This is a genomic window from Streptomyces sp. NPDC002784 (assembly GCF_053592135.1).
This window is the reverse complement of record NZ_JBSFVD010000007.1, coordinates 132,929-242,681: the sequence shown is the minus strand read 5'-3', so window position 1 is coordinate 242,681 and position 109,753 is coordinate 132,929. Positions and strand designations below refer to the sequence as shown.

Genomic DNA, 109,753 nt, shown 5'->3' with positions numbered 1-109,753 from the left:
ATCGACCCCGAACTGACGGTCGCCGCGCTGGAGCGGATGGCGGGCCGGCTGCGCAAGGCGGCCGACGGCGGCCAGCGGGTGCTGTTCGCCACCGGCCACCCCGGCGGCCTGCTCGACGTGCACCGCGCCACCGCCGCCGCCCTGCGCACGGCCGGCTGCGACATCGTGGTGATCCCCGACGGGCTCCGGACGGACGAGGGGTACGTCATGCAGTTCGCGGACGTGGCGATGCTGGAGCACGGCGCCACGCTGTGGCACACCCACTCCGGGGAGCCGATGAAGGCCATCCTCACGGCCCTGGAGCGGCACGGCAGCCCGCTGCCTGACCTGGTCGTCGCCGACCACGGCTGGGCGGGGTACGCGGGACAGCACGGCGTCGACTCGGTCGGTTACGCCGACTCCAACGACCCGGCCCTCTTCCTCGCCGAGTCGGAGGGCACCGTCCAGGTGACGGTGCCCCTCGACGACCACGTGGTCAGCCCCCGCTACTACGACCCGATGACGGCGTACCTGCTGGCGGAGGCGGGACTGGCGTAGGGCTCGGGTCCGGGAGGGCGGTCAGGTCCGGGGGGCGCGGACCACGCCCTCCTGGATGACCGAGACGGCCAGGCGGCCGTCCTGGGTGTAGATGCGGGCCTGGCCCAGGCCGCGGCCGCCGGAGGCCGACGGGGAGTGCTGGTCGTACAGCAGCCACTCGTCGGCGCGGAACGGCCGGTGGAACCACATCGCGTGGTCCAGCGAGGCGCCGACCACGTCGCCGACGGCCCAGCCGCCCCGGCCGTGCGCGAGCAGGACCGAGTCCAGCAGCGTCATGTCGGAGACGTACGTGGCGAGGACGACGTGCATCAGGGGGTCGTCGACCTCGCTGTCGAGCTTGCCGTTGGTGCGGAACCAGACCTGGGAGTGCGGTTCGCGCGGCTCGCCGAACCGCCCGAAGGGGGGCTCGTCGACGTAGCGCACGTCCACGGCGGCGCGGGCCTCCAGGAACTTCTCCAGGATGCCGCGGTCGAGATGGCCGTACCCCGTCAGCCGCTCCTCGGAGGTGGGGAGCGTGGCGGGGTCGGGGGCGCCGGGCATCGGGGCCTGGTGCTCGAAGCCCTGCTCCGGGCGCTGGAAGGACGCGGACAGGGCGAAGATCGGCTGCCCGTGCTGGACGGCGACCACCCGGCGGGCCGTGAAGGACCGGCCGTCGTTCATGCGGTCGACGGTGTAGACGATGGGCGCGCCGGGGTCGCCGATGCGCAGGAAGTACGCGTGCAGGGAATGGGCGAGCCGGTCCTGGGGGACCGTCCGCCCGGCGGCGACGAGCGCCTGGGCCGCGACCTGCCCGCCGAACACGCGCGGGACGACGGCGGACCGGGACTGGCCGCGGAAGATGTTCTCCTCGATCTGCTCCAGGTCGAGCAGATCGAGGAGATCCTGTAGTGCCTGGCTCATGTGAAGGTTGTACCGGCCGGTAATGTCCGGGACCTTACAGACCCATGTCCTTCGCGATGATCGTCTTCATGATCTCGCTGGTGCCGCCGTAGATCCGGTTGACCCGGTTGTCCGCGTACAGGCGGGCGATCGGGTACTCGTTCATGAAGCCGTAGCCGCCGTGCAGCTGGAGGCAGCGGTCGATGACGCGGTGCGCGACCTCGGTGCAGAACAGCTTGGCGCTGGCGGCCTCGGCCGCGGTCAGCTCACCGGCGTCCAGCGCCTCCAGGGCGCGGTCGGCGACGGCCTCGGCCGCGTCCACCTCGGCCTTGCAGGCGGCCAGCTCGAACTTGGTGTTCTGGAACGCGGCGACCGGCTTGCCGAAGACCGTGCGCTCGGTGACGTACTGCTGGGCGAACCGGACGGCGGCCTTGGCCTGCGCGTAGGCGCCGTAGGCGATGCCCCAGCGCTCGGAGGGGAGGTTGCTGCCGAGGTAGGAGAAGCCCCGGTTCTCCTCGCCCATCAGGTCCTCGGCCGGCACCTTCACGTCGACGAACGCCAGCTCGGCGGTGTCGGAGGTGCGCAGGCCCAGCTTGTCGAGCTTGCGGCCGATGGAGTAGCCCTCGGACTTGGTGTCCACGGCGAACAGGGAGATGCCGTAGCGGCGGTCCTCGGCGGTGGGCGCGGCGGTGCGGGCGCAGACGATCACGCGGTCGGCGTGGACGCCGCCGGTGATGAAGGTCTTGGAGCCGTTGAGGACGTAGTGGGTGCCGTCCTCGGAGAGCTTGGCGGTGGTCTTCATGCCCGCGAGGTCGGAGCCGGTGCCCGGCTCGGTCATCGCCAGCGCCCACATCTCCTCGCCGGAGACGAACTTGGGCAGGTAGCGCTTCTTCTGCTCGTCGGTGGCGAGCGACTTGATGTACGGCAGGGCGAGCAGCACGTGCACCCCGGAGCCGCCGAACTGGACGCCCGCGCGGGCGGTCTCCTCGTAGAGGACGGCCTCGAACTTGTGGGTGTCCAGACCCGCGCCGCCGAACTCCTCGGGCACGTTGATGCCGAAGACGCCCAGCTCGCCGAGCTGGTAGTAGAAGTCGCGGGGCGCCTGGCCCGCCGCGAACCACTCGTCGTACACCGGTACGACCTCGGCCTCGATGAAGGCGCGGATGGTCTCCCGGAACGCCTCGTGATCCTCGTTGAACACCGTACGGCGCACGGCCGCCACCTCCACCTGTGTCTAAGCGCTTGCTCACCTACCGTACCGGCGAGTATGAACACCCGTCCAGAGGAGCGGCCCCGTAACGCTCGTCACGCCTCCCCGCCCGCCGCGCCGAACGCCCCCCGGGCCATCCGGTGCAGCAGCCCGGCCGTCACCCCGCGCCCCGGCAGCGCGCCCGGCCGCCCCAGATGCGGCGTGGAGTTCAGCAGGCCGAAGACCGAGTGGACGGCCGAGCGGGCGGTGGGCTCGGTGAGCGCCGGGTAGACCTTGCGGACCACGTCCACCCACAGCTCGACGTACTGCCGCTGGAGCTGGCGGACCAGCTTGCGGTCGCTGTCGCGCAGGCGGTCCAGCTCGCGGTCGTGCAGGGTGATCAGGGGACGGTCGTCGAGCGCGAAGTCGATGTGGCCCTCGATGAGGGAGTCCAGGATCTCGTCGGGACCCCCGCCGTCGGCCTCCGCCAGGCGCCGCCTGGCCCCGGTCAGCAGCTGACCGCTGATGCCCACCAGCAGCTCCGCGAGCATCGCGTCCTTGCCCGCGAAGTGCCGGTAGAGGCCGGGGCCGCTGATGCCCACGGCGGCGCCTATCTCGTCGACCCCCACGCCGTGGAAGCCGCGTTCGGCGAACAGCCGCGCGGCCTCCTTGAGGATCTGCTCACGACGGGTGGGTGCGTCGGTTCTGGTGGCCATGCGCCAATTCTAGACAGGGAGGTTAGCGGTCGTTAACCTGAAGGAAATGCGTTAACGCTCATTAACAAGGTGAGGGGACCGCAGGATGCATGAGGCACCCGAGCTGACGAGTGCGGCAGATCCCGCGTCGGAGGCCTGGAAGGCCAATGAGGAGGCGCAGCTCGCGCTGGTGGAGGAGCTGCGCGCCAAGCTCGCCGCCGCCCGTGAGGGCGGTGGGGAGAAGGCGCGCGCCCGGCACACCGCGCGCGGCAAGCTGCTGCCCCGGGACCGGGTGGACACCCTGCTCGACCCGGGCTCGCCCTTCCTGGAGCTGGCGCCCCTCGCGGCCGACGGCATGTACGACGGACAGGCCCCGGCGGCGGGGGTGATCGCCGGGATCGGCCGGGTCAGCGGGCGCGAGTGCGTGATCGTCGCCAATGACGCCACCGTCAAGGGCGGCACCTACTACCCGATGACGGTGAAGAAGCATCTGCGGGCGCAGGAGGTGGCCCTGGAGAACCGGCTGCCCTGTCTGTACCTCGTCGACTCCGGCGGCGCCTTCCTGCCCCTGCAGGACGAGGTCTTCCCCGACCGCGACCACTTCGGGCGGATCTTCTACAACCAGGCCCGGATGTCCGGCGCGGGCATCCCGCAGATCGCGGCCGTCCTCGGCTCCTGCACGGCGGGCGGGGCGTACGTCCCCGCGATGAGCGACGAGGCCGTCATCGTCCGCAACCAGGGCACGATCTTCCTCGGCGGCCCCCCGCTGGTGAAGGCCGCCACCGGTGAGGTCGTCACCGCCGAGGAGCTAGGCGGCGGCGAGGTCCACGCGCGGGTGTCGGGCGTGACCGACCATCTCGCGGAGGACGACGCGCACGCCCTGCGGATCGTCCGGAACATCGTCGGCACCCTCCCCGCGCGCGCGGCGCTCCCCTGGCAGGTGCGGCCGGCCGCCGAGCCCAAGGTCGACCCCTACGGCCTGTACGGCGCGGTGCCCGCGGACCCCCGCACGCCCTACGACGTCCGCGAGATCATCGCGCGCGTGGTCGACGGCTCCCGGTTCGCGGAGTTCAAGTCCGAGTTCGGGCAGACCCTGGTCACCGGCTTCGCCCGGATCCACGGCCACCCGGTCGGCATCGTCGCCAACAACGGCATCCTGTTCTCCGAGTCCGCCCAGAAGGGCGCCCACTTCATCGAGCTGTGCGACCAGCGCGGGATCCCGCTGGTGTTCCTGCAGAACATCTCCGGGTTCATGGTCGGCCGGGACTACGAGGCGGGCGGCATCGCCAAGCACGGCGCCAAGATGGTGACGGCGGTGGCGACGACCCGCGTGCCGAAGCTGACGGTCGTGGTGGGCGGTTCCTACGGCGCCGGGAACTACTCCATGTGCGGCCGGGCCTACTCGCCCCGCTTCCTGTGGATGTGGCCGGGCGCCAAGATCTCCGTCATGGGCGGCGAGCAGGCGTCCTCGGTCCTCGCCACCGTCAAGCGCGACCAGCTGGAGGGGCGCGGCGAGCAGTGGCCGGCCGAGGAGGAAGAGGCGTTCAAGGCGCCGATCCGCGCCCAGTACGAGCGTCAGGGCAACGCCTACTACGCCACGGCCCGCCTCTGGGACGACGGAGTGATCGACCCGCTGGAGACCCGGCAGGTGCTGGGCCTGGCACTGACGGCCTGCGCCAACGCGCCCCTGGGTGACCCCCAGTTCGGCGTCTTCCGGATGTGAGGGGCATTTACCGATGACCATGTTCGACACAGTCCTCGTGGCCAACCGGGGCGAGATCGCGGTCCGCGTCATCCGCACCCTGCGCACCCTGGGCGTCCGCTCGGTCGCCGTCTTCTCCGACGCCGACGCCGACGCGCGGCACGTCCGGGAGGCCGACACGGCGGTCCGGATCGGGCCGGCGCCGGCGCCGGCGAGCTATCTGTCCGCGGAGCGCATCCTCGACGCCGCCGCCCGCACCGGCGCCCAGGCCGTCCACCCCGGCTACGGCTTCCTCGCCGAGAACGCCGACTTCGCGCGGGCGTGCGCCGCGGCGGGCCTGGTCTTCATCGGGCCGCCGGCCGAGGCGATCGCCCTGATGGGCGACAAGATCCGCGCCAAGGAGACCGTGCAGGCGGCCGGCGTCCCCGTCGTCCCCGGCGGACGCGACCCCGAACTGGCGCGGGCGGCCCGGGAGCTGGGCGCTCCGGTGCTGCTGAAGCCGAGCGCGGGCGGCGGCGGCAAGGGCATGCGCCTGGTGCGGGACCTCTCCGTGCTGGAGGAGGAGATCGCGGCGGCCCGGCGCGAGGCCGCGGCCTCCTTCGGCGACGACACGCTCCTGGTCGAGCGGTGGATCGACCGGCCCCGGCACATCGAGATCCAGGTGCTGGCGGACGGCCACGGCCAGGTCGTCCACCTCGGCGAGCGCGAGTGCTCCCTCCAGCGGCGCCACCAGAAGATCATCGAGGAGGCGCCGAGCGTCCTGCTGGACGAGGAGACCCGGGCGGCGATGGGCGAGGCGGCCGTGCAGGCGGCCCGCTCCTGCGGCTACCGGGGCGCGGGCACGGTGGAGTTCATCGTCCCCGGCGGCGACCCCTCCGCGTACTGCTTCATGGAGATGAACACCCGCCTCCAGGTGGAGCACCCGGTCACCGAGCTGATCACCGGCATCGACCTGGTGGAGTGGCAGCTGCGGGTCGCGGCCGGGGAGAGGCTCGCCTTCACCCAGGACGACATCACGCTCACCGGGCACGCGGTCGAGGCCCGTCTCTGCGCGGAAGACCCCGCCCGCGGGTTCCTCCCCTCGGGCGGCACCGTGCTGCGCCTGCGCGAGCCGCAGGGCGACGGCGTGCGCACGGACTCCGGGCTCACCGAGGGCACCGAGGTCGGCAGCCTGTACGACCCGATGCTGTCCAAGGTCATCGCCTACGGCCCCGACCGCGCGACCGCGCTGCGCAAGCTCAGGGCGGCCCTCGCGGAGACGGTGACGCTGGGGGTGCAGACCAACGCCGGGTTCCTGCGGCGGCTGCTGGCCCATCCGGCGGTGGTGGCCGGTGAGCTGGACACCGGTCTGGTCGAGCGGGACGCCGACGGGCTGGTCCCGGCCGACGTGCCCGAGGATGTGTACGAGGCGGCGGCCGCCGTACGCCTGGCGGCGCTGCGGCCCGAGGGCGAGGGGTGGACGGACCCCTTCTCGGTGCCGAGCGGCTGGCGCCTCGGCGGTACGCCCAAGCCCCTCGCCTTCCCCCTGCGAGTGGCCGGTGGTGACCCCGTCGAGTACGTCCCGCGAGGCACCCACACCGTCACCGGCGACCGGGTCTCCGTCACCCTCGACGGCGTCCGGCACACCTTCCACCGCGCCGCCGACTGGATCGGCCGGGACGGCGACGCCTGGCACGTGCGCGACCACGACCCGGTCGCCGCGTCCCTGACCCGCGCCGCCCACTCCGGCGCCGACTCGCTCACCGCGCCCATGCCCGGCACGGTGACGGTGGTGAAGGTCGCCGTCGGGGACGAGGTGAGCGCCGGTCAGAGCCTGCTGGTGGTGGAGGCGATGAAGATGGAGCACGTCATCGCCGCCCCGCACGCCGGCACGGTCGCCGAACTGGACGTCTCGCCCGGCACCACGGTCGCCATGGACCAGGTGCTGGCCGTGATCGCACCGCACGAGGAGGCGGCCCGGTGACCCTCCCGATGGCGGTCCCCGAACCCGGTCTGCCCGCCTGTGTCCGCATCCACGAGGTCGGCGCCCGGGACGGACTGCAGAACGAGAAGGCGACCGTTCCCACCGACGCGAAGGCGGAGTTCATCCGGCGTCTCGCCGACGCGGGCCTCACCACCATCGAGGCCACCAGCTTCGTCCACCCCAAGTGGGTGCCCCAACTCTCCGACGCGGAGGACCTGTTCCCCCGGGTGAGCCACCTCCCGGTGGACCTTCCCGTCCTGGTCCCCAACGAGCACGGACTGGACCGCGCCCTGGCCCTCGGAGCCCGGCGCGTCGCCGTCTTCGCCAGCGCCACCGAGTCGTTCGCGAAGGCCAACCTCAACCGCACGGTCGAGCAGGCCCTGGCGATGTTCGAGCCGGTCGTCGCGCGCGCGAAGGCCGAGGGCGTGCACGTGCGCGGCTATCTCTCCATGTGCTTCGGCGACCCGTGGGAGGGCCCGGTCCCCGTCGCGCGGGTCGTCGACGTCTGCCACGCCCTCCTCGGCATGGGCTGCGACGAACTGAGCCTGGGCGACACGATCGGCGTGGCCACACCCGGTCACGTCCGGGCCCTGCTGGCCGAACTGACCGGGCGCGGCACGCCCGTCGACCGGCTCGCCGTCCACTTCCACGACACCTACGGCCAGGCCCTCGCCAACACCTACGCCGCCCTCCAGCACGGCGTCACCACCGTCGACGCCTCCGCCGGCGGCCTCGGCGGCTGCCCCTACGCGAAGTCCGCCACCGGCAACCTCGCCACCGAAGACCTCGTGTGGATGCTGCACGGCCTCGGCATCGACACCGGGGTCGACCTCGGCCGTCTCGCCGCCACAAGCGAGTGGATGGCCGGCCGACTGGGCCGCCCCAGCCCGTCCCGCACCGTACGAGCCCTCTCCCACAAGGAGTGACCCCGATGGACCACAAGCTCTCCCCCGAGCTCGAAGAACTGCGCCGCACGGTCGCGGAGTTCGCGCACGACGTCGTGGCGCCGAAGATCGGCGACCTGTACGAGCGCCATGAGTTCCCGTACGAGATCGTGCGCGAGATGGGCCGCATGGGCCTGTTCGGACTGCCGTTCCCCGAGGAGTACGGCGGCATGGGCGGGGACTACCTCGCGCTGGGCATCGCCCTGGAGGAGCTGGCCCGCGTCGACTCCTCGGTGGCCATCACCCTGGAGGCGGGCGTCTCGCTGGGCGCGATGCCGATCCATCTGTTCGGCACCGAGGAGCAGAAGCGCCAGTGGCTGCCCCGGCTGTGCTCGGGCGAGATCCTCGGCGCCTTCGGGCTGACCGAGCCGGACGGCGGCACCGACGCGGGCGCGACCCGGACCACGGCCCAGCTGGACCCGGAGACCGACGAATGGGTGATCAACGGCACGAAGTGCTTCATCACCAACTCCGGTACGGACATCACCGGTCTGGTCACCGTCACGGCGGTCACCGACCGCGGGCCGGCGGACGGCGCCCCGCTGATCTCGTCGATCATCGTCCCCTCGGGCACCCCGGGCTTCACGGTGGCCCCCGCGTACTCCAAGGTCGGCTGGAACGCCTCCGACACCCGTGAGCTGTCCTTCGCCGACGTCCGCGTCCCGCGGGCCAATCTGCTGGGCACCCAGGGCCGCGGCTACGCCCAGTTCCTGCGCATCCTCGACGAGGGCCGGGTGGCGATCGCGGCGCTGGCGACGGGCCTGGCCCAGGGCTGCGTGGACGAGTCGGTCCGGTACGCCAAGGAGCGGCACGCCTTCGGCCGTCCGATCGGCGCCAACCAGGCCGTCCAGTTCAAGCTCGCGGACATGGAGATGCGGGCGCACACGGCCCGGCTGGCCTGGCGGGACGCGGCGAGCCGGCTGGTGGCGGGCGAGCCGTTCAAGAAGGAGGCGGCGCTGGCCAAGCTCTACTCCTCCACGATCGCGGTGGACAACGCCCGCGACGCCACCCAGATCCACGGCGGTTACGGCTTTATGAACGAGTACCCGGTGGCCCGGATGTGGCGCGACTCCAAGATCCTGGAGATCGGCGAGGGCACGAGCGAGGTCCAGCGGATGCTGATCGCCCGGGAACTGGGGCTGCCGAGCTGACAACGGCCTTCGCCGGCCCCCGAGTTGGACCCCCGAGCAGCTCACGGGCGGGACGCTGCGGGGGCCCACCCCTGGACAATTGATGAGGTTAGGCTAACCTACCTTCGAATTGTCCGGCGAAGATCGCCCCGTTCGAAAGCAGCGTACCCATGTCCCACGCCAGCGCCACCCACCTCACCCGCCGTGGCATCCTCGCCGCGGGCGGCGCCCTCGGCCTCGGTGCCGTGCTCGCGGCCTGCGGCGACGACGACACCAAAAGCGGTGGCTCTGACCAGGAGACGGCCGCCGCGAAGTCCGGCCCGTGGTCCTTCAAGGACGACCGCGGCACGACCGTGAAGCTCGACAAGGCGCCGGCGAACACCGTCGCGTTCACCGGTGTCGCCGCCGCCCTCTTCGACTACGGCATCCAGGTCAAGGGCGTCTTCGGCCCGACCACCACCCCGGACGGCAAGCCCGACGTCCAGGCCGGCGACCTCGACGTCAGCAAGGTCACCGTGCTCGGCAACGAGTGGGGCAAGCTCAACATCGAGAAGTACGCGGCCCTCTCCCCCGACGTCCTCATCACCACGACGTTCGACGACGCCGGCACCCTGTGGTCGGTGCCCGTCGAGTCCGCGGACAAGATCGCCAAGCTCGCCCCGAGCGTCGCGATCTCCGTCTTCGACCGCCAGCTCACCGAGCCGCTGCAGCGCATGTGGGAGCTGGCCGAGTCGCTGGGCGCGGACATGAAGTCCACCGAGATCGCCGAGTCCAAGAAGAAGTTCGAGACCGCCGCGGCCCGGCTGCGCGCCGCCGCCAAGGCCAAGCCCGAGATCAAGGTGATGGCCGGCTCCGCCGCGGAGAGCATCTTCTACGTCTCCGGCACCAACTTCTCCATCGACCTGGAGTACTTCAAGTCCCTCGGCGTGAACTTCGTCGAGCCCTCGGAGAAGGCGAAGGCCGAGAGCGCCGGCTGGTACGAGGCGCTCAGCTGGGAGAACGTCGACAAGTACGACGCCGACATCATCCTGATGGACGACCGCTCCTCCACGATCCAGCCCGCGGACATCACCGAGGCGACCTGGAAGAAGCTGCCCGCCGTCAAGGCCGGCCAGGTCATCCCGCGCTCGCCGGAGCCGATCCTGTCGTACGACAAGTGCACGCCGCTGCTCGACAACCTGGCCGAGGCCATCGAGAACGCGAAGAAGGTCAGCTGACCTCCCGGACGGTCGCCCCCTGACGCTCACCCAGGAGCCTCCATGAGCACGGCCGTAGCCGTCGATTTCCGTTTCTTCTCTCTTCAGGTCGTACGGACTCGGCGGCTCGGTCCGTCTCTGGTCCGGGTGACGTTCGGCGGACCGGAGCTGAGCGACTTCCGCTCCGACGGCCGCGATCAGTCGCTGTCGCTGTTCCTGCCGCACCCGGGGCAGGAAGAGCCCGTCGTCCCCGTCGAACTCGGCGACGGATGGTGGCAGGGCTGGCGCGACCTGCCGGACGACGTACGGGCCGTGATGCGCTCGTACACCCTGCGCGAGCTGCGGCGGGACCCGGACGAGATCGACATCGACTTCGTGCTGCACGAGCCCGCCGGGCCCGCCTCCCGATGGGCCTCGCGGGCCGCCGCCGGGGACCGCGTCCTGCTCATCGGGCCCGCGGTCGCCGACAACCGGGCCATCCGGTTCCGGCCGCCCGCGGACACCGACCTCATGGTGCTGTGGGGTGACGAGACCGCCGTACCGGCCGTCTGCGCCATCGTCGAGTCGCTGCCGGCCGGCACCCGGGCCCGGGTCTGGCTGGAGGTGCGGCACTCCGGGGACATCCAGGAGCCGGCGACCCGGGCGGACGCCGAGATCGTCTGGCTGGTCCGCAGCGACCAGGGCGCCGAGGGCTCCCCCATGGCCCTCGACGCCCTGCGCGGGACCGAACTCCCGGCCGCCGTGCACCCGTACGTCTGGATCGCGGGCGAGTCAGGGTGCGTGAAGGCGCTGCGCCGGCACTTCGTCGGGGAGCGCGGCATCGACCGGCGCCGGGTCACCTTCGTCGGCTACTGGCGGCGCGGTCTGACGGAGGAACAGCTGCGGGAGCTGGGCGAGTGATGCGACGGAAGTGACCACCGTCACGGAAGGGGTTGGGTTCCGGCCGCCTGACGCACGATGAAATTAGGTTAGGCTTACCTAAGTTGATCGACCTTCTCGTCCCCTCCCCACTCCCCTTCGCCTCGTCCCGCACGGACTTCCCCTCGGAGGACCCCCCATGCGCTCGCACCTGCTCAATGACACGACCGCGGAGCAGTACCGCAGCTCCGTGACCGAAGGAATCGAGCGGGTGGCCGCCAAAATCGCCGCCACCGAACGTCCGTTCACCGGCGTCACGGTCGACGCCCTCGCCCCCACCATCGACGCGATCGACCTCGACAAGCCGCTGCTCGACACCGCGGCGGCCCTCGACGAGCTGGAGGACGTCTACCTCCGCGACGCGGTCTACTTCCACCACCCGCGCTATCTCGCCCACCTCAACTGCCCGGTCGTCATCCCGGCGGTGCTCGGCGAGGCGATCCTGTCCGCGGTCAACTCCTCCCTGGACACCTGGGACCAGTCGGCCGGCGGCACCCTGATCGAGCGCAAGCTCATCGACTGGACGACCGCCCGGATCGGCCTCGGCCCGGCCGCCGACGGCGTGTTCACCTCCGGCGGCACCCAGTCCAACCTCCAGGCGCTGCTGCTGGCCCGCGAGGAGGCCAAGGCCGAGTCCCTCGACACCCTGCGCATCTTCGCCTCCGAGGTCAGCCACTTCAGCGTCAAGAAGTCGGCCAAACTCCTCGGCCTGAGCGCGGACTCGGTGGTCTCCGTCCCCGTCGACCACGACAAGCGCATGCAGACCGTCGCCCTCGCCCGGGAGCTGGAGCGCTGCAAGCGGGACGGCCTGGTCCCGATGGCCGTCGTCGCCACCGCCGGCACCACCGACTTCGGCTCCATCGACCCGCTGCCCGAGATCGCCGAGCTGTGCGAGCAGTACGGCACCTGGATGCACGTGGACGCCGCCTACGGCTGCGGACTGCTCGCCTCCGTGAAGTACCGGGACCGGATCGACGGCATCGAGCGCGCCGACTCCGTCACCGTCGACTACCACAAGTCCTTCTTCCAGCCGGTGAGTTCCTCCGCCGTCCTGGTCCGGGACGCGGCCACCCTGCGCCACGCCACCTACCACGCGGAGTACCTCAACCCGCGCCGGATGGTGCAGGAACGTATCCCCAACCAGGTCGACAAGTCCCTCCAGACCACCCGCCGCTTCGACGCGCTGAAGCTGTGGATGACCCTGCGCGTGATGGGCGCCGACGGCATCGGCCAGCTCTTCGACGAGGTCGTCGACCTGACCGCCGAGGGCTGGAAACTGCTGGCCGCCGACCCGCGCTTCGACGTCGTGGTCGAACCCAGCCTGTCCACCCTGGTGTTCCGCTACATCCCGGCCGCGGTGACCGACCCGGCCGAGATCGACCGCGCCAACCTCTACGCCCGCAAGGCCCTGTTCGCCTCCGGTGCCGCCGTCGTCGCGGGCACCAAGGTCGGCGGCCGCCACTACCTGAAGTTCACCCTGCTCAACCCCGAGACCACGACGGATGACATCACCGCCGTCCTCGACCTGATCGCCGGCCACGCCGAGCAGTACCTGGGAGAGTCCCTTGACCGCGCTTCCTGAACCCACGCACACGACCTACGACTTCGTGGGCATCGGGCTCGGCCCCTTCAACCTCGGCCTGGCCTGCCTCACCGAGCCCATCGACGAACTCGACGGTGTCTTCCTGGAGTCCAAGCCCGACTTCGAGTGGCACGCGGGCATGTTCCTGGACGGCGCCCATCTGCAGACCCCGTTCATGTCGGACCTGGTCACCCTCGCCGACCCGACCTCGCCGTACTCCTTCCTCAACTACCTGAAGGAGAAGGGCCGGCTGTACTCGTTCTACATCCGCGAGAACTTCTACCCGCTGCGGGTCGAGTACGACGACTACTGCCGCTGGGCCGCGAACAAGCTGAGCAGCGTCCGCTTCTCCACGACGGTCGCCGAGGTGACGTACGAGGACGAGCTCTACGTCGTGCGGACCACCGCCGGGGACACCTACCGCGCCCGGCACCTCGTCCTGGGCACCGGCACCTCCCCGCACTACCCGGAGGCGGTGCGCGGCCTCGGCGGCGGCTTCTTCCACAACTCCCGCTACGTGCAGAACAAGGCGGAGCTGCAGAAGAAGGAGTCGATCACGATCGTCGGCTCCGGCCAGTCCGCCGCCGAGATCTACTACGACCTCCTCACCGAGATCGACGTGCACGGCTACCGGCTGAACTGGGTGACCCGCTCCCCGCGCTTCTTCCCGCTGGAGTACACCAAGCTCACGCTGGAGATGACCTCGCCGGAGTACATCGACTACTACCGCGCGCTGCCGGAGGCCACCCGCTACCGCCTCACCGCCCAGCAGAAGGGCCTGTTCAAGGGCATCGACGGCGATCTCATCAACGAGATCTTCGATCTGCTGTACCAGAAGAACCTCGGCGGCCCGGTGCCCACCCGGCTGCTCACCAACTCCTCGCTGGAAGCGGCCCGTTACGAGAACGGCACCTACACGCTCTCCTTCCACCAGCAGGAGCAGGAGAAGGACTACGAGCTCCAGACGCAGGGCCTGGTGCTGGCCACCGGCTACGCGTACACCGAGCCGGAGTTCCTGAAGCCGGTGAGCGACCGCCTCGTGCGCGACTCACGGGGCAACTTCGACGTCGCCCGCAACTACGCCATCGATGTGACGGGCCGGGGTGTGTTCCTCCAGAACGCCGGCGTGCACACCCACAGCATCACCAGCCCCGACCTGGGGATGGGCGCCTACCGCAACAGCTTCATCATCAGTGAGCTGCTCGGCAGCGAGTACTACCCGGTCGAGAAGACCATCGCGTTCCAGGAGTTTGCCGTATGACCTTCACCTTCCGCACGCTCGACCCCCTCAAGGACGCCGAGCTGCTGCACCGCTGGGTCACGCACCCCAAGGCCGCCTTCTGGATGATGCAGGACGCGAGACTGGAGGACGTCGAGCGCGCCTACATGGAGATCGCCGCCGACGAGCACCACCACGCCCTGCTGGGCCTGAAGGACGGCGAACCCGCCTTCCTGATGGAGAAGTACGACCCCGCCCACCGCGAACTGGTCGGCCTGTACGAGCCGCGGCCGGGCGACGTCGGCATGCACTTCCTGACGCCCCCCACCGACACCCCCGTGCACGGCTTCACCCGCTCCGTCATCACCGCCGTCATGGCGCACCTCTTCGAGGACCCGGCGGTCCAGCGGGTCGTGGTCGAGCCGGACATCGCCAACAAGGCCGTCCACGCGCTCAACGAGGCCGTCGGGTTCGTGCCCTCCCACGAGATCCAGAAGCCGGAGAAGAAGGCGCTGCTGAGCTTCTGCACCCGGGAGCAGTTCCTGCTCGCCACGGGGGCGACCGCATGACCCTCGCCGACTCCGTGGCCCACCTCTCCCCCGAACGCTGGGAGCGGGCCAACCGCCTCCTCGTCCGCAAGGCGCTCGCCGAGTTCGCCCACGAGCGGCTGATCACGCCCGAGGCCACCGCCGACGGCGGCTTCGAGGTCCGCGGCGACGACGGTCTGACCCGGTACCGGTTCACCGCCGTCCGCCGCGCCCTGGACCACTGGCAGGTCGACGCCGACTCGATCTCCCGGCACCGGGACGGCGCCGAACTGCCGCTGGCCGCACTGGACTTCTTCATCGAGCTGAAGCAGGCGCTCGGCCTGAGCGACGCCATCCTGCCGGTCTACCTGGAGGAGATCTCCTCCACCCTCTCCGGCATCTGCTTCAAGCTCACCAAGCCGCAGGTCCCGGCCGCCGAGCTGGCCCGGAGCGGCTTCCAGGCCATCGAGACCGGGATGACCGAGGGCCACCCCTGCTTCGTCGCCAACAACGGCCGGCTCGGCTTCGGCATCCACGAGTACCTGTCGTACGCCCCCGAGACCGCGAGCCCGATCCGGCTGGTCTGGCTGGCGGCGCACCGGTCGCGGGCCGCGTTCACGGCCGGCGTCGGCCTGGAGTACGAGTCCTTCATCCGGGACGAGCTGGGCGAGGACACCGTCGAGCGGTTCCACGGCATCCTGCGCGAGCAGGACCTGGACCCCGCCGACTACTTCCTCATCCCCGTCCACCCCTGGCAGTGGTGGAACAAGCTGACGGTCACCTTCGCCGCCGAGGTCGCCCGGGGGCACCTGGTGTGCCTGGGCGAGGGCGACGACGAGTACCTGGCCCAGCAGTCCATCCGGACCTTCTTCAACACCTCCAGCCCCGAGAAGCACTACGTGAAGACGGCCCTGTCCGTCATCAACATGGGCTTCATGCGCGGCCTGTCGGCGGCCTACATGGAGGCGACCCCGGCCATCAACGACTGGCTCGCCCAGCTCATCGAGAACGACCCGGTGCTCAAGGAGACGGGCCTGACGATCATCCGCGAGCGCGCGGCGGTCGGCTACCGGCACCTGGAGTACGAGGCGGCGACGGACCGCTACTCGCCGTACCGCAAGATGCTGGCCGCGCTGTGGCGGGAGAGCCCCGTCCCCTCCCTCCGGGACGGCGAGACGCTGGCCACCATGGCCTCCCTCGTCCACGTCGACCACGAGGGCACGTCCTTCGCGACCGCCCTGATCGAGCAGTCGGGGCTGGCGCCGGTGGAGTGGCTGCGCCGCTACCTGACGGCGTACTTCACCCCGCTGCTGCACAGCTTCTACGCCTACGACCTCGTCTTCATGCCGCACGGCGAGAACGTGATCCTGGTGCTGAAGGACGGTGTCGTCCAGCGCGCGATCTACAAGGACATCGCCGAGGAGATCGCGGTCATGGACCCGGACGCGGTGCTGCCGCCGACGGTGGAGCGGCTGCGTGTGGACGTCCCCGAGGACACGAAACTGCTGTCGATCTTCACGGACGTCTTCGACTGCTACTTCCGCTTCCTCGCCGCGAACCTCGCCACCGAGGGCGTCCTCACGGAGGACGACTTCTGGCGCACGGTCGCGGAGGTCACGCGCGCGTACCAGGCGACGGTGCCGGAACTGGCGGACAAGTTCCGCCAGTACGACATGTTCGCCCCCGAGTTCGCCCTCTCCTGCCTCAACCGCCTCCAGCTCCGCAACAACCAGCAGATGGTGGACCTGGCAGACCCAGCAGGCGCCCTGCAACTGATCGGCACGCTACGGAACCCCATAGCAGGGTTCTGACAAGGCCAGACGGGTGCCTCAGGAGCACGGTCCTCCTGAGGCACCCGTCAGCACAAACCCACCCAGGGGCGCGGGGCTGTATCAATTTGCGGCTCCGCCGCGTGGGCGCGATCAACCCCCACCGCCCCGCACCCGACTCACAACCAAGGCACCTGAGGCGACCGGTAATACCCAATACCGAGCGCCTCCCACCGCGGAGCCTGCGCAGCAAGCCGAACCTTGTACGCGTCCCAGTCACGCGCCTCCGCCGGAGACCACCCCAACTCGGCCACCCCGACGACCCGCGGGAACGCCATGTACTCGATGTCCTCGGACGTCCGCAGCGTCTCGCTCCACAACGGCGCCTCGACCCCCCGCACCGCCGACTCGGGCACCCCCGCCAGATAGGTCCCGGGATCCCAGTCGTAGGACCGCCGCACCTCGACGTACCCCGCCCAGGACAGCCCCAGCGGAGTCCTCTCGTCGTACTTCATGTCGAGGTAGATCCGGTCGGCCGGCGAGAGGATCAGCCCCGTCCCGCCCCGCGCCGCCGCGGCGACCTGCTCCTTCTCCTGCGCACTGGTGCCGTCGAGCCCCCAGTACTGAGCGAGCGCCCCCTTCGCGGGCGAGGCCCCGGTCAGCTGGTGCCAGCCGATGACCGTCTTGCCGTACTTGGCGACGACGGGCTGCACCCGGTCCATGAACTTCACGTAGTCGGCGTGCGGCGTGGAGTGCGCCTCGTCCCCGCCGATGTGCAGATAGCGGCCCGGCGTGATCGCGGCGAGCTCCCGGATCACGTCGTCCACGAAGTCGTACGTGAGCTCCTTGCCGACGCACAGCGAGCTGAAGCCGACCTCGATGCCGGTGTAGAGCGGGGGCGCGACCCCGTCGCAGTTCAGCTCGGCGTACGAGGCCAGCGCCGCGTTGGTGTGGCCCGGCATGTCGATCTCGGGGACGACCTCCAGGTGCCGGGAGGCGGCGTAGCGGACGATCTCCTGGTAGTCGTCCTTGGTGTAGTAGCCCCCGGGGCCCCCGCCGACCTGCGTGGAGCCGCCGTACGTCGCGAGCCGCGGCCAGGAGTCGATGGCGATCCGCCAGCCCTGGTCGTCGCTCAGGTGCAGGTGCAGCTTGTTGAACTTGTACAGCGCCAACTGGTCGACGTACCGCTTGACCTGGTCGACGGAGAAGAAGTGCCGGGAGACGTCGAGCATCGCGCCGCGCCAGCCGTAGCGCGGGGTGTCCTTGATCGTGCCGCCCGCGACCAGCCAGGGGCCGGGCTGCGCGGAGTCCTTCTCCACGGCGGCCGGGAGGAGCTGGCGCAGGGTCTGGACGCCGTGGAAGAGCCCGGCGGGCCTGGCGGCCGTGATGACGACACCGCGGCGGTCGCTGTCGAGGCGGTAGCCCTCCGCGCCGAACGACCCCTTGGCGAGCCGCAGTCGGATGCCGCCGCCGTGGGTGGTGACCGGCAGGCGGTAGCCGGTGGAGGGCCGCAGGAGGTCCGCGAGGTACTCCCCGACCCGGCGCACCTCGCGCGAGTCGTCGACCCGGATCCGGGTGCCGTCGGTGATGCGGTACGGGGAACCGCCCGGCGCGACGGAGGCCGGGGCGGGCACGACCCGGTCGAGCGGGATCGCGGTCGGCCCCGGCCCCGGGGGCACCGCGCCGGTGGCGGAGACGCCGGCCGCCGCGACGAGCAGCAGCGAGCCGAGAAGGCGAAGCGTTCTGTGGCGCTGCCTCACAGTCGGTCCCTTCGGTGAGCTCCGATAGGTACAGACCACTCTCTCGCGAGACCGGTGAAACAATCACCCCCATGGCGGAAATCATCCAGAAGGACGGCACCTGGGTCTTCGACGGGGACGCGCTGCGGCTGACGCCCGGCCGGGACAAGAACGTCAGCCTTTTCCGCAAGACCCTCGGTGAACTCGTCGTCCCCCTGGGGGCGTTGGCGGGCATCTCGTTCGAGCAGGGCAAGAAGGCGGGGCGGCTCAGACTGCGGCTGCGCGACGGCGCCGACCCCCTGCTGCACGCCTCGGGCGGCCGGCTCACCGAGCCGCACGACCCCTATCAGCTGATCGTGGAGTCCGACCGCTACGGCGTCGCCGAGTACTTCACGGACGAGGTGCGCAACGCCCTGCTGCTGGACCAGGTTCCGGCCGACCCGGTGGACGCGTACCTGCTGCCGGGCCCGTCGGTGCCGCTCTCCGTCTCCGCCGGCGACGGCACGGCGAGCTTCGACGGCGAGCGGATCCGGCTGGAGTGGAACTGGAAGACGGAGGACGCCAAGGCCGCGGCGGGGGCCCGCGTCCTCAGCCTCACCGACGTCATCGCCGTCGAGTGGCATCCCGCGGTGGGCCTGGAGAACGGCCACCTCCGCTTCACCGTGCGCAACGCCCCGACCAAGGCCCCGCCGAAGTACGACCCGAACGCCGTGGAGCTGTGGGGCTTCAAGAAGGACCCGCTGATGGCCCTGGTCGCCGCGGCCGTCCAGGCCCGGCTCCCGCACCCGGCGGCGGCCGACGTACGGCGGCCGGACCCGGAGGACGCCCGCCCCCCGCTGCCGGCCGCCGCCGAGGACGACCACGACGCGTTGCTGCGACGGCTGCGCGAGCTGGGCGAGCTGCACCGCACGGGCGTCCTGACGGACGAGGAGTTCACCCTGGCGAAACAGGCGATTCTGAAGCGAATGTGACACCTCTCCACAGCCCACTGACATGCTCGTGCCCGAAATCGGGCAGGTTTCTTGCGAAAGAACGGTCGGTACCCCAGGATCTACCGGGTGCACGACGAACTTGTTGATCATCTGACGCGGTCCACGCCCCTCAGCCGGGGCGAGGCGCTGCGTGTGATCCAGGACGTGCTCGCCTACTTCGACGAGACGACCGAGGAGTACGTCCGTCGCCGCCACCGCGAACTCCAGGCCCAGGGCCTGGTGAACGCGACGATCTTCGAACGGATCGAGGCGGACCTGAAATACCGGGCGGTGGCACCGCCGGAGCTCACCCTCCGGCAGCTGCGCCGGATCGTCTACGGCTAGGAATACCCATACATGTGCGGAATCGTCGGTTACATCGGCAAGCGTGACGTGGCCCCGCTACTGCTGGAGGGCCTCCAGCGCCTGGAGTACCGCGGCTACGACTCGGCGGGCATCGCGGTGACCTCGCCCAAGAGCAGCGGCCTGAAGACGGTCAAGGCCAAGGGCCGGGTCCGTGACCTGGAGGCCAAGGTCCCGGCCCGCTTCAAGGGCACCACCGGTATCGCCCACACCCGCTGGGCCACCCACGGCGCCCCCTCCGACGTCAACGCCCACCCGCACCTGGACGCCGAGGGCAAGGTCGCCGTCGTCCACAACGGCATCATCGACAACGCCTCCGACCTGCGCCGCAAGCTGGAGGCGGACGGCGTCGAGTTCCTCTCCGAGACCGACACCGAGGTCCTCGTCCACCTCATCTCCCGCGCGCAGGGCGAGAAGCTGGAGGACAAGGTCCGCGAGACCCTCCGGCTGATCGAGGGCACCTACGGCATCGCCGTCCTGCACGCCGACTTCCCGGACCGCATCGTCGTCGCCCGCAACGGCTCCCCGGTCGTCCTCGGCATCGGCGAGAAGGAGATGTTCGTCGCCTCGGACATCGCCGCGCTGGTCGCCCACACGCGGCAGATAGTGACTCTCGACGACGGCGAGATGGCCACCCTCAAGGCCGACGACTTCCGCACCTACACCACCGAGGGCACGCGCACGACGTCCGAGCCCACCACCGTCGAGTGGGAGGCCGCCTCCTACGACATGGGCGGCCACGACACGTACATGCACAAGGAGATCCACGAGCAGGCCGACGCCGTGGACCGCGTGCTGCGCGGCCGGATCGACGACCGCTTCTCCACCGTGCACCTCGGCGGTCTCAACCTGGACGCCCGCGAGGCCCGCCGGATCCGCCGCGTGAAGATCCTCGGCTGCGGCACCTCGTACCACGCGGGCATGATCGGCGCCCAGATGATCGAGGAGCTGGCCCGGATCCCCGCGGACGCCGAGCCCGCCTCGGAGTTCCGCTACCGCAACGCGGTCGTGGACCCCGACACCCTCTACATCGCGGTCTCCCAGTCCGGTGAGACCTACGACGTCCTCGCGGCCGTCCAGGAGCTCAAGCGCAAGGGCGCCCGGGTCCTCGGCATCGTCAACGTCGTCGGCTCGGCCATCGCCCGTGAGGCGGACGGCGGCATCTACGTGCACGCCGGCCCCGAGGTCTGCGTGGTGTCCACCAAGTGCTTCACCAACACCACGGTCGCCTTCGCCCTGCTCGCCCTGCACCTGGGCCGCACCCGTGACCTCTCGGTCCGCGACGGCAAGCGGATCATCGCGGGCCTGCGCAAGCTCCCCGCCCAGATCGCCGAGATGCTGGAGCAGGAGGACGAGATCAAGAAGCTGGCCGAGGAGTACGCCGAGGCCCGCTCGATGCTCTTCATCGGCCGGGTCCGCGGCTACCCGGTGGCCCGTGAGGCCTCGCTGAAGCTGAAGGAGGTCTCCTACATCCACGCGGAGGCCTACCCCGCCTCCGAGCTCAAGCACGGTCCGCTGGCCCTGATCGAGCCGGCCCTGCCCACGGTGGCGATCGTCCCCGACGACGACCTGCTGGAGAAGAACCGCGCGGCCATGGAGGAGATCAAGGCCCGCAGCGGCAAGATCCTGGCGGTGGCCCACCAGCCCCAGGAGAAGGCCGACCAGACGATCCTGGTCCCGAAGAACGAGGACGAGCTGGACCCGATCCTGATGGGCATCCCGCTCCAACTCCTCGCCTACCACACGGCCCTGGCCCTGGGCCGGGACATCGACAAGCCGCGGAACCTCGCGAAGTCGGTGACGGTCGAGTAGCCGGCACCCCCAGGAACGGCCCCCCGCGTGTTGCCACCCATCACGCGGGGGGCCGTCCCCTTCGCCGGGGAGCCGCCCACCCCCCGGCCTGCGCAGCTGGCCGGTAGCCGTCACAACCCCGGCCGGCGGCACGCGCGTACTGGCCATATGCCCTTCACAAAGGCACAAACACCTTTGTGCGGCAGTGGATTCATGCATCCAGGAGGGGGAGGGGGCGCGCCGAGGACGCATCTCGTCCCGGGCGAACGGGAGTTACGGGATGACGACGACGGGCCGCTGCGCCCGCTTGGCGAGCCGCCCCGCGACGGACCCGAAGATCCGCCCCACGATGCCGTGCGTGGAGCCCACCACGATCGCGTCCGCCTCGTACTCGCGGCCCACCTCTTCGAGTTCGTGGCAGATGTCACCGCCGCGCTCGACGAGGATCCACGGCACCTCGGCCAGATAGTCCGCGCAGGCCAGCTCGAGCCCCAGCACCTCGGTGCGGTGGTCGGGGACGTCCACGAAGACCGGCGGCTCGCAGCCGGCCCACACCGTGGTGGGCAGCCGGTTGGCGACATGCACGATGATCAGGGCCGAGCCGGAGCGATGGGCCATGCCGATGGCGTAGGCGAGGGCGCGCTCACTGGAGGTCGAGCCGTCGAAGCCGACCACGACGCCGTGCTTGAAGGCGGGGTCGCAGGAGTGACGTGGCTCTTCCGCCGCCAGGGGCTCGGCCGCCGTGGGATCGGCGACGGGCCGCTTGCGGTCCGCGGGTTCGAAGAATTCGTGACCGGCCATGGCTGTCTCGGCGTTGTGATCCTTGTGTGGGTGGGATGACAGGGTGCGGCGGAGCTGTGTCCGGGAATCATCTTCCCAACCCCATACCCCCAAGGGTACGGCGGCACGCCTCCTTAGCCCAGATCCCGCGATGTGCTCCGCGGGGGTTCCAGGGAGCATGCACGAGGGTGTGCCCGTAACGCAATGGTTGCTGCGCTGTACAGGCGGTTTGCACAGGATGCCCGCGCGAGGCGGGTGACCCGCCTCCTGGCGGGCCGCACAGTGACCGACCGCCCGACCACGCGTTGATCTCCGTGAGCCACCGACACCGGGAGCACGCCATGGCCGGACAGCAGCACCAGGACAGCACCACCGACGTGGTCCGCTGGGCGGCCTTCTCCTGCGTCCTCGTCCCCGTCGTGCTCCTCTGGTACGGCACCTCCCTGGCCGGCGCCACCGGCACCGCGTTGGGTCTGGCCGCCGTCACCGCGGTCTGCCGGGTCCTGCTGCGCCGGTCCGAGCGGGGCGCGGCCCGCTCGCTCGCCGAGGACCACGACGTCTCGCCCGCCGAGGAACACGCCTCGCTCGCGCTCCGTCGCGGGCGCCACCACCGGAGCGGAACGGGCGCACACCGGGGCGGACGTCACTCCGGGGGAAATACACCGGGCGGTTGACCGGTTTCTATGCCCTCGGGCGCTTCTTTTCAGCCAACTTCCGGCCACCGGGCATCTCTTGCCCGAACCACCCCCCAACCCCCGTTCGACCTGCACGAAAAGGGTGTCGGGGGTGCGGCGCACCCTACGTGGATTGGCCACTGCGACGAGGCGCACTTCCCTGCACGGCCCGCGAGTGCAACGCTTCGTGATCGAATGCTTCACGCCAAGTTGCCAAGTCGACAATGTGCCGAGTGGCGAACCGGCCACTCCGGCGCGAGGCGACACAGTAGATTCGATCTTGACTGTCTACGGCGGGGGACTCGTGCAGGACCGAGGGGAAACGTGCAGGAGCGACACAACCGAGGAGCCGCGACCACCGAGGGGGGCTTAGCAGTATGAGCCACGACTCCACCGCCGCGCCGGAAGCCGCGGCCCGGAAACTCTCCGGGCGACGCCGCAAGGAGATCGTCGCGGTGCTGCTGTTCAGCGGCGGCCCCATCTTCGAGAGTTCCATACCGCTGTCGGTGTTCGGAATCGACCGCCAGGACGCCGGCGTGCCGCGCTACCGTCTGCTGGTCTGTGCCGGCGAAGAGGGTCCGCTGCGGACCACCGGGGGCCTGGAACTCAGCGCACCACATGGCCTGGAGGCGATCTCGCGGGCGGGCACGGTCGTCGTGCCGGCCTGGCGTTCGATCACCTCGCCGCCGCCGGACGACGCGCTCGACGCGCTGCGCCGGGCCCACGAGGAGGGCGCCCGCATCGTAGGGCTGTGCACCGGCGCCTTCGTCCTCGCGGCGGCGGGCCTGCTGGACGGCCGCCCCGCGACCACCCACTGGATGTACGCACCGACGCTGGCCAAGCGCTATCCGTCGGTGCATGTGGATCCCAGAGAGCTGTTCGTCGACGACGGAGACGTACTGACCTCCGCCGGTACGGCGGCCGGAATCGATCTCTGTCTCCACATCGTGCGGACGGACCACGGCAACGAGGCGGCCGGTGCGCTGGCTCGCCGCCTGGTCGTCCCCCCGCGCCGGACGGGAGGCCAGGAACGCTACCTGGACCGCTCTTTACCGGAGGAGATCGGCGCCGACCCGCTCGCCGAGGTCGTCGCCTGGGCGCTGGAGCATCTCCACGAGCAGTTCGACGTGGAGACGCTGGCCGCGCGGGCGTACATGTCGCGCCGCACCTTCGACCGGCGCTTCCGCTCGCTGACCGGGTCGGCCCCGCTGCAGTGGCTGATCACCCAGCGGGTGCTCCAGGCACAGCGTCTGCTGGAGACGTCCGACTACTCGGTGGACGAGGTCGCGGGCCGCTGCGGCTTCCGCTCGCCGGTGGCGCTGCGCGGGCACTTCCGCCGCCAGCTGGGCTCGTCCCCGGCGGCGTACCGGGCGGCGTACCGGGCCCGTCGCCCGCAGGCCGAACGGCCGACGGCGGACCCCGACACCGCCCCCGGCCCGATGCCCACGCTCCATCCGGAGCCCGGCCCGGTCCCGCTCCAGGCCCGCCGCTCCCCGAGCACGGTGGGCCAGGCGCTGGCGACGGCGTCCTCGGACAACGGCCGGGACGCCTACGCGGCGCGGGCGAGCCTGCCGGGGCAGCGCAGCGCGACCTGAGCCGACGTGACGGACAGCACGCCGGACGGGCCCACCGGCCCGTCCGGCGTTCGCGTGCGCGCCCCCGGCGGTGACACGGGGTGCTGCAAAAGCCGACGTCAGCTTTAGGGTGGTCGCATGAACGATCGCATGGTGTGGATCGACTGCGAGATGACCGGCCTCTCGCTGTCCGACGACGCGCTCATCGAGGTTGCCGCCCTCGTCACCGACTCCGAGCTGAACATCCTCGGCGACGGTGTGGACATCGTCATCCGGCCGCCGGATGCGGCCCTGGAGACGATGCCGGAAGTGGTGCGTCAGATGCACACCGCGTCCGGGCTCCTCGACGAACTCGCCGGCGGTACGACGCTGGCGGAGGCCGAGGCCCAGGTCCTGGCGTACGTACGCGAACACGTCAAGGAAGCGGGCAAGGCCCCGCTGTGCGGCAACTCCGTCGGCACCGACCGCGGATTCCTGCTGCGGGACATGCCGACGCTGGAGGACTACCTCCACTACCGGATCGTGGACGTCTCCAGCATCAAGGAGCTCGCCCGCCGCTGGTACCCGCGCGCCTACTTCAACAGCCCGGAGAAGAACGGCAACCACCGCGCCCTCGCCGACATCCGCGAGTCCATCGCGGAACTGCGCTACTACCGCGAGGCCGTCTTCGTGCCCCAGCCGGGGCCGGACTCCGAGACCGCCAGAACGATCGCCGCGAAGCACGTTCTGCCTGCTCAGTAGCGCCGGGAAGGGCCCGCACCAGGGCCCCCGGAAAAGCCGGGCGCGAGCACCCCTTCGGACCCTGTACACTTTTTCTCGGCCGGTCGGTGAACCACCAGGGAAACCGCCGGTCATGGTGGGTGTAGCTCAGCTGGTAGAGCACCTGGTTGTGGTCCAGGATGCCGCGGGTTCGAGTCCCGTCACTCACCCTGAGTGATCAGCCGGTGACCTTCAGAGGTCACCGGCTGATTGCGTTCCCGGGGGAGGCGTAGGGTCGGGTCATGAGCCGGTTCTGAGGCTTGGGAGGCTCGTCATGGGGGCGCGGCGGATTCATCGGTGGCGGCTGCTGACCTGGCTGGTCCTGACGTTCAACCTCGTCATGCTGCTGTGGCTCGTGGTCGCGCTGGACGCGGTCGAGGGGGAGGCCAACAACCCCTCCAGCCCCACCGGCACCTGGCTGGTCACCGGCGTCTGGCTGACCGGCGCGGTCCTGCTCGGCGCCGCCTGGCTGGTCACCCACCACACGGAACACCCGGGACGTCGCCCCCGCCGGGGTCGGCACCGCTGAGACGCTCAGGACGACGCCCGCTCCTCCAGCTCGGTGGCCAGCACCACCTGCCGTCGCTCCAGACCCCGGGAGACCGCCGGGCGCCGGTCGGCGATCTCCTCCAGCAGCAGGTCGATCATCCTGCGGCCCATCTCCTCGATCGGCTGGCGCACGCTGGTCAGCGGGGGTTCCATGTGCCGGGCGATGGCCGAGTCGTCGTAGCCGACCAGCGCCACGTCCTCCGGGATACGGCGGCCCTCCTCCCGCAGCACCTGCCGGGCGCCCGCCGCCATGACGTCCGAGCCGGCGAAGACGGCGTCCAGGCCGGGCCGGCGCTCCAGCAGCGCGGCCATCGCACGCCGGCCGCCGTCCTCGGTGAAGTCGCCCGGCTCGATCAGCCGCTCGTCCACCGTCTGGCCCGCGTCCCGCAGGGCATCGCGGTAGCCGTCGACGCGGCGCTGGGCGCCGTACACGTCGAGGCGGCCGGTGATGTGGGCTATCTCGTGGCGCCCCCGGGAGATCAGATGCTCCACGGCCTGGCGGGCTCCGCCGTAGTTGTCGGAGTCCACCGAGGTGAGCGTCTCCGCCGCGGATCTCGGGCCGCTGATCACGGCCGGTATCTCCAGCTGGGCCAGCAGATCGGGCAGCGGGTCGTCGGCGTGCACCGAGACCAGCAGCACCCCGTCGACCCGGTGCGCGGCGAGGTACTGGGCGAGCCGCCGCCGCTCGCGGTCGCTGCCCGCGAAGATCAGCAGCAACTGCATCTCGGTGTCGGACAGTTCGGCCCCGACGCCCTTGAGGATGTCGGAGAAGTACGGCTCCGCGAAGAACCGGGTCTCCGGCTCGGGCACGACGAGGGCGATGGCGTCGGTGCGGTTGGCGGCGAGGGCACGGGCCGCGGTGTTCGGGACGTAACCGAGCTCGGCGACGGCCGCCTCCACGGCGGCGCGGGTGGCGTCACTGACCCGGGGCGAACCGTTGATCACCCGGGACACCGTCCCGCGACCGACGCCGGCCCGCGCGGCGACCTCTTCGAGAGTAGGCCGCCCGCCACTCCGCCCCCGCGCACCGTGGCTTGCCATGGGCTCCGCCTTTCGCCGTCGTCTTGTCGCTGGCCTGGAATTTAACAGCCCCGTCCCCGGTCGTGACCGTGCACCGGACGGGCTGCCCGAAGCCGATCGGCGGCGGGAAGCCGGTGGCCGCGCTTCCCGTGCGGCGCCCACGTCCCCCAGTTAACGTCCCGATAACTGAACGCATCTCTGCGCCCCCACGCCCTTGACACCCCCGCCCGGACCGACGACTCTTCAACACATCACTTGTGGGAGCGCTCCCACAGTACCTGACACATACACATCCCGCACGTTCCCCGCCCGAGCCGCAGCGAGAACTAACGGGCCCAACAGTGCAGTTGGCCGGGGGGTCGGCACGTCAGGGCAACAGGAGGACGCAATGCGAGCATCTACCCGAATCCGCCGCAAGGCGGTAGTCCTCGCGGCGGTCGCGTCGCTGGGCACCGGGCTGCTGGCCGGCTGTGCCGACGACGGCAACGACGACGACAGCTCGTCGACCGAGGGCGGTGGCGGCAAGACCAAGATCACCCTTGGTCTGTTCGGCACCGCCGGATTCGAGGAGTCCGGGCTGTACAAGGAGTACGAGAAGCTCCACCCGGACATCGACATCGAGCAGACGGTCGTGGAGCGCAACGAGAACTACTACCCGGCGCTGCTCAACCACCTCACCACCAACAGCGGCCTCCAGGACATCCAGATGGTCGAGGTCGGCAACATCGCCGAGATCGTCCAGACCCAGTCGGACAAGCTGCTCGACCTGTCGAAGTACGGCAAGAAGAGCGACTATCTGGAATGGAAGTGGCAGCAGGCGACCACGCCCGAGGGCCAGACGATCGGGGTCGGCACCGACATCGGCCCGATGGCCATCTGCTACCGCAAGGACCTCTTCGAGAAGGCCGGTCTGCCCACCGACCGCGAGGAGGTGGGCAAGCTGTGGGAGGGCAGCTGGGAGAAGTTCGTCGACGTCGGCAAGCAGTACCAGGAGAAGGCCGGCAAGGGCACCACCTTCCTGGACTCCCCCGGCGGTCTGCTCCAGGCGATCCTCAGTGGTGAGAAGGAGCGGTTCTACGACTCCTCCGGCGAGGTCATCTACAAGACGAACCCGGCCGTGAAGGACGCCTTCGACCTCACCGCCGAGGCGGCCGAGGCCGGGCTGATCGGCAACCAGACGCAGTTCCAGCCCGCCTGGGACACCACGATCGCCAACAGCAAGTTCGCCGCGATGTCCTGCCCGCCGTGGATGCTCGGCTACATCAAGGGCAAGTCGAAGCCCGACGCGGCCGGCAAGTGGGACATCGCCCAGGCGCCGCAGTCCGGCAACTGGGGCGGTTCCTTCCTGACCGTGCCCAAGTCCGGCAAGAACGCGGAGGAGGCGGCGAAGCTGGCCGCCTGGCTGACCGCCCCCGAGCAGCAGGCCAAGCTCTTCGGTGTGCAGGGCAGCTTCCCGTCCACCCCGGCCGCGTACGAGTCGGCCGAGGTGACGAGCGCCAAGAACGACATGACCGGTGACGCGCCGATCGGCACGATCTTCGCGCAGGCCGCCGAGAACATCCCCGTCCAGACCATCGGCCCGAAGGACCAGATCATCCAGCAGGGCCTGACCGACAACGGTGTGGTTCTCGTGACCCAGGGCAAGTCGCCCAAGGAGGCATGGGACAACGCCGTCAAGACCATCGACAACGCCCTGGACCAGTGACCCGTATGACCACTGGGCACGACACCGCCGCCGCGTCCCCCCTCAAGGAGGGGGGCGCGGCCCCGGGCCGCCCGTCCGGCGGCGGTCCGGTGACCGAGCAGGAGCTGCGGCGCCGCAAGCGGCTGTCCCGCCGCTGGCAGCGGGACGTGCGGTGGAGCCCGTACGCCTTCGTCTCGCCGTTCTTCCTGCTGTTCCTCGCCTTCGGCCTGTTCCCGCTGCTGTACACGGGCTGGGCCTCGCTGCACCAGGTGGAGCTGACCGCGCCGACCGACATGAACTGGGTCGGAATGCGCAACTACACCCGGATCTTCGACGACGACTTCTTCTGGAACGCCGCCCAGAACACGCTGACCATCGGCATCATCTCGACCGTTCCGCAGCTGCTGATGGCGATGGGCATCGCGCACATCCTCAACTACAAGCTGCGCGCCTCGACCTTCTACCGGGTCGCCATGCTGGCGCCGTACGCGACCTCGATCGCCGCCGCCTCGCTGGTCTTCGTGCTGCTCTTCGGCCGCGACTACGGCATGATCAACTGGGCGCTCGGTGCGGTCGGGATCGACAACATCGACTGGCAGAACGACAAGTGGGCCTCGCAGATCGCGGTCTCCACGATCGTCATCTGGCGCTGGACCGGCTACAACGCGCTGATCTACCTGGCCGCGATGCAGGCGATCCCGCAGGATCTGTACGAGTCGGCCGCGCTGGACGGGGCGAGCCGCTGGCAGCAGTTCCTCCATGTCACGCTGCCCTCGCTGCGCCCGACGATCCTGTTCACCGTCGTCGTGTCGACCATCGGTGCCTCCCAGGTCTTCGGCGAGCCGCTGCTGTTCGACGCGAACAAGGGCGCCTCGGGCGGATCCCAGCACCAGTTCCAGACGCTCGGCCTGTATCTGTACGAGCAGGGCTGGGTGAACCAGCATCTGGGCCGTGCCTCCGCCATCGCCTGGACGATGTTCCTGATCCTCATCCTGGTCGGGATCATCAACTACGTCATCTCGCGCCGGCTGCGCGCCAGTAGTTAGGAGACCGGCCGTGACGACGACCTTGACGAAACCCGAGGCTCCGCAGGAGCGCCGACGTGTGCGAGGGCCGAAGGCGGCACGGGCCGGCGGGACCCTGCACGCGGGACCGATCGCGTACGTGATCCTCGCGTTGTTCACCATCGGCTCGCTGTTCCCGCTGGTGTGGACGGCGATCGCCGCCTCCCGCGACAACCAGCGGCTGGCCGAGACGCCGCCGCCGTTCTGGTTCGGCGGGAACCTCTTCGACAACCTCGATCTCGCCTGGAACGACGCCAACCTGGGCGAGGCGTTCCTCAACACCACCTTCGTGGCGGGGGTGTCGGCGGTGACGATCGTGTTCCTGTCGACGATCGCCGGGTTCGCCTTCGCCAAACTGCGCTTCAAGGGCCGTAACGCGATGATGCTGATCGTGATCGGCACGATGATGGTGCCGCCGCAGCTCAGCGTGATCCCGCTGTACATGATGGTCGCCGAACTCGACTGGTCCGACCAGCTGCAGGCGGTCATCCTGCCCTCCCTGGTGAGCGCGTTCGGTGTGTTCTTCATGCGGCAGTACCTGATCCAGGCGCTGCCCGACGAGATCATTGAGGCGGCGCGGGTGGACGGCGCGAGCAGCTGGCGCGTGATCTGGCACGTGGTGTTCCCCGCGGCCCGGCCCGCGATGGCGGTGCTGGGGATGCTGATGTTCGTGCAGACCTGGAACGACTTCCTCTGGCCCTTCCTGGTGCTCACCCAGAACGGCAATCCGACCGTGCAGGTGGCGGTCGCGGGCCTGGGCCGCGGCTATACGCCGGACCAGTCCCTGATCATGGCGGGCGCGCTGCTGGGCACGCTGCCGCTGCTGCTCGTCTTCGCGATCTTCGGCAAGCAGATCGTCGGCGGCATCATGCAGGGCGCGGTCAAGGGCTGACGCCGCCGTACCGCCCCCGCTGCCCGGGGGCCGGGTCATCGCCGCTCCGGCCCCTGCTGCCCGCCTCCTCCCCTCTTCCCCTACCCGTAGGTCTCCACGGCCTTCGATGGGAGCGCTTTCATGTCTGAGTCCGTACAGCCGGCGACCCCGGTGACCTTTCCACCCGCCTTCCTCTGGGGGGCAGCCACCTCCGCGTACCAGATCGAGGGGGCGGTGCGCGAGGACGGCCGTACCCCCTCGATCTGGGACACCTTCAGCCATACGCCGGGCAAGACGGCGGGGGGTGAGACCGGTGACATCGCTGTCGACCACTACCACCGCTTCCGCGACGACGTGGCGCTGATGGCCGAACTGGGCCTGACCGCGTACCGCTTCTCGGTCTCCTGGTCGCGGGTGCAGCCGACCGGCCGGGGCCCGGCCGTGCAGCGGGGTCTGGACTTCTACCGCAATCTGGTGGACGAGCTGCTGGCGCACGGCATCAAGCCGGCCGTCACGCTCTACCACTGGGATCTGCCGCAGGAGCTGGAGGACGCGGGCGGCTGGCCGGAGCGGGACACGGCCTACCGGTTCGCCGAGTACGCGCAGATCGTCGGGGAGGCGCTCGGCGACCGGGTGGAGCAGTGGATCACGCTCAACGAGCCGTGGTGCAGCGCGTTCCTGGGGTACGCCTCGGGCGTGCACGCGCCCGGCCGGACCGACCCGGCGGCCTCGCTGCGCGCCGCGCACCACCTGAACCTGGCGCACGGCCTGGGGACTTCGGCCCTGCGCTCGGCGATGCCGGCCCGCAACTCGGTGGCGGTGAGCCTGAACTCCTCGGTGGTCCGGGCGGTTTCGGACGCCCCGGCGGACCTGGCGGCCCGGCAGCGGATCGACGACCTGGCCAACGGCGTCTTCCACGGCCCGATGCTGCAGGGCGCCTACCCGCAGTCGCTGCTGACGGCGACGCAGTCGCTGACGGACTGGTCGTTCGTCGAGGACGGCGATCTGGCGCTGATCCACCAGCCGCTGGACGCGCTGGGCCTCAACTACTACACGCCGACGCTGGTGTCGGCCGCCGCGTCGGCCCCCGCGGGTCCGCGGGCGGACGGTCACGGGGCGAGCGCGCACTCCCCGTGGCCGGCCGCGGAGGACGTCGCGTTCCACCAGACCCCGGGCGAGCGCACCGAGATGGGCTGGACGATCGACCCGACCGGCCTGCACGACCTGATCATGCGCTACGCCCGGCTGGCCCCCGGTCTGCCGCTGTACGTCACGGAGAACGGCGCGGCCTACGACGACAAGCCCGAGCCCGACGGCACCGTCCACGACCCGGAGCGGATCGCCTACCTCCACGGCCACCTCTGCGCGGTCCGCCGCGCCATCGAGGACGGCGCGGACGTGCGCGGCTACTACCTGTGGTCCCTGATGGACAACTTCGAGTGGTCCTACGGCTACAGCAAGCGCTTCGGCGCGGTGTACGTCGACTACACGACCCTGGAGCGGACCCCGAAGTCGAGTGCCCTGTGGTACGGGCAGGCGGCTCGGTCGGGGGCGCTGCCGGAGGTGGAGTCGGTCTGACGGGGGGCGGGGCGCGGCGCTTTACGGGGGGCGCCGCGCCCCGGTGTCTTCCGGCTGCTTGCCCGGCTACTTGTAGGCCGCGAACGCCTTGGCGAAGGCGTTCTTGTCCTGGTCGACGGAGCTGCAGGTCGGGTCGGCCGCCGGCTTCGGGCCGCCGGGGCAGGCCTTGTCGCGGGTCGCCGACCACATGGACAGCCAGCCGAGGCCCTTGGCCTTGGCGAAGTTCACCAGCTGGGTGGCGTCCTCGACCGTGAAGATCTCCGTGACGACGTCGTTGACGCCGATCATCGGGGTGACCGCGACGGTCTTCCAGGCGGCGCTGTCGGAGAGGCCGAGGACGCCCTTGACCTGCGCCTGGGTGGCGGTGGCGGCCTGCTCGGCGTAGGTGCCCATGTCGCCGCTGTAGGCGGGGCCGTAGTCCATCGCCATGATGTTGACGGCGTCGATGCCCACCCCGTTCTCCCTGGCGTCGGCCAGCAGGTCCACGCCGGGCTGGGTCAGGCCCTCCGGCATCACCGGGAGGGTGAAGGAGACGTCCAGGCCGGGGTGGGCCTTCTGGAGCTTGGCGATGGCCTGGGCGCGGCGGGTGTTGGCCGCGGCGTCGGGCAGCGCGCCGCCCTCGACGTCGAAGTCGACCTTGGTGAGGTCGTAGGCGTCCACGACCTTGGCGTACGCCGTCGCCAGCGCGTCCGCCGAGGAGCAGGTCGTCGCCAGTTCGCTGCCGGCCGCGCCGCCGAAGGACACCCGGACGTCGCCGCCCTTGGCGCGCAGGGCGCCGATCTGCGCGGCCACCGCGTCGCTCGCCAGGTCGGTCACCCCGCCCCACTTGGGCGTGCAGCCGCCGCCGTCGGTGACGAACGCGAGGTTGTAGTCCTTCACTCCGGTGGCCTCGGCGGTGGCGACCAGGTCGAAGGCCGGGTAGAGGGAGGTGTCGACGTACGGGGCGAATCCGGCGTTGGTCGTGGTGCCGGTGCCCGTCGACGCCGTGGGTTCGGCGGTGGGGGTGGGGGTGGCGGTCCGGGTCGGGGTGGGAGTCGGCGTCGGGGTCGGGGTCGGGGTGGGCGTCCCGGTCGGGCGGCCGGTGGGCTGCGGCGTCGCGCCCTGGTCGGCGGAGCACTTGACGCCGTCCACGAGGCAGCCGGTGGGGTCGCCGGTGCCGCTGACGACGAAACCGACGGTGACCGACTCCCCGGCCGCGAGACCGTCCTTGTCCCAGGCCGCCGGCGTCACGGTGACGCGCGCCCCGCTGACCCGGGACTCGGCGTTCCACAGCGAGCTAAGCTTCGCCCCCGCCGGCAGGTCGAAGGTGAGGGTCCAGTCGGGCTTCGCCGAGCCGGTGTCGTTGGTGACGACGTACTGCGCGGTGTAACCGGTCGACCAGTCACTGGTCCTGGTGTACGCGGCGCCCACGCCGGCCGCCTGCGCGGTGCCGGTGAGGAAGACGGCGCCGCCTCCGATCACCGCCGCGGCGACGACACCGCCTATCGCCTTGTTCCTGCCGCTGATCCTGCGTCGGTGGGTGCTCATCGCCTGCCTGCTTTCACTGCTCACGGGGGAGGGGGTGCGGCAGCACGCTAGCGGCGCGGAATCGGGCAAACGCCCTGATCGGGGCGGGGCTTGCGGATCTTAGGGCGCGCTTAAGGAAGGGATCGGGGCCGGTTAAAGGTGGAGACCAGTCGGCCGCCGCGGCGTCTGCGCACCCGGTGCCCGCGGCGCTCGGGCGCCCGCCCGTCGAGCTGGATCCAGATCCGCACCTCGGTCCCGCCGAGCACGGAGGACCCGATCCGCACGTCCCCGCCGGTCGACTCCGCGAGCCGGCGCACGATGTCCAGGCCGAGCCCGGTCGACCCGGCGCTGCCCGAGCCCCGTCCGCGGGCCATCGCCGCCTCGGGGTCGGGTATGCCTGGCCCGGCGTCCGACACCAGCACGATCACCGCGTCCTCGCCGTTGTGCACGTCGACCGCGAAGGCCGTGCCCTCGGCGGTGTGCCGGAAGACATTGCCGAGCAGGGCGTCCAGCGCGGCGGCCAGGTCGGCCCGGGCCACGGGTATGCGCACCGGCCGGTCGATCCCGGCCACCCGGACCTTGCGGCCCTCGTCCTCCGCGAGCGCCGACCAGAACGCCATCCGCTCGCGGACCACCTCGGCCGCGTCGCACCCGGCGCCCGGACCGGCCGCGGCCGTCTGCGGCTTGGCCTCCCGGGCGGTCCGGATGATGGTGTCGACCTCCCGCTCCAGCTGGGCGACGGCGGCCCGGGTCTGCTCGGCGGCGGGGCCGTCCCCGAGCGAGGCCGTGTTGAGCCGCAGCACGGTCAGCGGGGTCCGCAGCCGGTGCGACAGATCGGCGGCCAGCTCCCGCTCGTTGGCGAGCAGCTGGACGACCTGGTCGGCCATGGAGTTGAACGCGGCGGCGGCGAGCCGCAGTTCGTTCGGCCCCTCCTCCGGCACCCTCGCCCCGAGCTTGCCCTCCCCCAGTTCGTGCGCGCCCTCGACCAGGCGCTGGGCGGGCTGCACCATCCGCACGCCGAGCCGGTCGGCGACGGCGACCGAGCCGACGATCAGCGCGACCCCGACGGCGGCGAGGACCGCCCAGGCCGTCGAGACGCCGTTGCTGACCTCGGCCTCGGGGACGTAGACCTCCACGACCGCGATCTCGCCGGAGCTGAGCGCGACCGGCTGCAGGAGGGTGGAGCCGCCGGGCACCTCGGTGGTGGAGGCGCGGCCGAGCCGCCGTACGGTCGCGATGTCGTCGTCCGCGGCGCGCTGCCGGCCGATGCCGACGGCCTGCGCACCGTCGGCCGCCGGTATGTGCACGGCCATCTCCGCCTCGGAGCCGGCCGAGGCCACGACGCGTTCGAGCTGGTCGCGGTCGGTGGTGATGGACAGCGCCGGGGCGACCGCGGCGGCCTCCCGCTCGGCGTTGGAGAAGGCGCGGTCGCGGGCCATCTCCTTGATGACGAGTCCGAGCGGCACGGCGAAGGCCAGCACGACCATGGTGGTGACCGCCAGCGAGACCTTGACCAGGGCCCACCTCACAGCGGTGGCTCCAGCTTCACGCCGACCCCGCGCAGGGTGTGCAGATAGCGCGGGCTCGCGGCGGTCTCGCCGAGCTTGCGGCGCAGCCACGACAGGTGGACGTCGATGGTCTGGTCGTCGCCGTAGGACTGCTGCCACACCTCGGCGAGCAGTTCCTTGCGGGGGACGACCACTCCCGGGCGGCCGGCCAGGAAGGCGAGCAGGTCGAACTCACGGCGGGTGAGGTCGAGCCGGGCACCGTCCAGTTCGGCCTGGCGGCGCAGCGGGTCGACGGTGAGGCCGCCGACGCGCAGCACGGAGGAGGGGGCGGCCTCGGCGCCGTGGGAGCGGGCCCGGCGCAGTACGGCGGCCATCCGGGCGGACAGGTGATCGACGGAGAACGGCTTGGTCAGATAGTCGTCGGCGCCCGCGTTCAGCAGCCGGACGACCTCCGTCTCGTCGTCGCGGGCCGTGGCGATGATCACAGGCACGTCGGTGATGCCGCGCAGCATCTTCAGCGCCTCGGACCCGTCCAGATCGGGCAGACCGAGGTCCAGGATGACCACGTCGAAACGGAAATGGGCGACCTCGCGCAGCGCCTCCAGGGCGGTGCCGACACTGCGCACGGTGTGTGCGGCGTCGGTCAGATGCCGGATGAGGGCCGAGCGCACGAACTGGTCGTCCTCGACCACGAGCACACTTGCCATGCGCCGCACCGTACGCCATGCGGGCGAGCCCGGTCGGGGCCTGTGGACAACTCCCGCGCTGGGGACAACCGGGCGACACCTGTGGGACGCGTGAGGCAGTATGGCCCGCAATGCGCAGAGGACTCGTACACGTACTGGCTTGGTCGCTCGCCACGGGCGCGGCGGTCACGCTGTCGTGGTGGGGCGTGCACACGGTCATGGCGGGCACGGCCTACGACCCCCCGCGCGCCCTGCCCATCTCGGCGGGCGACGCGACGACGCAGGAGTCGAAGCCGCTGGCGTCCTCCACGCGGCGGGCGACGCCGACCGAGTCCGCCTCGCGGAAGAACCCCGCCCCGAAGCCGTCCCCCTCCGGCACGCCCCGCCCGTCCGGCCCGCCCACCACCGCCCCGGCCCCCTCCCCCACCTCCTCCGGCCAGGTCAAGAGCTACGACACCGAGGGCGGCCGGGCGGTGTTCGACCTCGGCAGGACCTCCGCGACGCTGGTGTCGGCGACGCCCGGCACGGGGTGGTCGATGCAGGTGTGGAAGACGGAGTCGTGGATCCGGGTGGAGTTCGCGCGAGGGGCGGACCGGGTGTCGGTCTTCTGCACCTGGCACGACAGCGCGCCGCGGGTGGAGATCGGGAATTACTAGGGCCTAGCGGAAGACCGATGCCGGGGGTGCCGGGGAGGCCACCGCCGCGGCGTCCGTGACGGGGGACGCGCCGCCGGTGAAGTCCGTGAGGTTCCTGCCGTGCTCGACTCGTCCCGGGTGCGGGTCCGACGCGGCGCGCCGGGTCAGTTCGGCGATCGGGAGCGGCTGGTCGGCGGCGACCAGGACGGCGTTGCCGAAGCGTTTGCCTCGCAGGACCGTGGGGTCGGCGACCAGGGCTAGCTCGGGGAAGCGGGCGGCGGCGGTGGCGATCTGGCCGCGCAGATGCGCCAGCGGCGGTCCGTCGGCGAGGTTGGCGGCGTACCAGCCGCCGGGGCGCAGGGCGCGGCGCACCTCGTCGAGGAACTCGGTGGACGTCAGATGGGCGGGGGTGCGGGCGCCGCTGAACACATCGGCGATGACGAGGTCGGCCCAGCCGTCGGGCACCTTGGCGAGCCCTTCGCGGGCGTCCGTGGAGCGCACCCGGATCCGGGCGTTGCGGTCCACCGGCAGTTCCCGGCGCACGAGTTGGACGAGCGGGGCGTCCCGCTCGACGACCTGCTGGGTGGAGCGGGGGCGGGTGGCGGCGACGTACCGGGCGAGGGTGAGGGCGCCGCCGCCGAGGTGCACGGCCTGGACGGGTCTGCCGGGCGGGGCGACGAGGTCGATGACGTGCCCGAGCCGCCGCTGGTACTCGAAGGAGAGGTAGGCCGGGTCGTCGAGGTCGACGTGCGACTGCGGCGCCCCGTCGATGAGCAGCGTCCAGGCGCGCGGCCGGTCCCGGTCGGGTATCAGCTCGGCAAGCCCTCCGTCGACGGCCTCGACGACGGCTTCGGTGGCCGCCTCGTGGCGCCTGGAGTTCTTGGACCTGCCCATTGGCCCATTATGCGGAGCGGCGGGCGGTCGTGCCCGTCACCGGCAGTTGTCCGCCGCCTCGATCAGCCGCGCGGCCTCCCCGAGCGCTGCCCGCAGCACCGCCGGATCCGTCGCGAGGTCCGCCTCGCCGGGCGGCAGCAGCCAGTCGGAGCCCGCCACCGGCGGCTCGGGAGCCAGGGTCAGCCCCCGGCCGTCGGTCTGCGTGCAGGTGCTGCCCGGCACGTCCCAGGCCGCCGCCGTCCCGGCCGGCACCACGAACCCGAGGGTGCCGCAGCCGTCGTCGTGCAGGACGGGTCCCACCGCGTCCCCCGCACCGCGCCGGAGGATGTCGACCGCCTCCAGCCCTTGCCTCGCCGGCACCGTCACCAGGTCGCAAGCCGCTCCCGTGCACGTCGGCGTGCAGGGATCGACGCTCTGTCCGGTCGCCATTCCGGCCTCCTCCACGGAACCCCTCCTCGAAACGAGCGGGTCGGGAGTCGGGCGGCTCCCGGTCCGTGTGGTTCAACGTGTCACCGCGTCAACAGCTACGGCACAAGTGCGCCGCAAAGGATGGCAGTTCATGGCAGATGCTGGATGAGATCTCCGGTTTGTAGCCAAACACTGCGTGGCGGGTCCGACACAGCAGGTACGTTCTTGCCCGCCGGACACCAGGGGCACTAAGCGAACAAACCGCCCAAGTGCCCACCGGTCCGGCATGGTTCGACGGTTCGCACGAGAGGACCCGGCCATGATGTCGTCGGAGCTGGACTCGACCCAGCCCTCAAGACCACCCCGACCGAACCTCGCGTTCCGGCAGTTGCGCGGCCGGCGCTCGCCGGCCGAGTTCGCCGCGGCGGTCCGCAGGGCCGCGCGCGAGATCGGGGAGCGCGTCAGCTGCGACGCGCGCTACGTCGGCAGGGTCGAGGCGGGCGAGATCCGGTGTCCCAACTACGCGTACGAACGGGTGTTCCTGCACATGTTCCCCGGTCGCACGCTCACCGACCTGGGCTTCGCGCCCCGCTCGTCCGTCCGCGGGCGGCGGACGCGTGAGGCCGAGGACGGGCCCCTCTCGCACCTCCCGAGCCCGGCACATGCCGCGGGTGAGACGCGGGGGGCGTACGAGCCGTATGACACGCAAGACCCGTACGACCCGCACGAGACACCCGAGGAGAGCGACGTGCTGCGTCGCGCATTCATGACCGGCGGAGGCGCCACGGTGGCCGCCGCCTCGCTCAGCCCCTTCGCGCTCGCCCTCGACGCCACGGCCGCGCAGCGTCCCGCGCGGCGGCTCGGGACGAGCGAGGTGGAGGTGGTGGAAGAAGCGGTCCGCAGAATCCGGCTGCTGGACGACCGGCACGGCGCGGACGGCCTGTACCGGCGCGCGGCGGCTCCGTTGCGCGCCGCCTACGAGCTGCTGGACGCCGGTACCACGCGGCACGCGGCGGGTGAACGGCTCCACTCGGGCGCGGGCGAGCTGGCCATCTCGGTCGGCTGGCTGGCGCACGACTCGGGCCGCTTCGACGACGCGCGGTCCCACTACGCGGAGGCGCTGGCGACCGCCCGGATGGCCGGCGACCCGGCGCTGGAGGCGCACGCCTTCTGCAACATGTCGTTCCTCGCGCGGGACGCGGGCCGCCCGCGCGAGGCGGTGCGCGCGGCGCAGGCCGCCCAACGCGTCGCCCGTCCCCTCGGCTCCGCGCGCCTGATGTCCCTGCTCGCGCTGCGCGAGGCGGGCGGCTGGGCGGGGCTCGCCGACCGCACGGGCTGCGCCCAGGCACTCGCGCGTGCCCAGGCCCTGTTCGACCGGGGCCGCTCGGACGCCGACCCCGAGTGGATGAGCTTCTACGGCGAGGCGGAGCTGGAGGGCCTGGAGGCGCAGTGCTGGTCGACGCTGGGCGACTGGCACCGGGCGGCCCGGCACGCGGGGCGCGCGGCGCACCTCCAGGACCCGCACTTCACCCGGAACACCGCCCTGTACACGGCGGAACTGGCGGACGACCTGGCGCGGGGCGGCCACCCCGACGAGGCCGCGGCGGCGGGCCTGCGCGTCCTGGAGCTCCTCAGCGAGGTCCAGTCGTCCCGGATCCAGACGATGCTGGCGGGCACGGCCCGGGTGCTCCTGCCGCACCGGCGGGCCTCGGGAGTGTCGGCGTTCCTGGAGAAGCACGCGAGCGTGCCGAGAGCGGTGTGAGCCGGGGGCTCCGTCCGGTCAGCCCGGCAGATGGCCCGTGTCGTTCCAGCTCTCCAGCGCCGGCTCGCCGTACGCCCAGCCGAGGACCGAGAGCGAGGTCGGGTTCAGCCTGATCCGGGCGGCGAAGTCCAGCGGCAGCCCCAGCCAGCGGGCGCCGATGGACCGCAGGATGTGCCCATGGGCGAAGACCAGCACGTCCCGGTCCGCGGACCGCGCCCAGGACACCACCTCGTCCGCCCGCGCGGTGACCTCGGCCAGGGACTCGCCCCCGGGGACACCGTCACGCCAGATCAGCCAGCCGGGGCGCACGGCCTGTATCTCCGCCGGGGTCATGCCTTCGTAGGCGCCGTAGTCCCACTCCATCAGCGTGTCCCACCCGGCGGCGCGCTCCCCGAACCCGGCCAGCTCGCACGTGGCACGCGCGCGTGCCAGCGGACTGGTCCGCACCTCCACCCCGGGCAGCCCGTCCAGCGGCGCCCGGTGCAGCCGCTCCCCGAGCAGCTTCGCCCCCCGCTGTCCCTCCTCCAGCAGCGGCACATCGGTCCGCCCGGTGTGCTTGCCGGACAGCGACCACTCGGTCTGTCCGTGCCGGGCCAGCAGAATGCGCGGTGCCATGGGGTGCAGAGCCTTTCCAGGAATATACGAGGCGGAACCCATCCATCATCCCGCACCCTGTGAGAGGGCAACCCGGCGGGCGATCTCTGCGTCTATCAGGGCCGGGGGCGCCCGACGGAGGCGTGCACGTACACCGTAAAGTGGCCTGTCCGGGCAACCGGCGCCACGACGACAAGGGGGAGGCGATCGGATGCCGCACGCCGAGACACCGGGCATACAGGCGGCACCGCGAAGCCGTCTGCGCTGGTGGACCGAGCTGCCGCTGATCGCATTGGTGTACGCGTGCTACTCGGCGGGCCGCCTGCTCGCCCGCGGTGATGTCACCTCGGCCGTCGACCACGGCCTGGCCATCCTGCGCATCGAGAAGGTGCTGCACCTCAACGCCGAGCACCCGCTCAACCGCCTGTTCACCCGCGAACCGTGGCTGGGTGTGCCCGCCGACTTCTGGTACGCCTCGCTGCACTACCTGATCACCCCGGTGATCCTGGTCTGGATCTTCAGGTCCCGCGCCGCGCACTACCGCGCCGCCCGCACCTGGCTGATGACCTCCACCTTCATCGGCCTGATCGGCTTCACCCTGCTGCCGACCTGCCCGCCCCGGCTGCTGTCCCCGACGCACGGCTTCGTGGACACGATGGCCCAGTACAGCTCGTACGGCTGGTGGGCGGGCGACGCCAGCGCCCCAAAGGGCCTGGGCGGTCTGACCAACCAGTACGCGGCGATGCCGAGCCTGCACTGCGGCTGGGCGCTGTGGTGCGGCGTCATGCTGTGGCGGTACGGCGGGACCCGGCTCGCCAAGGTGGCCGGTGTGGTCTACCCGCTGGTGACGGTGATCGTCGTCATGGGCACCGCCAACCACTACTTCCTGGACGCGGTCGCGGGCGCCGCGGTGATGGGCGCCGGCCTGCTGCTGACGCCGTACGTCCTGCGCTGCGCGGAGCGGGTCCGGGCGCGCTTCGAGGGCCGCGGCAGTCTGATCGCGGCCGGCTCGGCCCGGCCCGCCGCAGGGGCCTCTCCCGCCGCAGAGACCTCGATTGTCAGTGGCGGATGCCAGACTTCCGCGGGTGAGCGATTTCCACGGCAGCGCGAGTCACGGTTCGAGTCCGGAGCCGAGCCGGGTGCCTCCCCCACGGACGCGGGGGACGGCGCTGCGGCACCGGCTCGCTGAGCTGCGCGGTCCCGAGGTACCGGCCAAGGCGCTGGACGCCCGCGCCCTGGCCGCCCTCGCCGCCAACCCCGGGTGCAGACGGCGCGCCGTCCTGGACGGCGCGGGGGTGGACAAGACGGCACTGGCGAGCGCGCTGGGCGCGCCCTCGGCCTTCGGTCAGTCGCAGTTCGCCCTCACCCGGGGCAACGCCTTCGAGGCGAAGGTCAAGGCGGACGGCGGCGCGGAGCTGCTGCGTCTCGTGCACGAGAAGCTGGACCGCTCCGCCGAGCCGCCCGCGCGGGCGCAGGTGCCGGACCTGTCCGCGACCGGCCCCGAGGGCCGCGCGGCCCGCACGGCGCTGGCGCTGCGCGAGGCGGCCGGGGCGCCGGGCGCCTGGACCCTGCTGGACCACCCGATGCTCGCGCTCGACGTGGCCGGCTCCCCCGCCTTCCTGGAGCCCGACGCGGTGGTGGCGCACCCCGACGGCAGCTGGACGGTCGTGGAGATCAAGTCCTTCCCGATGCTGGACGGCTCCGCGGACCCGTCCAAGGTCGGCGCCGCGGCCCGGCAGGCGGCGGTGTACGTCCTGGCCCTGGAGCAGGTCGCCGCCCGCATCTCCCCGCCCCCGCGCGTGCGGCACCGGGTCCTGCTGGTGTGCCCCAAGGACTTCTCCAACCTCCCCACCGCCTCCGCCGTCGACATCCGCAAGCAGCGCGCGGTGACCGCGCGTCAGCTGGCCCGGCTCACCCGGATCGAGGAGATCGCCGACGCCCTCCCCGAGGGCACCTGCTTCGACCCGGAGCTGCCCGCCGCCGAGCTGACGGCCGCGGTGGAGGCCGTTCCGGCGGCGTACGCGCCCGAGTGCCTGTCCGCCTGCGAGCTGGCCTTCCACTGCCGTGACCGCTCCCGCTCGGCCGGCGCGGTCACCTCGCTGGGCCGTTCGGTCCGGGCCGAACTGGGCGGTCTGGCCACCGTCGAGGACGTCCTGGCGGCGGCCCACGGCACCGCCGGGGACCCGGCCGATCCGGCGGTGGCGGCCCTGCGCAGGGCCGCCCGGCTGCGGGCCGAGGCGCTCGGCGCCCGGGAGGCGGCCCCGTGTCCCTGATCGCCACCCTCGCCCGCCTGGAAGCGGTCAGCACCGGCCGCGCCCAGCCCTCGGCCACCGTCCGCGACCGCCGGCTCTCCGAGCGCCCGCTGGTCTTCGTGCCGCTCACCACCGCCGGTGAGGCCGGCGCCCCGCTCGGCGCCCTGGTCGGCACCGACCGGGACGCGCCCCGGCTGCTGGTCGTACCGCAACCGCGCGACCGGGACCTGCGGTTCGCGTTCCTGGCGCAGCTGGCCGATGTGGTCCTGCCGCACATCGAGGCGTACACCGAGGCCGTCGAGACCGCCGAGCGCACCGACACCGACCCGGAGACCGGCAAGCGCGTCAAGGTCGAGGTCGACCTGTGCGCGGACGCACCCCAGCTGATCGTCCCGAGCCGCGCGGGCCTGGACTTCGTACGCCTGCTCGGCCGCTCCATGCGCTTTCGCCGTACGGCGGAGCAGGACCCGGAGACGCCCTACCCCGCGCCGCCCCGGGTGCCCCTGCTCGGCCGGTGGCTGACGCACTACGGCGAGCGGTCGCGGGTGCCGGGCTCCTCGCTGCTGCTGGCGATGACCGACCTGCTGGCCCGGCACTGGGCGACCGGGCAGTCCACCCTGGAGGACCAGCATCTGGGCGCGCTGCTCGCCTGGATCGACCCGCCGGACGGCGAGTCGGGCGCCGAGGCCGCCCTGCGCGCGGAGCTCGCCCGGGACGAGCGGGGCCAGCTGTGGTGGCCGCCCGCGGGCCCGGCCACCGACCCGGCGTTCGACAACAAGCTGCTCGCCCCCGCCATCGAGCGCTACGACCGTGCCCGCACCGCGTTCGCCGCGGCGGAGGACGGTCTGCAGGCGGACACCCGCCTCGGCGCGCTGACCGACGCCGAGCGGGAGATCCGCGCCCTGGTGGAGGGCGTCACCCGGCCGACCTGGGACGCGGTGTGGCAGGGCCTGGACCTGCTGCGCACCCGGCTGCCCGAGGCCGGGCTCCACGTCGAGGAGCGGTGGACGCGCGACCGCTGGTCGTTCACCGCCCACCGGGACCGGATCACGGCCGGTGAGCCCCCGCAGCCGCGCCGCGACGACGCGGTGACCGCGGCGAACAAGCTCGCCGCGCGCGAGCGCGAGCAGGCCCGCCTGGAGGCGCAGGAGGCACTCGACGACCCGCTGGTGATGGCGGGGCGGCGGCTGGCCGGGGAGGCGTTCGCGGGCGAGGTCGTCGAGGTCGTCATGGCGTACAGCGAGGGCAAGCGGCCGAGCCCGCGCCCGCTGGTCACGGTGCGCACGGACGACCGGCCGCGGCTCGGCGAGCGGATGAAGGTGTACCGCTCGCTGGGCGGGAAGCCGCAGTCGGCGGAGTTCGTGAGCGGCGACGGCGATCTGCTGGTGCTGCGGGTCCTGGACAAGATGGGGCGCGGCAAGGAGCCCGAGGCGGGGTCCGTGCCGGAGAAGGGCGACCTGCTCTGCTTCACCCTGTTCGAGCACGAGCAGCGGGGCGGGGCGAAGCTGCCCGATCCGGAGCAGACGCCGTGGACGCACGGCGGGCCGCCCGGCGAGGCCGTACCGGAGCCCGCCGATCAGCCGACCGAGGAGGACGTCCTGTGACCGCCGTGTTCGACCCGGGTGCGGCGGCCGCGCAGGCCACCGACGCGATCCTCGCCGACACCCTGCGCGGCACGCACCGCGGGGTGGTCGTCGACTCCCCGCCCGGGGCCGGAAAGTCCACGCTGGTGGTGCGGGCGGCGCTGGAACTGGCCGACGCGGGCCGCCCGCTGATGGTCGTGGCGCAGACCAACGCCCAGGTCGACGACCTGGTCCTCCGGCTCGCCGAGAAGAACCCCGACCTGCCGGTGGGCCGGCTGCACAGCAGCGACGCCGACCCCTACGACAAGGCGCTGGACGACCTGCCGCACGTACGCAAGTCGGCGAAGGCGGCGGATCTGACCGGGCTGCCGGTGACCGTGTCCACGGCCGCGAAGTGGGCGCATGTGAAGGTCGACGAGCCGTGGCGGCACGCGATCGTGGACGAGGCGTACCAGATGCGGTCGGACGCGCTGCTGGCCGTGGCCGGGCTGTTCGAGCGGGCGCTGTTCGTGGGCGACCCGGGGCAGCTGGACCCGTTCGCGATCGTGGGCAGCGAGCAGTGGGCGGGGCTGTCGTACGACCCGTCGGCGTCCGCGGTGACCACGCTGCTCGCGCACAATCCCGAGCTGCCCCAGCACCGGCTGCCGGTGTCCTGGCGGCTGCCGGCGTCGGCGGCGCCGCTGGTCTCGGACGCGTTCTACCCGTACACGCCGTTCCGCAGCGGCACCGGCCACGACGACCGCCGCCTCGCCTTCGCCGTCCCCTCCGACGGGTCGGGCCCCGACCAGGTGATCGACGAGGCCGCCGAGGCGGGCTGGGGCCTGCTGGAACTGCCCGCGCGGCACACCCCGCGCACGGACCCGGAGGCGGTGCGGGCGGTCGCGGCGGTCGTACGGCGGCTGCTGGACCGGGGTGGCGCGGCCACCTCGGAGCGGTCCCCGGACCCGGCGCCGCTGACCGCGGAGCGGATCGCCGTCGGCACCGCGCACCGCGACCAGGCGGCGGCGGTGCGGGCGGCGCTCGCGGAACTCGGCGTGCGTGACGTCACCGTCGACACGGCGAACCGTCTTCAGGGCCGGGAGTACGACGTGACGGTGGTCCTGCATCCCCTGTCCGGCCGGCCCGACGCCACCGCGTTCCATCTGGAGACGGGCCGCCTGTGCGTGCTCGCCTCCCGCCACCGGCACGCCTGCATCGTGGTCTGCCGAGCGGGCGTGACCGACCTCCTCGACGACTACCCGTCCACGGAACCGGTCCAGCTGGGAACCCTCGTGAAGTTCCCGGACGGCTGGGAGGCGAACCACGCGGTCCTGGCCCGGCTGGCGGAACACCGGGTCCCATGGCACCCCTGACCGACACGCCCCGGCGCCGTGCGCACCGGGAAAGCGCCGGAGGCGACCCGCCCTCTTGCGCGGGCGCGGGACAATGGACGGTGGCCCGCTCCCTGGGGTCATCCGTGACGTACGAGGAGGAGAAGACATGGCGGAGCCCACGCCGCGTCGGAACGAACCGCGGCTACGCCCCGCGCCCCTGCTCTTCGAGCCCACGCAGGCGGCGGCCGACCCGGAGCACTTCTTCGACCTGGAGTCGATAGAGGACCCCCGGGCCCTGCTCGCGCGCGCGACGGAGCTGACGGTCGCCTTCCGGGCGGCGGCCGACCGTGCCGTGGAGTTCCAGGCCATCGCGGCGGCCCAGCTCGCCGACCCCCGGCGCTTCGACCGGCTGACGACCGCGGACATCGCGGAGCAGGCCGAGTGGACCGAGGACTACGCCAAGAAGATGGTCGAGTTCGGCAGAGACCTGCTGCGGGGGGCGGTCGAGGGCCGGGAGCAGATCGACCCCGTCTGAGTCGGCCCGGCATATGCCGAGCGGGCGAGATCCGGGCAAGATACCCCTTCCCTCCCCCTCCTGTCCCGATTTCCGGCAACCCTCCGGAACGGAACGCTCACGGCCGGTAGATGTATGCGCCATGAGCAGTTGCCTCGGCGCCTCGGGCGTCACCCCGGACGGAGCCGCCTGGCTGGCCTCGGCAGGAACGTATCCGCGCACCACGCTGGCGTTCTGGGAGGAGCAGCCCGACGCTCCGGTCGTCCTGCCCTGCGGTTCGGTCTTCGACGTGGTCAGCGTCCCCACGATGTTCGGGCGCCGGATGCTGGACCGGCTCTGGGACGACGGCCCCGGTTCCGGCCCGGTGGCCGTGTTCCGGGGCCGGACCCTGCTGTTCGCCGCGCCGGGCACGGCCCAGCGGTTGCCGTCGCTGCTGCGCTGGGAGGAGTTCGGGCGGACCGCGGCCGTCCCGCCCCTGCTGTGCCACGGCACCGGCGACGCGGTGACCGTCCCCGCGCCGGTCGGCACCCCCGCGCAGAGCTCCCGCTGGCTGGTGGCCCCGGACACCCGCCACCCCTGGCTTCCCGGCCCCGAGATCCTGCTCTGGGCGGCCGTCCGAGCGGCACGTGCGGCGGTGCGCATATCGATTTTTCCTCCCCCCGACCAGGATGCTAAGGTCTACGACGTCAGCAGGCGCCGCTAGCTCAGTTGGTTAGAGCAGCTGACTCTTAATCAGCGGGTCCGGGGTTCGAGTCCCTGGCGGCGCACAGACGGTGAAAGCCCCTCGCGGAAGCGGGGGGCCTTCGCATTTCCGGCACCGGCTTCCACAGCACCCCGCGGGCGGCCGGGTGTACCGGTCCCCGCAGGGGCGGCTGGGGGTCCGGGGGTTACCCCCCGGGGGACGCAGCATCAGCGGGTCTGGGGTTCGAGTCCCTGGCGGCGCACAGACGGTGAAAGCCCCTCGCGGAAGCGGGGGGCCTTCGCATTTCCGGCACCGGCTTCCACAGCACCGCACGGGCGGCCGGGTGTACCGGTCCCCTTTTCCACACCGGCTCCCTCGACTCCGCAGGGGCGGCTGGGGGTCCGGGGGTTACCCCCCGGGGGACGCAGCATCAGCGGGTCCGGGGTGCGAGTCCCTGGCGGCGCACAGACGGTGAAAGCCCCTCGCGGAAGCGGGGGGCCTTCGCATGTCCGGCACCGGCTTCCACAGCACCGCACGGGCGGCCGGGGGCGTGGAGTCCGGCGTTGCAGCCCCCGTCGGCGCACCCGCCGTACCCCCGCACCCGCCGCTACCGCGTCGCGATCCGTACCGTCCATGCCCCCGATGTCGTGCGGCCCTCCACCTCCACCCGTACTCCCTCGCCCGGCACCGTGAAGCTTTCGCCCGCGGCGATGGGGGCGTCTGCCAGGGGTGGGTAGACCGAGTTCTCCCAGCAGGCCTCCGTGTGGGGGTGGGCGTCGATCACCTCGACCGGGCCCCGGCCGGACTCCGCGCCGCTGCGGACGCGGTAGACGAGGACCCCGTCCCGGCAGGCCCCCGCGTCGTTGCCGATCCGGCCGCGCGCCTCGAAGGCGAGCGCGCTGTCCGCGCCGGTGCGTACCACCGCGAGTTTGGTGCCGCCCCCGAGCCCGAAGGCGGGAGCCCCGGCGGCGCCCGCCACCGCCACCCCCGGCCCGGCCCCGAGCGGCTCCAGGGTGAGCCGGGTGCCGGCCGGGTCCCGTACGCAGGTCACCTGGCGCGGATCCAGCCAGCCGAGCTTCCACTTGTGCCAGCCGAACAGGTCGGGGGCCAGCCCGAACTGGCTGCCCATCAGGTCCCAGTCGCCGACGTAGGTGTCCCAGTCGCCCTCGCCGTCCACCGGCCGGTGGTAGAGGTCCGGAAGATCGAAGACATGGCCCGTCTCATGGGCGAGAACCAGCCGGTCCGGCGGGTGCTGTTCGAACACCGTGACGACGCGCCGGATCTCCGTCCCGTCCGCGCGCAGCGGGGTGTCCAGGTTCACGACCTTCGTGGCGTCGGAGTCCACCCCGGGCGCGTCCGGGTCGGCGACGAAGTAGACGACGTCGTAGCGGGAGAAGTCCACCCGGCTGTCGGCGGTGGCCAGCGCGTCGCGCAGATAGGCGCCCCGGTGCACGGGCTGCCAGTCGCGCTGTATGGCGTACGCCGTCGAGGGGCGCGGCATCCGGATCCAGTCCCCGAGCGGATGCGGACGCAGCGCGAACCTGCCGTAGGAGGCCCGCTCGAAGAACCTGCTGGTGGCCGGGAAGTGGTCGGCGGTCAGCTCGGCGGGGCTGGTCAGCGGGGTGGAGTCGGGGAAGGACAGGAACACCATGACCGCGTCCAGCGAGCGGGCCGGCCGCGGATACGCGGCGTTCCAGGTGTCCAGGCCCTCCGAGTGGTGGGCGTCGGTGCGTTCGAGGGCGCAGGGCTCCGCCGAGTACGGCTCGGCGACCGAGGGGGCGGAGAGGATCGAGGTCGCGGCGAGCGCCGACATCGTGGTGAACACGGCGGCGGTGGTGCGCAGTCGGGGCCATGCGCGCAGCCGGCCCCCGAGTTCTCGGACCGTCGCACGGGTGAGTTCCCTGAGCGGGAGCTGACGCGGCACGTGGACCTCCGGGAGCGGTTCGCGGGACACCGCACCCAGCCTGTGGGAATTTGTCGTACAACGCCCTGTTTGTCTGCACCGGACGAGTGAGGGGCGCGGCGGAAAGCCGACGCCGACACCCCCGAAACGCTCACGGACCGTCACATGTGGTCGGGGGGCTGCTGAACCTGTCCAGGTGCGGGCAGAAACGAATTGTCAGATCGGCGGCTCGGTCCGGGAGACTGGACAGTGGCTGGAAGGGCCCCGACCCAGCCTCTATGATCGGCACACTTTCCTGACCCTTTTCTGTACTGTCCTGATCCTTTTCCTGCACGGATCCGGCCCGGCGGCCGCCAGGTCGGTCGGCATCCCGACGAGACCCATCCGAAGACCGAGTGCACTGCGGGAGCGAGCGGTGAGCGGAACGTCCGAAGGGCCGGCGCCCGCGGCAGATCTCATCGGGCCGGCCGTCACAGAGAGTAGTCAAGGGTCCCCTTCGCGTACCGGTCCGCACGAGCGGCCGGACGCCACGCCCTTCCGGTCCGCCTTCCACGCCGCTCCCCTGGCGATGGCCGTCGTCGACCGCGAGGGCCTGGTCACCGGCGCCAACCCGGCCCTCGGCGAGCTGCTCGGCAGGACCCCGCAGGCGCTGGCCGGAACGGTCGCCGCCGACCTGGTGGACCTGACGTCCGACGCGCGCACCTGGCACGCGTACCGCGAGGTGCTGCGCGGCCGGCAGGCCCGGCTGCGCTGCACGCGCCGGCTGAAGCACCCCGACGGGCACTGCCTGTGGGTGCAGGTCGCCATCGCGCCGCTGCCCGCCGAGGAGCGCGGCGGGGTCCTGCTGTCGGTCGCCGACATCAGCGCCCGGCGCGAACTCCAGGCCCGGCTGCGGCACTTGCAGAACCACGACCCGGTGACCCGGCTGCCCAACCGCACCCTGTTCTTCGAGCGCCTGTCGGCCGCGCTGGAGGCGGAGGCGTACCAGGAGGGCACCGGGCGGATCGGGCTGTGCTATCTCGACCTGGACGGCTTCAAGGCGGTCAACGACACCCTCGGCCACCGGGTGGGCGACCGGCTGCTGGCGGCCGTGGCCGAGCGGCTGACCCGGTGCGCGGACGAGGCGGCGTACGCCAGGGCGAGCACCCCGCTGGTGGCACGGCTCGGCGGGGACGAATTCGCCCTGCTGGTCGAGGACTCCACGGGCACCGAGCAACTCGCCGAGCTCGCCGAGTCGGTGCTCACGGCGCTCCAGGACCCCTTCGACATCTCGGGCCGGCGGCTGTCGGTGTCGGCGTCGATCGGGGTGGTGGAGCGGCATGCCGCCGGGACCAGCCCCACCGCGCTGATGCAGGCCGCCGACACCACGCTGTACTGGGCGAAGGCCGACGGCAAGGACCGCTGGACGCTGTTCGACCCCGAGCGCAACGCCCACCGCATGACCCGCCAGGCCCTCGCCTCCACGCTCCGGCCCGCCATCGAGCGCGGGGAGTTCGTGCTGGAGTACCAGCCGCTGGTGTGCATGGAGGACGGCCGGCTGCGCGGGGTGGAGGCGCTGGTGCGGTGGGATCATCCGCAGTTCGGACTGCTGACGCCGAATCGGTTCATCGGACTGGCCGAGGAGGACGGCTCGATCGTGCCGCTCGGCCGCTGGGTGCTGGCCACCGCCTGCCGCCAGGCCCGGCAGTGGCAGCTGGACCGCCCGGACGAGCCGCCGATCTTCGTCAGCGTGAACGTGGCGGTCCGTCAGGTCTGGGACTCCGACCTGGTCGCCGACGTGGCCGAGATCCTCGCGGAGACCGGCCTGGCGCCGCACCTGCTCCAGCTGGAGCTGACCGAGTCCGCGGTGATGGGCTCCGGCGGCCGGCCGCAGCAGGCGCTCCAGGCGCTCAGCGACATGGGCGTGCACATCGCGATCGACGACTTCGGCACCGGCTACTCGAACCTGGCCTACCTGAGCCGGCTTCCGGTGTCGGTGCTGAAGCTGGACGGTTCCTTCGTCAAGGGCTTCCAGTACGACGGTGAGGGCATCGCGCCGAACCCCGCCGACGAGGTCGTGGTGGAGGCGATGATCCAGCTCGCCCACCGGCTGGGGCTCACCGTGACGGCGGAGTGCGTGGAGACGTCGGCGCAGGCGTCCCGGCTACGGCGGATCGGCTGCGACACCGGCCAGGGGTGGCTGTACTCGCGGCCGGTGACGCCGGATCGTATCTCCGAGCTGCTGCGCTCGCCGGAGGTTCAGGCGACCGCCCGCAGGTCGTAGGCGTCCGCGAGGAGTTCGTAGGACCGCAGCCGCAGCTCGCCGCGGTGGGCGTGGGACGTGATCATCAACTCGTCGGCGCCGGTGCGCTTGTGGAGGTCGTCCAGGCCCGAGCGGACCTCGTCGGCGGTGCCGTGCACGATGTTGGCGCCCCAGGAGGCGATGAACTCCTCCTCCATGGCGCTGAACCGGTGCGCCTCGGCCTCCTCGGGGCTGGGGAAGAGCCCGGGCCGCCCGGTCCGCAGCCGCACCATGCTGAGCCCGGTGGCCCGCACCTGCCGCCGAGCCTCCCGCGGGTCGTCGGTGGCGAGCGCGGAGACGCCGATCAGGGCGTACGGCGCGGCCAGCACATCGGACGGCCGGAAGGACTCCCGGTAGAGATCGAGCGCCGGGATCGTGTTGTGCGCGGAGAAGTGGTGCGCGAAGGCGAAGGGCAGACCAAGGGTGCCGGCCAGCCGGGCGCTGAAGCCGGAGGAGCCGAGGAGCCAGACGGGCGGCCGGTGCGGGCTCTGCACCCCGCCGGGGGCGGTGGCCTGGACCGGGCCCGGGACGGCGTGGATGCGGCGGTAGGGGTGGCCGTCGGGGAAGTCGTCGTCGAGGAAGCGGGTGAGCTCGGCGAGCTGCTGGGGGAAGTCGTCGGCGGCTTCGTTCAGCCGGTCGGTGCGGCGCAGGGCGGCGGCCGTGGCGCCGTCCGTGCCCGGCGCCCGGCCGAGGCCGAGGTCGACCCGGCCGGGGGCGAGCGCCTCCAGGGTGCCGAACTGCTCGGCGATGACCAGGGGGGCGTGGTTGGGGAGCATGACGCCGCCGGAGCCGAGGCGGATGCGGCCGGTGTGGGCGGCGAGGTGGGCGAGGATCACGGCGGGCGAGGAGGAGGCCACGCCGGGCATGGAGTGGTGCTCGGCGATCCAGTAGCGGTGGAACCCGCGGGACTCCGTGAGGCGGGCGAGGTCGACGCTGGTGCGCAGCGCGTCGGTGGCGGTGCTGCCCGCGCCGACGGTGACCAGGTCGAGTACGGACAGGGGGACGGGGGCGGTGCCCTGTGCCGTGCCCCGGATCTCGTCTGCCGCCATGGGTGAGTGCCTCCTGAAATCGCGCCGGCGTGGTTCCTCGGGCGATAACAGGAGGCAGACTCCGCTTTATTCCCTTCCCGGCTGTCTCCCGTGCTTCTACACCTGGACGATCGGCTCCCTCGTGAACAGGGAGCCCAGTGCCGGGGCGTTCACCCTGCGGTCGGTCAGGCGCAGCGCCTCCCAGACCGTGACCTGGTTGGCCGTCAGGACCGGCTTGGACAGTTCCTTCTCCAGCGCCGGGATCAGCGCCACGGTGTGCAGTGCCGTGTCCGGGAGCAGGACCGCCTCCGCCGCCTCGTGGTCGGCCCGGCGGGCGAGGGCCAGGACCTCCTCCTCGCCCCACTGGCCCACCTCGGCCGCCGTGACGATGCCGGAACCCCGCACCGACACCACCTCCGCGCCGCCCGCCCGCAGGAACCCGGCGAACAGGTCCGTCACGTCGTCGGGGTACGTCGCCCCCACCGCCACCCGGCGCAGCCCCAGCTCCGCCAGCGCGTGCACGAAGGCGAAGGAGGTCGAGGAGGCCGGCATGCCCGCGGCCAGGGCGAGGGTGCGTACCTGCTCGTGGGCGCCCTCCCAGCCGTATACGAAGCTGCCGCTCGTGCAGGCCCAGACCACCGCCTCCGCGCCGGTCAGCCGCAGGTGCTCCACGCCCGCCGCCAGGCGGTCCGCGGAGCCCATCTCCCTGAGGGCGTCCACCCGGTGCGCGTCCTCGCCGATGTCCGTGTGCACCAGGTCAACCCGGATGTCGCTGCCCAGGAGCTGCTCGATGCGTGGATAGTCGTCCTCGGCGGAGTGGCCCGGGTAGAGGAATCCGAGTGCCGTCATGTCGAACCTTCCTGCTGCTGTTCCACGTCCGGAAGTGCGGTACCGCTGCGGGCCGCCGGATCGATCAGCGTCTGGTACGGCCCCGTGGCTCGGGTACCCAGCCGACGCAGGGCCGCCCACATCGTGACCTGGTTGGCCGAGATCACCGGTATGCGCAGTTCCGCCTCCAGTTGCGGGATCACGTCGTAGGTCGGCAGGTTGGTGCAGCTGATGAACAGGCAGTCCGTGCCGCGCCGCACCGCCCTGCGCGCCATGTCCACCACATCGCGGTAGGGCACCTTCCATATGTGCCGCGTCAGCCCCATGAACGCACACCCCGTCACCCTGACGCCCGCCTCGGCCACGTAGTCCTCCAGCGACCTGGTCACCGACACCGTGTACGGCGTCACCAGCGCCACCCGTCGCGCGCCGAGGTCGGCCAGCGCCTCCAGCAGCGCCCCCGAGGTGGTCACCGAGGGCACCGCGCCCGCCCTGGTCATCGCCTCGCACATCGCCCGCTCGCCCGCGATCCCGCCGACGAAGCTGCCCGAGGTGCAGGCGTAGGCCACCACCTCGGGGGCGATGGCGATCAGGGTGCGGACCCCCTCGGAGAGGGTCTCGTATTCGCTCACCAGCCGCGCCAGGTCCAGGCTCACCTCGACCGGCACGTACGGCGTGCGGGTCAGGTGCAGGGAGACCTCGTCCGGGATCCAGCGCCACAGTTCGCGGTCGAGGGCGAAGTCGAACGGCGCGACCACACCGACACCGCGCTGCGGCCGGGGACCGCCGAGGAAGGACACGTCCATCGCAGGCACCGCCCTCGCGAGGAGCCATGGGAACGGCGGACGGTGCGGGCGTCCGTGTTGACGAAGGTAGATTCGGGTGCGAGCGTGGTCAATCCGCGCATGTCAGACGTCCGGTTCTCAGCGAAGGAACGGCATGACCACGCCCACGCTGCTCGTCCTGGACGCCGACCCGCTCCCCCGGCTCGGACGGCTCACCGGGCGGGCGCGGATCGAGCACGCGGACCCCGCCACCCTCGCCGACCGGCTGCCGCACGCCGATGTGCTGCTGGTCTGGGACTTCACCTCGCACGCCGTACGGCACGCCTGGCCCGGTGACGGCCCCCGGCCCCGCTGGGTCCACACGGCGAGCGCGGGCGTGGACCACCTGATGTGTCCGGAACTCGCCGCCTCCGACACCGTGGTCACCAACGCCCGCGGCATCTTCGACGAGCCCATCGCCGAGTACGTCGCCGCCCTCGTCCTGGCGATGGCCAAGGACCTGCCGCGCACCCTGGAGCTCCAGGGGCAGCGGACCTGGCAGCACCGCGAGTCGCGGCGGCTGAAGGGCACCCGCGCCTGTGTCGTCGGCTCCGGGCCCATCGGGCGGGCCGTCGCCCGCACGCTCAAGGCGCTCGGCGTCGTCCCCGCGCTGGTCGGCCGAGTCCCGCGCACCGGTATCCACGGCCCCGAGGACCTGGACCGGCTGATCGCCCGCGCCGACTGGATCATCGCCGCCGCACCGCTCACCGAGCAGACCCACGGCATGTTCGGCGCGCGCCGGTTCGGCGTGATGCAGCCCTCCGCGCGGTTCATCAACGTCGGCCGGGGACAGCTCGTCGTGGAGGAGGCGCTCGTCGAGGCGCTGTCCAAGCGGTGGATCGCGGGCGCCGCGCTGGACGTCTTCGCGAACGAACCCCTCGGCGCCGACAGCCCGTTGTGGGGCCTGCCGGGACTGATCGTCTCCCCGCACATGAGCGGGGACACCATCGGCTGGCGCGACGAACTCGCCGCCCAGTTCGTGGAGTTGTACGCGCGCTGGGAGGCGGGCAGAACCCTGCCGAACGTCGTCGACAAGCAGCGCGGATACGTACCGGGACGCTGAACTTCCCACCGCTGGAGGGCGTATGACCGACCTGACCGGACTGACGGCCGTACAACTCCTCGACGGTTACCGCGCGGGCGCGTTCACTCCGGTGGACGCCACGCGTGCGGTGCTGGAGCGGGCCGAGCACATCCAGCCGGAGGTGAACGCGTTCGTGCGGATCACCGCCGAGCAGGCGCTGGCGCAGGCCCGTGCGTCGGCGGAGCGGTGGCGGCGCGGGGAGCCGGCGGGGCTGCTGGACGGGGTGCCGGTCACGGTGAAGGACATCCTGCTGATGCGGGGCGCGCCCACCCTGAAGGGGTCCAGGACCATTGCGGAGCAGGGGACCTGGGACGAGGACGCGCCGTCCGTCGCCCGGCTGCGCGCGCACGGTGCCGTCTTCGTCGGCAAGACCACCACCCCCGAGTTCGGCTGGAAGGCCGTCACCGACTCGCCCCTGACCGGGATCACCCGGCATCCGCTGGACCCGACGCGCACGACCGGCGGGTCCAGCGGCGGCGCCGCGGCGGCCGTGGCGCTCGGCGCGGGCCCGCTCGCGCTCGGCACCGACGGCGGCGGAAGCGTCCGTATCCCGGCGTCCTTCTGCGGGATCTTCGCGCTGAAGCCGACCTACGGCCGGGTGCCGCTGTATCCCGCGAGCGCGTTCGGGACGCTCGCCCACGTCGGCCCGATGACCCGGGACGCCGCCGACGCGGCGCTGCTGCTCGACGTCATCGCGGCGCCGGACTCCCGGGACTGGTCGGCGCTGGGCCCCGCGGCCGGATCGTTCCGGGACGGGCTGACCGGGGGCGTGCGCGGGCTGCGGGTGGCGTACTCGCCCTCGCTCGGCGGCCAGGTGGCGGTGCGTCCGGCGGTGGCCTCGGCGGTGCGGGGGGCGGTGGAGCGGCTCGCGGGGCTCGGCGCGTACGTCGAGGAGGCCGACCCCGATGTCACCGATCCGGTGGACGCCTTCCACACCCTGTGGTTCTGCGGCGCCGCCCGGGTCACCCAGCGTCTCGGCCCGGACCAGCGGGAACTGCTCGACCCCGGTGTGCGCGAGATCGCCGCCCTCGGCGCCCGCCGCGGCGCCCTGGACTATCTGGCCGCCGTCGACGTCCGGGCGGAACTCGGCCGCCGGATGGGCCGCTTCCACGACTCCTACGACCTGCTGGTCACCCCCACCCTGCCGATCACCGCGTTCGAGGCGGGCGCCGAGGTGCCCAAGGGCTCCGGGCACCGCCGCTGGACGGGGTGGACGCCCTTCACGTACCCCTTCAACATGACCCAGCAGCCGGCCGCCACCGTCCCCGTCGGCACCGACGGGGACGGACTGCCGGTCGGTCTTCAGCTGGTGGCCGCCCGGCACCGGGACGATCTGGTGCTGCGGGCGGCGCACGCGCTCATGTCCGGCGGAAACTGAGCGTCTCCCCCGCGGCGCCCGAGCGCCAGAGGTCGTTGCACGCGTCCGCCATCTCCGTCAGACCCTCCACGATCTGACCCCAGACGATGCCGGGCACCCAGCCCACATCGCCGTTGAGCAGCAGGTTGTTGCGTTCGTAGAACAGGGCGAGGTCGACCAGGGTGGTGCCGGGGCGGACCTCGCGGTCGTAGCCGTAGGCCTTGGTGCCCAGCTCCGCGCCCGCGAAGGCGAAGTAGCACAGGTCGCCGGGGATGGGGGTGACGGTCGGGTTCTCCAGGGGTGGCTCGGTGTGCGCGAAGGGCGGGAAGAGGGCGTAGATCTCGTTGCGGGCGTATTTGGCGTGGTAGACGTCCCCGCTGAGCGGGAGGGCGTCCCAGACGGCCGCGCAGGTGATCGGTGCGCGGTCGTCCAGGAGTTTCGCCGTGCAGTGGATGTCCCGCTTCAGGAGCGAGACCTCGATGAACCGATCAGTCATGGGAACCAGGGTGCATACATCGCATGCGCTCGGGTAGCCGCGCCGCCATGGCTCCACCACTCGAACAAGGCGAACACACAACTGGACCCACCCGCCGAACGCTGCTCGCGGGGGTGGCGGCGCTCGGTGCGCTGGGCGCGGCCGGCTGCTCACGGGTCGCCACGGCGTCCGGCGAGGACGGTGGTGACCTGCTGGAACGGCTGCGCGCCGCGGGTGTCGTACGGCTGGGCATCGCGGGTGAGATCCCGTTCGGCTACATCGACCGCAACGGTGAGCTGACCGGCGAGGCACCCGAACTGGCCAAGGTGATCTTCAAGCGGCTCGGGGTGGACCGGGTGCAGCCCGTGCCGACCGAGTTCGGCTCGCTGATCCCCGGGCTCGGCTCGCAGCAGTTCGATGTCGTCGCGGCCGGGATGTACGTCAATCCCGAGCGCTGCGAGCAGGTCATCTTCGCCGACCCCGACTACCAGATGCTCGACTCCTTCATCGTCCGCAAGGGCAATCCGAAGGGTCTGCACACCTACCGGGACGTGGTGGAGAAGAAGGCGAAGTTCGCCACCGGCACCGGTTACGCGGAGATCCAGTACGCGGTCGAGGCCGGGTACGAGCAGAGCGACATCCTCATCGTCCCGGACCAGGTCGCCGGGCTGAACGCCGTGGAGGCGGGGCGGGTCGACGTGTTCGCCGGGACCGCGCTGACCACCCGCGAGGTGGTGAAGAAGTCGAGCAAGGCCGAGGCGACCAAGGCGTTCAAGCCCATCGTCGGCGGCAAACCCCATGTCGACGGCGGCGCGTTCGCCTTCCGGCCCACCGAGACCAGGCTGCGGGACGCCTTCAACGTGGAGCTGCACAAGCTGAAGAAGAGCGGCGAACTGCTGCGCATCCTCAGGCCGTTCGGCTTCACCGAGGCGGAGATGACCGACCTGACCGCGAAGGAGCTGTGCGGCGGATGACGTCGGGACTCTGGGAACTCGTACTCAAGGGCGTCTGGGTCACCGTCCAGCTGCTGTTCTTCAGCGCGCTGCTGGCCACGGCCGTCTCGTTCGTGGTCGGCATCGCCCGCACCCACCGGCTGTGGATCGTCCGCTTCCTCGCGGGCTTCTACACCGAGGTGTTCCGCGGGACCTCCGCGCTGGTGATGATCTTCTGGGTGTTCTTCGTGCTGCCCACCGCCTTCGGCTGGCAGCTGGTGCCGATGTGGGCCGGCACGCTGGCGCTCGGCCTGACGTACGGCGCGTACGGCTCGGAGATCGTGCGCGGCGCCCTGACCGCGGTGGATCCGGCGCAGCAGGAGGGCGGTATCGCCCTCAGCTTCACGCCCTGGCAGCGGATGCGGCTGATCCTGCTGCCGCAGGCGGTGCCGGAGATGATCCCGCCCTTCTCCAACCTGCTGATCGAGCTGCTCAAGGGCACCGCGCTGGTGTCGGTCATGGGCATGGGCGATCTGGCGTTCAGCGGCAACCTGGTACGGCTCGCGCTCCAGGAGAGCGCTGAGATCTACACGTACCTGCTGCTCATCTACTTCGTGATCGCCTTCCTGCTCACCCGGGTGATGCGGGGTCTGGAGAAGCAGCTGAAGGCCGGTGTCGGCAAGCAGCCGGAGAAGCGGGTCGTCGCGCCCGAGCCGGTCGGGGGTGGTCTGTGATGGCCTGGGACTGGAACGCCGTGAGCGACTTCATGCCGCACTTCTGGGACGGGCTATGGGTCACCCTCCAGGCCCTCGCCCTCGGTTCGCTGATCTCCTTCGCCCTCGGGCTGGTGTGGGCGCTGCTGATGCGCGCGCCCAGCCGCTGGGTGCGCTGGCCGGTCGGGGCGGTCACCGAGTTCATCCGCAACACCCCCCTGCTGGTGCAGCTGTTCTTCCTCTTCTACGTGCTGCCCGAGTGGGGCCTGACCTTCTCGGCGCTGACCACCGGTGTGGTCGGCATCGGGCTGCACTACTCGACGTACACGATGCAGGTCTACCGGGCCGGCATCGAGGCGGTGCCGGTCGGCCAGTGGGAGGCCGCGACGGCGCTGAACCTGCCGCTCACCCGGACGTGGACCGCGGTGATCCTGCCGCAGGCGATCCGGCGGGTCGTGCCGGCGCTCGGCAACTACGTGATCTCCATGCTCAAGGACACGCCGCTGCTGATGGCGATCACCGTCCTCGACATGCTCGGCCAGGCCCGGCTGTTCTCCCAGGAGCAGTTCCAGTTCACCGAGCCGCTGACGGTGATCGGTGTGGCCTTCATCGTCATTTCCTATCTGGCCTCCCTTCTTCTGCGAGCCCTGGAGCGACGCCTTGTCCACTGACATCCAGCCCGGCCCCGACATGAACCCCGACGACAAGCGCGCGAACGGCGAGCTGATCCGGCTGGAGCAGGTCACCAAGCGGTTCGGCGACAACACCGTCCTCGACCACCTCGACTTCTCCGTGCAGGCGGGCAAGCACGTCACGCTGATCGGCCCCTCCGGCTCCGGCAAGACCACGATCCTGCGGCTGCTGATGACGCTGACCAAGCCCGACGAGGGCACGATCACCGTGGACGGGCAGCGGCTGTTCCCGGCGCCCGAGAAGCAGGTGCGCGAGGTCCGCAAGAAGATCGGGATGGTGTTCCAGCAGTTCAACCTGTTCCCGAACATGACGGTCCTCAGGAACATCACCGAGGCCCCGGTCACCGTGCTCGGCATGTCCAAGGACGCGGCCGAGGAGCGGGCCCGGGACCTGCTGGAGCTGGTCGGCCTCACCGAGCACCTGGACAAGCGCCCCGGGCAGCTCTCCGGCGGCCAGCAGCAGCGGGTGGCGATCGCCCGGGCACTGGCGATGCGGCCGCGGGTGCTGCTGCTGGACGAGGTGACCTCGGCGCTGGACCCGGAGCTGGTCGCGGGCGTCCTCGACGTGCTCAGGGACATCGCCCGGTCCACCGACATCACGATGCTCTGTGTGACCCATGAGATGAACTTCGCCCGGGACATCTCGGACCAGGTGCTGATGTTCGACTCCGGGCGGGTTATCGAGGCCGGCGCCCCGGAGAAGATCTTCAGCGACCCCGAGCACGACCGGACCCGGGAGTTTCTCAGCGCGGTGCTGTGAGGTGGTGCGCAGGTGATGGCGCTGTCATATGCCATGGGGTTATCGCCGCAGTTGAGGGCGTCGGATTCTCGTCAACAAGCGCTCACTACAGGCCCCTTGGCGGCTATCGTGGAGATGACTCACCGGAATCCGGCCTCACACAGCTAGCGCAGGGGGAAACACCGTGGCGCTGAAGCACGAGCCGACCGCGCCGTACCACTCGGCCCAGGACGCGTTGCGCGTCCTGGAGACCGTGGCACGGCACACCACCGGAATCACCGACGCCGAACTCGCCCGGCACACCACCCTCAGCCCCGAGCGCCTGACCAGCCTGCTGAGGATGCTGCGCCGCGAGGGGTACGTCGAGCAGATCACCGACGGCGCCTATGTCACCGGCGAGGCGCTGGCCCGGCTGGGCTCGGCGCACGACCGGGAGGCGGCCCTGCGCGAGAAGCTCCAGCGGACGCTGGACCGGCTGCGCGACTCGGTCGGCGCGGCGGTGTACATCAGCCGGTACGTCGACGGTGAGGTGAAGGTCACCCAGTACGCCGAGAGCCCGGCCGCTCCCGCGGTGAACGAGTGGGTGGACTTCCGTTTCTCCGCCCATGCGACGGCGGTCGGCAAGAGCCTGCTCACCCAGCTCGACCACAACGGCCGGCGGGACCATCTCTCGCGGCACAAGATGGCCCGGCTCACCTCGCGCACGATCACCAGTGACAAGCTCCTGCTGTCCCGGCTCGCGGCCCAGCCGCCGACGGTTCCCGTACTGGATCTGCAGGAGTACGCGGTGGGCACGGTGTGCGCCGCGGTGCCGATCACGGCGGGGGCGTCCGTGGGGTGCCTGGCTGTGTCGCTGCCGCTGGAGCACGCGCATCGGCTGCGGCAGGCGGCGGACGCGCTGAACCGGAACGCGGCGCCGGTGCTGTTGTCCCTGGCGATCTAGGCCGTCTCCCGTCCGCGGGCCGTGGGGGCTGGTCGCCAGTTCTCCGCGCCCCTGGGTGGTTCGAAGCACCCGCTCGGACCAGGTACTATTTTCTTCGTCGCCGGCCGCGAGACACCAAAACAAGCGGTTGGCGTGAGTCATGCGCCGCTAGCTCAGTTGGTTAGAGCAGCTGACTCTTAATCAGCGGGTCCGGGGTTCGAGTCCCTGGCGGCGCACAGATGACGAAGGCCCCTCGCGCGCAGCGGGGGGCCTTCACCTTTTGGCTCCCGGCCACCTCGGTGGCGCGGGGACGACTGGGGGTCCGGGGGTTACCCCCCGGGAGACGCAGCATCAGCGGGTCCGGGGTTCGAGTCCCTGGCGGCGCACAGACGGTGAAGGCCCTTCGCGAGCAGCGGGGGGCCTTCGCTTTGTCAGGGGCTCGGGGAGACGAGAGGGCCCTTCGCGTCCTCCGGGGTGAGGGGGCGGTAGGTGAGCTCGTGTGGTGGGCGCCACCACACCGGGTCCGGGCAGTGCACGCCCTGCCGTCTGAGCTGGGCTCGGTGGATCTTGTTCGTCGCGGTGACCGGCATCCGGTCCATGACCCGCACGAAACGGGGCGCCATCTTCGTCCCCAGGTCCGGCTGGGCGAGCAGGAACTCCGCGAACCCCAGCGGGTCGAAGTCCCCGGCGAGGGCCGCCATCACCTGGTCCCCGGTCACCGGGTCCGGCACCGCGTACACGGCGACGGCGCGGGCGCCCTCGTACCGGGCGAGGATGTTCTCGATCATCGCGGCGGCCAGGTTCTCCCCGTCGACCCGCAGCCGGTCGTCGGTCCGCCCGGCGAACCAGAGGTAGCCGTCCGCGTCCCGGCAGAAGAGGTCGCCGGTCCAGTACGCCCCGTCCCGCCGCCGCTCCGCCTCCGCCGCCGGATTGCGCCAGTACCCCTCGAAGGGGTTCGGCCCCCGGTTCACCAGCTCCCCTATCGCCTCGTCCCCGTTCAGCAGCCGCCCGCCCGAGTCGAACCGCGCCGCCGGCCGCTCCCGGCCCGTCTCCGGATCGAGTACGACGAGCCCGGGCCCCGCCCGCCCCACCGCCCCGGCCGGAGTCCCCGGCGACCACTGCACCGCGGCACCGCCCTCGGAGGACCCGTACCCCTCCACCAGCCGCACCCCGAACCGCCGCTCGAAGGCCGCCGCGTCCGCCCGCCCCGCCTCGGTCCCGAAGCCGAGCCGCAGCGGGTTGTCGCGGTCGTCGGAGCGCGGCTCGGTGGCGAGGAGGTACTGGACGGCCCGGCCGACGTAGGTGAAGTAGGTCGCCCCGTACGTGCGTACGTCCGCCAGGAACCCGGACGCCGAGAACCGCCGCCGCAGCGCCACGCCCGCCCCGGCCGCGAGGGCGGGGGCCCAGTCGGCGATGACGGCGTTGCCGTGGAACATCGGCATGCAGATGTAGTGGACGTCCTCGGGGCCGGTGCCGAACTGTCCGGCCAGCGACCTCCCCGCCGCGGCCAGCCGGCCCTGCGTGCAGATCGCGGCCTTGGGGGCGCCGGTGGAGCCGGAGGTGAAGCAGAGCAGCAGCCGGTCGCCCGGGGTGGCGCGGGAGGTGTCGGGACGGGCGCCGGCATACGGCGCGAGCAGGGCGTCGTACTCCTCGGAGCCGGTCAGCAGGATCCGGACGCCGGGCAGGTCGAGGCCCTTGAGCAGGGGCAGATGACCCGGCTCGGTGATCAGGACGCGGCACTCGGTGTGCAGGATGTCCCGGGCCAACTCCGGGCCTCTGCGGGTGGGGTTGATCCCGGCGACCGCGGCCCGGGCGAGGGCGGCGGCGCCGATCCACAGGGGGTACTCCGGGGTGTTGTCGAGCAGGACCGCGACGTGCGGCTCGGCGCCGGCCGGCAGCAGGTCGGCCAGGAGCGCCGCGCGGGCGGCGGCACCGGCGGCAACCTCGTGGTGGGTCATCACCCGGTCCGCGCACCACAGCCCCGGCCGGTGATCACCCCAGCGCGCCCCTACGAGTTCGGCGATGCTCGTGGACTCCATGGCCGCGCAGGGTAATTGACGCTTCGTCAGATGAACATGCCCGGGCTCCCCCGAGGACGGTCGGCCGCCCCCGGAGGACCCCGGTGAGGCTCAGAACGTGACGTCCGAGCAGGCGTAGAACGCGTTGTTGGTGTCGGCGACCGTCCACACCGCAAGGATCACGTGCCGTCCGCTGAGCCCGGACGGCAGCCTGCCACTGTGCGAGAGCGTGGACGGTGGCCGCTGGTTGTTGTACGGCACCGTCAGGAACGGTGTGAGGTTGAGGTCGGAGCGGGCCAGATTGTGGTTCTGGTTCCAGCCCGGCTTGGTGATGTAGTACCGGAAGTCGGTCGTGGCGTGCATGGCCGTGAACTGCCAGCGGAAGGTGTAGCTCTGACCGCCGGTCACCTTGGTCGCGGGCCAGGCGCCGCCCGAGGGGGTGCGCGGGGCGCTGAGCTGGCCGAAGTGGCCGACCCCGCCGTTGCATATCTGCCCGTCGGCCGGGCCGGAGCCCGGGAAGCCCTTCGGGCCCTCGACGCTCTGCGGCTCCCACTGGATGGAGCCGCAGTTGGTCACGGTGCCGTTCTGGCAGAGCTTCTGCCTGCTGATGGGGAGATCGGTGTAGCCGTGGCCGCTGGCCCCGCCGGACGAGAGCACTAGGGCTCCGGTGGTGGCGAGACCGACCACGGCAGCAGACAACTTGGTCTTTCTGCGCATGCTGCCGCTCCTGGGAACGTGGGGGATGTTCAGTGAGCCGTGCAGGGTAGGTCTAGACCAAGTCCGAGAATATTGCCGTTGGTTGGCCATGTCCAGAACAAAGACATGACCACACCCATCACGGGGCGGATTCCCCGCGCCCGGCGCAGAAGGCGACCGTGAGGTCCTTCACCAGTGCCTTGCGCTCGTAGTCGTCGAGTTCGACGAGCCCTCGCATGGTCAGCCGGGTCACCGTGTCCTCCACCGAGTCCACCACCGAGGTGAGCATCGACGCCCGGTGCTGGGCGTCCAGCGCGGCGATCCGGCGCCGGTGCATGGCGGCGGCCACCTCGGGGGCGTACTCCACCCGGACCGGCTGCACCGAGAACACCTCGACGCCGACGGGCGCCGCGTCGGCCGCGACCAGCCGGGTCAGCGCCTCGCCCGCCGCATCCCCGCAGCCGCGCCCCGACCCCGGCGCCTCCACCGGGACCCGGGCGAGCGCGGCCGCCACGCACTCCCGCAGATAGGCCTCGTGGTCCTCGACGCCCAGCGTGGCCCGCGCGGTGTCCCGCACCCGCCACACCGCGAGGACCACCACCCGCAGCGCGACCCCGCTCGCGTCGGCCGCCGGCATCGGCTCGCTGCGCCAGTGCCGCAGCCGTACGTCCACCCGGCGGCGCAGCAGCATCGGGTTGACCCACATCAGTCCGGTGCGCCGGACGGTCCCCCGGTAGCGGCCGAACAGACCGAGCACCCAGGCCCGTCCGGTCCGGCCCCGGGCCAGTCCACCGAAGCCGAACAGGCCGAGGGCGCCGGCCCCGGCGTAGGCCGCCCACTGCGCGGGGCCGAGGCTCCCGCCCGCGTACGACGGCAGCCGCAGCGCCTCCAGCACGAGCGGCGGCAGCGCCCCGGCCCACCAGGAGGTGACCGCGCAGCCCGCGAGACCGCAGGCACCGGCCAGCACGCCCACCGCGCCGGGCAGCACCCTGGCGGGCCGCTCGGCCAGGGCCGGGTCCACGTCGGGCACGGTCCGCGCCCTCGTGGCGGCCGGCCGGCGCAGCCGCGGCTGCTCCCCCGTGCCCTGCCGGCGGCCGACGACGGCGGGATTCAGCGGGACGGACACCGGGGCGGGTTCGTCCCGGAAGAGCAGATGGACGGGGATCTCGGTGGTGGCCTCGTTCTGGATCAGCCGGGCGGTCCTGGGCGGTCCCTCGGACTCCGGTGTCGGTGAAGTGGTCGTGCTCATGCGTGCCTCCAGCCTCCGCGCCAGATGCGTCACAACAGGGGGGGGTACAGATCGATTACGCGAACAGCCGCCGCCAGGTCTCCGGCCCCGGATAGCCGTCCGCCGCGCCGCCCCGCCATCCCTGGGCGCGCTGGAACGCCTCGACGTTCCGCCGGTCCGCCTCGCCCCAGCGCGGCCCGGGACCGGTCGTGTAGTGCTTGCCGAACCCTTTCTTCACCAGCTGCTTCCCGAGCTGCGTGACGTAGGTGTTGTCGGCTCCGGGCCGGAACAGCGCCCGTCCCGGATATCCGGGCACCCCGTGCGAGGAGGGCGGCGCGGGCGCCCCGGCCGCTCCCGCGGTGATGTCCTTGCCCTGGCCGGTGACCAGCAGGGCCCAGGTCCGCGGCCCCGGCAGCCCGTCCGCGTCCCCGCCGCGCCAGCCCTGCGCCTGCTGGAAGGCCTGCGTGGCCCGCCGGTCGGCGTCCGACCAGCGCGGTCCGGGGCCCGAGGTGTAGTAGCGCCCCGCCCCGCGCTCGACGAGCATGCGGCCCAGCTCGGTGACGTACTTGTTGTTGGCCCCGGGCCCGAAGTAGGCCCGCCCCGGATAGGGCGCCGCCTCCGGTCCGGCGGTCTCCGGCACCGAGCCAGCCGTACCGCCGGCGAGGCCCTTGTAGCGGTAGGGGACATAGCGGCTGGAGTGGGTCCAGTAGGCGTACGGGGTGGCCTGCCTGCGGGCGTGCGGGCGGGTCGCCTCGTAGGCGATGTAGGAGGTGTGGGTGTAGTCCGTCCAGCCGCCGAAGAGGACGACGTGGGAGCCCCGCTCGGGATCGGCCGGGTTGTGGAACAGCAGCATGTCGCCGGGCTGGAGGTCCTCCTTCGCGATGCGCACGCCGTACTGGTCGAGCGAGCCGGTCCACTCGTTGCCGGGCAGGCTCCAGGCCATCGAGACGAACCCCGAGCAGTCCTGCCGGTACCCGTCCGACCAGTACTGGGACATGCTGTACGGCACCTTCGCCGCGACCCACTGCTTGGCCCGCCGGATGATCTCCGCCCGGGTGGTGCTGGGCGCCGCGGAAGGCTTCGCCGGACCCCCGCCGGGGCCGTGCAGCGGGGCCTTGCTCCCCTGCGGGGTGTCGGGCTCGTCGGCCGCCGGAAGGCTCGGCCGGGCGGGCGCCTGCGGGGCCGCGAGCGCCGGTACGGCGTGCCCGGCGCCGAGCGCCGCCGCGGCGGCGGCCACGATCACCGTCCGGTGGGCCGGATGGGCGCCCCCGCGTCCGGCCGCGGAGTGCGGCAGGACACGGCGCCAGTGAACGCATCCGGGGCACTCGCAGTCGTTCGGGGGATCGAATTCCTCGAAGACCGGAGTCCCCATGCGATGACCCTCACATTCCGGATGGAAATGTCCGCGTGTGTACACATTCGCCAGTTTCGCAACTGTCTTCCGGGCGCGCATGTTGACGGTCCGAATGATGTACGGCCCGGGGCACGGCCGGGGCCGTCCGGAGCACCCTCCCAGGTCGGGTAGAGTTGTCGCGTCAGCAGGCGCCGCTAGCTCAGTTGGTTAGAGCAGCTGACTCTTAATCAGCGGGTCCGGGGTTCGAGTCCCTGGCGGCGCACCGACACAGGAAGCCCCCCGTCGACGCGGGGGGCTTCCCGCGTCCCCGGACGCGCACACCGGATACACAAGACCCCCACAGCCGCCACAATGAACGCGTATGACCGGTAAACACCGCGTTTCGCATCTTGCGATCATGCCGAACGCCGTAGAACCCTTGGTTCTTCAAGCTGCTGCCCGTGTGCGGCAGTTGGGGGGCAAGGAGCCGGTTGCCGTTTTGACGGGGAGAGGGGCCCCGTTCACGACCGGATGCCGAGGGGGGCATCATGCAACCGGAAGGTCGCGTTTCCATGTCTATGAAGTGGAAGATGTGGTGACGCTGACCCGCCACTGATACGTCTGTGAAGGTCGAGGGGGACCGACACCGACGAAGGAACCGACAGACACGCGGTCGACCTGCGTGTGGGGGGATGACTCATGACGTCGACGCCGACGGGCGCCCGGCAGAACTCCGACCCGTCCCAGACCACTCAGCTCAGAGTGCCGACTCATCGGACCGGGGCGTTCAGGCGCATCAAGAAGACGCTGCCGAAATACGACTACGAGCACTACAGCCGGCTGGCCGGTCCCCTCACCCAGCCCGATCCGAACAAGCCGTACCGGGTGCAGTACCGCTCGCTGATCTCGCAGGAGCCGCACCGCATACGGGTGGCCCTGATGCTCGCCGCGGCGCCGCTGCTCTCGCTGGTGCTGCTGGCCTGGCTGCTCCAGCCCGAGCACTGGACCGAACGCGACTATCCGGCCTACGACTTCCTGCCGGCGCTGGACATGGTGATGCTCGTCTCGATCGGCCTGATCGAGTTCTTCCGGTGCATGAACGTCCTGTCCAACGCGCACGCCACCCTGGTCGCCCGCGACCCGATCCCGGTGGTGCCCGAGACCGGCACCAAGGTCGCCTTCCTCACCTCCTTCGTGCCCGGCAAGGAACCGCTGGAGATGGTGACCAAGACCCTGGAGGCGGCGGTCAAGCTGCGCCACCGGGGCCTGCTGCACGTCTGGCTGCTCGACGAGGGCGACGACCCCGAGGTCAAGGAGGTCTGCGCCCGGCTCGGCGTGCACCACTTCTCCCGCAAGGGCATCGCCAAGTGGAACCAGGCCAAGGGCCCGCACCGCGCCAAGACCAAGCACGGCAACTACAACGCCTGGCTGGACGCGCACGGCGACGACTACGACTTCTTCGCCTCCGTCGACACCGACCACGTGCCGCTCCCGAACTACCTGGAGCGCATGCTCGGCTTCTTCCGGGACCCGAACGTCGGCTTCGTCATCGGCCCGCAGGTCTACGGCAACTACGACAACTTCGTCACCAAGGCCGCCGAGTCCCAGCAGTTCCTCTTCCACGCCCTCATACAGCGCGCGGGCAACCGCTACGGCTCCCCGATGTTCGTGGGTACGTCGAACGCCGTACGGATCAAGGCGCTGAAGCAGATCGGCGGTCTGTACGACTCGATCACCGAGGACATGGCGACCGGCTTCGAGATCCACCGCCACAAGAACCCGGCGACGGGCAAGAAGTGGCGCTCGGTGTACACCCCGGACGTGCTCGCCGTCGGTGAGGGCCCGAGCGCCTGGACGGACTTCTTCACCCAGCAGATGCGCTGGTCGCGAGGGACCTACGAGACGATCCTCAAGCAGTACTGGAAGGGCTGGTACTCGCTGCCGCCGAGCAAGCTCTTCAACTACACGATGATGATCATCTTCTACCCGATGTCCGCCCTGAACTGGATCCTCGCGGCCCTCAGCTGCGCCCTGTTCCTGGGCCTCGGCGCCTCCGGCGTGAACATCGACCCCACCATCTGGCTGATGCTCTACGGCAACGCCTCCGCGCTCCAGATCGGCCTGTACATCTGGAACCGCCGCCACAACGTCTCGCCGCACGAGCCGGAGGGCTCCGGCGGTGTGGCCGGCATGGTGATGTCCGCGCTGTCGGCGCCGCTGTACGCCAAGGCGCTGATGGACTCGGTGCTGCGCCGCAAGAGCAAGTTCGTGGTGACCCCCAAGGGCGACTCGGCCAGCCCCGACCGCTGGTTCGGGACCTTCCGCTACCACTGGTACTTCATCCTGATCTTCGGCGCCTCGATCGCCGCCGGCTTCGTCTACGGGCACGCGCACCCCGCGATGGTCATCTGGGCGACGTTCGCCATGCTGATCACCGCGACCCCGATCTTCGCCTGGCGGCACATGCTGCGGCAGGCGAAGAAGAAGCCGCCGGTCACCGGGGAGCCGGAGGCGGGCGCCCCGGTGGCGCCGCACCAGGCGCAGCCGCTGCCGGCCCAGCCGGGCGCGCAGCACGACCCGCAGCACAAGCCGAGTTGGGCCGCCTCGCAGGGCGGCGGCACCGACCAGACCATGCAGATCGCCCTGGGTGGACTTGGGGGACGTAAGGAATGAAAGACCAGGCCGGCCGCCGCCGTGTCCGTCGACTCGCGATAGGCACGGCGGTGGTGCTCGCGCTGGCCGGGATGAACGGTCCGTGGCTCTACCGCTTCGGCACCGAGAAATACCACCAGTACCAGATCAACCGACCGGAGTACAAAGCCGACAACGGCCACTGGGAGATCGTCGACTTCCCGGAGGAGTACCGGCAGAACACCATCCACGCGGCGTTGCTGCGCACCGGGAAGGTGCTGCTCGTCGCGGGCTCCGGCAACAACCAGGAGAACTTCGACGCGAAGAAGTTCGACACCCGGATCTGGGACCCGGTCAAGGGCACCATCAAGAAGGTGCCCACCCCGACCGACCTGTTCTGCACGGGCCACACCCAGCTGGCGAACGGCAATCTGCTGATCGCCGGCGGCACCAAGCGGTACGAGAAGCTCAAGGGTGACGTCACCAAGGCCGGCGGCCTGATGATCGTGCACAACGAGAACCCGGACAAGCCGATCACCCTGCCCGCCGGGACCAAGTTCACCGGCAAGGAGAACGGCAAGACGTTCGTCTCCAAGGACCCGGTGCTGGTGCCGCGCGCGAAGAAGGTCTTCGACAAGGCGACCGGCGAGTTCCTGCGCAACGACCCGGGCCTCGGGCGGATCTACGTCGAGGCGCAGCAGAGCGGCTCCAAGTACGAGACCGGGACCGAGGACAACTACCGGGTGCAGGGGCTGTCCGGCACCGACGCGCGGAACACCTACGGCATCGCGCAGAAGCTGGCGCTGGACAAGAAGGACTTCCAGGGCATCCGGGACGCCTACGAGTTCGATCCGGTCGCCGAGAAGTACATCAAGGTCGACCCGATGAAGGAGGCCCGCTGGTACCCGACGCTCACCACCCTGAGCGACGGGAAGATCCTCAGCGTCTCCGGGCTCGACGACATCGGGCAGCTGGTGCCGGGCAAGAACGAGGTGTACGACCCCGAGACCCAGAAGTGGACGTACACCGACAAGGTCCGGCAGTTCCCGACCTATCCGGCGCTGTTCCTGATGCAGAACGGCAAGGTCTTCTACTCCGGCTCCAACGCGGGGTACGGGCCCGACGACGTCGGGCGTGACCCCGGCGTCTGGGACGTGGAGACCAACAAGTTCACCAAGGTTCCCGGGCTGAGCGACCCCGACCGGCTGGAGACCTCGGGGACCGTGCTGCTGCCTCCGGCGCAGGACGAGAAGTACATGGTCATCGGCGGTGGCGGGGTCGGCGAGTCCAAGCTGTCCAGTGAGAAGACCCGGATCGTCGACCTGAAGGCGGACAGCCCCAGGTTCGTGGACGGGCCCTCGCTGGACAAGGGGACGCGGTATCCGTCGGCCTCCGTGCTGCCCGATGACTCCGTGCTGGTGTCGGGCGGTTCGGAGGACTATCGCGGGCGGGGGGACTCCAACATCCTCGAAGCCCGGCTCTACGACCCGTCGAGCAACTCCTTCGATCAGGTCGCGGATCCCCTGGTCGGACGGAACTACCACTCCGGCTCCGTGCTGCTGCCCGACGGACGCGTGATGTTCTTCGGCTCGGACTCCCTCTACGCCGACAAGGCGAACACCAAGCCGGGCAAGTTCGAGCAGCGGATCGAGATCTACACGCCGCCGTATCTGTACCAGGGCTCACGGCCGTCGCTGTCCAAGGGGACGGAGACCATCGAGCACGGCGAGTCCGGGACGTTCACCTCGCAGCACGCCTCCTCCATCAAGAAGGTGCGGCTGATCCGGCCGAGCGCGGCCACGCATGTGACGGACGTGGACCAGCGGTCGATCGCGCTGGACTTCACGACGGAGGGGAACAAGGTGACGGTGACGATGCCGGAGAACAAGAACCTTGTTCAGGCCGGGTGGTACATGCTGTTCGCCGTGGACGACCAGGGAGTGCCGTCCGAGGCGCAATGGGTCCGGGTGCCATAGCGCCGTCGGCGGCTCAGGGGCGTGTGGGGGCTGCTCGCGCAGTTCCCCGCGCCCCTACGGGGTTGTCGCCTTGGCCAGTTTCAGGGCGTACTCCGGCCACCACTCGCCGGCCTTCGGGCCGCCCTTGCACTCGCCGTCCGACTCCCCCGGGCGCTTGACCCAGACGTAGGCGTCGACCAGCGGGTCGGCCGTCTTGGTCGTCGGGGTCTCGCCCAGGGCGCGGCCGGGCGGGTTGCACCAGCGCTCCGCCGGGTCGCCCTCCTCGTAAGGGCCGTTGCCGTTGCGGCTGGTGTCGATGACGAAGGGCTTGTTGCCCACCTTCGCCGAGAGGGTCTTGCCGTACGCGATGGAGTCCTCGGTGGTGTAGAAGTTCGAGACGTTGACCGAGAAGCCGTCCGCCTTGGCGATGCCGGCCCAGTTCAGCGGCTCGAAGATCTGGTCCGGGTTGCCCCAGCCCGCGTTGCCCGCGTCGAGGTACACCTTGGTGTTCTTCAGCGACTTCAGCTTCTCGATCGCGCCCTTGAGGAGGTCGTAGCGCTCCTCGTGGAACTCGTCCGGGGTGCAGCCGTCCACCAGGTGCAGGACGGCGTCCGGTTCGAGGACGACCGTGGCCGAGCGGTCGCCGATGCCCTGGGCGACCCCGTCGATCCACTCGCGGTAGGCGTTGCCGTCGGCGGCGCCGCCCTGTGAGTACTGGCCGCAGTCGCGGTGCGGGATGTTGTAGAGGACCAGCAGGGCCGTGCGGCCCGCCTTGTCCGCGGCCTCGGTGTAGCCGCGGGCGTCGTCCTCCGGGGTCTCCGGGCCGATCCACTCGCCGGTCGGCTGCTCGGCGATCTTGCGGATCTGCTCGGCGTCGGCCTTCTTGCCCGCCTTCTCGTAGGCGGCCACCTGCTGGGCCGCGTTGCCCTGCGGGTTGACCCAGAACGGGTCGATCTCCTTGGGCTGCTGGGTGATGCCGGCGCCGGCGTTCTCCGGCTCGTCACCCCCGTCGTCCGAGGAAGAACAGCCCGCGATCAGCAGTGCAGCCCCCAGCACCACCGCGGACGCCCCCCTGCGGGCCCCCCTGCTGCCGTACATCCACTCCCCCTTGGGTGCACTCATCCAAGCCTCAATCCTGACACACGCGGCCCGAGGCCCACGAGGTCGGCCCCTAGGCCGGGGCCTGCTTCCGTTCTACAGTCGTATCGGACGGCCCCGGCCCCCGCCCGGCCTGTCGCCTCCCTCTCATGACCACTCGAGCGTGACCACTCGAGCCTCCCGCGCTGCCGTCGGGTTTCTCCCGCAGCCCGTTCGCGCGCGGTCGAGGACCAGCCCGGTCGGCGGCTTCCCGGGGAGCGGGTCGTCGACCGGGCCGGGTCCGCCTCACAGGCCCGTGCCCGTGAGGTACGCCGACACCACCACGTTCGCCGTGTAGCTGCGGCTCGCCCGGTCGAAGGTGCCGCCGCAGGTGATGAGCCGGAGTTCGGCGCGGCCGGGGTCGCGGGGCCCGTAGGCCTGGCGGGCGTCGAAGAGCTCCCGGGTGACGACCTGGACGTCGTCGACGGTGAAATCGGCGACCCGCCCGTCGTCGCGGATGACCCGGACCGTCGCGCCGGGCTTGAGCGCGCTGATCTTGTAGAAGACGGCGGGCCGGGTCTCGGTGTCCACGTGCCCCACCATCAGGGCCGTCCCGCGGGCGCCGGGCGCCGCGCCGGCCGCGTACCAGCCGACGACGCCGGGCTGCTCGAAGGGCGGCGGGTCGACGGCGCCCTGCGGATCCAGGCCGCGGGCGACCACGGGTGCCTGCACGCCGAGCCCGGGTATGTCCAGGCGCTGGGGATTCGCCGGGCCCAGTGGTCCGGCGGGGGGCGGCAGGTCGACGTCGGGCGGGCGGCCGACCGCGGCCATGTCGCCGGTGGTGGGCGCGGACGCCCCGTGCCGTACGTCGGTGACGTCCCGTCCCCACAGCCACAGCCCGAGCAGCAGCACGGCCCAGGCCAGGCCCGTCAGCAGCCGGCCGGAGAGCCGGGAGCGGTGCTCGTCGGACATGGTCAGTCCGTCCCGCGGCTCCGGCGGGCGCTTCTGAGCGCCACGGCCGTCGCCGCGACCGAGGCGAGGACGAGGCCGGTCACCGCGTGGCCGAGGCCCGGTCCGGTCGTCCCGGTCTCCCCGGCGGCGACCTGGACCGCCGCACCGCCGCCGCCCGCCTTCACGGGGGCGATCGGGGAAGCGGGCGCCGAGGGCGTGTCCCCCACCGGGAGCGCGACCGTGTGCCGGGCGTCCCCGCAGGTGACGGTGATGTCGTAGGAGCCGACCCGCAGCGAGGACCGGATGCGGCTCTCGCCGACGAGGACGCCCTCGGAGCCGGTGACGGCCAGCTTGACGTCGGTGACGAACGCGGCCGAGAAGGCGCTCGCCGTCCGTTCGGCGCAGCCCGTCATCCGCAGCGCGACCTCGGCGCCCGGGACCGCAGAGGCCGGATTCACCGAGATGCCACCTCCGTCCGCCGCGTACGCCGCCGGGGTGAGTGCCGCGGCGACCACCGCGGTAGCCGCACAGAGAGTGACTTTGAATGTGCCCATCGTGAACCTCCAGATACCTGGAGAGTCCTCCTGGGTGCCGGACCCCGCATCCGCAGGGGGGTCCGGCTGCTCCGAACGGGTTCTGTTCGGGCGGGAGCGGGTTTCAGATCCGGTCGACCAGGTCCGCGATGGAGTCGACGACCTGGGAGGGGCGGTACGGAAAGTTCTCCACCTGCGCGGTCCCGGTCAGCCCGGTCAGCACCAGGAACGTCTGCATCCCGGCCTCGATGCCGGCCAGCACGTCGGTGTCCATCCGGTCGCCGATCATGGCGCTGGACTCGGAGTGGGCGCCGATGGCGTTCAGGCCGGTGCGCATCATCAGGGGGTTCGGCTTGCCCGCGAAGTAGGGCTGCTTGCCGGTCGCCTTGGTGATCAGGGCGGCCACGGCGCCGGTCGCGGGCAGCGGGCCCTCGGTGGACGGGCCCGTCTCGTCGGGGTTGGTGCAGATGAACCGGGCGCCGCCGTTGATCAGACGGACCGCCTTGGTCATGGCCTCGAAGGAGTACGTCCGGGTCTCCCCCAGCACGACGTAGTCCGGCTCGTGGTCGGTGAGGATGTAGCCGATGTCGTGCAGTGCCGTGGTCAGGCCGGCCTCGCCGATGACGTACGCGGAGCCGCCGGGCCGCTGGTCGTCCAGGAACTGGGCGGTGGCCAGCGCCGAGGTCCAGATGGACTCGATCGGCACCTCCAGGCCCATGCGGCGCAGCCGGGCGTGCAGGTCGCGCGGGGTGTACATGGAGTTGTTGGTGAGCACCAGGAAGGGCTTGCCGGACTCGCGCAGCTTCTTCAGGAAGGCGTCGGCGCCGGGGATCGGTACGCCCTCGTGGATCAGCACCCCGTCCATGTCGGTGAGCCATGACTCGATGGGCTTGCGGTCTGCCATGTGCGGAACTCCTGGCGTACGTACGGGATGAGCGGAGGGCGCCGGAACCACGGCGTACCGACGCCCTCAGCCTAATCAGGAAGTGCTGACCTTGACCCCGTCGATCACCCAGTACCAGTTGTTGGACCCGGTGTAGCGGAAGCGGAAGCTCACGGTGGTGGCTCCGGCCGGGACCGGTACGGACAGGGACTGCGGCTGGGAGACGACGTCGGAGGTGTAGCTCTTGACGGCGGTGGGGGTGCCGCCGTTGAAGGAGGCGAGGATCTGGGCGGTCTGGGCGCCTTCCTGACGGTAGAAGGTGACGAAGTCCAGGCGGACCGTGCTCTTGCCGGTGACGTTGTGGGCGGGCGTCACCAGGGTGCTGTCGAAGGTGCCGGAGAAGGTCTTGTCCGCCCACTCGTCGGAGTCGGCGACGGCGAAGACGCCGCGGGCGCGGACGTTGAGCTCCCGGGACTGGTCGCGCTGGGTGCGGGACCAGAACTCGTCGGTGGCGAAGGACCAGCCGCGCCACTCGGTGACCCCGCCGGTGCCCATGGCGCTGTTGATGACGGACCAGCCGCTGGGCGGGGTGCGGGTGTAGCCGAGGACGGTCTGGGGGATGCCCGTCTCGTCGGTGCGGGCGGACAGCGGGAGCGCGTCGAAGGGGTCGGCGGAGCGCTCCTGGATCGGCTTGCCGTCCAGGCCCCAGGCGGGGTCGACGGGGATGCCGAGCTGCTTGAACACGGTGGGGACGACGTCCACGAGCCGGGTGTCGAGGGGGCGGGCGCCGGCCGCGATACCGGGGCCGGTGGCCAGGACGAAGGTGCGGCGCTCCTCGATGGCGGAGCCGCCGTGGCCGCCCGGGTCCAGGTGGCCGTGGTCGGTGGTGACGATGACGGTCCAGCGCTCGGTGGAGTGGCTGGGCCTGGCCTTGATCGCGGCGCGGAGCCGACCGAGGTAGGCGTCCTGTACGGCGATCTGGTTCAGGTACGCCTGGCTGCCAGCGCCGGAGTTGTGGCCGACGATGTCGGACTGGCCGAAGTAGACGAAGAGGACGTCGGGGTTCTGGTCGCGCAGGAGGGCCTCGGCCTCGGCGGCGATGGTGGCGTCGTGGCCGGTGTATCCGTCGGCGTCGCCGTCGAGGACGAGCTTGGCGTCGGCGCCGGGGGTGACGGTGCCCTGGGTGTCGAGGGGCTTCCAGTCGACGGCGGCGTAGGTGGACAGCTCGGGCCGGAGCTGGGCGAGGCGGGCGAGGAAGCCGGGGTACTGGCCGTACTTCTTGCCGGTGAAGGTGTTGTCCTTGACTCCGTGCTTGTCGGGCCAGACGCCGGTGGCGATGGTCGACCAGCCGGGGCCGGAGGAGGTGGCGGCCATGGGGTTGGCGTAGAGCAGCGAGGTGCCGAAGGTGCCCTCGCTCATCATGGCCTTCAGGTGCGGGGCGTCGGCGGCGGCGATCCGGTCGTACCGCAGACCGTCCATGCCGATGACGAGGACCTTGTCCTTGCTGGTGCCGTTGGGCAGCACCGGCACGGCGTGCGCGGGGGCGGCCCCGAGGGCGAGGGCCGCGGCGGTGGTCGCGGTGGCGGTGAGCACGGTGCGGCGGGTCGGGTGTGACGTCATGGGAGCCTCCGGAGGGTGAAGGGCTGTGCTCGGACATGGCGACGCCCCCGGTAGGGGTGCCAGGGGCGTTGCGGTGTGCGGGGGTCAGCTGCCGGTTGCCGACTTCCAGTTGTCGACGTGCTCGGTGAGGTTCTTCTCGATGGCGTCCCAGTCCGGCTCGAAGATCTCGACGTCCTTGATGAGGTTCGTCAGGGCGATCGCGTCGGCGTCGACCGCCTTGATGTCCTGGCGGGCGGTGAAGCCGCCGCCGATCTCGCTGACCTGCTGCTGTGCCGTCCGGCTGAGCATGTAGTCGAGAAGTTTCCTGCCGTTCTCCGAATGCGGGGCGTCCGTCACCAGACCGGCCGCGTACGGCAGCGCGAACGTCGTCGGCTTGCCGCCCTCCCGCGCCGGGAACCAGATCCCGAGGTTGGGCATGTCCTTGGACTGGGCGTAGTTCATCTGCACATCGCCGTTGGCGACCAGCAGTTCGCCCTTGTCGACCTTGGGCGCGAGCTTGCCGGTGGAGGCGGACGGGCCGACGTTGTTGGACTGCAGCTCGCCGAGGTACTCCAGCGCGGCCTCCTCGCCGCCGAAGTCGTGCATCGCCTTGATGAGGACGGCGGTTCCGTCACCGGCCACGCCCGGCGTGGAGTACTGGAGCTTGTTCTTGTACTTGGTGTCCAGCAGCTCCTCCCACGTGGTGGGGGCCTGCGCCAGTTCCTTCGTGTTGTAGATGAACCCGAAGTAGTTGTTGACGACGGAGGTCCACGTCCCGTCGGCGGACTTGTCGGCCCCGCTCACCTGGTCGGCGCCCTTGGGGACGTACGTCTGCAGCAGCCCCTTGCCGTCGGCCTGCTGGATGAACGGCGGCAGGGTGACGAGGACGTCGGCCTGCGGGTTGCTCTGCTCGCGGACGGCGCGCTGCACCATCTCGCCGGAGCCGCCCTCGACGTACTCGACCTTGATCCCGGTCTCCTTCTCGAAGTCCGCGAAGATCCGGTCGTACCAGCCGTCGCCGTTCTCCCCCTTGAGGCCGTCCGCGCTGTAGACGGTGACGACCTTCTCGTCGGAGGCGGCGGAGCTGCCGCCGCAGGCGGACAGCGCCGGGGTGGCGACCAGCGCGAGCGCTACGGCGAGCGTGCTGCGGTTTCTGGGCATGGCGAGGTGAACTCCCAACGGTAGAGGGGGTGTCGGTCAGCGGTAGGAGGCTTTGGTGCGCACGCGGGAGACGGCGAACAGCACGAGCAGCGTCGCCGTCATCAGGACCACGGCGATCGCGGACCCGGTGAACAGGGCACCGCGGTCGGTGGCCGCGTAGATCAGGACCGGAAGCGGGGTCCAGTCGGGCGGGTAGAGCATCATCGTGGCGCTCAGCTCGCCCATGGACAGGGCGAAGCAGAGGCCGGCCGCGGCGGACAGGGAGGGCAGCAGCAGGGGCAGCTTCACCCGCCACAGCACGGCGGAGGGGCGCGCTCCGAGCGAGGCGGCGGCCTGCTCGTAGGCGGGGTCGAGGCGGGTCAGCGCGGCGGACACCGACTGGTGGGCGAAGGCGGTGACCAGCACGGTGTGCGCGACGATCACGATCCACCGGGTGCCGTTGAGCAGCATCGGCGGCTGCGAGAAGGCGACCAGCACGGCGAGCCCGACGACCACGGAGGGCACCGCGAGCGGGAGCACGAACAGCGCGTCGAGCACCCGCCGTCCGCGCCTGCCGAGGGCCTGGGCGGTGAGGGCGGCCCAGGTTCCGGTGGCGAGGGCGAGCAGGCTGGCGCCGGCCGCGGTGACCAGGCTGGTGGTGAGCGCCTGGAGGGCCTCGCCGCGGGTGGCGGCCGCGTAGTGCTCGGTGGTGAAGCCGGACGGCAGCACGCTGGACCAGTTGGTCGCGAAGGAGGCGCCGAGGACCACCAGCAGCGGCAGCGCGAACAGGGGCAGGAACAGCAGGAGGAAGAGGGCCCATACGGTCCACCTGGCCCCGCGGTTATGCACCAGCACGACGGCTCACCACCCGGTACAGGCCGTACAGGCCCACGGAGATCAGGACGTTGACGACGGCGACCACGCAGGCGCCCGGGTAGTCGGACTCCAGGATCGCCTTGCTGTAGACGAGGGTGGGCAGCGTGGTGACGCCCTTGGCGCCGGTGAAGAGCACGATGCCGAACTCGTTGAGGCACAGGACGAGGACCAGGCTGCCGCCGGCCGCGAGGGCGGGCAGCGCCTCGGGCAGGATGATCTGACGGATGATCCTCGGCGCCCGCGCGCCCAGTGAACCGGCCGCCTCCAGCTGCGCGGTGTCGAGCTGGGCGAAGGCCGCGAGCAGGGGCCGCATCACGAACGGCGTGAAGTAGGTGATCTCGGCGAGCAGGACGCCCCAGGGCGTGGTGAGGAACTGGAAGGGCCCGTCGGCGGCCCCGGTGACGTCCGTCCACAGTCCGTTGGCCATGCCGACCGTGCCGTAGACGAACAGCAGGGCGAGCGTGATCAGGAAGGACGGGAAGGAGAGGAACACGTCGATGAACCGGGCCACGGCCCGTGCCCCGGGGAAGGGCACGAAGGCGATGACCAGCGCCAGGGCGAAGCCGAGGACCAGGCATCCGGCGGTGGCGGCGAGCGCCAGCCACACGGTGGTCCACAGCGCCTCGCGGAACGCCTCGGAGGCGAAGACGTCGGCGTACGGCTGGAAGGACGTGCCCCCGGTGTCCGGTTGCAGCGACTGCTCGACGACGAGGGCGAGGGGGTAGAGGAAGAACAGGGCGAGGAGGGCGACGGGCGGCAGGGCCCACAGGAGCCTTCTAGTCATCGCCGACTCCCGCGGCCAGCAGTACCGCGTCCTCCGGGGCGAAGTGCAGGCTCACCGTGTCGCCGAGGGCGGGCGGGTTCCGCAGCTCCCGCAGATCCGCCATGACCCGGTGGCCGTCGGTCTCGACGTACAGCCGGTGGGTGGCGCCCCGCCACTGGATCTCCCGTACCGTCCCGGTCAGGCGGTTGGGGCCGTCGCCGACGCCGATCAGGTGCGGCCGTACGCACAGGGTGGCCCGCGCGCCCCGCGCGACGCCCGTGGTGTCGACCTTCAGTTCGGTGCCGGCGAAGGTCACGCCGCCCGGACCCACCGTCACCGGGAGCAGGTTGGCGTTGCCCACGAAGGACGCGGTGAACTCGTTGGCCGGGGCGCGGTAGAGCTCCCGGGGCGTGCCGCAGGCCTGGAGGCGGGCCGAGTCCATCACCGCGATCCGGTCGGCCAGGGTGAGCGCCTCGACCTGGTCGTGGGTGACGTACAGGATCGAGACGTCCGGCAGCTCCCGGTGCAGGCGGGCCAGTTCGGCGAGCATGCCGGAGCGCAGCCGGGCGTCGAGGGCGGACAGGGGCTCGTCCAGCAGCAGCACCCCGGGCCGGATGGCGAGGGCCCGCGCGATGGCGACGCGCTGCTGCTGGCCGCCGGACAGCTCGCGGGGGTAGCGGCGGGCGTAGGCCGCCATGCCGGTCAGCTCCAGGGCCTCGGCGACCCGTCCGCGGATCTCGTCCCGGGCCACCTTGCGGGCCTTCAGTCCGAAGGCCACGTTGTCCTCGACCCGCATGTGCGGGAAGAGGGCGTACTGCTGGACGACCATCCCGATGCCCCGCCGGTGCGGGGGCAGCCCGGTGACGTCACGGTCACCGAGGAAGACCCGCCCGGCGGCGGGCCGCACGAACCCGGCGACCGCCCGCAGCGCGGTGGTCTTGCCGGATCCGGACGGCCCGAGCAGCGCCATGACCTCGCCGGGGGCGACGGTGAGGTCGAGGGCGTCGAGGACGACCTGGCCGTCGTAGGAGACGGTGACGCCGTCGAAGCGGATGCCGCTGCTCATGCGAGCGCTCCCGGCAACTGCGCGACGGAGTCCAGGACCCGGCCCGCGCCGGCGGCCGTGAGCGCGTCCGCGTCGTGGGCGCCGGTCAGGACGCCCGCGACGAGGCCCGCGCCCGAGCGGACGCCGCTGAGCATGTCGTAGGAGGTGTCGCCGACGACCGCGACCTGCCGGACGCTGTCCGCGGCGGCCGTGCGGAGGAAGGCGGTGAGGACCATGTCCGGGTACGGCCGTCCGCGGCCCCCCGCGTCGGCCGGGCACAGCGTGAGCGGGACCAGGTCCTGCCAGCCGAGCGCGGCCAGGATGGCGTCCTGGGTGGTGCGGGCGAAGCCGGTGGTGAGCACGACGGTACGGCCCTGGGCGGTGAGTTCCTCGATGGCCTCGCGCGCCCCGGGGACCGGCGCGATCCGGCCCGCGTCGACCAGCCGGGCGTACGCCTCCTCGAAGGCCCGGTTGGCCTGCTGGGCCTTGGCCTCCTCCCCGAACAGGTGCCGGAAGACGGAGATCTTGGACTCGCCCATGGTGGCGCGGACGTACTCCAGCATCGACGCGGGTTCGGCGCCCAGGTGCCGGGCCGCCGCGGTGAACGCCTGCTCCACGAGGCCGCCGTCGGCGACGGTGGTGCCGGCCATGTCGAGGACGACGAGTCGGATGTCTTCGGTCATGTCCCTCACCAGCCCAGTTCGTTCGCGGTGGTCTCGGCTATCGCGGGCGAGCAGGTCATGCCGCGCCCGCCGGGCCCGGTGACCAGCCACACCCCGTCGCGCACCTGTTGCCGGTGCACCACCAGGGAGGGGTCGGTGCACTGCGCGTACACGCCCGCCCAGCGGCGGCGGATCTTCGGCAGCGGGCGGCCGAGGAAGGATTCGACGACCTCGACGAGGTGGTCGTAGGGGTCTTCGAGGGTGTCGAAGGCGAAGGGGTGCTCGTACTCGTGGGTGTCGCCGATGGTCAGTCCGCCGTCGGCGCGCTGGACCATGAGCAGCTGCATCCGGTGCCGCTCGGCGGTCTCGGTCTGCGGCTGCCCGGAGGCGAGGGCGTCCAGGGCGTCGCCGCGGTAGGCCGGGTAGTAGCGGAAGCTGTCGGCGTCGGCGACCGAGGTGGTGAGCGGTTCGCCCAGCGGGTCGGTCTGCATCATCTGCAGGCGGACCCGGCGCACCGGCAGCTCGGGCCCGGCCAGCTCGCGGACCAGCCCGCCGAGCCAGGCGCCGGTGCACAGCAGGACCACGTCACCGCTGTGGACGTCGCCGTGGTCGTCGCGGACGGCACCGGCGCCGATGACCTCGCGGACCTCGCGGCCGGGCAGGAAGGTGTAGCGCGGCGACTTCAGCAGTTCCTCGCGCAGGGCGAGCTGAGCCGTGCGCGGTTCCAGGGCCGCGTCCCGCTCGCAGTACAGGGCGGCGGTGAACTCGCCGCGCAGGGCGGGGTTGAGGGCGCGGGCCTCGGCCGGGGTGAGCAGCTTGCGGCCCCGCGCCGCGGCGTCCTCCCGGGCTACGGCGGCCTCGGCGACGGCGAGTTCGAGGTCGCCGCGGACCGGGGTGAGGGAGCCATTGGCGCGGAAGCCCAGCTTCGGCACCCGGGCGCCGATCTCCTCCCACAGCTCCCGCGCCCTGAGGGCGGTGTCCAGCTCCTCCCCCACCGCGCGGCCACTGACCCAGATCTGGCCGAAATTGCGCAGCGAGGCGCCGCGAGCCTCCGCCTCGCGCTCGATCTGTACGACCTCGTGGCCGCGTTCCACTGCTTGCCAGGCGTGCATGGTGCCCACCACGCCGGCTCCGACGACTGTCACTCTCACGACGGCAACGCTCCTCGGGCTCAGGGAACCGGAAGGGTCCGGCTACCAACGGGAGCGTGAACGAGCCATCACGTTTGGGCTAGACCCGTTATGTTTTCGTGATACTCATTGGCCATGAAATAGAGGTCCGGAGGGTCGATTTTCAGCCGCTGAGATGGGCGCTGAAGGAGAAGCGGTCGCCGCGGTAGAGAGTCCGTACGCGCTCCAGGGGCGCTCCGGAGGTGTCCCGTGAGACCCGGTGGATCAGGAGCATCGGCAGGGCCGGCGGGGTGCCGATGAGCAGGGCCTCGCGCGGGGTGGCGAGCACGGTCTCGATGCGCTCGTCGGCGTCGCCGAAGGCGATGTCCTGGGAGTGGAGGTAGGCGTAGAAGGAGGAGTCCGGGTCGAAGTCGGTGTCCAGGCGGGGCACCCGGGCCACGGCCACGTAGGTGCTCTCCAGGCCGACCCGCTCGTCGTCGGCGAGCAGCACCCGCTCCAGGTGCCAGACGGCCTCGCCCCGGGTGAGACCGGTCTCGGCGGCCAGGGCGTCCGGGCAGGGGAAGCGGTCCAGGGTGACGAGGGTACGGCCGGGGGTGCGCCCCTGCCGCCGTACGCCCTCGGTGTAGCTGGCCAGGGACAGCGGCTGCTCCAGCTTCGGCCCGGCGACGACGGTTCCGCGCCCCTGCCGCCGCAGCTTGCCCTCCAGCACCAGCTCGCGCAGCGCCTGCCGCACGGTCTCGCGGGCGACGTCGTACTCCTCGGCGAGATCGCGCTCGGTGGGGATGGCGCTGCCCTCGGGGAGTTGCGCCACGAGGTGGTCGACGCGCGCCTTCACCGCGTAGTACTTCGGGATGCGTCCGTGTTCGGGGATGCCGGAGCGGACGGGGGCGCCGGGGGCCTGGTCGTTCGGGTAGTCCACCCAGGGATCGTCGCAGACGGGCCCGGCGAGCTCAGCGGCGCCTGCGCAACAGCAGCAGGGTGCCGCCCGCGGTGAGCAGTGCGGCGAGGGCGGCGGTGACGGCGGCGGCGGGGGTGCCGGTGCTGGCGAGCTCCTCGGCGAAGGGGAGGCGGGGGGCGGGGGACCGTTCGGGGTCGGCGGTGGTGGCGGGGGCGGGCTCGGAGTCGATGCCGAACCGGTAGTCGTTGGACTGGCCCACCCAGTCCCCGTCGTCGTCGTGGCGCTGCACCACGGCGGCGTTGGCGGTGACCCGGTTGGGCACGGCATCGGAGGTGACGGCGAGCCGCACCTTCACGGTGACGGTCCCGCGGGGGCCGACGGTGAAGCCGGGGAACCCCTCGAAGGCTCCGACGAGTTCGTCCTCGTCGGTGGTCTCGAAGCGGACGGGATGGGTCCGGTTCCCCGCGTAGAACTCCAGCCGGGGCTGGGCGGACGTCAGGGCCCGCTTCTCGTCCACGAGTACGACGACGGGGTGCACGTTCGCGCAGGTCGCCCCGGTTTTGTTGGTGAGCTCCAGGTACCAGGTGCCGTATCCGCCCCCGGCCTGGTAGGAGCGGGGACCGCCGTGGATGCGGGTGGTGAGCGGGAAGGAGCGCCCGTCGGAGGCGGCACAGCCGCTCTCGGGTCCGGCGGCGTGCGCAACCCCGGGCGCGGACACGAGAGCGAGGGGGAGGAACAGGGACGCGGACAGCAACAGTCGCATGAACACATGACCTTGCCGGACGGACGGACCGCCACGCGTGCGCCGCACCCGGGGAGAGGGTGGTTTCCACCCGGTCGGCCCTGTCGGCCCTGTCCGACTCCCTGGGTCCGGGCTTCATCCGGGAGACGGCCCCCGCGGCCCCTCAGCCCGCCGCCCCTCGCCCCTCCCCCCGCCCGAACAGCGGTGCCAGCACCAGTTGGGCCGCGCCCTCGGCGACCTCCCGGCCCTCCCCCGGAGCGATCCGCACCGGTACCGGGTCCTCGCCCACCCTCCGGCCCCGCTCGCCGAGAACGGCCGCGGCGCCCCGTACGAAGTGCTCCGGCCGGGCCGCCACCGTGCGCCCGCCCAGCAGCACCACGTCGATGTCGAGCAGCGCGACCAGGTTCCCGGCGCCGGTGCCCAGCACGCGGGCCGCTTCCTCGAAGTCCCCGCGGTCCACGGCGGCCAGGCACAGCGCCTCCACGCAGCCCCGGTTGCCGCACCCGCACACCGGCCCGTCCAACTGCACCACCTGGTGCCCGAACTCCCCCGCCCCGGTCCTGGCCCCGCGGTGCACCGCGCCGCCGAGCACGATCCCGCCGCCGAGCCCGGCCCCGAAGTGCAGATACGCGAACGACTCCGCCACCCCGCCGACCGCCAGGCCCAGCGCCGCGGCGTTCGTGTCCTTGTCCACCGTCACCGGCGCGCCCAGCTCCCGCTCCAGCGCCTCGCGCAGCGCAAAGCCGTCCCACTCGGGAAACCCGGTGACCCGGTGCAGCACCCCCCGGACGTGGTCCAGCGGCCCGGGCACCCCGACGCCCACCCCGAGCAGGGCGCCCCCCGGCCGGCCCGCCAGCAGCGCCGGCACCTCCCGGCTCACCCCCGCCACCACCGCCGCCTGACCGGCCCCCAGCCCCAGCGGAGCGCTCCGCTCCGCCACCACCGCCCCGGTCAGATCCACCAGCACCGCCCGCAGCGCGTCCCGGTCCAGGTGCACTCCCACCGCATGCCCGGCCTCCGGCACCAGCCGCAGCGCGGTCCGCGGCTTGCCGCCCGTCGACGCCCGCCGTCCCGCCTCCGCCGCCAGCCCCTCCGCCCGCAGCCGCGCGGTGATCTTGCTGACGGCCTGCGGGGTCAGCCCGATCCGCTCCGCCAGCTCCAGCCGGCTGATCCCCTCGGGACCGGCCGTCCGCAGCAGATCCAGCACGAGCGCGGTGTTGTGGCTGCGCAACGCCGGCAGGTTCACGCCCAGGGTCACGCTTCTCGCACTGCTGCTCATGGGCCCATTCTCCCCGCCGCTTGCACTTTGGCAACAGCGTTGCGAAAGTAGTCGGCATGACTGGCACACCCCTCCGCACCGGCCTGATCGGCTACGGCCTCGCCGGCTCCGTCTTCCACGCCCCGCTGATCACCGCTACCGAGGGCCTCGTCCTCGACACGGTCGTCACCGCCAACCCGGAGCGCCAGGAGCAGGCCCGCGCCGGCCACCCGGACGTCCGGATCGCCGCGACCCCCGACGAGCTGTTCGCCCGCGCCGACGAGCTGGACCTGATCGTCATCGCGTCCCCGAACAAGACGCACGTCCCGCTCGCCACCGCCGCCCTGGAGGCCGGCCTCCCGGTCGTCGTGGACAAGCCGGTCGCGGGCACGGCCACCGAGGCCCGCGAGCTCGCGGCGCTGGCCGAGGAGCGCGGACTGCTCCTGTCGGTCTTCCAGAACCGCCGCTGGGACAACGACTTCCTCACCCTGCGCAAGCTCATCGCCGACGGCGAGCTGGGCGACGTCTACCGCTTCGAGTCCCGCTTCGAGCGCTGGCGCCCCCAACTCAAGGGCGGCTGGCGCGAGTCGGGCGACCCGGCAGAGATCGGAGGTCTCCTCTACGACCTCGGCAGCCACGTCGTCGACCAGGCGCTGCTGCTCTTCGGCCCCGCCGCCACCGTCTACGCCGAGTCGGACGTCCGCCGCCCGGGCGCCGAGACGGACGACGACACGTTCATCGCCATCACGCACACCGGCGGCGTCCGCTCCCACCTCTACGTCTCCGCCACCACCGCCCAGCTCGGCCCCCGCTTCCGGGTGCTCGGCTCCAAGGCGGGCTACGTCAAGTACGGCCTCGACCCCCAGGAGGCGGCCCTGCGCGAGGGCGAGCTGCCCGGCGCCGGCTGGGGCACCGAGCCCGAGTCGCTGTGGGGCCGGGTCGGCTCCGGAGAGTCCCCGCTGACCGGCGGAGGCCGCCCTGAACCCACCCTTCCGGGCGACTACCCCGCGTACTATGCGGCCGTGGCCAGGGCCCTTGCCGAGGGCGGCACCAACCCGGTGACCGCGCTGGAGGCGGCCGCCGCCCTCGACGCACTGGAGGCGGCCCGCCGTTCGGCCCGCGACGGAGTGGCGGTGGCACTGTGACGCACAGCAGCGGAATCACCCCGAAGTTCACCCCGGAGATCACTCCGACCGTCGAGGAGCTGGAGGCGCAGGAACGCCGCCTGGTCTTCCGTGCGTTCACCCCGGACGACGCCTGGCGGCTGGGCACGCTCCTGGTCGAGATGGCCCGTGAGCGCCAGGCCCCGGTCGCGATCGACATCCACCGCGCCGGCCAGCAGCTCTTCCACGCCGCACTGCCCGGCGCCACCCCGGACAACGACGCGTGGATCGCCCGCAAGCGCCGGGTGGTGGAGCGCTACCACTCCTCCTCCTACCTGGTCGGCGCCCGCTCCCGGGCCAAGGGCACGACGTTCGAGGACTCCTCCCGCCTGGACCCGGACGTGTACGCGGCCCACGGCGGCTCCTTCCCCCTCACGGTGGAGGGGGTCGGCGTCATCGGCGCGGTGACGGTGAGCGGCTTGCCGCAGCTGGAGGACCACCGGTTCGTGGTGGAGGCGCTGGAGGAATTCCTGAACAAGGGGAATTCCTGAACAAGGGGTGACCGAGGCCACCCAGGGGCGCGGGGAACTGCGCGAGCACCCACGGACGACGCACGGACGACCCGTAGTCGCCGACGCTCGCGCAGCCCCAGCGGCTAGGCGTCCTTCAGTTCCTGCCGCTGCCGCCCGAGCCCCGCGATCTCCAGCTCGACCACGTCCCCCGCCCGCAGGAACGGCTTCGGCTCGGGCTGCCCCATGGCCACCCCCGCCGGCGTACCCGTGTTGATGACGTCGCCGGGGTAGAGCGTCATGAACTGGCTGACGTACCGCACGACCTCCCCCACCGGGAAGATCTGCTCGGCCGTCGTACCGTCCTGCTTCAGCTCCCCGTTGACCCACAGCTTCAGCGACAGGTTCTGCGGATCCGGCACCTCGTCCGCCGTGACGAGCCACGGCCCCAGCGGATTGAACGTCTCGCAGTTCTTCCCCTTGTCCCAGGTCCCGCCCCGCTCGATCTGGAACTCCCGCTCGGAGACGTCGTGCGCCACGGCGTACCCGGCGACATGCCCGAGCGCCGCCTCCGCGGACTCGACGTACCGGGCCGTACGCCCGATGACGACGGCCAGCTCGACCTCCCAGTCGGTCTTCACCGACCTCCGGGGCACGAGCACCGTGTCGTTCGGCCCCACGACCGTGTCCGCGGCCTTGAAGAAGATGACCGGCTCGGCGGGCGGCTCGGCCCCGGTCTCCCGGGCGTGGTCGTGATAGTTCAGCCCGATGCACACGACCTTGCCGATCCGCCCGACCGGCGGCCCGATCCGCAGCCCCGCCGCGTCCAGCGCCGGCAGCTCACCGGCCACGGCACGGATGCGCGCGAGCGCGTCGTCGTCGGCGAGCAGCGCTCCGTCGATGTCCGGAACGACGCCCGACAGGTCCCGCAGAACCCCGTCGGCGTCGAGCAGCGCGGGCGTCTCCGCTCCCGCCGTACCGACTCGCAGCAGCTTCATGGTCACAATCTCCCTCGATCGCGGGGGCGCCCGCCGATGTGTGCAGCCATCGGAGGACTGGTCGATCCTCCAAGGTCCCGTTCCGGTCCGCAATACCCGGTTCACGTACTGGACCGTAGGTCAGCGGTCATGCACGTGGGTCAGCGGTACAGCGCGGCCCGTTCCACGGCGCTCCAGGTCGAACTGGTGACGATGTACAGCGCGGCGGCGAGCGGTACGACGGCCACGGTGATCAGCGTGAAGAAGGAGATGAACGGCATGACCTTGGTGATCGCGCCCGCGCCCGGGGTGTCCAGGGGCGCGCTGTCCGCCAGGGTCACCTTCGACAGGCGGTAGTTGAAGAAGGCGACGGCGGCGACGAGCGCGAACAGCCCGACGTACACGAGCCCGGCCGCCCCTCCCGCGCTCAGCGCGTCGGCGAAGCGGTCGCCGAGGGGCGCGGTGAAGAGGTCGTGGCCGAGCAGTTCGTTGGGCCGGCCGCCGACCTCCGCGCTGGAGAAGAGGTGGTACAGCAGGAAGAACGCGGGCGCCTGGAGCAGGCTCGGCAGACAGCCGGCCAGCGGCGACACCTTGTGCTCGGTGTGCAGCTCCAGCACGGCCCGCTGCAGCTTCTCGGGGTTCTTCCCGTGCTTGCGGCGCAGCTCGGCCAGCTGCGGCTGGAGCGCGGCGCGGGCCTTCTGGCCGCGGGCGGCGGCCCGGGACAGCGGGTGCACGAGCAGCCGTACGAGCGCGGTGAACAGGATGATCGCGGCGGCGGCCGCGGAGCCGTGGAAGAGCGGCTGGAGCAGCTCGGCGAGCTGCTCGACAAGGCGGGCGAAAGCGGACATGGGTGAGCCCTCCGGGGGTCTCGTCGTGCCGGGAGAGAGGTGATCGGCATGACGATCCGCGCGGGGTGCCTACAGGTGGCCCCTGACGGTGTCCCTACGCGGTCGTCGCGAGGACGAGTCCGGGGGCTCGGGGGCGGGTGCGTCCCCTGGCGTCGGGATCGCGTTGCGGGAGGAAGGCCGTACGGCGGTTCCGGTCCCTGAGGGCCGTACGCACCCGGGTGGGCGGCACGGCGGGGGCGCAGCGCGCGGCGATGACCGAGCAGACGGCGAGCGCGGCGCCGGCCGCGGCGGTCGCGGCGAGGGCGACGGTGGCGAAGAGGCTGCCGGCGTCGAGGAGGACGAGGCTGAGGAAGAGGGTGAGGAGGACGGCGGCGGGCCGGAACGCGGACCAGCGCTTGATCATCGGATTCCCCCTCCCCGGTTGTCGTCTTGTTATACCACCGGCCGGGTGCCCCACTTCGTACAGTGGTTTGAGAAAGGGATGTGACAACTATCGACAACCTGCTGGACGCCCCCGATGCTTCCTTGTGACATGTACGGGACAGATCCCAGAACGCATCAGGACGCATCGGGAAGCGGAGAAGCCATGATCCGACGCAGAACTCTGCTGGCGGCAACGGGCGGAGCACTCCTCGGCAGCACCCTCGCGACGGGCACCGCGCACGCGGACGCGACGATCGCCGTCAACCCGGGCACGCGCTACGGCACCTGGGAGGGCTGGGGCACCTCCCTGGCCTGGTGGGGGAACGTCTTCGGCACCCGGGACGACTTCGCCGACCTCTTCTTCACCACCAAGTCGGTGACGTACAACGGCACCCCGCTCCCCGGCCTCGGCCTCAACATCGCCCGGTACAACCTGGGCGCGTGCAGCTGGAACTCCGTCAACGGCGAGACGATGGTGGAGTCGCCCAACATCCCGGCGTTCAAGCAGATCGAGGGCTTCTGGCAGGACTGGAACAACGAGGACCCCACGTCCTCGGCCTGGGACTGGACGGCGGACGCGGCGCAGCGGGCGATGCTGGTGAAGGCGACCCAGCGGGGCGCGGTCAGCGAGCTGTTCGCCAACTCCCCCATGTGGTGGATGTGTTACAACCACAACCCGTCCGGCGCGGCCGACGGCGGCAACAACCTCCAGACCTGGAACTACCGTCAGCACGCCTCCCACCTGGCGGCCGTGGCCCTGTACGCCCGCACCAACTGGGGCGTGAACTTCGCGACGGTGGACCCCTTCAACGAGCCCGCGTCCACCTGGTGGACCGCCACCGGCACCCAGGAGGGCTGCCACCTCGACCCGGCGGTGCAGGCGGTCGTACTGCCGTACATGAGAAGCGAGTTGGACAAGCGGGGCCTGACGGCCGTACGCATCTCGGCGTCGGACGAGACCAACTACGACACCGCCCGCGGCACCTGGGCGAGTTTCGGCTCGTCGACCAGGGCGCTGGTGTCCCAGGTGAACGTGCACGGCTACCAGGGCGCGGGCGGCCGCAGGGACCTGCTCCACACCGACGTGGTGACGACGTCGGGCAAGAAGCTGTGGAACTCGGAGACCGGCGACAGCGACGGCACGGGCCTGAGCATGGCCCGCAACCTCTGCTACGACTTCCGCTGGCTGCATCCGACGGCCTGGTGCTACTGGCAGGTCATGGACCCGTCGACGGGCTGGGCGATGATCGCGTACGACCCGAACACGCTGCGGCCGACGACCGTACAGCCGAAGTACTACGTGATGGCCCAGTTCAGCCGCCACATCCGCCCCGGCATGACGATCCTGGACACGGGCGTGAGCTACGCGGCGGCGGCGTACGACACCACGGCGCGCCGCCTGGTGCTGGTGGCGGTGAACACGGCGACGACCACCCAGACCCTGACCTTCGACCTGTCCCGCTTCTCGACGGTGACGGGCGGCTCGGGAGGCGTGGTCCCGCGCTGGAACACGGTGACGGGAGGCGGGGACATGTACCGCGCGTACACCGATACGCGGGTGTCCGGGAAGTCGGTGAGCGCGGTGTTCGCGCCGGGGGCCGTGCAGACGCTGCATGTGGACGGGGTGACGATCTAGGAAAGCTCGCCTGTACGCGGGGGCCTGGCCTGCACCTCTCTCTCTTTCGCCGGGCCCCCGCAGTACGGTGTCACCCATGCGCCCCGACACGCCTGCCGAGAACGTCGACCACACTGCCGAAGCGGCACGCCTGGAGCGGACCGCCGGCCTGTACCCCGAGGACGCCGAAGCCCTGCTGCTGCAGGCCGCGGCCCACCGGGAACTCGCCGGTGACCGCCCCGCCGCGTCCACGCTCTACGACCGCCTGCTGTCGTCGGCGGCCTCCCTGGAGAACCCGCACCTGGTGCGGGCCCTGAAGGCCGCGAACCTGTGGGAGTACGGCCATGAGGCCGAGGCCAGGGCGATCATCGACGGCATCCGCGCGGCCGCGCCCCGCGACCCGGCGCCCTGGGTGATCGTGGCGGAGGCGCTGGAGGCGCACGACGAGCTGGAGGCCGCGCAGGAGACGTTCACGGAGGGCGTGAGCCAGGTCCTCGCGAACGTACCGGAGCCCCCCTACTCCACCCACCCCCTGCTGTACGGCCGCCACCGCGTCCGCCGCATGCTGGGCGCGCCGCACGACGACTGGGACACCACGGCGGACACGCTCCACCTCACCCACACGTCCCCCACCTCCGCGGTCTCCCTGGACGAACTCCACGACCCCAAGCGCGTGTGGTCGCTCGGCTCGAACAACCCGGCGGAGCTGGAGGCGGAGATCAGCCGCCTGCGGGCGGAGCTGGGCGCGTACCGGGAGGCGCTGTCACGCCCCTTCCCGGTGGCGGTGCTGCACTGGCCGGAGACGGAGCTGGCGGAACTGACGGAGGCCTACCCGACGCTGGCGCAGGAGTACCCGACCCACGAGGCGCACCTGTCGACCATAGAGGCCTCGCTGCGGGAACTGGCCTCCTCCGGCACCCCGAACCTGGGCATCGTGACGGGGACGGTCCCGTCGTACGAGGCGTTCGCGGCGTCGGAGGGCGCATCGCCGGGCGACGCCTCGCTGCTCCCGCAGTACGCGACGACGCTGGCGGCGAGGGGCCGGGCGGTGGCGTGGCCGCCGCAGCGGGGGGCGCGGTGCTGGTGCGGGTCGGGGCGGACGTACCGGGAGTGTCACGGCCCGGAGTGACCCGGCCCGGAGTGACCCGGCCTCTCCACAGCTGACGCGACGTCGTCGAGATCCTTGGCGATGGCCCTGCTGACCGCGCGGGTGCCCGCCCCGCCGAGGACCTTGGCGAGGATGCCCGCGAACCCATGGCTGGGGGCCTCGGCGGTGAACGCCATCCGCACGGTCGTCGCCTCCGGCCCGTCCGCCCGCAGCACCCACTCCGAGAGGTAGTGGGACCCGTGCGACTCGGCCGCGACGACATACCGCACGGGCGGGTCGCACTCGGTCACCCACATCTCCTCGGTGGCGTCCTTCCCGAACATCCGCCGAGTCTCCCGCCACCGGGTCCCCACATCGAAGGGCCCCTCGGAGAGAACCTCGACCTTGGAGACGCCACTGAGGACGTCCGCCATGCCTCGCAGATCGGTAAGGGCATCCCAAACAAGCCCTTGAGCTGCGGCGATACGCCGCTCGACGATTACCGTCTTACTGGTCATGGGTCCATGAAAGCAGGGGGGTCCGACAACTGCCCCATGGGAACTAGCAGAGCTGCCTGCTACAACAGAGCCCTTGCCATGTGAGGGATTGGGGATACGGCGTGGCTCTGCCGGGGGATCTGTCTCAGCCTGTTGCGGGTGTGTACGAAGAACTCGTCACTCAACGCATGCAGCAGCAGATGGAGCAGCTGAACGCAGCGGGTTGGAAGGCCGTCGAGGACGAAGTCAGCGAGGAATCGTCACCGCATGTCCTCGCCCGGCACATCGGACGGGCGGTGAGCCACCGGCTCAGCCAGCTACCGCCGGACCAGCGTGTCGCGGTGGCCAACCAGATCATCGCGTCACTCGCATCCAGTGAGGGTGTCGAGCTCATCGCCGATGGACCTCGACAGCTCCTTGCGCTGGCCGAAAAGGAAGCCCCCGGCGTCTACGCCATACGCCCGCTCACTCCCCTCTCGGAGACCGCCCTCATCACCAACTCCCCTGAGGATCCGAGCCTCGGGAGTGAGCTGCGCGCTGAGCTTGCCACCGCAGACCGCATCGATCTGCTGTGTGCCTTCGTCAAGTGGTATGGGCTGCGCGTGCTTGAGGATTCGCTCCGCGCCGCCAGGGAGCGCGGCATCCCGATTCGCGTCATCACGACCACGTATATCGGCGCCACCGACCGCCATGCGCTGGACCGACTCGTCCGCGACTTCGGCGCTCAGGTGAAGATCAATTACGAGACCCGCTCCACGCGCCTGCATGCAAAGGCTTGGCTGTTTCGCCGGGCGAGTGGCTTCGATACGGCCTACGTCGGCAGCTCCAACCTCTCCCGAGCGGCACTGCTCGATGGGCTGGAGTGGAATGTACGCCTGTCTTCGGTAGCCACTCCGGTGGTGCTGAAGAAGTTCGAGGCCACCTTCGACGCGTACTGGAACGACATCGCCTTTGAGCTCTACGACCCGGATCTCGACGCGCGCAAGCTGGACGAGGCTCTAGGCGTCGCAGGTGGTTCATCGGCCGGCCACGATTCCAAGATCAGCCTCTCCGGTCTTGAGGTTCGTCCGTATCCCCATCAGGCCGACATGCTGGAGCGCCTGCGCGTTGAGCGCGAAGTCCGCGGTCACCAGCACAACTTGCTCGTTGCCGCGACCGGTACAGGCAAGACGGTCATGGCCGCCCTTGACTACCGCAATCTGCACAAAGAGCTAGGTGGCAAGCAGTACCCACGGCTTCTCTTCGTGGCACACCGAAAAGAGATCCTGAAGCAGTCCCTACGCAAATACCGCGAAGTACTTGATGATGCCTCCTTCGGTGAAGTCCTCGTCAGCGGTGAGCTACCGCGTGACTGGAAGCACGTCTTCGCCAGCGTCCAGTCACTTACCGATCAGCGGCTCGACCAGTTCGATCCGGAGCACTTCGACATCATCGTCGTGGACGAATTTCATCACGCCACCGCTACGACGTACCGGCGCGTCCTTAACCACTTCAAGCCGAAACAGCTCCTCGGTCTGACCGCCACTCCTGAACGCGCGGACGGTCTGAACGTCCAAGACGAGTTCTTTGACGGACGGATCGCCGCCGAGATGCGGCTGTGGGAGGCTCTCGACAACGACCTCCTCTGCCCCTTCCACTACTTCGGCCTGCCCGACGGCACGGACCTCAGGCGCCTCAACTGGCGTTCGGGAACGTACGACCAGAGCGAGCTTGGTGAGCTGTTCTCCGCCGACCATGCCCGGGCTCGTATCGTCATCAAACAGGTGCGAAGCAAGGTCTCCGACCCGATGAGCATGCGCGCACTGGGCTTTTGCGTGAGCAGGAAGCACGCTCACTTCATGGCGCAGTGCTTCCAGCAGGCAGGCTTCAAGGCTGCCGCCCTGGACAGCGAGTCCAAGCCCGAAGTCCGCGACCGGGTGCTCGCCCAGCTCAAGGCTGGAGACATCCAAGTCATCTTCTCGGTGGACCTCTTCAACGAGGGCTTGGACATCCCCGACGTCGATACGCTCCTCCTCCTGCGCCCGACAAGCAGCGCCACCGTCTTCCTCCAGCAGCTCGGACGCGGCCTCCGCCGCACGCCCGACAAGCCGGTACTGACGGTGCTCGACTTCATCGGCCAGCATCGAGCAGAGTTCCGCTTCGAGGAACAGTTCCGCGCCATGACAAACCTGTCGCGTAACCGGCTCCTTGAGCATGCCGAGCGCGATTTTCCGCTGCTACCATCGGGCTGCCAGATCATCCTGGAGGGTAAGTCAAAGGATCTGGTCCTGGAGAACATCCGCACCCAGATCAAGGCGAACGTCCAGACCCTCGCCAAGGAGGCAAAGGCCTTCAATACACCCCTTCTCGCTGATTACCTAAAGGAGAGCCGCCGCGAGATCAGGGAGCTGTATAAGTCGAGTAATTCATGGACGTCCGTTCTGCGCCGAGCCAGCATGACCGACTTGCCGGAACAAGCTGGCGAGGAGGATCTACTGAAGCGGGTGCATGCGTTTTTGCACGTCGATGACCTTGAGCGCGCTGAGGCGTACGCCCGCTTGCTGAGCGATGACGCCCCTCCCTACGATTCCTTGAATCCAAGGGAAAAGACCTTCGCGCGCATGTTGTTCTTCAACCTGTGGGACAAGGCTGGCGGGTTCAGTTCGTACGCGCAAGGACTCGCATCGCTTGGGCCACAGCGAGCCCTCCGCAGCGAACTGCGGCAAGTACTTGAGCATGTGATGGGGCAGGCCGACCACTTTCCCATCCCCCTCGCTGGCCCGCATGAGCACATCCCGCTGAAAATTCACAGCGCGTACAACCGCTCAGAGATCCTGGCCGCGCTAGGTGTCGCCCGGCTCGGTGGTCAGATGCCTGGATCCTTTGCGCAGGGTGTGTTGTGGGATGAGCAGAACCAGACGGATGCCCTGCTGATCACCCTGGAAAAGAACGAGAAGGACTTTTCGCCCACTGTCCGATACAAGGACTATGCGCTGAGCCCTTCCCTCTTCCATTGGGAGTCGCAGAGCACAACCGCGGACACCTCACCCACTGGACTGCGCTACCAACAGCACGTCCAACGCGGAAGCCATGTGCTGATGTTCATGCGGCGCTACAAGGACACCGACATCGGCAAGGCCCAGCCCTGGATGCTGCTCGGCCCAGCAACCTACGTCCGTCATCAGGGCAGCAAGCCCATGGCCATCACCTGGCAACTGCACCACGACCTGCCCGCGGATGTGTGGTCGTATTCGGCTATCACCGCGGGCTAGCCGACGGAATACAGCTGCTAACTGACTGGCTGCCGTGGATCACGCACGATTTCTCCAGCCCTCTGGAGGAAGGTCGCATGGGCGTGCGCCATCTCCTCTCTGGCCTGGACAAAGCGGGACCAAGCTGCGCTCATGGCCTCGGGAGTCGTGCCTACGACCGCCAGCAGGGAAGCCACTGTTGCTATCGATGCCTCCGCCAGTGCGTAAGCCAGCTCGTTTGCCTCACTTGGCCCCCAAAGCGCCAACTGGCTAGTTTTCGCCTGCATTTCAAGCGTGCCGACTCCCAACTCACGTCTCGCCGCAGCATCAAGCCCACCGCTGCTGCGCGCCTCGGGGGCAGTTCGTGTGAGCACTTCATCGAGTGCGGCATAAGCCGCAAAGAGAGCAGCAAAGGACTGATGCCGCTGACTGCGCACCCACTGCCAGTGTTCCGCTGCCGCCTGACCGTGCACCTGCGCTAGTGCTGCCTCCACGGCCTTACGTCCACCGGCTTCCGCGCCACCCTTGGCATACCTCCCGGCAATCACCGCCCCGATGACCGCGGATGCGAAAGCGATAACAGCTGCGATGATCGTCCCCGTCGCCTCACCCATCGCACCATCCTCACCCGAGGCTGGCACTGCCACAACGGCTTCCTCGGCGACCTACGTCACCTGCCGCCCGGCACGAGCAGGGAACCCACTAGCCTCACCACATGACCACAACTCCCGTCACGTTCCAGCCCGGTGATATCCTGACGCGTAAGCAGATACATCCCGTACTCGGTGGCAGTGGCTTTGCCGGAATCTGTCCCGCGGTGGAAAAGCGCAACGTGCTGCTTTTCTCCGACAGCAAGGTTGGACAGCGCTATGGGTATCACGACGGATGGCTAGCCGAGGATGATGACCTGGGTCCCGTCTTCACCTACACCGGAGCCGGCAAACAGGGCAACCAGACTTTTACAGGCGGCAACTTATCCATTCTGGAGCACGCCAGGATGGGCCGCACGCTGCATCTGTTCGTCGCCGTGGGCAAGCTTCGTGGAAGTGACACACGAACGCACCGATACATCGGGATGTTCAAGCTCGACGAGCGCAGACCATTTGAGATGCGCGAGGCCAGAGACGAGCTGGGTCAAGATCGTGACGTCATCGTCTTCCGGCTGCGTCCCATCGGCCGATACGTCAGAGAGGCATCCGACACGCTCGACCTAGCGCCGCGATCCCGGCTGGGGTTCAGTCGTACCGCGGGTCGCTACGCCCGGGCAACCCGACGCCGGATCCGCGAACGGCGACCACAGGCTGACGTCGACCAGGTGACAGCAACTCGTGATGATCTGGCGGATGCGTTCGAGGAGCGTGAGACGGCCGGTGGGGAAACGATTGGTCAACTGGACCTCGCCATGCGGAACTCCAGTTCTCGGCTCATGTTCGAGCTGTATAACCCCACCAACAACACGGTGTATGAGCCGACGGGCAGCGCGGCGAGCGAGTCGATCACTCAAGCCCTGGCACAGCTCCTCCGCGCGCGACGCTACTTGAATGAGATCCCGCACCAGCAGCCGCTCCAGCTGATGGTCCTGGCACCGGCCCTTCCTCAGGTGGATCTCCGTGACCTGCTCGCGGAGCACGGGATCGGCCTCGTGTACCGCAACGACAGCGGTGGCTTCTCTGAGTTTGACGCAGGCACCCCCACGCGTTCTTTCCGCTGCCTGGAATGCCCCGTGCCCGCCTAGGTAGCGCAGCCGGGTGAGGTGCGTGCAACCCAATGCCTCACCCCACCCCTCCTGCCGCAGCGCCCGTCTCCGCCTCGAAGTGTGTCTGCGCGCGATCCAGCACGTCATCCGCGTCATAGCCATGCACCCGAAGCCAGTGGAGGAAATCCGCAATGGCCCCGACGACGGCGTCCTCCGCCACACCCGAGGGCAGGCGGCGCGCGCCTGACCCGCGGTGCCGTTTCGCTGACGCATAGACGCCGAGCAAGGTCTCTGCCCGCGATACTCCGGGGCTGTCCACATGTCCGTGTGGAGTGGACAGCCCCGTCGCCAACTCGCACCACGTGACCTTCCGGTCGGGCCGGAGCTGTACACCCCAGCGGTCGGCGACCGCGTTCACCAGAGCCATCCCTCTGCCGCCCTCCGACTCGGGGGCCGCGTCGAGCAGCGTGGGAAGAGCACGCGTGTCGGGGTCGTGCACCTCGATACGCAGGTATGTGCCGCTCATGGAGACGGCCAACGTGGCCGGTGTGCCGTGACCCGTGTGTGTGATGACGTTGGTGACCAGCTCGCTCACGCACAACTGGGCCTGGTCGACCGTGCCGTGCAATCCCCAGATCCCCAGATGCAGCCGCATGACACGGCGCAGCGCGGCCACCTCCACAGGCTCGGCGGTGAAGGCCAGGTCCCAGGGCTTTCGCACCATGCACGCTTCATGGGTCACCAGGGGCCCCTCTCGTCGCACGGCTCCCGGAGGGGAGCACAGCGTTCTGGACACTCACGATCAGTTGCGTGCACCCAGAGTGACGACATCCCATCCCGTTGTGCAATGTGCACGGCGGGATTCCCACGTATGAGTGATTGGCATCCCCATCCCTTGGCGCGAGACTGAACGCCCGCTATCCGGAAGAGGGTTGAGATGGCCGGTTCACCGACGGCACGCCGCCGACGTCTGTCGATCGAGCTGAAGAAGCTGCGGGAGAGGAGCTCACTGACCTGCGCGCAGGTCGGCGAGGCCCTGGACTGGAGCGGCTCGAAGGTCAACCGGATGGAGACGGGGAGCGGTCGGATCCAGCCGTCCGACATCGACGCCCTGTGCCGGTTCTACGGCACCAGCGACGAGCTGCGCGAGTTCCTCAGATCCTTGGCCCGCCAGGCCAAGATGCGCGGCTGGTGGCAGGAGCACGGCACAGGCGTCCCGGAATGGTTCAACATCTACATCGGCCTGGAACAGGACGCCACCACATTCCGTCAGTACCAGTGCGAGCTGATCCCCGGCCTGATGCAGACAGAGCCGTACGCCCGCGAACTCCACAAGGCCGGCGGGCACATGGCCGCGGAGGACATCGACCGGGCGGTACGCGTACGCATGGAGCGCCAAGCCATGCTGACGCGGCCCGACGCCCCCGATGCCTGGTTCATCGTGAGCGAAGGCGCTCTGCGCCAGGTCATCGGAGACCGCGAGGTGATGCGTGACCAGCTTGAACGGGTGCTGAAATGCGCCGAGTTGCCTGCCGTGACCTTGCAGGTTCTGCCTTTCGACTCAGGCACCTATCCGGCCACGGGCTCCTTCACCATGTTGGGCTTCCCCGCCCCGGAAGATCCGGACATCGTGTACAGGGACGGCATCACCGACGCCGTGTACCTGGAAGGCGAGCATCATGTGCGTGAGTACACCCGGGTGTTCGACGGGCTTCGGGCAGCGGCCTTGAGCCCTCAGCGCTCGGGCGGGTTGATCACATCGATCTTGAAGGAGCACGCACAGTGAGCGGTGCAATGTCCAGCGAACTCAACAAGCTCGGGTGGTTCACCTCGTCGTACAGCAACGGCGCCGGGGGCGAATGCGTCGAATGTGCGCTGAGTGAAGACCGCGCCCTTGTGCGCGACTCCAAGACGGCGAGTGGGCCTGTGGTGACGTCGACGCGCGGTCCTTGGCAGTCCTTCATACGCGCGGTGGGACAGGGTCAGTTCGCGATACCGGCAGGGCGGGGCCGCTGAGCATCCCCGGTCAGGAACCATCCAGCACCGCGATCGCCCCGAGTATCAGGCCCCGTGCCTCCGCCCCGTACACCGCCATACCCCTGAGCTGCTCGAAAGCCTTGAGATACAGACCGATCTCGGACGGCTGGGTGATCCTCACCTGCGCGGAGACGAGTTCCACCGACACGAGCTTGTCGTCGTAGACGTGAAACGTCTCACGAGGCCACTGGACCCGATCGCGGGTTGCCGACGGGATGATGCCGAGCGACACCTGGGGCAGCGCCCCGGCTGTGAGGAGATAGCCGAGCTGGGCCGCCATCGCGTCCTCGTCACAGACGCGGTAGTACAGCGCGGCCTCCTCCACGACCAGGACGAACCGGTGCCCCGGTTCATGGAGCACGCGAGAGCGGTCGACGCGTGCTCCGGCAGCCTCCGCGCTGTCGTCGACGGGCAGTTCATGGAAGCGGGCACTGATGCCCAGAACGCCCGCGGCGTAGCCCTCGGTCTGCAGCAGGCCGGGCACCAGCGACGACGAGTAGACGCGGAACAGCCGGGTCTCGTGAAAGAACTGAACGGCGCTGTCCTGCAACTGCTTCAGACCACCGCGCACCCGATGGCGCCACTCCGTGTACATCGATTCCGCATGGAGGGACTGGGCGACGAGGTCGTCTCCCAGTTCCGTGGCGCCGCAGGCGGTGACCCAGGCCCGGATGTCTCTCGTGGAGGGCGCCGTGTGCGCGTTCTCGATACGCGAGGTCTTTGCATGGTGCCAACCGCACCGGTCGGCCAGCTCGATGACCGTCAGCCCCGCCCCCTTGCGGAGCTCGCGCAGTCTTCGGGCGACGACTGCGCGAGCCGTCTGGGCTGACGAGGAGGGGGAGATGGGCATGAGCCGGCTTTCCGGTGTTCTGTCAGGTGAGGTGGTACTGGCTGTGCGGAATGGCTCTCGCCCAGACGGCTTCGAAGGCATCGGCACAGAGCTTGGCCGCGTGGGGGGTCGCGTCCCAGACTTCGCCGCCGAGGGACGCGCCGTCCCCCGAGAAGTGGTTCCAGCGGACGACGCGGCCGTCGAAGAGCCAGAAGTCGTTGCCGGGCAGTGCGATGTCGGACGCACGGCGTCTGGGCAGCCAGCGGACCTCCTCGCCGGCGGCGACGTTGGTGAACGTGCCGTCGTAGAGGAAGCGGGTGTACTCGCTGGCAGGCTCCGAGACAATGCGAGCCCGCCGGATGACGACCCCCCGGTTCACGGTCTCCTGTACGAGGTCGAGCCATGGTCGCCACCATGAGTTCCGGTCTTCGGGATCATGGCGGTACCCGGCGCGCCAGTCCGCGAAAGGACCCTTCTCGTAGTCGACCGCGTAGGAGTCCCGCATCTCCAGGTGGACGGCCGACCGTGTGCACGCGGCGAGGAGATCACTGAACGCGGTTGGCACGTTCGACGGCATCACACGCCTCCCTGATCATCGGCACCATCCTGGCGGGGATACGAACCACGGCCTCGCTCTCCGGGATGCCCCTGGCGTGGCCGGGGAGCTCGAACGCGGCGCACTCCGCTTCGAGGGCAGGATCCGCTTTCCACCCCTGGAGGACGAGTTCCTGCTTCTCCTGGTCCACCCAGATGGTCGGGCTTTCGTGGTCGCCGGTGTTGGGGTCGATACCGATGAACCGCAGTGGCATGGCAGCCTCCGTCGGTGAGATGTGCGGCTGTGTGCACCACAGTCTTCTCATCGGACGCCTCCGTCAAGGGTCTCTGATACGCCAAGTCCCCTGGAAGAGCGAGGTGTTGCACAAATCTGCACGAGGCTGGTTCAGGCATGCATCACCTCTCTAGCGTCATGGCCACGACGGCCGTCCTCGGCGCGGTTCTGTCACCGGCGTGGGCGGACACAACGCTCCTGGAGGTCAGTGGAGATGCAAGCTCATGTGCTCAACGGACTGATCACCGACTGGCTGGCCCGTGCGCACCCTGACCCGGAGCAGGCCAAGTCGGAATGGTCTAGGCAGGGGGTGGCCCTACTGCCGCTGGGCAGCGGATTCGCCGCAGTCCGCATGTCCGTGAAACTCGCTCAAACTGCCTTCGCTTGCGAGGGCCCCGAGCAGGTGTCCGCTGCGCCGGCAGAGCTCAACGGCCCAGTCATCCACGACCATCGGGCTGCCGGTCCGACGTACTACGCCCTCATCCAGGGACACGCCGGACGGGTGTGGGCGTTCGGCGACATCGCTCCGTGCCTGTGCGGCAACACGTACCTGGGAGTCCCTCATATCGACCGGCAACGGCCACCGGGGACCTACTGGGTGGTCCCACCACGCTACGACGGCGACCTGTGCAGACCGCAGGCTGTTCGGGATCTGGTGGAGCGCGGTCGCCGTTGGCTCCGCGGCGGGGGTGCGGTGGTCGTGCGATGACATCCATCACCGTCAGCACAGAGACACGCACCGGCAGGTCCCTCGTCTCCGACGCCGAGTTCCAGATGCTCACCGCCTTCTGCGCCGAGGAGTACGGGCTGGAGCCCTGCGTCGCCGATCGTGTCGTCGATCAGGCGCTCGCCCTCGTATTCGTCATGGGGACGACGGGCGGGGGAGCCGTCATGGCGCCGTCGGAGGCGGTCGATCCCGGTTGGCACACCCTCATCCTGCACACCGGTTGGTACGCCGAGTGGTGTGACAGAAACTTCGGCTACTTCCTGCATCACCAACCCAACTCGAAGGTCCGCACACGGGGGCTGATGGTCGATGTCGTGGGGAGGCTCCGGGCCTGCGGCTTCGAGGTCGACGAGCAGACGTGGGGAACAGCTGCGGACTGCAACGCCCCCACCTGTTGCGGCGACGGCCCCTGCTGCTGAGCCATGACCCTCATCGACATCACCGGCATCAGCCGCGTGACCGTCTTCCCCCTTGAGCGACTCACCGTCGCCTACACCACCCGATCCGGCGACGAGCGGTGCCTGGGAAACATCGGGATCGTCGCCGTGGTCGACGAGAGCAGCGGCGGGGACGAGTTGTGGCGCCTGGCGCTCAGCCTCGGAGGACGGGTCAGCGACGGAGAGCGAGCCCGTTGGATTCTCACTCAGGCGCATCGCGCTCGGATGGTCAACGCGTACACGGACCTGCCGGGCGCGGTGTGGGCGGCTCGGATCCGGCGGCGCTTCGAACTGGGCTCCCTCTTCGCGAACCACGACGTCCTGATGACCGGCGGCATGCGACAGCTGGTCGCCGGAGTCAGGCCGGACCCGATGCCGCACCGCACCCCCACAAGCTGACATAACGTGTCACCTACTCACCTACTCACCTCCTCACGGATGAACCCCAGCGGAGCCCCCGGGGAGCCCCATGCTCAAGGTCAGCGTCATCGTCCCCGTCCACAACGCCGGCGACTACCTGGCCCGCTGCGCCCCCTCCCTCCTCCACCAGAGCATCGGCCGCGACGCCTACGAGATCGTCTACGTCGACGACGGTTCGACCGACGGTTCCGGTGCCCGTCTGGACCGGCTGGCGGCCCGGCATCCGCACGTCCGCGTCGTTCACCAGGAGAACTCCGGCTGGCCGGGCAAACCCCGCAACGTCGGTGTCCGGCACGCCAGGGGCGAGTACGTGCAGTTCGTCGACCAGGACGACGAGCTGACGCCGGCGGCGCTGGAGAACCTGTACCGCATCGCGGCGCGCAACGGCTCCGACATCGTCCTGGGCCGGGTGATCGGCACGATGCAGGCGCCCAGCCGAGTCTTCCGACGTACCGTCGACCGCTGTACCGCCGCCGACGCCCCGCTCTTCGAGAGCCTGACCCCGCACAAGATGCTCCGCCGGGCCTTCCTCCTCGAACACGGCATCGAGTTCCCGGAGGGCCGGGTGCGCCTGGAGGACCAGCTGTTCATGGCCCGCGCCTACGTGCGCGCCCAGACCGTCTCGATCCTCGCCACGCCCTGCTACGTCTGGAACCGCCGCGAGGACGGCGGCAACACCAGCGCCTCGGCCACCACCCCGGAGGCGTACTACGCCTGCCTGCGCACGGTGGTGGACGCGGTGAAGGAGGCCACGGACCCCGGCCCGCTCCAGGACGACCTCCTGCGCCGCTCCTACCGGGTGGAACTCCTGCGTCCGGTGAGCGAGCCGAGGATCCTCCAGCGCTCGGGCCCGGCCCTGGACCGCTACTTCACCACGGTCCGCCGTATGGCCCTCGACTGCTTCCCGCCGGGCGTACGCGAGGGGCTGCCCCCGATCTCCCGCCTGCGGGGAGTGGAGGACATCCGCTGGAGCGGGGGCGGGCTGCGCGTCACCACGACCATCGAGATGCTCCGCCCGGACGGCGAACCTCTCACGCTGTACGAACGCCAGGGCGGCCGTCTGTGCCTGGACCCCGAGTTCCTCGACGGCATCAAGGGCGCCGAGGACTGGGAGGTCCGGGACCCCCTGGCGTACGCCGAGGGCGAACTGCTGACCCATGACACGACCCGCGACGCGTGGTGGTTCCCGGACGGCGACCTGACACCGCGGACGCAACCCGCGGGCGGCGGCCGCCACCGCGTCCTGCTGTCGGGTACGACGACGATCGACCCGCTGACCCTGGCCGCGGGCGAGCCCCTGCCTCCCGGCACGCACCTGGTGTGGGCGAGCGCGCAGCTGCTGGGGGTCGGCCGCCGGGCCCGAGTCGTCCTGGACGGCTCCTCCGGCACACCGCCCACGGCCACGGTGGGCCGGCCGCCCCGCCTGGTCATCCCGGCCCGGACACCCCGGGACGCGCAACTGTCCGTGTCGGTGGGCCCGCCGGGCAGCACGGCCCTCCACCACCGCCTCCTCCTGCGCGCGGCCACCTCCCCCGACCTGCGCCGAGCGACCCGCAGGCTCCTGCACCGCCTCCCGCCGGCACTGCGCCGCAGGGCGGGCCGGCTGGCGCGGCGGGCGGATCCCTGGAGCACTCCCGAGGGCGGCTGAGCGGACGTCATGACGTCGTCCTTGAGGCCCTGCGGCAGTGCCACGGGACCGGAGGGTGCAGGATGGGGGGTATGACGACCAAGGTCTATTTCGACATCACCATCAACGACGAGCCCGCCGGGCGCATCAACTTCAACCTCTTCGACGACGTCGTCCCGAAGACCGCGGAGAACTTCCGCGCCCTCGCCACCGGCGAGAAGGGCTTCGGCTACGCCGGGTCCTCCTTCCACCGCGTCATCCCGGAGTTCATGCTCCAGGGCGGTGACTTCACCGCGGGCAACGGCACCGGCGGCAAGAGCATCTACGGCGAGAAGTTCGCCGACGAGAACTTCAAGCTCAAGCACGACCGCCCGGGCCTGCTCTCGATGGCCAACGCCGGCCCGAACAGCAACGGCTCCCAGTTCTTCATCACGACCGTCGTGACGGGCTGGCTGGACGGCAAGCACGTGGTGTTCGGCGAGGTCGCCGACGAGACCAGCATGGAGCTCGTGAAGAAGATCGAGTCGCTGGGTTCCCAGGGCGGCACGCCGTCCGCGAAGGTGACGATCTCGGCGTCGGGCCAGCTCTGACGAGCAACACCCACCGCTGACGGCCGGGGCGTGCACCATCGCCCCGGCCTTCTCATGTCCCGGCGCCTCGAGTGAGTGTCGAGCGTGATGATTAGCCTCTTTCACACCAGTCACACAGCAGGAGGCAGGCAGACATGGCGAAGATTCCCAGCGCGATGATCGCCGCGGGCGGGCTCGTCGGCGGGTACGGCGTGGCCCGGTGGACGAAGAAGCGGCCGCTCGGCGGTGTCGTGCTGGCCGCCGCCGGGGCGGCCGCGGCCAAGCAGTGGCGGCAGCGGGCCGGCGGACCGGCCGCGGGCGCGCTGACGGCCGCCTACGTCGCCGGTTTCGCCGGATCGCACCCGCTCGCCAAGAAGGTCGGCGCCTGGCCAGCCGTGCTCGGCGTGGCCGGAGCCGTGGCCCTGGCGTCCTGGGCGGTGGCCGACCGCAACGGCTGAAGCCGCGGGGGGCATCGGCCCGTACGGCCGGCGCGCACCACCCTCGGCCCGTACGGCCGACACCACGGACCACCCTCGACCGGTACGGCCGCCTGCGGCCCGCCGGGCAGGCCGGGGGCGCTCACCTGGGAACCACCCCAGCGCCCCCACTCCCGGCTCCCCGAGCCCCAGCGCCCCCACTCCCGGCTCCCCGAGCCCCGGGCCCCAGCGCCCCCGCACCCCAAGCCCGGGGCACCCGCCCCGCCTCAGCCGAACATCCCCACCTGGTAGTCCCCCGCCGGCTGCTGCAGGAGCACGTTGACCCGGTTGTACGTGTTGATCAGCGCGATGATCGCCACCCACGCCCCCAGCTGCTCCTCGTCGTAGTGCTTGGCGGCGTTCTCCCACACCTCGTCCGGGACACCGCCGGCGGCGTCGGCGATACGGGTGCCCTGTTCCGCCAGTTCGAGCGCGGCGCGCTCCGCCTCGGTGAAGACCTTGGCCTCGCGCCAGACGGCGACCAGGTGGAGGCGCTGGGCGGTCTCCCCGGCCGCGGCGGCGTCCTTGGTGTGCATGTCGGTGCAGAAGCCGCAGCCGTTGATCTGGCTGGCGCGGATCTTCACCAGCTCCAGGGTGGACCCGGGCACCCCCGCGTCCGACACCACCTTGGCCGCGGAGTTGACGTGCCGGAACACCTTGGCCAGGACCGGGTTCTCGAAGAGGTTGAGACGGGCTTCCATGACGAGCTCCTCTGCCGTCGTCGGGTGAGTACACCCCTATGACGGGTCAGCCCGAGCCCGTGTGACACGGTCGCGTGTGACCCGTGCCACAGCTGCCCCTGCGCGTATGAGCCGCGGCTCACGCCACCTTCTGCGACCCTTCCGCCGCCACCTCCGACAGTGGCCGCGCGATGTCCTCCAGCGAGCGCCGCTCCGCGTTCACCGCCAGGAACGCCGCCACCAGACCCGCCGCGCACATCAGCCCGGCGCCGATCTGGAAGGCCAGCACGGTGTCCCCGACCACGCCCGACTCCGTCAGGCCGGCGAAGATCAGCGGGCCGCTGATGCCACCGGCGGCGGTGCCGAGGGCGTAGAAGAAGGCGATGGCCATGGCCCGGGTCTCCATCGGGAAGACCTCGGAGACCGTGAGATACGCGCTGGACGCGCCCGCCGAGGCGAAGAACAGCACCACGCACCAGCAGGCCGTCAGCGTGGTCGCGCTGAGCGAGCCGCGGTCGAAGAGCCAGGCCGTGCCGAACAGCAGCAGACCGGAGAGCAGATACGTCGAGCTGATCATGATCCGCCGGCCGGCCGTGTCGAAGAGCCGGCCGAGCAGCAGCGGGCCGAGGAAGTTCCCGGCGGCGATGACGGCGAAGTAGTAGCCGGTGCGGCCGGGCGGGATGTCGTAGAAGGTGGTGAGGATGGCGCCGAAGCCGAAGGTGATGGCGTTGTAGAGGAACGCCTGGCCGATGAAGAGGGACAGGCTGAGGATCGCGCGGCGCGGGTAGCGGGCGAAGACCGTGCGGGCGATCAGGCCGAAGCCGATGCTCTTGCGCTGCCGGATGGTGATCTCCGCGCCGGCGGGCGGCAGCGGCCGGCCCTTCTCGCGCTCGATCTCGCGCTCCACCCCGGACACCAGTTCCTCCGCGTCCTCGCCCCGGCCGTGGATGAACTGCCAGCGGGGACTCTCCGGGACATGCCGGCGGACCAGCAGGATGACCAGGCCGAGGACGACGCCGAGGGCGAAGCTGAGCCGCCAGCCGAGGTCCTTGGGGAAGATCGCGGTGTCCAGCATCACGATGGAGAGCAGGGCGCCGCCGACCGCGCCGAGCCAGTAGCTGCCGTTGATGATCAGGTCGACCCGGCCGCGGTAGAGGGAGGGGATCAGCTCGTCGATCGCGGAGTTGATGGCCGCGTACTCGCCGCCGATGCCGAAGCCGGTGAGGAACCGGAAAAGGAAGAACCACCAGGACTCGAAGGACAGGGCGGTCAGCGCGGTCGCCGCCAGATAGACGGCGAGCGTGACCATGAAGAGCCTTTTACGGCCGTAGCGGTCCGTCAGCCGGCCGAAGAAGAGGGCGCCGGTGCAGGCTCCGGCCACGTACAGCGCGGCCGCGGTGCCGGTGACCTGGGCGGAGGTGATGTCGAGGCCGCTGCCCTCCTCGGCGAGGCGGCCGGCGACATTGCCGACGATGGTCACTTCCAGTCCGTCCAGGATCCAGACGGTGCCGAGGCCGATCACGATCATCCAGTGCCACCGGGACCACGGCAGCCGGTCCAGTCTGGCCGGTACGGCGGTGGTGACGGTGCCGGTCTCGGCGGGCACGGACGCGGACGCTTCTGCTGTCATGGGCACGGCTCCCTCCGACGCGTGGAACCCGTGTCGGGTGCCCCCGCCTGCGAGGACTTACGCTCCGAGCGCCCGGGACACCGTGTAGATGACCAGTCCGGCCAGCGAGCCGACGACCGTGCCGTTGATCCGGATGAACTGGAGGTCGCGGCCGATGTTCGCCTCGATCTTCCGCGTCGTGTGCTCGGCGTCCCAGCCCGCCACGGTGTCCGTGATCAGGGAGGTGATCTCCTTGCGGTAGGTCGTGACGACGTAGACCGCCGCGCCCTCCACCCAGCTGTCGACCTTGCCCTGCAGCTTCGGCTCTACGGCCATCCGGGCGCCCAGCGACAGCAGCGAGGCCCGGATCCGCAGCCGCAGTTCGCTGCGCTCGTCCTCCGCCGCCGAGACGATCATGGAGCGTACGGCCGTCCAGGCGGACGCGATCAGGTCCTGCACCTCGCCCCGGCCGAGGACCTCGCCCTTGAGCCGCTCCACGCGGGCCCGGGTGTCGGTGTCGGACTGGAGGTCGGAGGCGAAGTCGGCCAGGAAGCGGTCGAGGGCGCCGCGGGCCGGGTGGGAGGGCATGTCCCGCATCTCGGTGACGAACCGCAGCAGCTCCTTGTAGACGCGCTCGCCGACCCGCTTGTCGACGAAGCGGGGGGTCCAGCCGGGCGCCCCGCCCTGGACGGCGTCCATGACCTGCTCGTCGTGCAGGATCAGCCAGTCGTGCGCCCGGGAGACCACGAGGTCGACGACCCGCCGGTGGCCGCCGTCGGCCACCACCTTCTCCAGCATCTTGCCGATGCCGGGGCCGATCTCCTGCGCGTCGGCCCGCCGGGTGATCGCCTCCCCGACCACCGCCTGCACGTCCGAGTCCCGCAGCACCGTCAGCGCGCCCCTGAGCGCCGCCGACAGCTCCGCCGTCACCCGGTCGGCGTGCTCGGGATCGGCCAGCCAGGCGCCGAGCCGGCTGCCGATGCCGACGGCGCGCAGCCGCTGCCGTACGACGTCCTCGGAGAGGAAGTTCTCGCCGACGAACTCGCCCAGGGAGACGCCGAGCTGGTCCTTCTTGGTGGGGATGATCGCGGTGTGCGGGATGGGGATGCCGAGGGGGTGGCGGAACAGGGCGGTGACCGCGAACCAGTCGGCCAGCGCGCCGACCATGCCGGCCTCGGCGGCGGCGGCGACATAGCCGGTCCAGGCGCCGGCCCCGGAGTTCTGCGCCCATTTGGCGAGGACGTACACCAGGGCCACGAAGAGCAGCAGGCCGACCGCGGTGAGCTTCATCCGGCGTACGCCGCGCTGCTTCTCCTCGTCGGCGGCGCTGAAGGTGGTCATCGCGCGGACGGCCGAGGCGGCGGCGCCGGCAGGGTTGGCCGGTGTGTCCCGCCGGGCATGCTCCTTCACGTCCGAAGACTCCGTTTCGCCCGTTTTCGATCGTTCCATCCACTCCACCCGTTCGCGATGCCCCTACATATTGTCCCTTCATGACCGACTCCTGGAACGAAACGAGAGTTCCCGGCGTCTGTCCCGTGGGGGGAGCACACTGGGGAACTCCACGGCCCAATGGGGGGTCTGTTCATCTCCCCCCATCCTCATGACGCATCATGAGGTGATCACATCGGAGCCTCGGGCTCCCATTCGTCCGAGGAGACCGCACCGCATGACCAGGCACCACGGTTATGCCCTGCTTTCCGCCATCGTCGCCCTCGTCCTGGGGCTGTCCGCGGCGATCTACGTCGGAGTCACCGCCGACGACGGCAGCAACCACCAGTCCACCCTGGCCAGCGGGAACACCCCGCGCAATCCCGCCGCGCCGGTCTCCACCGGCACCTGGGTGGGCACCTGGTCGACCTCCCCGGCCGCCGCCGAGCCGGGCACCGAGACGGACGGCATGGCGGGCCGCTCCGTCCGCAACGTCGTCCACACCGGCGTCGGAGGTACGAGTGCCCGCGTCACGCTGTCCAATCTCTACGGCCAGTCCCCGCTGACGATCACGCACGCGTCGGTCGCCGTCGCCGCGGGCTCCGGCACGCCCGCCGCGGTGACGCAGTCCATGCGGCGGCTCACCTTCGGCGGCAACACCACGGTCGTGATCCCGACGGGCGGGCAGGTGATGAGCGACGCGGTCCGGGTGAGCGTCCCCGCGAACACCGACGTCCTGGTCACGACCTACTCCCCCACCCGCTCCGGCCCGGTCACCTACCACCCGCACGCGCGCCAGACCTCCTACGTCGCCCAGGGCGACCGGACCGAGGACGTCACCGGCACGGCGTACACGGAAGAGGTCGGCTACTGGCGCTATCTCACCGCGCTGGACGTGCTCAGCAAGGACGCCGACGGCACCGTGGTCGTGATCGGCGACTCCCTCACCGACGGGATCACCTCCACCTCCGGTGCCAACCGCCGCTGGACGGACGTCCTTTCGCAGCGGCTGCGCGCGGCGGTGGCGGCCGGGGAGAACGTGCCCCGCTACAGCGTGGTGAACCAGGGGATCAGCGGCAACCAGATCCTGGTCGGCGGACTCGGCCGGCCCGCGGACAACCCCAGCGGCCTGGACCGCTTCACCCGCGACGTCCTGAACCGCACCAACGTCAAGGTCGTCGTCATCGCGCTCGGCGTCAACGACATCCTGCGCAACCCGCGACTGGCCGACCCGGACCTGATCCTCGACGGGCTGCGCACCATGGTCGGCCAGGCGCACGCCCGCGGTCTGAAGGTGATCGGCGCGACGCTGATGCCGTTCCAGGGCCACCGGGGCTACACCGACGAGCGGGAAGCGGTCCGCCGGCAGATCAACGCGGAGATCCGGGCCGGCACCGTCTTCGACGCGGTGGCCGACTTCGACGAGGCCCTGCGCGACCCGTACAACCCCCGCAAGCTGCGCCCCGAGTACGACTCCGGCGACCGCCTCCACCCCAGCGACCTGGGCTACGCCCGCATGGCGGAGGCCCTCGACCTCAAGGACCTGAAGGGCTCGGCCCCGGCGAAGCTGTGACGCACGCGGCACGGGCCGTGGTCAGGAGTCGTCCGAGGACCCGCGCCCATGGAACCCGTGCCCCTCCAGCCCCCGCCGCGGCGCCTTCCGATCCAGCTTCTCGCGGCGGCGTTCCTCCCGCAGCCGCTGCCGCTCCGCCTTCGTGGCCTTGCGCTCCACCCCGACCCCGCCCCAGAAGGCGAACCCGGTCACGATCACCCGAGGGGCCCCGGGATCCCCCGGTACGCCCTCCTCGCGATGGTCGAAGCCGCCCATGACGCCGATGCCGCGCACCACGACCTCGACGCCCGGCGGCACGATCACATTGATGCCGCCCATGATCGCCACGCAGTTGATCACGACCTCGCGGTCCGCGAAGTCCGCCTCGCGCAGGTCCAGTTCCCCGCCGCCCCAGAAGGCGAAGCCGGTGAAGCGGCGCGGCACGGTCCAGCGGCCCTTGCGCTCGAACCCGGACATCACCGCCACGCCCCACGTCGACGAGCCCTCGCCGCCGACGATCCGCCCGGCCCAACTGCCGTCGCCGACCGGGGCCTTCACCATGTTCACGGCAGGCGACACCGGCAGGTCCCGGGTGATCGGCGTCAGCTCCCCGTACGTCCGTGCCCTGTACGTGGCGTCCAGCCGCTCCTCGAACTCCTCCATGTCGAGCCGCCCCTCGGCCAGGGCGTCCCGCAGGACCTCGGCGACTCGCTCACGATCGGCGTCGGATGCTCTCAGCTCCGGGAGGTCGTCGGTCATGGCAGCAGCCTACGAGTTCCACCGGCCCGGCACTACGCACCGGCCCGTTCCGCGTACATCCGGGCGATCACCGCCTCGATGTCCGGCTCCCGCACCGACAGGTCCACCAGCGGATACTCCGCCGCGACCCGCGCCACCAGTCCCGCCGCCGACTCCCCCGCCGCGAACGCCAGCCACTGCCGCGGCCCCTCCACCCGCACCACCCGCGCCGCCGGGCCCACCTCGATCGGCGGCAGCTCCCGCTCCAGGTCGACCACCAGGGTCCGCTCGCTCCCGCCCACCTCGTGCAGCCCGGCGAGCGCCCCGTCGTAGACCATGCGCCCGTGGTCGATGACCATCACCCGCGAGCAGAGCTGCTCGATGTCCTGGAGGTCGTGCGTGGTCAGCAGCACCGTCGTGCCGCGCTCCCCGTTCAACTCCCGCAGGAAACCGCGGACCTTCGCCTTGGAGATCACGTCCAGGCCGATCGTCGGCTCGTCCAGGTACAGCACCTCGGGGTCGTGCAGCAGCGCCGCCGCGATGTCCCCGCGCATCCGCTGCCCCAGCGACAGCTGCCGCACCGGCACCTCCAACAGCCCGCCCAGCTCCA

102 protein-coding genes, 4 tRNA genes and 1 pseudogene (2 of these 107 cut by a window edge) are annotated in these 109,753 nt (G+C 70.9%); 58 read left to right on the top strand and 49 right to left on the bottom strand.

What is annotated here, in order from left to right; all coding sequences use genetic code 11:
- Nucleotides 1–537 carry the 3' portion of a phosphatase gene (locus tag ACWD1Z_RS16625; RefSeq protein WP_451119265.1) on the top strand. 252 nt of this gene lie to the left of the window's left edge, so the window shows 537 of its 789 coding nt (coding positions 253–789); its start codon lies beyond the left edge, outside the window; it ends in the stop codon at nucleotides 535–537.
- Between the two features lie 21 nt (nucleotides 538–558).
- Here the strand turns inward: ACWD1Z_RS16625 and ACWD1Z_RS16620 are convergent, their stop codons facing one another.
- From ACWD1Z_RS16620 to ACWD1Z_RS16610, 3 genes are all read right to left on the bottom strand, one after another.
- Nucleotides 559–1,437: an acyl-CoA thioesterase gene (locus ACWD1Z_RS16620; protein ID WP_451119263.1), complete on the bottom strand. Its 879-nt coding sequence runs from the start codon at nucleotides 1,435–1,437 to the stop codon at nucleotides 559–561.
- A 34-nt stretch (nucleotides 1,438–1,471) separates the two neighbouring features.
- Nucleotides 1,472–2,629 carry an acyl-CoA dehydrogenase family protein gene (locus ACWD1Z_RS16615; RefSeq protein WP_389415866.1) on the bottom strand — a complete coding sequence of 386 codons (1,158 nt, stop codon included), beginning with the start codon at nucleotides 2,627–2,629 and terminating at the stop codon, nucleotides 1,472–1,474.
- Nucleotides 2,630–2,721: 92 nt separating this feature from the next.
- Nucleotides 2,722–3,321, bottom strand: a complete 600-nt coding sequence (locus tag ACWD1Z_RS16610; RefSeq protein ID WP_451119261.1) for an SACE_7040 family transcriptional regulator — start codon at nucleotides 3,319–3,321, stop codon at nucleotides 2,722–2,724.
- Between the two features lie 85 nt (nucleotides 3,322–3,406).
- Between ACWD1Z_RS16610 and ACWD1Z_RS16605 the strand changes: the two genes are divergently transcribed.
- From ACWD1Z_RS16605 to ACWD1Z_RS16560, 10 genes are all read left to right on the top strand, one after another.
- On the top strand, nucleotides 3,407–5,023 hold the full coding sequence (locus tag ACWD1Z_RS16605; protein WP_451119259.1) for a carboxyl transferase domain-containing protein: 1,617 nt from the start codon (nucleotides 3,407–3,409) through the stop codon (nucleotides 5,021–5,023).
- A 19-nt stretch (nucleotides 5,024–5,042) separates the two neighbouring features.
- Nucleotides 5,043–6,965: an ATP-binding protein gene (locus ACWD1Z_RS16600; protein ID WP_451119340.1), complete on the top strand. Its 1,923-nt coding sequence runs from the start codon at nucleotides 5,043–5,045 to the stop codon at nucleotides 6,963–6,965.
- Nucleotides 6,962–7,891 (top strand): hydroxymethylglutaryl-CoA lyase, encoded by a 930-nt coding sequence (locus tag ACWD1Z_RS16595; protein ID WP_451119257.1) that lies wholly within the window; start codon nucleotides 6,962–6,964, stop codon nucleotides 7,889–7,891. The genes ACWD1Z_RS16600 and ACWD1Z_RS16595 overlap by 4 nt, the downstream gene beginning before the upstream one ends.
- Nucleotides 7,892–7,896: 5 nt before the next feature.
- A complete protein-coding gene (locus ACWD1Z_RS16590; protein ID WP_451119255.1) occupies nucleotides 7,897–9,060 on the top strand; it encodes an acyl-CoA dehydrogenase family protein in 1,164 nt (387 codons plus the stop codon).
- 149 nt (nucleotides 9,061–9,209) lie between these two features.
- Nucleotides 9,210–10,256, top strand: a complete 1,047-nt coding sequence (locus ACWD1Z_RS16585) for an ABC transporter substrate-binding protein (protein ID WP_451119253.1) — start codon at nucleotides 9,210–9,212, stop codon at nucleotides 10,254–10,256.
- A 42-nt stretch (nucleotides 10,257–10,298) separates the two neighbouring features.
- On the top strand, nucleotides 10,299–11,135 hold the full coding sequence (locus ACWD1Z_RS16580; RefSeq protein ID WP_451119251.1) for a siderophore-interacting protein: 837 nt from the start codon (nucleotides 10,299–10,301) through the stop codon (nucleotides 11,133–11,135).
- A gap of 157 nt (nucleotides 11,136–11,292) precedes the next feature.
- Complete coding sequence (gene desA, locus ACWD1Z_RS16575; protein ID WP_451119249.1) at nucleotides 11,293–12,735, top strand: lysine decarboxylase DesA; 1,443 nt, start codon at nucleotides 11,293–11,295, stop codon at nucleotides 12,733–12,735.
- Nucleotides 12,719–13,996, top strand: a complete 1,278-nt coding sequence (locus ACWD1Z_RS16570) for a lysine N(6)-hydroxylase/L-ornithine N(5)-oxygenase family protein (RefSeq protein ID WP_451119247.1) — start codon at nucleotides 12,719–12,721, stop codon at nucleotides 13,994–13,996. The genes desA and ACWD1Z_RS16570 overlap by 17 nt, the downstream gene beginning before the upstream one ends.
- Nucleotides 13,993–14,523, top strand: a complete 531-nt coding sequence (locus ACWD1Z_RS16565; protein ID WP_451119245.1) for a GNAT family N-acetyltransferase — start codon at nucleotides 13,993–13,995, stop codon at nucleotides 14,521–14,523. The genes ACWD1Z_RS16570 and ACWD1Z_RS16565 overlap by 4 nt, the downstream gene beginning before the upstream one ends.
- A complete protein-coding gene (locus ACWD1Z_RS16560; RefSeq protein ID WP_451119243.1) occupies nucleotides 14,520–16,292 on the top strand; it encodes an IucA/IucC family protein in 1,773 nt (590 codons plus the stop codon). The genes ACWD1Z_RS16565 and ACWD1Z_RS16560 overlap by 4 nt, the downstream gene beginning before the upstream one ends.
- 137 nt (nucleotides 16,293–16,429) lie before the next feature.
- Here ACWD1Z_RS16560 and ACWD1Z_RS16555 read toward each other — a convergent pair whose 3' ends face one another.
- Entirely contained in the window at nucleotides 16,430–18,010 is a 1,581-nt protein-coding gene (locus ACWD1Z_RS16555) for a beta-N-acetylhexosaminidase (protein ID WP_451119241.1), read from the bottom strand.
- Nucleotides 18,011–18,081: 71 nt separating this feature from the next.
- On the opposite strand from ACWD1Z_RS16555, the gene ACWD1Z_RS16550 reads away from it, so the two are divergent.
- From ACWD1Z_RS16550 to glmS, 3 genes are all read left to right on the top strand, one after another.
- A complete protein-coding gene (locus ACWD1Z_RS16550) occupies nucleotides 18,082–18,960 on the top strand; it encodes a DUF4429 domain-containing protein (RefSeq protein WP_451119239.1) in 879 nt (292 codons plus the stop codon).
- An 87-nt stretch (nucleotides 18,961–19,047) separates the two neighbouring features.
- Nucleotides 19,048–19,305, top strand: coding sequence for a hypothetical protein (locus ACWD1Z_RS16545; protein WP_266924384.1), 258 nt, complete (start codon nucleotides 19,048–19,050; stop codon nucleotides 19,303–19,305).
- Nucleotides 19,306–19,317: 12 nt separating this feature from the next.
- On the top strand, nucleotides 19,318–21,135 hold the full coding sequence (gene glmS, locus ACWD1Z_RS16540) for a glutamine--fructose-6-phosphate transaminase (isomerizing) (RefSeq protein ID WP_451119237.1): 1,818 nt from the start codon (nucleotides 19,318–19,320) through the stop codon (nucleotides 21,133–21,135).
- A gap of 252 nt (nucleotides 21,136–21,387) precedes the next feature.
- On the opposite strand, the gene ACWD1Z_RS16535 is transcribed toward glmS, so the two are convergent.
- Nucleotides 21,388–21,915: a universal stress protein gene (locus ACWD1Z_RS16535; RefSeq protein WP_383308085.1), complete on the bottom strand. Its 528-nt coding sequence runs from the start codon at nucleotides 21,913–21,915 to the stop codon at nucleotides 21,388–21,390.
- 320 nt (nucleotides 21,916–22,235) lie between these two features.
- On the opposite strand from ACWD1Z_RS16535, the gene ACWD1Z_RS16530 reads away from it, so the two are divergent.
- From ACWD1Z_RS16530 to ACWD1Z_RS16510, 5 genes are all read left to right on the top strand, one after another.
- On the top strand, nucleotides 22,236–22,568 hold the full coding sequence (locus tag ACWD1Z_RS16530; RefSeq protein ID WP_451119235.1) for a hypothetical protein: 333 nt from the start codon (nucleotides 22,236–22,238) through the stop codon (nucleotides 22,566–22,568).
- A gap of 377 nt (nucleotides 22,569–22,945) precedes the next feature.
- Nucleotides 22,946–24,163, top strand: coding sequence for a helix-turn-helix domain-containing protein (locus ACWD1Z_RS16525; protein ID WP_451119233.1), 1,218 nt, complete (start codon nucleotides 22,946–22,948; stop codon nucleotides 24,161–24,163).
- Between the two features lie 117 nt (nucleotides 24,164–24,280).
- Nucleotides 24,281–24,883, top strand: coding sequence for an oligoribonuclease (orn, locus tag ACWD1Z_RS16520; RefSeq protein WP_451119232.1), 603 nt, complete (start codon nucleotides 24,281–24,283; stop codon nucleotides 24,881–24,883).
- Nucleotides 24,884–24,998: 115 nt separating this feature from the next.
- Nucleotides 24,999–25,071, top strand: a tRNA-His gene (locus tag ACWD1Z_RS16515).
- A gap of 104 nt (nucleotides 25,072–25,175) precedes the next feature.
- A complete protein-coding gene (locus ACWD1Z_RS16510; protein WP_451119230.1) occupies nucleotides 25,176–25,430 on the top strand; it encodes a hypothetical protein in 255 nt (84 codons plus the stop codon).
- A 5-nt stretch (nucleotides 25,431–25,435) separates the two neighbouring features.
- Here the strand turns inward: ACWD1Z_RS16510 and ACWD1Z_RS16505 are convergent, their stop codons facing one another.
- Nucleotides 25,436–26,491 (bottom strand): LacI family DNA-binding transcriptional regulator, encoded by a 1,056-nt coding sequence (locus tag ACWD1Z_RS16505; protein ID WP_389415843.1) that lies wholly within the window; start codon nucleotides 26,489–26,491, stop codon nucleotides 25,436–25,438.
- A gap of 367 nt (nucleotides 26,492–26,858) precedes the next feature.
- On the opposite strand from ACWD1Z_RS16505, the gene ACWD1Z_RS16500 reads away from it, so the two are divergent.
- From ACWD1Z_RS16500 to ACWD1Z_RS16485, 4 genes are all read left to right on the top strand, one after another.
- Complete coding sequence (locus tag ACWD1Z_RS16500; RefSeq protein WP_451119228.1) at nucleotides 26,859–28,175, top strand: ABC transporter substrate-binding protein; 1,317 nt, start codon at nucleotides 26,859–26,861, stop codon at nucleotides 28,173–28,175.
- A 5-nt stretch (nucleotides 28,176–28,180) separates the two neighbouring features.
- Nucleotides 28,181–29,200, top strand: a complete 1,020-nt coding sequence (locus ACWD1Z_RS16495; RefSeq protein WP_451119226.1) for a carbohydrate ABC transporter permease — start codon at nucleotides 28,181–28,183, stop codon at nucleotides 29,198–29,200.
- A gap of 10 nt (nucleotides 29,201–29,210) precedes the next feature.
- A complete protein-coding gene (locus ACWD1Z_RS16490; protein ID WP_451119224.1) occupies nucleotides 29,211–30,110 on the top strand; it encodes a carbohydrate ABC transporter permease in 900 nt (299 codons plus the stop codon).
- 120 nt (nucleotides 30,111–30,230) lie between these two features.
- Nucleotides 30,231–31,667, top strand: coding sequence for a GH1 family beta-glucosidase (locus ACWD1Z_RS16485; protein ID WP_451119222.1), 1,437 nt, complete (start codon nucleotides 30,231–30,233; stop codon nucleotides 31,665–31,667).
- A gap of 66 nt (nucleotides 31,668–31,733) precedes the next feature.
- Here the strand turns inward: ACWD1Z_RS16485 and ACWD1Z_RS16480 are convergent, their stop codons facing one another.
- The 3 genes from ACWD1Z_RS16480 to ACWD1Z_RS16470 form a co-directional block, all read right to left on the bottom strand.
- Nucleotides 31,734–33,194 carry a glycoside hydrolase family 18 protein gene (locus tag ACWD1Z_RS16480; protein ID WP_451119220.1) on the bottom strand — a complete coding sequence of 487 codons (1,461 nt, stop codon included), beginning with the start codon at nucleotides 33,192–33,194 and terminating at the stop codon, nucleotides 31,734–31,736.
- 110 nt (nucleotides 33,195–33,304) lie between these two features.
- Complete coding sequence (locus ACWD1Z_RS16475; RefSeq protein ID WP_451119218.1) at nucleotides 33,305–34,702, bottom strand: sensor histidine kinase; 1,398 nt, start codon at nucleotides 34,700–34,702, stop codon at nucleotides 33,305–33,307.
- Entirely contained in the window at nucleotides 34,699–35,388 is a 690-nt protein-coding gene (locus ACWD1Z_RS16470; RefSeq protein WP_389415836.1) for a response regulator transcription factor, read from the bottom strand. The genes ACWD1Z_RS16475 and ACWD1Z_RS16470 overlap by 4 nt, the downstream gene beginning before the upstream one ends.
- Before the next feature lie 110 nt (nucleotides 35,389–35,498).
- Here ACWD1Z_RS16470 and ACWD1Z_RS16465 point away from each other — a divergent pair, with 110 nt between their 5' ends.
- A complete protein-coding gene (locus ACWD1Z_RS16465; protein ID WP_451119216.1) occupies nucleotides 35,499–36,023 on the top strand; it encodes a hypothetical protein in 525 nt (174 codons plus the stop codon).
- Between the two features lie 3 nt (nucleotides 36,024–36,026).
- On the opposite strand, the gene ACWD1Z_RS16460 is transcribed toward ACWD1Z_RS16465, so the two are convergent.
- Both ACWD1Z_RS16460 and ACWD1Z_RS16455 read right to left on the bottom strand, forming a co-directional pair.
- Nucleotides 36,027–36,896, bottom strand: a complete 870-nt coding sequence (locus ACWD1Z_RS16460; RefSeq protein ID WP_451119214.1) for a spermidine synthase — start codon at nucleotides 36,894–36,896, stop codon at nucleotides 36,027–36,029.
- A 36-nt stretch (nucleotides 36,897–36,932) separates the two neighbouring features.
- Nucleotides 36,933–37,325 (bottom strand): hypothetical protein, encoded by a 393-nt coding sequence (locus ACWD1Z_RS16455; protein WP_451119212.1) that lies wholly within the window; start codon nucleotides 37,323–37,325, stop codon nucleotides 36,933–36,935.
- A 298-nt stretch (nucleotides 37,326–37,623) separates the two neighbouring features.
- Between ACWD1Z_RS16455 and ACWD1Z_RS16450 the strand changes: the two genes are divergently transcribed.
- The gene (locus tag ACWD1Z_RS16450; protein ID WP_451119210.1) at nucleotides 37,624–39,066 is read left to right on the top strand and encodes a hypothetical protein; all 1,443 of its coding nucleotides are present in this window, start codon (nucleotides 37,624–37,626) and stop codon (nucleotides 39,064–39,066) included.
- Between the two features lie 18 nt (nucleotides 39,067–39,084).
- On the opposite strand, the gene ACWD1Z_RS16445 is transcribed toward ACWD1Z_RS16450, so the two are convergent.
- The gene (locus ACWD1Z_RS16445; protein ID WP_451119208.1) at nucleotides 39,085–39,681 is read right to left on the bottom strand and encodes a histidine phosphatase family protein; all 597 of its coding nucleotides are present in this window, start codon (nucleotides 39,679–39,681) and stop codon (nucleotides 39,085–39,087) included.
- A gap of 190 nt (nucleotides 39,682–39,871) precedes the next feature.
- Here ACWD1Z_RS16445 and ACWD1Z_RS16440 point away from each other — a divergent pair, with 190 nt between their 5' ends.
- The 7 genes from ACWD1Z_RS16440 (at nucleotide 39,872) to ACWD1Z_RS16410 (ending at nucleotide 46,089) form a co-directional block, all read left to right on the top strand.
- Nucleotides 39,872–40,849 carry a phosphatase PAP2 family protein gene (locus ACWD1Z_RS16440; RefSeq protein WP_451119206.1) on the top strand — a complete coding sequence of 326 codons (978 nt, stop codon included), beginning with the start codon at nucleotides 39,872–39,874 and terminating at the stop codon, nucleotides 40,847–40,849.
- Nucleotides 40,800–41,933 (top strand): hypothetical protein, encoded by a 1,134-nt coding sequence (locus tag ACWD1Z_RS16435; protein ID WP_451119204.1) that lies wholly within the window; start codon nucleotides 40,800–40,802, stop codon nucleotides 41,931–41,933. Before ACWD1Z_RS16440 ends, ACWD1Z_RS16435 begins: the two co-directional genes overlap by 50 nt.
- Nucleotides 41,924–43,516, top strand: coding sequence for a hypothetical protein (locus ACWD1Z_RS16430; protein WP_451119202.1), 1,593 nt, complete (start codon nucleotides 41,924–41,926; stop codon nucleotides 43,514–43,516). The genes ACWD1Z_RS16435 and ACWD1Z_RS16430 overlap by 10 nt, the downstream gene beginning before the upstream one ends.
- Nucleotides 43,513–44,847 (top strand): AAA domain-containing protein, encoded by a 1,335-nt coding sequence (locus ACWD1Z_RS16425; RefSeq protein ID WP_451119200.1) that lies wholly within the window; start codon nucleotides 43,513–43,515, stop codon nucleotides 44,845–44,847. Before ACWD1Z_RS16430 ends, ACWD1Z_RS16425 begins: the two co-directional genes overlap by 4 nt.
- Nucleotides 44,848–44,974: 127 nt before the next feature.
- Complete coding sequence (locus ACWD1Z_RS16420) at nucleotides 44,975–45,343, top strand: hypothetical protein (RefSeq protein WP_451119199.1); 369 nt, start codon at nucleotides 44,975–44,977, stop codon at nucleotides 45,341–45,343.
- A 121-nt stretch (nucleotides 45,344–45,464) separates the two neighbouring features.
- Nucleotides 45,465–46,025 (top strand): bifunctional DNA primase/polymerase, encoded by a 561-nt coding sequence (locus ACWD1Z_RS16415; RefSeq protein ID WP_451119197.1) that lies wholly within the window; start codon nucleotides 45,465–45,467, stop codon nucleotides 46,023–46,025.
- Nucleotides 46,016–46,089, top strand: a tRNA-Lys gene (locus ACWD1Z_RS16410). The genes ACWD1Z_RS16415 and ACWD1Z_RS16410 overlap by 10 nt, the downstream gene beginning before the upstream one ends.
- A 522-nt stretch (nucleotides 46,090–46,611) precedes the next feature.
- Here ACWD1Z_RS16410 and ACWD1Z_RS16405 read toward each other — a convergent pair.
- A complete protein-coding gene (locus tag ACWD1Z_RS16405) occupies nucleotides 46,612–47,958 on the bottom strand; it encodes a M6 family metalloprotease domain-containing protein (protein ID WP_451119195.1) in 1,347 nt (448 codons plus the stop codon).
- Between the two features lie 364 nt (nucleotides 47,959–48,322).
- On the opposite strand from ACWD1Z_RS16405, the gene ACWD1Z_RS16400 reads away from it, so the two are divergent.
- Nucleotides 48,323–50,170 carry a putative bifunctional diguanylate cyclase/phosphodiesterase gene (locus tag ACWD1Z_RS16400; protein ID WP_451119193.1) on the top strand — a complete coding sequence of 616 codons (1,848 nt, stop codon included), beginning with the start codon at nucleotides 48,323–48,325 and terminating at the stop codon, nucleotides 50,168–50,170.
- Here the strand turns inward: ACWD1Z_RS16400 and ACWD1Z_RS16395 are convergent.
- From ACWD1Z_RS16395 to ACWD1Z_RS16385, 3 genes are all read right to left on the bottom strand, one after another.
- Nucleotides 50,146–51,237, bottom strand: a complete 1,092-nt coding sequence (locus ACWD1Z_RS16395; protein ID WP_451119192.1) for an LLM class flavin-dependent oxidoreductase — start codon at nucleotides 51,235–51,237, stop codon at nucleotides 50,146–50,148. The genes ACWD1Z_RS16400 and ACWD1Z_RS16395 overlap by 25 nt on opposite strands.
- 96 nt (nucleotides 51,238–51,333) lie before the next feature.
- Nucleotides 51,334–52,065 (bottom strand): maleate cis-trans isomerase family protein, encoded by a 732-nt coding sequence (locus tag ACWD1Z_RS16390; protein WP_451119190.1) that lies wholly within the window; start codon nucleotides 52,063–52,065, stop codon nucleotides 51,334–51,336.
- Nucleotides 52,062–52,850: a maleate cis-trans isomerase family protein gene (locus tag ACWD1Z_RS16385; protein WP_451119188.1), complete on the bottom strand. Its 789-nt coding sequence runs from the start codon at nucleotides 52,848–52,850 to the stop codon at nucleotides 52,062–52,064. Before ACWD1Z_RS16385 ends, ACWD1Z_RS16390 begins: the two co-directional genes overlap by 4 nt.
- A 133-nt stretch (nucleotides 52,851–52,983) precedes the next feature.
- Here ACWD1Z_RS16385 and ACWD1Z_RS16380 point away from each other — a divergent pair, with 133 nt between their 5' ends.
- Nucleotides 52,984–53,931, top strand: a complete 948-nt coding sequence (locus ACWD1Z_RS16380) for a D-2-hydroxyacid dehydrogenase (RefSeq protein WP_451119187.1) — start codon at nucleotides 52,984–52,986, stop codon at nucleotides 53,929–53,931.
- 22 nt (nucleotides 53,932–53,953) lie between these two features.
- On the top strand, nucleotides 53,954–55,330 hold the full coding sequence (locus tag ACWD1Z_RS16375; protein ID WP_451119185.1) for an amidase: 1,377 nt from the start codon (nucleotides 53,954–53,956) through the stop codon (nucleotides 55,328–55,330).
- Here ACWD1Z_RS16375 and ACWD1Z_RS16370 read toward each other — a convergent pair.
- A complete protein-coding gene (locus tag ACWD1Z_RS16370) occupies nucleotides 55,311–55,805 on the bottom strand; it encodes a DUF3830 family protein (RefSeq protein WP_451119183.1) in 495 nt (164 codons plus the stop codon). The genes ACWD1Z_RS16375 and ACWD1Z_RS16370 overlap by 20 nt on opposite strands.
- 47 nt (nucleotides 55,806–55,852) lie before the next feature.
- On the opposite strand from ACWD1Z_RS16370, the gene ehuB reads away from it, so the two are divergent.
- The 6 genes from ehuB to ACWD1Z_RS16340 all read left to right on the top strand — a co-directional run bounded on the left by ehuB (nucleotide 55,853) and on the right by ACWD1Z_RS16340 (nucleotide 60,018).
- The gene (gene ehuB, locus ACWD1Z_RS16365) at nucleotides 55,853–56,758 is read left to right on the top strand and encodes an ectoine/hydroxyectoine ABC transporter substrate-binding protein EhuB (protein WP_451119181.1); all 906 of its coding nucleotides are present in this window, start codon (nucleotides 55,853–55,855) and stop codon (nucleotides 56,756–56,758) included.
- Nucleotides 56,755–57,450 (top strand): ectoine/hydroxyectoine ABC transporter permease subunit EhuC, encoded by a 696-nt coding sequence (gene ehuC, locus ACWD1Z_RS16360; protein ID WP_451119179.1) that lies wholly within the window; start codon nucleotides 56,755–56,757, stop codon nucleotides 57,448–57,450. Before ehuB ends, ehuC begins: the two co-directional genes overlap by 4 nt.
- Nucleotides 57,450–58,100: an ectoine/hydroxyectoine ABC transporter permease subunit EhuD gene (ehuD, locus tag ACWD1Z_RS16355; protein WP_451119177.1), complete on the top strand. Its 651-nt coding sequence runs from the start codon at nucleotides 57,450–57,452 to the stop codon at nucleotides 58,098–58,100. Before ehuC ends, ehuD begins: the two co-directional genes overlap by 1 nt.
- A 19-nt stretch (nucleotides 58,101–58,119) precedes the next feature.
- Nucleotides 58,120–58,881, top strand: a complete 762-nt coding sequence (ehuA, locus tag ACWD1Z_RS16350) for an ectoine/hydroxyectoine ABC transporter ATP-binding protein EhuA (RefSeq protein WP_451119338.1) — start codon at nucleotides 58,120–58,122, stop codon at nucleotides 58,879–58,881.
- A gap of 163 nt (nucleotides 58,882–59,044) precedes the next feature.
- Nucleotides 59,045–59,803 (top strand): IclR family transcriptional regulator, encoded by a 759-nt coding sequence (locus ACWD1Z_RS16345; protein ID WP_451119176.1) that lies wholly within the window; start codon nucleotides 59,045–59,047, stop codon nucleotides 59,801–59,803.
- Nucleotides 59,804–59,944: 141 nt separating this feature from the next.
- Nucleotides 59,945–60,018: transfer RNA gene (locus ACWD1Z_RS16340), tRNA-Lys, on the top strand.
- A 115-nt stretch (nucleotides 60,019–60,133) separates the two neighbouring features.
- On the opposite strand, the pseudogene ACWD1Z_RS16335 reads toward ACWD1Z_RS16340, so the two are convergent.
- From ACWD1Z_RS16335 to ACWD1Z_RS16320, 4 genes and pseudogenes are all read right to left on the bottom strand, one after another.
- Nucleotides 60,134–61,821: pseudogene (locus ACWD1Z_RS16335) on the bottom strand (AMP-binding protein).
- A 90-nt stretch (nucleotides 61,822–61,911) separates the two neighbouring features.
- Nucleotides 61,912–62,517: a lytic polysaccharide monooxygenase auxiliary activity family 9 protein gene (locus ACWD1Z_RS16330; protein ID WP_389415810.1), complete on the bottom strand. Its 606-nt coding sequence runs from the start codon at nucleotides 62,515–62,517 to the stop codon at nucleotides 61,912–61,914.
- Nucleotides 62,518–62,635: 118 nt separating this feature from the next.
- The gene (locus tag ACWD1Z_RS16325; RefSeq protein WP_451119174.1) at nucleotides 62,636–63,745 is read right to left on the bottom strand and encodes an SPFH domain-containing protein; all 1,110 of its coding nucleotides are present in this window, start codon (nucleotides 63,743–63,745) and stop codon (nucleotides 62,636–62,638) included.
- A gap of 55 nt (nucleotides 63,746–63,800) precedes the next feature.
- Entirely contained in the window at nucleotides 63,801–65,096 is a 1,296-nt protein-coding gene (locus ACWD1Z_RS16320; protein WP_451119172.1) for a peptidoglycan-binding protein, read from the bottom strand.
- Between the two features lie 170 nt (nucleotides 65,097–65,266).
- Here ACWD1Z_RS16320 and ACWD1Z_RS16315 point away from each other — a divergent pair.
- The 3 genes from ACWD1Z_RS16315 to ACWD1Z_RS16305 all read left to right on the top strand — a co-directional run bounded on the left by ACWD1Z_RS16315 (nucleotide 65,267) and on the right by ACWD1Z_RS16305 (nucleotide 69,664).
- Nucleotides 65,267–65,340, top strand: a tRNA-Lys gene (locus ACWD1Z_RS16315).
- A 416-nt stretch (nucleotides 65,341–65,756) separates the two neighbouring features.
- Complete coding sequence (locus tag ACWD1Z_RS16310) at nucleotides 65,757–67,730, top strand: glycosyltransferase family 2 protein (RefSeq protein ID WP_451119170.1); 1,974 nt, start codon at nucleotides 65,757–65,759, stop codon at nucleotides 67,728–67,730.
- Nucleotides 67,727–69,664: a galactose oxidase-like domain-containing protein gene (locus tag ACWD1Z_RS16305; protein WP_451119168.1), complete on the top strand. Its 1,938-nt coding sequence runs from the start codon at nucleotides 67,727–67,729 to the stop codon at nucleotides 69,662–69,664. The genes ACWD1Z_RS16310 and ACWD1Z_RS16305 overlap by 4 nt, the downstream gene beginning before the upstream one ends.
- A gap of 54 nt (nucleotides 69,665–69,718) precedes the next feature.
- Here the strand turns inward: ACWD1Z_RS16305 and ACWD1Z_RS16300 are convergent, their stop codons facing one another.
- The 14 genes from ACWD1Z_RS16300 to ACWD1Z_RS16235 all read right to left on the bottom strand — a co-directional run bounded on the left by ACWD1Z_RS16300 (nucleotide 69,719) and on the right by ACWD1Z_RS16235 (nucleotide 83,221).
- Nucleotides 69,719–70,741 carry a glycoside hydrolase family 6 protein gene (locus ACWD1Z_RS16300; RefSeq protein WP_451119336.1) on the bottom strand — a complete coding sequence of 341 codons (1,023 nt, stop codon included), beginning with the start codon at nucleotides 70,739–70,741 and terminating at the stop codon, nucleotides 69,719–69,721.
- Nucleotides 70,742–71,026: 285 nt separating this feature from the next.
- The gene (locus ACWD1Z_RS16295; protein WP_451119166.1) at nucleotides 71,027–71,692 is read right to left on the bottom strand and encodes a class F sortase; all 666 of its coding nucleotides are present in this window, start codon (nucleotides 71,690–71,692) and stop codon (nucleotides 71,027–71,029) included.
- Nucleotides 71,693–71,694: 2 nt separating this feature from the next.
- Nucleotides 71,695–72,225: a hypothetical protein gene (locus tag ACWD1Z_RS16290; protein WP_451119164.1), complete on the bottom strand. Its 531-nt coding sequence runs from the start codon at nucleotides 72,223–72,225 to the stop codon at nucleotides 71,695–71,697.
- Between the two features lie 103 nt (nucleotides 72,226–72,328).
- On the bottom strand, nucleotides 72,329–73,108 hold the full coding sequence (locus ACWD1Z_RS16285) for an HAD-IIA family hydrolase (RefSeq protein WP_250076234.1): 780 nt from the start codon (nucleotides 73,106–73,108) through the stop codon (nucleotides 72,329–72,331).
- A 75-nt stretch (nucleotides 73,109–73,183) separates the two neighbouring features.
- Nucleotides 73,184–74,707, bottom strand: coding sequence for an alkaline phosphatase family protein (locus tag ACWD1Z_RS16280; RefSeq protein ID WP_451119162.1), 1,524 nt, complete (start codon nucleotides 74,705–74,707; stop codon nucleotides 73,184–73,186).
- 84 nt (nucleotides 74,708–74,791) lie between these two features.
- Nucleotides 74,792–75,847, bottom strand: a complete 1,056-nt coding sequence (locus tag ACWD1Z_RS16275) for a 2-aminoethylphosphonate ABC transporter substrate-binding protein (RefSeq protein ID WP_451119160.1) — start codon at nucleotides 75,845–75,847, stop codon at nucleotides 74,792–74,794.
- Between the two features lie 36 nt (nucleotides 75,848–75,883).
- Nucleotides 75,884–76,681, bottom strand: a complete 798-nt coding sequence (locus ACWD1Z_RS16270) for an ABC transporter permease (RefSeq protein WP_451119158.1) — start codon at nucleotides 76,679–76,681, stop codon at nucleotides 75,884–75,886.
- Nucleotides 76,668–77,486: a 2-aminoethylphosphonate ABC transporter permease subunit gene (locus ACWD1Z_RS16265; protein ID WP_451119157.1), complete on the bottom strand. Its 819-nt coding sequence runs from the start codon at nucleotides 77,484–77,486 to the stop codon at nucleotides 76,668–76,670. Before ACWD1Z_RS16265 ends, ACWD1Z_RS16270 begins: the two co-directional genes overlap by 14 nt.
- Nucleotides 77,479–78,531, bottom strand: coding sequence for an ABC transporter ATP-binding protein (locus ACWD1Z_RS16260; RefSeq protein ID WP_451119155.1), 1,053 nt, complete (start codon nucleotides 78,529–78,531; stop codon nucleotides 77,479–77,481). Before ACWD1Z_RS16260 ends, ACWD1Z_RS16265 begins: the two co-directional genes overlap by 8 nt.
- Complete coding sequence (locus ACWD1Z_RS16255) at nucleotides 78,528–79,193, bottom strand: phosphonatase-like hydrolase (RefSeq protein ID WP_451119153.1); 666 nt, start codon at nucleotides 79,191–79,193, stop codon at nucleotides 78,528–78,530. The genes ACWD1Z_RS16260 and ACWD1Z_RS16255 overlap by 4 nt, the downstream gene beginning before the upstream one ends.
- A gap of 5 nt (nucleotides 79,194–79,198) precedes the next feature.
- A complete protein-coding gene (locus ACWD1Z_RS16250; RefSeq protein ID WP_451119151.1) occupies nucleotides 79,199–80,323 on the bottom strand; it encodes a TIGR03364 family FAD-dependent oxidoreductase in 1,125 nt (374 codons plus the stop codon).
- Nucleotides 80,324–80,465: 142 nt separating this feature from the next.
- Nucleotides 80,466–81,221: a GntR family transcriptional regulator gene (locus ACWD1Z_RS16245; protein WP_451119149.1), complete on the bottom strand. Its 756-nt coding sequence runs from the start codon at nucleotides 81,219–81,221 to the stop codon at nucleotides 80,466–80,468.
- A 31-nt stretch (nucleotides 81,222–81,252) separates the two neighbouring features.
- Nucleotides 81,253–81,963, bottom strand: coding sequence for a hypothetical protein (locus tag ACWD1Z_RS16240; RefSeq protein WP_451119148.1), 711 nt, complete (start codon nucleotides 81,961–81,963; stop codon nucleotides 81,253–81,255).
- A 142-nt stretch (nucleotides 81,964–82,105) separates the two neighbouring features.
- Nucleotides 82,106–83,221, bottom strand: a complete 1,116-nt coding sequence (locus tag ACWD1Z_RS16235) for an ROK family transcriptional regulator (protein ID WP_451119146.1) — start codon at nucleotides 83,219–83,221, stop codon at nucleotides 82,106–82,108.
- 56 nt (nucleotides 83,222–83,277) lie between these two features.
- Between ACWD1Z_RS16235 and ACWD1Z_RS16230 the strand changes: the two genes are divergently transcribed.
- Nucleotides 83,278–84,345 carry a Gfo/Idh/MocA family oxidoreductase gene (locus ACWD1Z_RS16230; protein ID WP_451119144.1) on the top strand — a complete coding sequence of 356 codons (1,068 nt, stop codon included), beginning with the start codon at nucleotides 83,278–83,280 and terminating at the stop codon, nucleotides 84,343–84,345.
- On the top strand, nucleotides 84,342–84,854 hold the full coding sequence (locus tag ACWD1Z_RS16225; RefSeq protein WP_451119143.1) for a heme-degrading domain-containing protein: 513 nt from the start codon (nucleotides 84,342–84,344) through the stop codon (nucleotides 84,852–84,854). Before ACWD1Z_RS16230 ends, ACWD1Z_RS16225 begins: the two co-directional genes overlap by 4 nt.
- 104 nt (nucleotides 84,855–84,958) lie before the next feature.
- On the opposite strand, the gene ACWD1Z_RS16220 is transcribed toward ACWD1Z_RS16225, so the two are convergent.
- From ACWD1Z_RS16220 to ACWD1Z_RS16210, 3 genes are all read right to left on the bottom strand, one after another.
- On the bottom strand, nucleotides 84,959–85,810 hold the full coding sequence (locus ACWD1Z_RS16220; protein WP_451119141.1) for a fumarylacetoacetate hydrolase family protein: 852 nt from the start codon (nucleotides 85,808–85,810) through the stop codon (nucleotides 84,959–84,961).
- 140 nt (nucleotides 85,811–85,950) lie between these two features.
- Complete coding sequence (locus ACWD1Z_RS16215) at nucleotides 85,951–86,637, bottom strand: YidC/Oxa1 family membrane protein insertase (RefSeq protein ID WP_451119139.1); 687 nt, start codon at nucleotides 86,635–86,637, stop codon at nucleotides 85,951–85,953.
- 94 nt (nucleotides 86,638–86,731) lie between these two features.
- Nucleotides 86,732–87,040, bottom strand: coding sequence for a DUF6412 domain-containing protein (locus tag ACWD1Z_RS16210; RefSeq protein ID WP_451119138.1), 309 nt, complete (start codon nucleotides 87,038–87,040; stop codon nucleotides 86,732–86,734).
- A 183-nt stretch (nucleotides 87,041–87,223) separates the two neighbouring features.
- Here ACWD1Z_RS16210 and ACWD1Z_RS16205 point away from each other — a divergent pair, with 183 nt between their 5' ends.
- Nucleotides 87,224–88,696, top strand: a complete 1,473-nt coding sequence (locus ACWD1Z_RS16205; protein ID WP_451119136.1) for a glycoside hydrolase — start codon at nucleotides 87,224–87,226, stop codon at nucleotides 88,694–88,696.
- A 76-nt stretch (nucleotides 88,697–88,772) separates the two neighbouring features.
- Complete coding sequence (locus ACWD1Z_RS16200) at nucleotides 88,773–89,804, top strand: SEC-C domain-containing protein (RefSeq protein ID WP_451119134.1); 1,032 nt, start codon at nucleotides 88,773–88,775, stop codon at nucleotides 89,802–89,804.
- On the opposite strand, the gene ACWD1Z_RS16195 is transcribed toward ACWD1Z_RS16200, so the two are convergent.
- Nucleotides 89,789–90,280 (bottom strand): SRPBCC family protein, encoded by a 492-nt coding sequence (locus ACWD1Z_RS16195; RefSeq protein ID WP_451119133.1) that lies wholly within the window; start codon nucleotides 90,278–90,280, stop codon nucleotides 89,789–89,791. The two genes, ACWD1Z_RS16200 and ACWD1Z_RS16195, sit on opposite strands and share 16 nt — an antisense overlap.
- A gap of 167 nt (nucleotides 90,281–90,447) precedes the next feature.
- Here ACWD1Z_RS16195 and ACWD1Z_RS16190 point away from each other — a divergent pair, with 167 nt between their 5' ends.
- Complete coding sequence (locus tag ACWD1Z_RS16190; protein WP_451119131.1) at nucleotides 90,448–93,510, top strand: DUF3427 domain-containing protein; 3,063 nt, start codon at nucleotides 90,448–90,450, stop codon at nucleotides 93,508–93,510.
- 17 nt (nucleotides 93,511–93,527) lie between these two features.
- Here the strand turns inward: ACWD1Z_RS16190 and ACWD1Z_RS16185 are convergent, their stop codons facing one another.
- Entirely contained in the window at nucleotides 93,528–94,103 is a 576-nt protein-coding gene (locus tag ACWD1Z_RS16185; RefSeq protein WP_451119129.1) for a hypothetical protein, read from the bottom strand.
- 101 nt (nucleotides 94,104–94,204) lie between these two features.
- Between ACWD1Z_RS16185 and ACWD1Z_RS16180 the strand changes: the two genes are divergently transcribed.
- A complete protein-coding gene (locus tag ACWD1Z_RS16180; RefSeq protein WP_451119127.1) occupies nucleotides 94,205–95,224 on the top strand; it encodes a hypothetical protein in 1,020 nt (339 codons plus the stop codon).
- A gap of 37 nt (nucleotides 95,225–95,261) precedes the next feature.
- Here the strand turns inward: ACWD1Z_RS16180 and ACWD1Z_RS16175 are convergent, their stop codons facing one another.
- Complete coding sequence (locus tag ACWD1Z_RS16175; protein ID WP_451119334.1) at nucleotides 95,262–95,909, bottom strand: ATP-binding protein; 648 nt, start codon at nucleotides 95,907–95,909, stop codon at nucleotides 95,262–95,264.
- 213 nt (nucleotides 95,910–96,122) lie between these two features.
- On the opposite strand from ACWD1Z_RS16175, the gene ACWD1Z_RS16170 reads away from it, so the two are divergent.
- Both ACWD1Z_RS16170 and ACWD1Z_RS16165 read left to right on the top strand, forming a co-directional pair.
- Entirely contained in the window at nucleotides 96,123–96,971 is an 849-nt protein-coding gene (locus ACWD1Z_RS16170; protein WP_451119125.1) for a helix-turn-helix domain-containing protein, read from the top strand.
- Nucleotides 96,972–96,979: 8 nt separating this feature from the next.
- Nucleotides 96,980–97,201 (top strand): DUF397 domain-containing protein, encoded by a 222-nt coding sequence (locus tag ACWD1Z_RS16165; RefSeq protein WP_451119123.1) that lies wholly within the window; start codon nucleotides 96,980–96,982, stop codon nucleotides 97,199–97,201.
- Nucleotides 97,202–97,211: 10 nt separating this feature from the next.
- Here ACWD1Z_RS16165 and ACWD1Z_RS16160 read toward each other — a convergent pair whose 3' ends face one another.
- The 3 genes from ACWD1Z_RS16160 to ACWD1Z_RS16150 are packed head-to-tail and all read right to left on the bottom strand — an operon-like array spanning nucleotide 97,212 to nucleotide 98,860.
- Nucleotides 97,212–98,072, bottom strand: coding sequence for a helix-turn-helix domain-containing protein (locus ACWD1Z_RS16160; RefSeq protein ID WP_451119122.1), 861 nt, complete (start codon nucleotides 98,070–98,072; stop codon nucleotides 97,212–97,214).
- Nucleotides 98,073–98,094: 22 nt separating this feature from the next.
- Nucleotides 98,095–98,628, bottom strand: a complete 534-nt coding sequence (locus tag ACWD1Z_RS16155; RefSeq protein ID WP_451119120.1) for a DUF6879 family protein — start codon at nucleotides 98,626–98,628, stop codon at nucleotides 98,095–98,097.
- Nucleotides 98,597–98,860, bottom strand: coding sequence for a hypothetical protein (locus ACWD1Z_RS16150; protein ID WP_451119118.1), 264 nt, complete (start codon nucleotides 98,858–98,860; stop codon nucleotides 98,597–98,599). The genes ACWD1Z_RS16155 and ACWD1Z_RS16150 overlap by 32 nt, the downstream gene beginning before the upstream one ends.
- Nucleotides 98,861–99,585: 725 nt before the next feature.
- Between ACWD1Z_RS16150 and ACWD1Z_RS16145 the strand changes: the two genes are divergently transcribed.
- The 5 genes from ACWD1Z_RS16145 to ACWD1Z_RS16125 all read left to right on the top strand — a co-directional run bounded on the left by ACWD1Z_RS16145 (nucleotide 99,586) and on the right by ACWD1Z_RS16125 (nucleotide 103,118).
- Nucleotides 99,586–100,026, top strand: a complete 441-nt coding sequence (locus ACWD1Z_RS16145) for a hypothetical protein (protein ID WP_451119117.1) — start codon at nucleotides 99,586–99,588, stop codon at nucleotides 100,024–100,026.
- 3 nt (nucleotides 100,027–100,029) lie between these two features.
- Nucleotides 100,030–100,443: a hypothetical protein gene (locus ACWD1Z_RS16140; RefSeq protein WP_451119116.1), complete on the top strand. Its 414-nt coding sequence runs from the start codon at nucleotides 100,030–100,032 to the stop codon at nucleotides 100,441–100,443.
- 70 nt (nucleotides 100,444–100,513) lie between these two features.
- Complete coding sequence (locus ACWD1Z_RS16135; protein ID WP_451119114.1) at nucleotides 100,514–102,112, top strand: glycosyltransferase; 1,599 nt, start codon at nucleotides 100,514–100,516, stop codon at nucleotides 102,110–102,112.
- A gap of 71 nt (nucleotides 102,113–102,183) precedes the next feature.
- The gene (locus ACWD1Z_RS16130) at nucleotides 102,184–102,681 is read left to right on the top strand and encodes a peptidylprolyl isomerase (protein WP_451119112.1); all 498 of its coding nucleotides are present in this window, start codon (nucleotides 102,184–102,186) and stop codon (nucleotides 102,679–102,681) included.
- Nucleotides 102,682–102,815: 134 nt separating this feature from the next.
- Nucleotides 102,816–103,118, top strand: a complete 303-nt coding sequence (locus ACWD1Z_RS16125) for a hypothetical protein (protein WP_389415773.1) — start codon at nucleotides 102,816–102,818, stop codon at nucleotides 103,116–103,118.
- 245 nt (nucleotides 103,119–103,363) lie between these two features.
- Here ACWD1Z_RS16125 and ACWD1Z_RS16120 read toward each other — a convergent pair whose 3' ends face one another.
- The 3 genes from ACWD1Z_RS16120 to ACWD1Z_RS16110 all read right to left on the bottom strand — a co-directional run bounded on the left by ACWD1Z_RS16120 (nucleotide 103,364) and on the right by ACWD1Z_RS16110 (nucleotide 106,874).
- A complete protein-coding gene (locus tag ACWD1Z_RS16120) occupies nucleotides 103,364–103,837 on the bottom strand; it encodes a carboxymuconolactone decarboxylase family protein (protein ID WP_451119111.1) in 474 nt (157 codons plus the stop codon).
- 118 nt (nucleotides 103,838–103,955) lie between these two features.
- Nucleotides 103,956–105,446, bottom strand: a complete 1,491-nt coding sequence (locus ACWD1Z_RS16115) for an MFS transporter (RefSeq protein ID WP_451119109.1) — start codon at nucleotides 105,444–105,446, stop codon at nucleotides 103,956–103,958.
- Nucleotides 105,447–105,503: 57 nt separating this feature from the next.
- Complete coding sequence (locus ACWD1Z_RS16110; protein WP_451119108.1) at nucleotides 105,504–106,874, bottom strand: DUF445 domain-containing protein; 1,371 nt, start codon at nucleotides 106,872–106,874, stop codon at nucleotides 105,504–105,506.
- A 217-nt stretch (nucleotides 106,875–107,091) separates the two neighbouring features.
- Between ACWD1Z_RS16110 and ACWD1Z_RS16105 the strand changes: the two genes are divergently transcribed.
- Nucleotides 107,092–108,426, top strand: a complete 1,335-nt coding sequence (locus ACWD1Z_RS16105; RefSeq protein WP_451119106.1) for an SGNH/GDSL hydrolase family protein — start codon at nucleotides 107,092–107,094, stop codon at nucleotides 108,424–108,426.
- A gap of 21 nt (nucleotides 108,427–108,447) precedes the next feature.
- Here ACWD1Z_RS16105 and ACWD1Z_RS16100 read toward each other — a convergent pair whose 3' ends face one another.
- Nucleotides 108,448–109,164 carry a DUF1707 SHOCT-like domain-containing protein gene (locus ACWD1Z_RS16100; protein WP_451119104.1) on the bottom strand — a complete coding sequence of 239 codons (717 nt, stop codon included), beginning with the start codon at nucleotides 109,162–109,164 and terminating at the stop codon, nucleotides 108,448–108,450.
- A gap of 32 nt (nucleotides 109,165–109,196) precedes the next feature.
- On the bottom strand, nucleotides 109,197–109,753 hold the 3' portion of the coding sequence (locus ACWD1Z_RS16095) for an ABC transporter ATP-binding protein (RefSeq protein WP_451119102.1). 403 nt of this gene lie beyond the right edge of the window; 557 of the gene's 960 nt are visible here — the last part of the coding sequence; its start codon lies off the right edge, out of view — the gene reads right to left on this strand; it ends in the stop codon at nucleotides 109,197–109,199.

What these genes read in the sequence shown, in the direction of transcription:
- ACWD1Z_RS16280 (WP_451119162.1), bottom strand. Translation starts at nt 74,707, where the DNA reads ATGACGTCACACCCGACCCGCCGCACCGTGCTCACCGCCACCGCGACC.
- ACWD1Z_RS16160 (WP_451119122.1), bottom strand. Translation starts at nt 98,072, where the DNA reads ATGCCCATCTCCCCCTCCTCGTCAGCCCAGACGGCTCGCGCAGTCGTC.
- ACWD1Z_RS16465 (WP_451119216.1), top strand. Translation starts at nt 35,499, where the DNA reads ATGCGCAGAGGACTCGTACACGTACTGGCTTGGTCGCTCGCCACGGGC.
- ehuD (WP_451119177.1), top strand. Translation starts at nt 57,450, where the DNA reads ATGGCCTGGGACTGGAACGCCGTGAGCGACTTCATGCCGCACTTCTGG.
- ACWD1Z_RS16590 (WP_451119255.1), top strand. Translation starts at nt 7,897, where the DNA reads ATGGACCACAAGCTCTCCCCCGAGCTCGAAGAACTGCGCCGCACGGTC.
- ACWD1Z_RS16230 (WP_451119144.1), top strand. Translation starts at nt 83,278, where the DNA reads ATGACTGGCACACCCCTCCGCACCGGCCTGATCGGCTACGGCCTCGCC.
- ACWD1Z_RS16115 (WP_451119109.1), bottom strand. Translation starts at nt 105,446, where the DNA reads ATGACAGCAGAAGCGTCCGCGTCCGTGCCCGCCGAGACCGGCACCGTC.
- ACWD1Z_RS16480 (WP_451119220.1), bottom strand. Translation starts at nt 33,194, where the DNA reads ATGAGCACCCACCGACGCAGGATCAGCGGCAGGAACAAGGCGATAGGC.
- ACWD1Z_RS16140 (WP_451119116.1), top strand. Translation starts at nt 100,030, where the DNA reads ATGACCCTCATCGACATCACCGGCATCAGCCGCGTGACCGTCTTCCCC.
- ACWD1Z_RS16460 (WP_451119214.1), bottom strand. Translation starts at nt 36,896, where the DNA reads ATGGGCAGGTCCAAGAACTCCAGGCGCCACGAGGCGGCCACCGAAGCC.
- ACWD1Z_RS16580 (WP_451119251.1), top strand. Translation starts at nt 10,299, where the DNA reads ATGAGCACGGCCGTAGCCGTCGATTTCCGTTTCTTCTCTCTTCAGGTC.
- ACWD1Z_RS16175 (WP_451119334.1), bottom strand. Translation starts at nt 95,909, where the DNA reads ATGGTGCGAAAGCCCTGGGACCTGGCCTTCACCGCCGAGCCTGTGGAG.
- ACWD1Z_RS16525 (WP_451119233.1), top strand. Translation starts at nt 22,946, where the DNA reads ATGAGCCACGACTCCACCGCCGCGCCGGAAGCCGCGGCCCGGAAACTC.
- ACWD1Z_RS16145 (WP_451119117.1), top strand. Translation starts at nt 99,586, where the DNA reads ATGACATCCATCACCGTCAGCACAGAGACACGCACCGGCAGGTCCCTC.
- ACWD1Z_RS16190 (WP_451119131.1), top strand. Translation starts at nt 90,448, where the DNA reads ATGCAGCAGCAGATGGAGCAGCTGAACGCAGCGGGTTGGAAGGCCGTC.
- ACWD1Z_RS16310 (WP_451119170.1), top strand. Translation starts at nt 65,757, where the DNA reads ATGACGTCGACGCCGACGGGCGCCCGGCAGAACTCCGACCCGTCCCAG.
- ACWD1Z_RS16305 (WP_451119168.1), top strand. Translation starts at nt 67,727, where the DNA reads ATGAAAGACCAGGCCGGCCGCCGCCGTGTCCGTCGACTCGCGATAGGC.
- ACWD1Z_RS16565 (WP_451119245.1), top strand. Translation starts at nt 13,993, where the DNA reads ATGACCTTCACCTTCCGCACGCTCGACCCCCTCAAGGACGCCGAGCTG.
- ACWD1Z_RS16510 (WP_451119230.1), top strand. Translation starts at nt 25,176, where the DNA reads ATGGGGGCGCGGCGGATTCATCGGTGGCGGCTGCTGACCTGGCTGGTC.
- ACWD1Z_RS16165 (WP_451119123.1), top strand. Translation starts at nt 96,980, where the DNA reads ATGTCCAGCGAACTCAACAAGCTCGGGTGGTTCACCTCGTCGTACAGC.
- ACWD1Z_RS16180 (WP_451119127.1), top strand. Translation starts at nt 94,205, where the DNA reads ATGACCACAACTCCCGTCACGTTCCAGCCCGGTGATATCCTGACGCGT.
- ACWD1Z_RS16185 (WP_451119129.1), bottom strand. Translation starts at nt 94,103, where the DNA reads ATGGGTGAGGCGACGGGGACGATCATCGCAGCTGTTATCGCTTTCGCA.
- ACWD1Z_RS16135 (WP_451119114.1), top strand. Translation starts at nt 100,514, where the DNA reads ATGCTCAAGGTCAGCGTCATCGTCCCCGTCCACAACGCCGGCGACTAC.
- ACWD1Z_RS16110 (WP_451119108.1), bottom strand. Translation starts at nt 106,874, where the DNA reads ATGGAACGATCGAAAACGGGCGAAACGGAGTCTTCGGACGTGAAGGAG.
- ACWD1Z_RS16415 (WP_451119197.1), top strand. Translation starts at nt 45,465, where the DNA reads ATGAGCAGTTGCCTCGGCGCCTCGGGCGTCACCCCGGACGGAGCCGCC.
- ACWD1Z_RS16420 (WP_451119199.1), top strand. Translation starts at nt 44,975, where the DNA reads ATGGCGGAGCCCACGCCGCGTCGGAACGAACCGCGGCTACGCCCCGCG.
- ACWD1Z_RS16375 (WP_451119185.1), top strand. Translation starts at nt 53,954, where the DNA reads ATGACCGACCTGACCGGACTGACGGCCGTACAACTCCTCGACGGTTAC.
- ACWD1Z_RS16610 (WP_451119261.1), bottom strand. Translation starts at nt 3,321, where the DNA reads ATGGCCACCAGAACCGACGCACCCACCCGTCGTGAGCAGATCCTCAAG.
- ACWD1Z_RS16150 (WP_451119118.1), bottom strand. Translation starts at nt 98,860, where the DNA reads ATGCCACTGCGGTTCATCGGTATCGACCCCAACACCGGCGACCACGAA.
- ACWD1Z_RS16125 (WP_389415773.1), top strand. Translation starts at nt 102,816, where the DNA reads ATGGCGAAGATTCCCAGCGCGATGATCGCCGCGGGCGGGCTCGTCGGC.
- ACWD1Z_RS16155 (WP_451119120.1), bottom strand. Translation starts at nt 98,628, where the DNA reads ATGCCGTCGAACGTGCCAACCGCGTTCAGTGATCTCCTCGCCGCGTGC.
- ACWD1Z_RS16440 (WP_451119206.1), top strand. Translation starts at nt 39,872, where the DNA reads ATGCCGCACGCCGAGACACCGGGCATACAGGCGGCACCGCGAAGCCGT.
- ACWD1Z_RS16385 (WP_451119188.1), bottom strand. Translation starts at nt 52,850, where the DNA reads ATGGACGTGTCCTTCCTCGGCGGTCCCCGGCCGCAGCGCGGTGTCGGT.
- ACWD1Z_RS16100 (WP_451119104.1), bottom strand. Translation starts at nt 109,164, where the DNA reads ATGACCGACGACCTCCCGGAGCTGAGAGCATCCGACGCCGATCGTGAG.
- ACWD1Z_RS16215 (WP_451119139.1), bottom strand. Translation starts at nt 86,637, where the DNA reads ATGTCCGCTTTCGCCCGCCTTGTCGAGCAGCTCGCCGAGCTGCTCCAG.
- ACWD1Z_RS16560 (WP_451119243.1), top strand. Translation starts at nt 14,520, where the DNA reads ATGACCCTCGCCGACTCCGTGGCCCACCTCTCCCCCGAACGCTGGGAG.
- ACWD1Z_RS16585 (WP_451119253.1), top strand. Translation starts at nt 9,210, where the DNA reads ATGTCCCACGCCAGCGCCACCCACCTCACCCGCCGTGGCATCCTCGCC.
- ACWD1Z_RS16605 (WP_451119259.1), top strand. Translation starts at nt 3,407, where the DNA reads ATGCATGAGGCACCCGAGCTGACGAGTGCGGCAGATCCCGCGTCGGAG.
- ACWD1Z_RS16600 (WP_451119340.1), top strand. Translation starts at nt 5,043, where the DNA reads ATGTTCGACACAGTCCTCGTGGCCAACCGGGGCGAGATCGCGGTCCGC.
- ACWD1Z_RS16535 (WP_383308085.1), bottom strand. Translation starts at nt 21,915, where the DNA reads ATGGCCGGTCACGAATTCTTCGAACCCGCGGACCGCAAGCGGCCCGTC.
- ACWD1Z_RS16530 (WP_451119235.1), top strand. Translation starts at nt 22,236, where the DNA reads ATGGCCGGACAGCAGCACCAGGACAGCACCACCGACGTGGTCCGCTGG.
- ACWD1Z_RS16450 (WP_451119210.1), top strand. Translation starts at nt 37,624, where the DNA reads ATGATGTCGTCGGAGCTGGACTCGACCCAGCCCTCAAGACCACCCCGA.
- ACWD1Z_RS16170 (WP_451119125.1), top strand. Translation starts at nt 96,123, where the DNA reads ATGGCCGGTTCACCGACGGCACGCCGCCGACGTCTGTCGATCGAGCTG.
- ACWD1Z_RS16485 (WP_451119222.1), top strand. Translation starts at nt 30,231, where the DNA reads ATGTCTGAGTCCGTACAGCCGGCGACCCCGGTGACCTTTCCACCCGCC.
- ACWD1Z_RS16320 (WP_451119172.1), bottom strand. Translation starts at nt 65,096, where the DNA reads ATGGGGACTCCGGTCTTCGAGGAATTCGATCCCCCGAACGACTGCGAG.
- ACWD1Z_RS16395 (WP_451119192.1), bottom strand. Translation starts at nt 51,237, where the DNA reads ATGGCGGCAGACGAGATCCGGGGCACGGCACAGGGCACCGCCCCCGTC.
- ACWD1Z_RS16290 (WP_451119164.1), bottom strand. Translation starts at nt 72,225, where the DNA reads ATGGGCACATTCAAAGTCACTCTCTGTGCGGCTACCGCGGTGGTCGCC.
- ACWD1Z_RS16505 (WP_389415843.1), bottom strand. Translation starts at nt 26,491, where the DNA reads ATGGCAAGCCACGGTGCGCGGGGGCGGAGTGGCGGGCGGCCTACTCTC.
- ACWD1Z_RS16195 (WP_451119133.1), bottom strand. Translation starts at nt 90,280, where the DNA reads ATGACCAGTAAGACGGTAATCGTCGAGCGGCGTATCGCCGCAGCTCAA.
- ACWD1Z_RS16330 (WP_389415810.1), bottom strand. Translation starts at nt 62,517, where the DNA reads ATGCGCAGAAAGACCAAGTTGTCTGCTGCCGTGGTCGGTCTCGCCACC.
- ACWD1Z_RS16105 (WP_451119106.1), top strand. Translation starts at nt 107,092, where the DNA reads ATGACCAGGCACCACGGTTATGCCCTGCTTTCCGCCATCGTCGCCCTC.
- ACWD1Z_RS16455 (WP_451119212.1), bottom strand. Translation starts at nt 37,325, where the DNA reads ATGGCGACCGGACAGAGCGTCGATCCCTGCACGCCGACGTGCACGGGA.
- ACWD1Z_RS16130 (WP_451119112.1), top strand. Translation starts at nt 102,184, where the DNA reads ATGACGACCAAGGTCTATTTCGACATCACCATCAACGACGAGCCCGCC.
- ACWD1Z_RS16265 (WP_451119157.1), bottom strand. Translation starts at nt 77,486, where the DNA reads ATGACTAGAAGGCTCCTGTGGGCCCTGCCGCCCGTCGCCCTCCTCGCC.
- orn (WP_451119232.1), top strand. Translation starts at nt 24,281, where the DNA reads ATGAACGATCGCATGGTGTGGATCGACTGCGAGATGACCGGCCTCTCG.
- ACWD1Z_RS16495 (WP_451119226.1), top strand. Translation starts at nt 28,181, where the DNA reads ATGACCACTGGGCACGACACCGCCGCCGCGTCCCCCCTCAAGGAGGGG.
- glmS (WP_451119237.1), top strand. Translation starts at nt 19,318, where the DNA reads ATGTGCGGAATCGTCGGTTACATCGGCAAGCGTGACGTGGCCCCGCTA.
- ACWD1Z_RS16285 (WP_250076234.1), bottom strand. Translation starts at nt 73,108, where the DNA reads ATGGCAGACCGCAAGCCCATCGAGTCATGGCTCACCGACATGGACGGG.
- ACWD1Z_RS16200 (WP_451119134.1), top strand. Translation starts at nt 88,773, where the DNA reads ATGCGCCCCGACACGCCTGCCGAGAACGTCGACCACACTGCCGAAGCG.
- ACWD1Z_RS16235 (WP_451119146.1), bottom strand. Translation starts at nt 83,221, where the DNA reads ATGAGCAGCAGTGCGAGAAGCGTGACCCTGGGCGTGAACCTGCCGGCG.
- ehuA (WP_451119338.1), top strand. Translation starts at nt 58,120, where the DNA reads ATGAACCCCGACGACAAGCGCGCGAACGGCGAGCTGATCCGGCTGGAG.
- ACWD1Z_RS16220 (WP_451119141.1), bottom strand. Translation starts at nt 85,810, where the DNA reads ATGAAGCTGCTGCGAGTCGGTACGGCGGGAGCGGAGACGCCCGCGCTG.
- ACWD1Z_RS16550 (WP_451119239.1), top strand. Translation starts at nt 18,082, where the DNA reads ATGGCGGAAATCATCCAGAAGGACGGCACCTGGGTCTTCGACGGGGAC.
- ACWD1Z_RS16260 (WP_451119155.1), bottom strand. Translation starts at nt 78,531, where the DNA reads ATGAGCAGCGGCATCCGCTTCGACGGCGTCACCGTCTCCTACGACGGC.
- ehuC (WP_451119179.1), top strand. Translation starts at nt 56,755, where the DNA reads ATGACGTCGGGACTCTGGGAACTCGTACTCAAGGGCGTCTGGGTCACC.
- ACWD1Z_RS16325 (WP_451119174.1), bottom strand. Translation starts at nt 63,745, where the DNA reads ATGAGCACGACCACTTCACCGACACCGGAGTCCGAGGGACCGCCCAGG.
- ACWD1Z_RS16210 (WP_451119138.1), bottom strand. Translation starts at nt 87,040, where the DNA reads ATGATCAAGCGCTGGTCCGCGTTCCGGCCCGCCGCCGTCCTCCTCACC.
- ACWD1Z_RS16300 (WP_451119336.1), bottom strand. Translation starts at nt 70,741, where the DNA reads ATGTACGGCAGCAGGGGGGCCCGCAGGGGGGCGTCCGCGGTGGTGCTG.
- ACWD1Z_RS16255 (WP_451119153.1), bottom strand. Translation starts at nt 79,193, where the DNA reads ATGACCGAAGACATCCGACTCGTCGTCCTCGACATGGCCGGCACCACC.
- ACWD1Z_RS16380 (WP_451119187.1), top strand. Translation starts at nt 52,984, where the DNA reads ATGACCACGCCCACGCTGCTCGTCCTGGACGCCGACCCGCTCCCCCGG.
- ACWD1Z_RS16275 (WP_451119160.1), bottom strand. Translation starts at nt 75,847, where the DNA reads ATGCCCAGAAACCGCAGCACGCTCGCCGTAGCGCTCGCGCTGGTCGCC.
- ACWD1Z_RS16390 (WP_451119190.1), bottom strand. Translation starts at nt 52,065, where the DNA reads ATGACGGCACTCGGATTCCTCTACCCGGGCCACTCCGCCGAGGACGAC.
- desA (WP_451119249.1), top strand. Translation starts at nt 11,293, where the DNA reads ATGCGCTCGCACCTGCTCAATGACACGACCGCGGAGCAGTACCGCAGC.
- ACWD1Z_RS16120 (WP_451119111.1), bottom strand. Translation starts at nt 103,837, where the DNA reads ATGGAAGCCCGTCTCAACCTCTTCGAGAACCCGGTCCTGGCCAAGGTG.
- ACWD1Z_RS16240 (WP_451119148.1), bottom strand. Translation starts at nt 81,963, where the DNA reads ATGCGACTGTTGCTGTCCGCGTCCCTGTTCCTCCCCCTCGCTCTCGTG.
- ACWD1Z_RS16470 (WP_389415836.1), bottom strand. Translation starts at nt 35,388, where the DNA reads ATGGCAAGTGTGCTCGTGGTCGAGGACGACCAGTTCGTGCGCTCGGCC.
- ACWD1Z_RS16370 (WP_451119183.1), bottom strand. Translation starts at nt 55,805, where the DNA reads ATGACTGATCGGTTCATCGAGGTCTCGCTCCTGAAGCGGGACATCCAC.
- ACWD1Z_RS16500 (WP_451119228.1), top strand. Translation starts at nt 26,859, where the DNA reads ATGCGAGCATCTACCCGAATCCGCCGCAAGGCGGTAGTCCTCGCGGCG.
- ACWD1Z_RS16445 (WP_451119208.1), bottom strand. Translation starts at nt 39,681, where the DNA reads ATGGCACCGCGCATTCTGCTGGCCCGGCACGGACAGACCGAGTGGTCG.
- ACWD1Z_RS16295 (WP_451119166.1), bottom strand. Translation starts at nt 71,692, where the DNA reads ATGTCCGACGAGCACCGCTCCCGGCTCTCCGGCCGGCTGCTGACGGGC.
- ACWD1Z_RS16620 (WP_451119263.1), bottom strand. Translation starts at nt 1,437, where the DNA reads ATGAGCCAGGCACTACAGGATCTCCTCGATCTGCTCGACCTGGAGCAG.
- ACWD1Z_RS16205 (WP_451119136.1), top strand. Translation starts at nt 87,224, where the DNA reads ATGATCCGACGCAGAACTCTGCTGGCGGCAACGGGCGGAGCACTCCTC.
- ehuB (WP_451119181.1), top strand. Translation starts at nt 55,853, where the DNA reads ATGGCTCCACCACTCGAACAAGGCGAACACACAACTGGACCCACCCGC.